This window comes from Streptomyces sp. NPDC012466 (genome assembly GCF_042955215.1).
Classification (GTDB): domain Bacteria; phylum Actinomycetota; class Actinomycetes; order Streptomycetales; family Streptomycetaceae; genus Streptomyces.
The window spans coordinates 509,661-625,003 of the sequence record NZ_JBIBEQ010000002.1 but is presented as its reverse complement, the minus strand read 5'-3'; the positions used below and the strand labels follow the sequence as shown (position 1 = coordinate 625,003).

Genomic DNA, 115,343 nt, shown 5'->3' with positions numbered 1-115,343 from the left:
GCACGACGCCGATGTCCGACTCCTTGCCGATGCCGGACAGCACCAGCGACAGGTAGTCGCGGGCCGCGAGCTCGGCGTCCCGCGTCATGTCCCAGGCCGACGCCCAGCACAGCGCCCGCGGCAGGGAGGACTCGAAGTCGCCGAGGTGCTCCGTGACGAAGGCAAGGGACTGCTCGTCCAGGCGGACCTTCGCGTACGACAGGTCGTCGTCGTTGAGCAGGATCACGGCCGGGCGGCGCTTGCCGACCAGCTGCGGCACGGGCGTCGACTCGCCGTCCACGTCCAGCTCGATGCGCTCCACGCGGACCAGCTTGCCGCCGGCCTCGTCGAGTTCGTACAGGCCGACGGCGATCCGGTGCGGGCGCAGAGTCGGCTCGCCCTTGGCGCCGGCGGGCAGGGCCGGGGCCTCCTGGCGGATGGCGAAGGAGGTGACGACCCCGTCGGCGTCCGTCTCGATCTCCGGGCGCAGGACGTTGATGCCGGCCGCCTGGAGCCACTTCTCCGACCAGGTCTTCAGGTCGCGGCCGGAGGTCTCCTCCAGCGCGCCCAGCAGGTCCGACAGCCGGGTGTTGCCGAAGGCGTGGCGCTTGAAGTACGCCTGCACGCCCCGGAAGAACTCGTCCATGCCGACGTAGGCGACGAGCTGCTTCAGGACGCTGGCGCCCTTGGCGTACGTGATGCCGTCGAAGTTGACCAGGACGTCGTCCAGGTCCCGGATCTCGGCCATGATCGGGTGGGTGGACGGCAGCTGGTCCTGCCGGTACGCCCAGGTCTTCATGGAGTTGGCGAAGGTGGTCCACGCGTGCGGCCAGCGCGACCCGGGCGCGTGCGCCTGGCAGGCGATGGAGGTGTACGTGGCGAACGACTCGTTCAGCCACAGGTCGTTCCACCACTCCATGGTCACGAGGTCGCCGAACCACATGTGGGCCAGCTCGTGCAGGATGGTCTCGGCGCGCACCTCGTACGCCGCGTCCGTCACCTTCGACCGGAACACGTACTGGTCGCGGATGGTCACCGCGCCCGCGTTCTCCATCGCGCCCGCGTTGAACTCCGGCACGAACAGCTGGTCGTACTTCTCGAACGGGTACGCGTAGTCGAACTTCTCCTGGAACCACTCGAAGCCCTGCCGGGTCACCTCGAAGATGGCGTCCGAGTCGAGGTACTCGGCGAGGGAGGGCCGGCAGTAGATGCCGAGCGGGACGGACTGGCCGTCCTTCTCGTACACGCTGTGCACCGAGTGGTACGGGCCGACGATCAGCGCCGTGATGTACGTCGAGATGCGCGGGGTCGGCTCGAACTCCCAGACGTTGTCCTGGGGTTCGGGCGTCGGCGAGTTGGAGACGACGGTCCAGCCCTCGGGCGCCTTCACGGTGAACCGGAAGGTCGCCTTCAGGTCCGGCTGCTCGAAGCTGGCGAACACCCGGCGGGCGTCCGGGACCTCGAACTGGGTGTAGAGGTAGGCCTGGTCGTCGACCGGGTCGACGAACCGGTGCAGCCCCTCACCGGTGTTGGTGTACGCGCAGTCGGCGACGACCCGGAGGATGTTGCGCCCGTGGAGCAGCCCGGGCAGCGCGATCCGGGAGTCCGCGAAGACCTCGGCCGGGTCGAGGGAGTCCCCGTTCAGGGTCACCTCGTGCACCGCCGGCGCCACCAGGTCGATGAACGACTCCGCGCCGTTCTCGGCCGTCACGTCGAAGCGCACCGTGGTCACGGACCGGTAGGTGCCGCCCTCCTGCGCGCCGGAGAGATCGAGCTCGATCTCGTACGAGTCAACGGCGAGCAGCTGCGCCCGCTGCTGCGCCTCTTCGCGGGTCAGGTTTGTGCCAGGCACGCGGTCATCTCCTCGTTATGGGTGGGTTGCGCCATCTTTCCACGGCGACTCGACGTCAGGCGACGACCCGGGCGTCTCCTAGGGATACCCCTCGGGCGGCGCGGGCCCGGGCGAACGCGACGTCCGGATTCCGCCGGTGGGAGGGCCTCGCGCGAGTGAGCCTGATGAGCATGATGACGACCACGTACACCGCGCGCCCCATCGACCCCAGGGCCTTGAAGGAGCTGCGCGCGACGGACGACGCGGGCCGGCCCGCGGTCCCCATCACCGACACCGAGGGCGGCTCACCCCTCCGCTGCTGCCTGCGCCACAGCGAGCCCGGTGAACGCGTCGTGCTGGTCTCGTACGCCCCCCTGCGCCGCTGGGCCGCCGAAACCGGCGCCGCCCCGGGCGCCTACGACGAACAGGGCCCGGTCTTCGTCCACGCCGAGGAGTGCGCGGGCCCGGCCGGTGGGGCCCTCCCCTTCACCGGCTCCCACCGCACGCTCCGCCGCTACTCGGCCGAGGGCCACATCCTGGGCGGACGGCTGGTCCGGGAACCCGGCGCGTTTCGGCAGGCCCTCCGGGAAGCGTTCGACGACCCGGCCGTGGCACTGGTCCACGTCCGGGCCGTCGAGTACGGCTGTTTCCTCTACGAGGTGCGCAGGGACTGCGCGGGGGAAAGGGGTCAGCCCTTCAGCTCCGCCGCCACCAGCTCCGCGATCTGAACCGCGTTCAGGGCCGCGCCCTTGCGGAGGTTGTCGTTGGAGACGAAGAAGGCCAGGCCGTTGTCCGCCGTCTCGTCGCGGCGGATGCGGCCGACGTAGGACGGGTCCTTGCCGGCGGCCTGGAGGGGGGTGGGGATGTCGGAGAGCTCGACGCCCGGGGCGTCCTTGAGGAGCTCCGTCGCGCGCTCCGGGGAGATCGGGCGGGCGAAGCGGGCGTTGACCTGGAGGGAGTGGCCGGAGAAGACCGGAACGCGCACGCAGGTGCCGGAGACCTTCAGCTCGGGGATCTCCAGGATCTTGCGGGACTCGTTGCGGAGCTTCTGCTCCTCGTCCGTCTCGTTCAGCCCGTCCTCGACCAGGTTGCCCGCGAAGGGCAGCACGTTGAAGGCGATGGGGCGCTTGTAGACGCCCGGCTCGGGGAAGTCGACCGCCTCACCGTCGTGCGTGAGCTTCTCGGCGTCGGCGACGACCTTCTGCGTCTGGCCGTGCAGCTCGGCGACGCCCGCGAGGCCGGAGCCGGAGACCGCCTGGTACGTGGCGACGACCAGGGCCTCGAGGCCCGCCTCGTCGTGCAGCGGACGCAGGACGGGCATGGCGGCCATGGTCGTGCAGTTCGGGTTCGCGATGATGCCCTTGGGGCGGTTCGCGATCGCGTGCGGGTTGACCTCGGAGACGACCAGCGGCACCTCGGGGTGCTTGCGCCACGCGGAGGAGTTGTCGATCACCACGGCGCCCTGGGAGGCGACCTTCTCGGCCAGCGCCTTGGACGTGGCACCGCCCGCGGAGAACAGCACGATGTCCAGGCCGGTGTAGTCGGCGGTCGCCGCGTCCTCCACCGTCACGCCGTCCAGCTGTGTGCCCGCGGAACGGGCCGAGGCGAACAGGCGCAGCTCCGTGACCGGGAAGTTCCGCTCCGTGAGGATCCTGCGCATGACCGTGCCCACCTGTCCGGTGGCTCCGACGATTCCGACCCTCACGGTGACTCCCTCTCCTGCGTCTCTTCACGTGCTCGTTGCTTGGCCGAGGCTTTTCCATCATGCGGCCGACCATGGCCCGCCTGTCCACTTCTTTCCCCGGTCTGCCCGGAGAGTGGGACGGCTCGTCCCGTTTCATGGTTGCGGACCTGCGGTGTCGACCCCGCTGAGCTGGAGGAATTCGTCCGGCGGGGGTCGTGCGCCGCAAGCTCGCCTGCCCATGCCGGTCTCGGCCACACGGAAGTGTGATGTACGCCTCTGCCGTCCCCGCGGAACTCGCCGTGACGACGGCCGAACGTTCCGGGCCGTGCCGGCGTCGTAGGAGAAACACGGTGAGGGGGGTGGCTTGTGCTGTTGCGCGGAAGGGCACGGCGCGGCCGGGAGGCGCATGCCGCGACCGGCGACGATCCGCAGAGCGGGGCGGATCCGCTGGACGCGGCGCAGGAGCGTCGGGTGCGGGCGGTGCTGGCACTCGGCGGAGTACCGCAGGCGGACCTGCCGGACGGGGTGCAGCAGGTCCGCCTGCGGTTGCTGGAGCGGGCCGCGAGCGGCCGGGAGGCACCGCGGGACGTCTCGGCGTGGGCGGCGGTCGTCGCCTCCAACCTGGCGATGGACTGGCACCGGGCCAAACGCCGCCAGGAACGGCTCGGGGAGCGGCTGGCCGCCCTGCGCCAGCCGGCGCATCCCTCCGGCGAGGACAGCAGTGTGCTGTCCGTCGCCGTCGCCCAGGGCCTGGACGAGCTGCCCGCCGCCCAGCGGCAGGTCGTCGTCCTGCGCTTCTACGCCGACCTGCCGGTCCGCTCCATCGCCGAACAGCTCGGCGTCCCGGAGGGCACGGTCAAGAGCCGGCTGCACACCGCGGTACGGGCGTTGCGCGCCCGCCTGCACGAGGACGAGGTGGTGTGACGTGACCGCCCGGAACGATGACGACCGGCGCCGAGGAGAGCGTGACGGCGGCGGTGAGTACGACGGCATGGACGCGCTGATGGCCGTGCTCGTCGGGGACCCCGTGCCGGAGGAGGCCCGCGGGGACGCGGCCTACCGGGCCGCCCATGACGCGGCCGCGGCGGACGTGGCACTGCTGCGGCGCCAGCTGGGGCTGCTCGGGGACGTGCTGGCGCGGACCGGTGAGACGGAGGAAGCCGGGGCGGAGGCCGGGGACCCGGCTGCGCGAGCGGCGACAGCGGGACCGGTCGACGACGCCCCGCCTGCCGCGGACACGGCCGGCCCGGGGGCCGGCGGCGGCTCGCCACCGAGGGGGGCGTCCGCGGAGCGCGGGGCCGGGGAGGCGGACGGCACGTCGCCGGTGCCGGCGGTGTCGGCCGGGTCCGGGACCGGCGGGGTGCCCGCAGCGGCCGGAGACGGGGCGGGGGCCGAGTCGGACGCGAGGGGCGGCGTCGGCGCCGCGCCGGGTGCGGGCGGTGGTGACCAGGGTGCCGCGCCGGGCGTGGGGGACGGGGGGCACGGGCCCCGGCCGGGCGCGCGCGGGGCGACGGTCACGTCGTTGCCCTCGCGGCGTCGCGCCCGGCCGAAACCGCTCACCGTGGCGCTGAAGGGACTCGTCGCCGCTGCCGGGGCCACCGTCGTGATCGGGATGGGCTGGCTCGTGGTCCAGAGCGATGGAGCCGGGGGCGACCAGGACTCCGGGTCGGCCGCCGCCGACAGTGCCGGCCGGCCGCAGGCCGGTGCGGAGGCCAAGGTCAGTCACGCCGGGTACCTCGCCTGCGCCCGGCTCGTGGTCGAGGGCACGGTCGCCGAGGTCGAGACCGTCCCCGGTACCGGCCAGGACCGCGTCACCCTCGACGTGGACCGGTACTACAAGCCCGCCAAGGGGCGAGACCGGGTCTCCTTCCCCTTGGACAGCGACGCCGAGCCCCGGCTGCGCGCGGGCGACCACGTCCTGGTCGGGATCCCGCAGGGACAGGCCGAGCCGGACCTGTGGGCGACGGGGGAGAAGGAGATCACCCGCGACCGGGCGTGGATCACCGCCGGCCTGCCCGAGTCACGCACCCTGCCCTGCCCGTAGTCCCACCCGCACGACGAAGGGCGGGCGCCCGCACCGCGGACGCCCGCCCTCACTCAGTCGCCGTGAACCGTTACGGCAGAACCTTCTCGATCTTCACGCTGCCCACACCCGCGACCGTGCCGCGCGCGTTGACCAGCTGGACCTGACCGAAGAACTCGCGCCCCTCGGGGGCGGCCGCCGCGGCGGTGACGCTGCCCGAGACCGTGGCCGAGCCGCCCGTGCCGAGCTTCACCGGAGCCGACCCGTCGACGCTGACCATGCCGAGGGACGGGGAGAAGAACACGTCCCGGTAGTCGTAGGCCGTGGTGCCGGCCGGCACCGAGTAGCCGACGACCTCGATCGTGTACTTCCCGGCGGCCGGGGACGGCAGCGAGACCGACTCCTCCGAGTCTCCGTCGGCCGAGCTGCCGACCTGCGTGCCCGACGCGTCGTACACGGCGAGGTCCAGGTCCGCGGCGTTGTCCGAGACGCCGCCGATGGCGACGTCCAGCGACTTCGCGCCCGCGGGCACCTCGACCGTCGTGGTCTGCGTCTCGCCCTGCTTGATCGAGGGGCGGGTCGCCTTGGCCGAGCCCAGCGGGCCGCCCACCAGCTTGCCGTCCAGCGCGGCGAAGTTGTTCGTCACCTTCCAGGAGGCGGCGGCCGGGGTGCCGACCTTCGCCTCGGGCACGGTCACGGTCTCCGGGGCGAAGACAGCGCCGAGCACGGCGACGTCCAGCTTGTACGGGTTGTCGAGCAGCGGCGACGTACGGCGCGACTCGACCTCGATCTCCCAGACGCCGGCCTGCGGGTCGGCGTACGAACGCAGGTCCGGGCGGCAGGTGTTGGCCGGGTTCGAGTAGTTCGGGTAGCAGTTGATCGTCGACGTCGGGTCGGACGCGACGCCGTAGGGGTGGATGGAGATGAACCGGGTCTGGCTCTTGTCCTTCAGCCCGCTCATCGCGACCTCGAGGGTCTTCGCGCCCTCGGGGACGGTGACGAAGTAGTGCTGCGAGCTGTTGCGCTGCACCGAGTCCGACGCTGAGAAGGTGTACTTCAGCGGCGCCGAGACGACCACCGTGGACAGGACCTGCCGGTCGATGCCCTCGGTCTTCGGGTCGTCGACCTCCAGGATCGCGCTCTTGAGACCCGCGGACTTCGGCGCGGCCTGGACCTTGACGGTCACCGGCTGGTTCAGCGGCAGCTTCACCTCGTCGGAGCCGACGATCCGGAAGGTGCCGCCCGCGTTGTTCTCGAAGTGCAGCTCGTGGCGGATCGCCTTGTCGGCGCCGGACGTACGGGTGAGGGTGATCTCGTACGTCTTCTTCTGGCCGGCCTTCAGGCCGCCCTCACGGTCGTAGAGGCCCGTGCCGAAGCCCGGGGTCTTGAGGAACTGGTCCATCGCGGTGTCGACCGGCGCCTTGACCGTGTAGGAGTGCGCGGTGGCGTCGTCGCGGATGGCGTCCCAGGCGTCCTCGATGTTCATGAGGCCCGCGCCCTCCTCGTACGCCTGCACACCCTTGATGTGGTCGGCGGTCGAGGTGAGGGCCGTGCGCAGGGTCGCCGGCGTGAGGTCGATCTTCTTCTGCTTGGCGGCCGAGATCAGCAGCGCCGAGGCGCCCGCGGCCTGCGGGGAGGCCATCGAGGTGCCCTGGAGCATGCCGTAGCCGGCCGGCAGGGAGTAGCCCGCCTCGGCGACCGGCGCGCCCGGCATCCAGGTCTGGATGGTGTTGATCGCCGCACCCGGGGCGACCAGGGTCGGCGTGAATCCGCCGTCCTCACGCGGGCCGCGCGAGGAGAACGGCATCATCGCGTACTTCTTCTCCACGAACGAGCCGTAGTTGGCGGCCCAGGTCTCCTTGGAGACGGACGCGCCGACCGAGATGACCTTGTCGGCCAGGGCCGGGTCGCCGATGGTGTTGGCGCCGGGGCCGGAGTTGCCCGCGGAGATCACCAGCTGGACGCCGTAGGTGTCGATGAGGCGCGTGTACAGCTCGGCGCGCGCGTTGTTGCCGTCGTTCAGCGCCGGCAGGCCGCCGATGGACATGTTGACGATGTCGACGCCGCGCTTGGTGACGAGGTCGATCATGCCCTCGGTGAGCGCGACGTTGGTGCAGCCGCCCGACCAGGTGCAGGCCCGGGAGGAGACCAGCTTGGCGCCCGGCGCCGCGCCGTCCATCTTTCCGCCGAACAGGCCGTTGGCGGCGGTGATGCCGGCGACGTGCGTGCCGTGCTCGGACTCGACGACCCCGATGTTGACGAAGTCGGACTTCTTGCCGACCCAGGAGCCGCCCAGCGGGTCCATCGGGACGTCCTTGCGGATCTCCACGACGAACGGCTGCCGCTCGGAGATGTCGGTCTTCGGGTCGTCGGTGCCGAACCAGCCGATCTGGTGGCCGTCCTTGTACGGCTTCATCGGGGCGTCGTCGGCGAAGTCGTTGTTGTTGTTCAGGTCGACCCGGACCGTGCCGGACGCCGCGTCGTACAGCACGCCCCAGGCGTCGGTGGTGTCGCCGTCGCGGTTGGCGTCGCCCTTGGCGTCGCCGCCGGTGGTGTACGACTCCTTGAAGAGGCTGACGGCGTACGAGCCCGCCGGCGCCTTGTACGACTGGCCCTGGTAGGTGAAGGCCGGGCCGGACACGGCCGTGACCATCGGGCGCCAGGTGTTGTCGTTGTCGACGATCGGGTCGGTCGCCGTCACCCAGTCGACGATCTTCCGCTCACCGGTCGTCGTCTTCTGCAGCGCCGGGTGGCCGAGGTCCACGCCGGAGTCGAGGATGCCGATGGTGACGCCGCGGCCGTCCGCCTTCGGGTGGTCCTCGACGAAGTCGACCGCGCCCGTCTCGAAGGACGGGTTGTACGGGTTCTCCGCGGGGGTCCGCTTGCCCGGGGCCGGGTACGCGCCCGCCGTCTTGGCGCCCTTGGCGGTGTCCGCGCTCGGCGTCGGGTCGTCCAGCGGGATCTCCTCGCGCAGGTCGATGCCGTGCACGGAGGAGAGCTTGGCGGCGGCGGCGATCGCCGAGTCCGCCTTGGCCGTCGGGACGGTGGCGCGGACGTAGCCCAGCTTGTCGTCGGCCCGGCCCACCGAGCCGCCCTTGACCGCGTCCAGCTGCCCGGCGACCTGCTCGGTCTTCCCGGGCGCGGTGGCGATCATCATCGTGACGGTCTTGTCGCCGTCGGCCTTGGCCTCCGCGAGCAGGTCCGCGTCGTCCGAACCGAGCTTGGCGTGCGCGGACTTGACGCCGGAGTCGGCCGGGGCGTCCGTGCCGGGACCGTCGGCGGAGAAGGCCAGGGGGATCGGCCCGGCCGCGGAGAGCGCGGCGACGAGGCCGGCGGCCACGGCGATGCGGACCACGCGTCTCGGGCCCGATATCTGATCGCGCGGGGTGGGAGGGGTCATCGGCATCCCTTGTAGGTAAAGGAACGAGCGGGAAGCGACCGGGGCCGATCGGTCCAGGTCGCCAACGGTCCGAACGGCAAGCCCGGACGATCGCACAGCCTTACGCAAGGGGGAGTTCTTTGGGGAGGGTTGACCGAAACGAAATGGATCCATGGGGAAAACCCGCGATGCGTTTTGTGAGCATCAGTCCTGAAGGTGGCGAAGAAATCGGTTAACGTCCCCAAGTGCGACAGAAGTTGAGGGTGGCGGCCTACGCCATATGCGTCCGGGACGGACAGATCCTGCTCGCCCGCTCGCCCGCCCGGGACGGCACCCCCGAGTGGGTCCTGCCGGGCGGCGGCATGGAGCACGGCGAGGATCCCTACGACACCGTCGTGCGGGAGGTGGAGGAGGAGACCGGGTACCACATCGAGGTGACCGGGCTGCTCGGCGTGGACTCCTCCCACCGCGTCTTCCGCGAGGGCTTGCGGCCCCCGGTCGACCATCACGGCGTCCGGTTCGTCTACGAGGGCCGGATCACCGGCGGCGAACTGCGCAACGAGGTGAACGGCTCCACCGACCTCGCCACCTGGCAGGACCTGGACGCCGTGCCCGGTCTCGTCCGGGTGCCGTTGGTCGACATCGCCCTGCGCATGTGGCGCGAGCGCCCGGTCACCGGACGGCTGGCCAGGACCCCGGAGTAGGTGCGGTACCCCGGAAGATGAACGCCGCGTGACCGGCTCCGGGCCGGTCCCGGAGCAGGCGACGACGCGCAGGGTAGTCCAAGATCCACGTTCGGTGATCGGCGCTGCGCGTTGCCGCCGCGTTTACGCGCAGGTCATTCCCGCTGCCAACGATCCAGTACGAGCGGGGTGTTCGGGTCACGGACGCCCCGCGACCACTGCCGACGCGTTCGCACTCGGGGAGAGAAGCGCATGTCGCGCACACGCTCAGTCGCCGGCTCCGGCCAGGGCATCCACCGTCGTTCCGTCCTCGCCGCCACCGGCGCGGTCGCCCTCTCCGGGGGCGTCGGCTACGCCCTGCGGCCCAGCGACAGCCAGGCCGCCACGGTCAAGGAGAGCACCGACGCCGCCGTGGCGGCCTCCTCGCGCCGGGCACCCGCCGCGCCGCCGGCCCCGTACACCAAGGGCACCACCGTGGCGTCCGTCGCCGCCCCGCGCGGCAGCTCCGGCTACCGGCGCCTGGGCGACGGACCCGGCTGGAAGCGGGTCGTCCGCTCCGAGCTGGCCGCGCCCAAGTCCGGCCGGGCGGGCCGCCGTACCGCGCTCGCCGCCTTCGTACAGCTCACCGACCTGCACATCATCGACGCCCAGCACCCGCTGCGCCTGGAGTACCTGCGTGCGGCCGACATCCACGCCTGGCGGCCGCACGAGGCGCTGACCGTGCAGGGCGCGATCGCGCTCGTGGAGCGGATCAACGCCCTGCGCGGCGCCCCCGTCACCGGCGCCCCGCTGCACTTCGCCATGACCACCGGCGACAACACGGACAACAACGCCAAGTCCGAGCTGGAGTGGTTCATGAAGATCATGAGCGGCGGGCGCATCACGCCCAACACCGGCGACCCGCGCCGCTACGAGGGTGTCCAGAACAGCGGCCTCAAGCAGTACTGGCAGCCGGACGCAGCGGTCCGCGACTCCGACAAGCAGGCCGGCTTCCCGCACCTCGACGGCTTCCTGAAGGCCGCCATCCGCGAGGTGCGCAGCCCCGGCCTCAACCTGCCCTGGTACTCCACGGTCGGCAACCACGACTCCCTGCCCATGGGCTGCTACGCCTCGCACGGCGACTCGTACCTCACCGAACTCGCCGTCGGCGGCAAGAAGCTGATGAACGTGAGCGCGGCCGAGGCGCAGCGGCTCCAGGCGCAGATCAAGAAGGCCCGGGACCCCGAGGGCGTCCGCTACCACGACTTCCTCACGTCCCACGCCCGCTCGATGCGTTCGGTCACCCCCGACGAGCGGCGTGCGCCCTTCACGCCGGCCGAGTACCTCAGGGCGCACCTGGACCCCGCCCACCGCGGTGTCGGCCCGGCCGGCCACGGCTACTCCTCCGCCAACCTGGACGCGGGCACGCAGTACTACGCCTTCCGTATCTCCGACGACGTCATCGGCATCAGCCTGGACACCACCGACTCCGGCGGCCACTACGAGGGGTCCATCGGCACGGCCCAGATGAGATGGCTCGACAGGACGCTGCGGGACAACAAGGACTCCTACGCGGTGATCTTCAGCCATCACACCAGCAAGACGATGACGAACCTCCGCCGTGATCCGGCCAGGCCCGACGAGCGCCGCCACAACGGCCAGGAGGTCCTCGCCCTGCTCGGCAGCCACCCCGGGGTGCTCGCCTGGGTGAACGGCCACATCCACAAGAACGTCATCACCCCGCACTCCGCGCCCGACGGCCGTTCCTTCTGGGAGATCTCCACCGCCTCCCACGTCGACTTCCCGCAGCTGGCCCGGATCATCGAGCTGACCGACAACAAGGACGGCACGATCTCCCTGTTCACCACGCTGGTGGAGTCCTCGGCCCCGCACCGCACGGACTTCTCCGACCTCTCCCAGACCGGCCTCGCGGCCCTCTACCGCGAGCTGTCCCTCAACGCCCCCGGCGCGAGCACGACCCTCGCGGGCGATCCCGACGACCGCAACACCGAACTGGTGCTCAAGAAGGGCTGAAACCCGCAGGAGTGACTGCACGCCGCGAGGAGGGGCCGCCGGTGCGTCCCGGTGGCCCCTCCTCCCGCTTCCTGGTCCTGCCTCCTGGTCCGTCACTACCGGGGCAGCACCACGACAAACGCGGCCGGTTCGCGGTCGGCCGAGGCCATCAGGGCCGTGCGGATCACCGTCGCCTGCTGGTCCGGGGAGTCGCGGAGCTTGCGCGGCGTGATGTGGACGACCGTGATGCCGAGCCGCTCCAGGTGCTCGCGCTTGCGGGCGTACTCGGACCACAGGGCGTCGTCGTCCTGCCGGGGCGCCCGGGTGTCGAGTTCCACCGCCACCGCCTGGTCGGGCCAGTACGCGTCGAGGCCGCCGAGGTAGGGGCCGCCGGGCAGGCGCAGATCGACGTTCCAGACCGGGTCGGGCAGGCCGTACTCGCGGACCATGCGGTACAGGCGGTCCTCCGCCCGCGCCCGTCCCTCGGCGAGCAGGGAGTCCACCGCGTCCACCACGTGCGGGCGGCTCAGCAGCCGTGCCTGGTTGAGTTCGCGGACCACCGCCGCCGGGTCGCAGTGCGCGCCGCGCACCGCCTCCGTCAGCAGGCGGCGGACGACGCCGGCGTCCGCCAGTTCGGCCACCGCGTCGGCCAGCGCGCGGGCGACCGGCGCCACCGGCACCCCGGTGACCTGCTCGGGGGCGGGCAGGACGGGCGTGCGGACGATGCGCGCGCAGCCCGTCGAGCGCAGCCGCCGCAGCCGCGGGACCAGGATGTCGATGGTGTCCAGGGACGGCAGCGGGGGAGTGGAGGAGAAGCCGTGCAGCGTCAGCGCGGCCAGGCCCGTGATCATCACCTCGGGGTAGGCGGGGCCGTGCGGCCGGCTCGCGCCCGGCTGGGCCGGCACCCCGGTGCCGCGCTCCCGCGCCGCGTACATCAGCACCGCGTGCAGCCGCTCCTCGCTGGTCGGCGGGCCCGGGTGGAGCAGGACGACGCCGGGGAGGAACTGCTGCCAGGGGCCGCCCGCGCGGCACTGCTCGTTCGTCTCGGCCGTGGAGACGCCGTGCGAGCGGAGCTGGGCCGTGGTCATCACACGGGGGAGCCCGCCGCCGGACAGGTCGTGCAGAGGGCGGGGGGAGAGCGGGGTGTTGTGGGTCATGACCCGCAATTTCCCGCGTTCCGGCCGCTCTTGAACCGCTGTTACAGGGCCGTCGACAAAAATGGACAACCCAGCACTAAAGGACGCATGTTCGGATGCCGAAAGCCCCTGGTCCGTTCGGGTGCGGGCCAGGGGTTACGGCTTACGGGGCACTCATCTCGTAACGAAGACGGAACGCCCGGATCTCAGGCCAAAGCTACTGGTCAGCGGCCTCGTCGCACGCCTGTCCACGCAACGCCCGTGCCAGATCGTCACGGGACTCCAGCACCAGCCGGCGCAGCGCCGGGGCCGCCTCCTCGTGGGCGGCCAGCCAGGCGTCCGTGGCGTCCAGTGTCTCCCGGGACTGCTGGAGGGACGGGAACAGGCCCTGCACCACGTGCATGCCGATCTGGATCGACCGCTCGGCCCACACCCGCTCGATCGCCGCGAAGTACTTCTCGGCGTACGGCGCGATCAGCTCCCGCTGCGAGTCCTGCGAGAAGCCCGCGATGGTCGCCTCGACCATGGCGTTGGACAGCGCGTCCGACTCCACGACCTGCGCCCACGCCTGCGCCTTGACCGCCGCGGACGGGCGGGCGGCCAGACAGCGCACCTGGTGGCGCTTGCCCGAGGCCGTGTCGTCCCGGCTCAGCTCCTCGGCCAGCACCTTCTCGTCCACGGCACCGTGCGCGGCCAGCGGCTCCAGGAACACCCAGCGCAGCTCCTGGTCCAGGTCGAGACCCTCGACCGTCGCGGTGCCCGCGAGCAGGTCCCGCAGCAGCTCGAAGTCGGCCTCGGTGGTGGCCGTCCGGGCGAAGAAGCGCGCCCAGGCCAGCTGGTGCTCGCTGCCCGCCCCGGCCGCGTACAGCTCGCGCCGCGCACCCTCGGCGAGCAGCCGGGCGCTCGTCTCGCGCCGGGCGGGCGCCGTGTAGTGGGTGACCGCCGACTCGGCCCAGGCGTGCAGCATCTGCACGACGCCGATCTCGGACTCGCGCCCGCCGAACCGCAGCACCAGGTTCACGAACTCCCGTGCCGGGAGCAGCGCGTCGCGCGTCATGTTCCACAGCGCCGACCAGCACAGGGCACGGGCCAGCGGGTCGGTGACCGCGCCCAGGTGCTCGCGCAGGGCCGCCAGCGAGGTCTCGTCGAAGCGGATCTTGCAGTACGTCAGGTCGTCGTCGTTGACCAGGACCAGGTCCGGGGCGTCGGCCCCGGCCAGTTCGGCCACGACCGTCCGCGCGCCGTCGACGTCGGTCTCCACGCGCGCGTACCGCTCCAGCGCCCCGGCCTCCGTCACCCGGTACAGGCCCACCGCCACCCGGTGCGGGCGCAGCTCCGGGTGCGACTCCGCCGCCTCCTGCACCACCGCCAGCTCCTCGACGCGGCCGTCCGCGCCGAGCAGCACCTGCGGCGTGAGCGAGTTCACCCCGGCCGTCTGGAGCCAGGACCGCGACCAGGCGCTCATGTCCCGGCCGCTGGTCTCCTCCAGCACCGACAGCAGGTCGCCCAGGCGGGTGTTGCCGTACGCGTGGCGCTTGAAGTAGCGCCGGGCGCCCTCCAGGAACGCCTCCTCGCCGACGTACGCCACGAGCTGCTTCAGCACCGAGGCGCCCTTGGCGTACGTGATGCCGTCGAAGTTCAGCTTGGCGTCCTGCAGGTCGCGGATGTCCGCCGTGACCGGGTGCGTGGAGGGCAGCTGGTCGGCGCGGTAGGCCCAGGCCTTGCGGCGGTTGGCGAAGGTGATCCAGCCGTTGGCGAAGCGGGTCGCGCCGACCAGGGAGAACGCGCCCATGAAGTCCGCGAACGACTCCTTCAGCCACAGGTCGTCCCACCACTCCATGGTGACCAGGTCGCCGAACCACATGTGCGCCATCTCGTGCAGGATGACGTTGGCCCGGCCCTCGTAGGACGCCTGCGTCACCTTCCCGCGGAAGATGAACTCCTCGCGGAACGTCACCAGGCCCGGGTTCTCCATCGCGCCCAGGTTGTACTCGGGCACGAACGCCTGGTCGTACTTCCCGAACGGGTACGGGAAGTCGAAGTGGTCGTGGAAGAAGTCCAGGCCCTGCTTGGTGACGAGGAACACGTCGTCGGAGTCGAAGTAGGGCGCGAGGCCCTTGCGGCACAGGGCGCCGAGCGGGATCTCCAGCGTCGTGCCGTCGGCGAAGGCGCGCGTGTAGGAGTCCGTCACGTAGTGGTACGGACCGGCCACCACGCAGGTGATGTACGTCGAGATGGGCTTGGTCTCGGCGAACCGCCACACCCCGTCGGCCTGCTCACCGGCCCCGTTGCTCCACACGGTCCAGCCCTCGGGGGCCCGCACCTCGAAGCGGTAGGGGGCCTTCAGGTCGGGCTGCTCGAAGTTGGCGAAGACCCGGCGGGAGTCGGCCGGCTCGTACTGGGTGTACAGGTAGACCTCGCCGTCCTCCGGGTCGACGAAGCGGTGCAGGCCCTCGCCGGTGCGGGAGTAGGCGCACTGGGCGTCGACCACCAGCTCGTTGTCCGCGGCCAGGTCCTCCAGCGCGATCCGGGAACCGTCGAAGACCTCGCCGGGGTCCAGATCGCGGCCGTTGAGTGAGACGGCCGTCACACTCGGCGCGATCAGATCGGCGAAGCTGCTCGCCCCGGGCTCGTTGCAGCGGAAGCGGATCGTCGTGACGGAGCGGAAGGTGCGGGGCCCGTCCCCCGGGTCCTCACCGACCGCGGACCGCAGGTCGAGGGACACCTCGTACCCGTCGACGCTCAGCAGGGCGGCCCGCTCCCGGGCTTCGTCGCGGGACAGATTCTCACCGGGCACGGGCGGCACTCCTCAGATGTCGTGGGGCACGGCTGAACAGGACCGATCCTGCCACGTGCACCTGACACGGGGCAGCCGGGAATGACGGGAGCGCGTACCGGCGTTGCCGGAGAAACGGTTTCCTCCTGAGGAGAGACATGTCGGACAAGACCCCCGTCGACTTCTGGTTCGACCCGCTGTGCCCCTGGGCCTGGATGACCTCCCGCTGGGTGCTGGAGGTGGAGAAGGTCAGGGACATCGAGGTGCGCTGGCATGTCATGAGCCTCGCCGTCCTCAACGAGGACAAGCTGGACGAGCTGCCCGAGGAGTACCGCGAGCTGCTGGAGACCAAGGCGTGGGGCCCCGTCCGGGTCGTCATAGCCGCACAGCAGGAGAAGGGTCCCGAGGTCCTCGGCGACTTCTACACCGCGCTCGGCACCCGCATCCACAACCGGGGCGAGGGCCCCGGCAAGGAGACGGTCGCCGCCGCCCTGAAGGACGTGGGCCTGCCCGACTCCCTCCTGGAGCACTGGGACTCCACCCCGTACGAGCCTCAGCTGCGCGCCTCCCACAAGGAGGGCATCGACAAGGTCGGCCAGGACGTCGGCACCCCGGTCATCGCCGTGCCCGGCTCCGACGGCGAGCAGATCGCCTTCTTCGGCCCGGTCGTCACCCCTGCCCCGCAGGGCGAGGAGGCCGGCCGCCTCTGGGACGGCACCCTCGCCGTGGCCTCGGTCCCCGGCTTCTACGAGATCAAGCGCACCCGCACCAAGGGCCCGGACTTCTCCAACCTGTAGGCCTCACCCGGCGGGGGCGGGCTGGATCCTGAGCTCCTCCGGGAGCAGCCCGTCCTCGGCGCGGTTGAGATAGCGCTGGTACCACCGGCAGCCGGCGGCGGTACAGCGCCAGTAGTCGTCCACGAAGTGCCCGGCCCCCTTCTCCGCCCGGACGGCCGCCCGCTCGGCGGCGTTGAACATCCGGAAGTCCTGCATCGTGCCGCAGGTCCGGCACGCCCGGCTCACCGTCATCAGCTCCTCCTCGCGATCACCGCCAAGTCCGGGAAGTCGGTTACGACCGCATCGACTCCCATGCGGTAGTACAGCGCGTATTCCGCGAACGCGTCCCCGAAATCGTTCGCTCCGCTCCCGCGCCGGAACCGCGCCGGCAGGAACTGGTTCTCCGCACGGAAGGTGTACGGCCCGATCCGCAGCCCCGCCGCATGCGCGTCCGCCACGAGGCTCGTGCCGGCGGCCGAGGACTTGTCCGGCCCGATCCAGTCCGCGTACTGCGCGATCTCCGCCAGACCCGCCGGCGTCATCATGTCCCGGTAGGTCGTCGACGGCAGGTCGTACGGCCCGCCCGCCGTCCCCAGCGCCTGCCACAGCGGCACGCCCAGATCCGTCATGCGCTTCAGGCTCGTCGGCTCGAAGGACTGCACGACGCACTCGCGCCGGCCGAGCCGGTTGCGGCGGATCGCGGCCGCGAGTCCCGGCTCCAGCGGCAGGCCGATCGACCGGAAGTACGTCGGATGCTTGGTCTCCGGGAAGACGGCGACCGTCCGGCCGTACGTCCGCGACAGCCGCCGCGCCAGGTCCACGACCTCCTGGAAGGTCATGATCTCCTCACGGCCGTCGAAGACGGTGTTGCGGTTGCGGACCGCGGGCAGCCGCTCCACCGCCCGCAGCGTCTTCAGCTCGGCGAGTGTGAAGTCCTCCGTGAACCAGCCGGTGACCGGCCGCCCGTCGACCGTCTTCGTCGTGCGGCGGTCCGCGAACTCCGGCCTGCGGGCCACGTCCGTCGTCTGGGAGATCTCGTTCTCGTGCCGGACCACCAGCACGTGGTCCTTCGTCGGCACCAGATCCGGCTCGATCCAGTCGGCGCCGGTCTGCACGGCGTACGTGTAGGAGGCCGCCGTGTGCTCCGGGCGCCAGCCGGCCGCGCCACGGTGCCCGATGACGAGCGGGCCGCCCTTGGGGGCTCCGGCCGCCGCCGGGTGGGCCGTGGCGGCCGTGGCGGTTCCCGCGGCCGCCGCGAGCAGGAGGGATCTCCGTCCGAGCTGCATGCAATTCCCCTTCGTCGAAGGCGGGTTCACTGACGGGCCCGGGTCCGGGCCTGCGCCAGCCGGTCCAGGTGCTCCTCGTAACCCCTCGTGTAGAACGCGGTCCGGCCCGGGTCCGGCTCGACGACCGCCGTCGGTCTCGTCCACGCCGCCGTGTCCAGCGGCACCCCGTGGCGCTCGGCCGCCGCCAGGACCGCGCCCCGCGCCCCCACCTCGCCCTCGACGACCCGCAGCGGCCGGCCCAGCACATCGGCCAGCAGCCGCATCCAGGCGGAGCTGCGCGTGCCGCCCCCGCAGACGGCCAGGTTCCCGGTGAGGCCCGCCGCCTCCAGGCAGTGCCGGGCGGCGTACCCGATGCCCTCACAGGTGGCACGGACCAGATCACCGCGGGTCGACTCCAGGGAGACACCGGTGAGTTCGGCACGCAGTCGCGGCTCGACGAAGGGAGCGCGTTCACCGGAGGGCGCGAAGTACGGCAGCACGCCGACACCGTTCGCGCCCGGAGGCGTCGCGGCCAGCAGGCCGTCCACCTCGTCGTGCCGCACCCCCGTCGTCGACAGCACCCAGTCCAGCGCCGCCGTGCCGACCATGGCGGGCATGGCGCGCAGCCAGTGCCCCGGCCGGTCGGTGGAGATGTACAGGCCCGCCGGTTCCCCGGTCAGGTCGAGCTCGGTCGTGGCGACCAGACTGGCCAGACAGGTGCCGACGATCAGCAGACCGTCCCCCGGGGACGTCACCCCGGCCCCCAGCGCACAGGCCGGCAGGTCGTAGGGGCCGTTCGCGATCCGGGTCCCGGACGGCAGGCCCTCGCCCCGCGCCCCGGCCGTGGCCACCGGGTCGCTGACCGGGGCGAGCAGGCCCCGGCGGTGCGCCAGCCCGAGCAGCTCGACGACCCCGTCGTCGTAGGCCCGGGTCCGCGGGTCGAGGAACGGCATCGACGCGTCCGACACATCGGTCGTCGGACCGGCTCCCGTCAGCCGCTGAAACACCACGTCCTTGCAGTACAGGGCGGCCTTCGCAGTGTCGAGCGCCTTCGGTTCGTGACGGTCCAGCCAGGCCAGCAGCGGGCCCGGGCAGCCCGGGAACATCGCGCTGCCCGTCCGCCGGAACACCGTCTCGAACGTGCCGTCGGCCAGCCACCGGTCGACCAGTTCGTGCGCCCGCCCGTCCATCCAGGAGGCCGCCGCCCGCACCGGCCGCCCCTGCGCGTCGACCAGCCACACCCCGTCGCCCTGCCCCGTGAGGCCGGCCAGCTCGACCGGCCCGGGGACCCGCTCGGTGACCTCGCCGAGCACCGCGACGACCGCCCCGTACACCTCCTCCATGTCCTGCTCGACGACCCCGCCGTGCAGGGAGAGGTCCACCGGGCGGGAGGCCACGGCGAGTTCACGGCCCGTGGCGTCGAAGGCCGCCGCCTTGACCATGGACGTGCCCACATCGATACCGACGTACATGCGGCTCTCCTCCGGGTCCTCAGGTCAGACAGTGCGCGAGCGGCTCACCGCGCACCCAGCGGCCCACCTCTTCGGCGGCGATCCGCGCCGCCTTCTCCGCCACCGCGCGCGAGGCCCCGCCCAGGTGCGGGGTGAGCACCACGCGGTCGGCGAGCCCCAGCAGCCGGGAGTCCGCCGGCAGCGGCTCCCGTTCGTAGGTGTCGAGCGCCGCCGCCGACACCCGGCCGCTCTCCAGCGCGTCGCACAGCGCGCCCTCGTCCAGCAGCGGGCCCCGGGCCACGTTCACCACCACCGCGCCGGGCGGCAGCAGCCCCAGCTCCCGGGCGCCGATCAGCCCCCGGGTCTCGGGCGTGAGCCGGGCGTGCAGAGTGATCACCTGCGAGCGGCGCAGGAGGTCGTCGAGGGAGGTCACGCGCAGGCCGTGGATCTCGCCGTTCACGTACGGGTCGTAGACCATCACCCGCGCCCCGAACGCGCCGAGCACCCGCGCGACCCGGCTGCCGACGGCCCCGTACCCGACCAGCCCGACGGGCAGGTCTTCCAGCTCCAGTCCGCTGCGCTCGTACGTGTAGTACGTCGCTCCCTCCCAGCTGCCCTGCCGGGCGAGCGGATCGTGGGCCTGGGGGATGCGGCGCAGGGCGGCCAGCATCAGGCCGACGGTGAACTCGGCGGTGGCGGCGGCGTTGCGGCCCGGCGCGAAACACACCCGCACGTCGCGCCGCTCGGCCGCCTCCAGGTTGACGTTGACCGGCCCGCCCCGGCAGACCACGACCAGTCTCAGATCCGGGCAGGCGGCGAGGACCTTCTCCGTCACCGGGCCCATCTGCGTGACCAGGACCTCCGCCCCGGCCAGCGCCTCGATCATCGCGTCCTCGGCGTCACTGGCCTCCTGCACCTCGGCGACCGGCCCGAACGGCTCCAGCGGCCACCCGAGTTCCAGTTCCCTGACGTCCGCCCGCTCCACCTCGTGCGCCACCGCGCGTGTGATCAGCGACGGCAGGACGAAGTGGTCACCGGCGGCCACGACACGCACGCTGTTTCCGTCAGTCATCGCAGGGCATCTCCTGTCTCGGCGTCGAAGACATGGGTGTGCTCGGGGTCGGCGGAGACCCGGACCCGTTCGTCGTGGGCGAGCCGCACCTCGGGGTCGGTGAGGACGACCAGATGCCGTTCGACCCCGTCCAGGGCGAGCGTCGCCAGGCCCGACTCCAGGAGCGGTTCGTGGGCGACGACCCGGGCGGGCAGACCGTCCCCGGCGGTGAGCCGGACGTCCTCGGGGCGGATGCCGACCACCACCTCACGGCCCCGTTCCACCGGCACGGGCAGCGCGAGCCGCACCGCGTCGGAGAGACGGGCCCGCCCGTCGCCGTCGGCGATGCCGGGCAGCAGGGTGATCGCCGGTTCGCCCACGAAGTCCGCGACGAACACGTTGGCCGGGCTGTCGTAGATCTCGTACGGGGTGCCGAGCTGCTGGATGACGCCGTCCTTCATCACGGCGATCCGGTCGGCGAGGGAGAGGGCCTCCTCCTGGTCGTGGGTGACCAGGATCGTGGTGTGGCCCAAGTCCTTCTGGATGCGCTTCAGTTCGCGGCGGGTGGTGTCGCGCTGGGCCGCGTCCAGGTGCGAGAGGGGTTCGTCGAGGAGCAGCACGTCGGGCTCGCGGATCAGGGCCCGGGCCAGCGACACGCGCTGCTTCTGGCCGCTGGACAGGCCGGCCGGGCGGGCGTCGAGGAGACCGGTCAGACCGACCCGCTCGGCGATCTCCTTCACCTTGCGGCCGACGTCCCGGCGGTCGGCCCTCTTGCGGGCCTTCAGGCCGAACGCCAGGTTCTCCGCGACCGACAGCGGCGGATACAGCGCGTAGTTCTCGAACGCCACGCCGATGTTGCGCTGCTGTGCGGGCCGTTCGACGACCGACGCCCCACCGACCAGGATGTCCCCGCCGGTGACGGACTCCAGCCCGGCGATCATCCGCAGGGTCGTCGATTTGCCGCACCCGGAGGGACCGAGGAGCCCGAGCAGTTCCCCGGACCGGAGGTTCAGGTCGATCCCGCGCACGGCCTCCACCGAAGGCCGCCCCCGGGACCGGTAGGTCTTCCTCAGCTCACGTAGCTCCAGTCCCGTCATGGCCGTCCCCTCTTCTTGGCTCGTTCGCCTCCAGGGCGCCTTCGGCCGGTGCCGAGGCCGGGACCGTGCTCGTCCCTTCGGGCCCCGCGCGCTCCCGCCCTCGGCACGCCCCTACGGCTCACCCACGGGCATCGCGCAGACCTCGTAACGGACCTTGTGCTCGGCCAGATCCCGCAGTGCCTCCGGTGACGCCCCGTCGTCCACGAGGACCGCGTCGAAGCGGGACAGCGGTACGACCCGGTGCAGGGCGACCCGGCCGAGCTTGGTGTGGTCGATCAACAGGACATTGCGTGCCGCCGCGTCGAGCATCGCCCGCTTCACGGACACGATGTGCTGCTCCTGGTGGTACGCGTACCCCCCGTGCACGGCCGACGTCGACGCGAAGCACACGTCCACCCGGAGCTGCTCGACCGCCTCCACGCACGACACCCCCAGGAACGAGGAGTGCAGCGGGTCGTAGTCGCCGCCCAGCGCCATCAGGTGGATGCCCCGCTGGTCGGACAGGAGGTTGATCGCCTCCAGGAAGTTGGTGACGACCGTCAGCGGTGTGACCTCGGCCGTGCGCAGCCGTCTCGCTATCTCCAGGGTGGACGTGGAGTCGTCCAGCAGGATCGCCATCCCGGGCTCCACCATCCGCACCGCGTGCTCGGCGACGGCGGCCTTCTCGGCCCGCATGCTCTTCAGCCGGTACTGCACGTTCGACTCGAAGACCCCCGACGGCTGTGCGGTCACCCCGCCCCGGAACTTCCTCACGATGCCCTGCCGTTCGAGCTCGTCGAGGTCCCGGTGGATGGTCATCAGGCTCACCCCGAACCGCTCGGCGAGCTCCGCCGCCGTCGCCGAGCCGTCGGCCAGCACCTGCTCGGCCATGGCGGCCTGCCGTGCCGCGGGCCCCTGCTGTCCACCACTGCTGTTGCTGCTCATGACTGCGTCTCTATCCGTCGTCCCGGTCGCTCCGGCCGGTCGGCCTCGAACAGCAGCAGGTTCTCAGGCCGCACCACGAGCCGTACCGGATCGTCCGGACGAAGGCGCGCCGCGTCCGCCCGGGGGGCCACCAGCGACACCCGCCGCTCCCCGGTCCCGAGCCGGACGGTGACCTCGACGGACCGGCCGAGCACCTCGGTGACGTACACGGTCCCGGTCAGTTCGTGGCCCTCGCCGTGCAGGGCGAGGTCCCGGGGCCGGAGACCGACCAGGACGTCCGTGCCGGGCGCGGCCCGCGCGCGGACCGGCAGCTCGACCCCGCCGTCCGACCGCACCCCGCTCTCCGTCACCACCCCCGGCAGCAGATTGATCCGTGGCCGGCCGAAGGCCCGCGCGACCTCGGTGTCCCACGGCTGGTACCAGATCTCCTCCCGGGTGCCCGTCTGCACCATCCGGCCCTCCCGGACGACCCCGATCCGGTCGCCGAGGGCGAGCGCCTCGACCGAGTCGTGGGTGACGTAGAGGGTGGTGGTGCGCTGCACGGCCCCGATCGCCTTCAGTTCGGCCCGCATCTGCTGGCGCAGTTTGGCGTCGAGGTGGGAGAGCGGCTCGTCGAGCAGGAAGGCCCGGGCCGGGCGGACCAGCACCCGGCCGAGGGCGACCCGCTGCCGCTGCCCGTTGGACAGCCGGCCCACCGGCCGGTCCAACAGTCCCGAGATGCCCAGCAGTTCGGCGATCGCGCCGATCCGCTGCCGGGCCTCGGCGGCGGGCAGCCGGTACCGGGGCGAGCGCAGGGGCGAGGCCAGGTTGTCGTAGGCCGAGCGGTGCGGGTAGAGGGCGTAGCTCTCGAAGCACATCGCCACGCCCCGGTCGTAGGGCTCGACGCCCCGCATGTCCTCGCCGTCGAGCACGACCGTGCCCCCGTCGGGCTGTTCGAGCCCGGCGACGGTCTTGAGCGTGGTCGTCTTGCCGGCCCCCGACGGTCCCAGCAGGCAGAAGAACTCGCCCTCCCGCACCTCCAGGTCGAGTCCGTCGAGCGCGACGGTCCTGCCGTACGCCTTCCGTATCCCGCTGAGCCGGATCAAGACTTCACCGCCCCGAACGACAGGCCCCGCACCAGATACCGCTGGATCGTCAGCGCCAGCAGCAGCGGCGGCACGACGGACACCAGCGCGGCGGCGGCCGTCAGGTTGTACTTGGGCCGGTCCCCGCCGAGGAAGGACAGCGCGCCCACGGTCACCGTCTGGGCCTCGTTGGAGGTGAGGATCAGCGGGAAGACGAAGTTGTTCCAGGCGAAGATGAACGCCAGCAGCGACACGGCCGCGATGCCCGGCTTGACCAGCGGTAGCGCCACCTTGAAGAACGCCTGCTTGCGGGTGTAGCCGTCCAGCAGGGCGGCCTGCTCCAACTCGGGGGTGAGGTCGGCGAAGTAGGACCGCATGATCCACACGATCAGCGGCAGCGTCACCAGTTGCAGCACCCACACCATGCCGACGTATGTGTCGAACAGGCCGAGCTTCTGGTACAGCACGAACAGCGGGATGATCACGGTGAGTTCGGGTGCGAAGCGGAACGACAGCAGGGTGAACATCAGGTTCTCCGACCCCTTGAACCGCCACCGCGCCGAGGCGTACGCGGCCGGCAGCCCCACCACCAGCGACAGCACCACCGCCCCCACCGACACCACCAGGCTGTTGACGAAGAACCGCACGAACGGGATGCCCTCGCTGTCGCCCAGGACCGTCCGGTAACCGTCCAGGGTCGGGGAGAAGGAGAAGTAGGTGGAGAAGAGCTGGTCCGCCGGCTTGAGCGACAGGATCACCATCCAGGCGATCGGGAACAGCGCGAAGACGAAGTAGAGGACGAGGGCGGCGTCGCCGAGCCATCCCAGGGCGCGTTTCCTCATGTGGTGACCTCCGCGGCCTTCCGCTGGATCTTCCCCAGGTGCTTCACCAGCACCATCGCGGCCAGGTACACCACGGCCCACAGCACGATCGTGTAGGAGATCCCGAAGGAGTAGCGCTGGAAGCGGATGGCCTCCAGGTACGCCCGGATCTGCAGGACGACCGTCGAGTCGCCCGGCCCGCCCTCGGTCAGGGCGTAGATGATGTCGAACACCTTCAGCGAGTCCATGAACCGGAAGATCACCGCGACCAGGACGTACGGCCACAGCATCGGCAGGGTCAGCCGGCGGAAGGTGTACCACCACCCCGCGCCGTCCACGGCCGCCGCCTCGAACGGGGAGGTGGGCAGCGACCGCAGACCGGCGAGGGCGAGGATCGCCACGAACGGGGTGTAGACCCACACGTCCACGGCGATCGACGACAGCAGCGCGCCCGTCGGGGTGTCGGTCCACTGCACCCCGCCCAGACCGAAGGGCCTGAGCAGGTGGTTGACCACCCCGACCGACGGCTGGAGCATCAGCTTCCAGATGATCGCCGCGATCACCGGGGCGATCATCAGCGGCAGGATGAGGATCTTCTCCAGGACCCGGCCGATCAGCGTCGAGCGGTGCAGCAGCAGCGCGACGGCCACGCCGAGCACGGTCTCCGCGAGCGCCGCCCCGACGGCGTACAGCACCGTCACCCACGCCGAGTTCCAGAACGCCTCCTGCGTGAAGACGGCTCTGTAGTTCTCGAACCGCACCATGTCCGGCTGCGGTTTGCTCGCCGAGAAGTCGAACAGCGTGTAGTACAGCCCGAGCCCGAAGGGATAGAGGATCCCGCAGGTCAGCAGCAGCGCGGGGACGATCAGGACGTACGGGCGCAGGGTGAGCCGCCACCCCATCGGCTAGCCCACCTTGCCGGCGAGGTCGTCCGCCAGCCCGTCCAGTACGGACTTCGCGCCCTGGCCGCCGTAGATCTCCTGGAGGGCCGCCGCCCAGCTGGTCGTCGCGTCGAAGAACTGGGCCTGCGGGGTGAACTGGATCTTCGTCTGGTCGACGACCGTCTCGAAGGTCTCCAGGAAGCCCGGCAGGTGCCGCATCTTGTCCTTGTAGGCGGCGTCGTCGGCGACCGACCTGCGCACCGGGTCGATGTGGTTGTGGGTGATCGCGCTCCTGCGCAGATGCTCCTTGCCCGTCGCCCACTGCAGGAACAGCCAGCTCGCGCTCTTCTTCTTGCTCTTGGCGTTCATGCCGAGCGACCAGATCCACATGTTGGTGGCGAGCGAGCCGTCCGGCCCCTTCGGCCCGGGGTGGAAGGCGATCTTCCCGGAGGCGGGGCTCGCGCCCTTCACCGCCTGGAAGTAGGCGGCGGTGTCGGCGTCGAAGAGCATCCCGGCCTTCTTCGCTCCGAGGTCGCTGGAGCACTGGTACCAGGTGTACGACGTCCAGGACGGCGGCCCGCCCTGCTTCACCATCCGCGCCCAGTCCTCGGTGAAGGCCACGGCCTCGGGGCTGTTCATGGCGGGGGTGAGCTTCCCGCCGTCGACCGTGAAGTCCTTCAGCCCGTTGCGGGCGTACATCGTCATGAAGCCCGGGTGGATCGTCGCCCAGCTCCTGGACCCGCGTACGGCGATCCCGTACATCCCGTCGAAACCGGCGCCCGGTGCCTTCCGTTTGATGGTGGCGGCGAGTTCGGTCAGCTCGTCGAAGGAGTCGGCGGGCTTCAGGCCGAGTTTCCGGAACACCTCGGTGTTGTAGGCGACGACGTTCGTCTCCCAGCCCCACGGCAGCGCGTACTGCCCGCCCCGGCCCAGCGGCGCACCCGCCTTCAGCGACCACTGGTCGGCCTGGAGCAGGTTCGGGAAGAAGTCCGCCTGGTCCCATTCGGCTCCCGTGGCCGAGGAGTTGCGCATCCAGGGACCGAGGTCCTCCAGCCAGCCCGGCGGCCCGTACTGCCACACCATGTACGCGCCGAGCATGAAGACGTCGTAGGAGGCGCGCCCGCTGGACAGGTCCACGGTGAGCTTGTCGAAGTAGTTGTCCTCGGGGAAGACGTCGTACTCGACCTCGATGCCGGTCTTCGCGGTGAACGACTTCAGGTCGGCGATGAGGGCGTCCGTGTACGGGTGCTTGTTGAGCAGGGCCTTGACGGTGGTGCCCTTCTCCCGCTTCCAGTCGAAGGAACCGGTGACGTCGTCCGCCGCGGACCCGTCGCTCTTGTCGTCGTTCCCGCCGAAACCGGCGCCGCAGGCCGTGAGCAGCGGGGCCGCCGCCGCTCCGGCGGCGAGGGCGAGGAAGCGCCGGCGGTCGTGCACGTGCGTGTCCATCCGTACCTCCGCGTGGAGCCTGGCTAACACGTCGAGTCGACTCGTTAACAGAGGGTGGAACGGCTGAAGTTGGGCGTCAATCCCTCGCGCACGGGAAAATATCGGGGCACAGTGAGAAGTTCACAGGTCCGGCTGCGACGGCGTGGGAGGTTCCGGATGGTGGACGAGGGTGCGGGCTGGCTGGGCGTCGACCTGGGCACACAGAGCGTCCGCGTGCTGCTCGTCACCGCCGACGGCACGGTCCTCGGCAGCGGCTCGGCCCCGCTGACCGGGCGGCGCGACGGGGTCCGGCACGAACAGGACCCGCTGCGGTGGTGGGCGGCGCTGTGCACGGCGTCCCGAGCCGCCCTCGCCGCCGCGCCCCCGGGCCTGCCGGTCGGCGGCCTCGCGGTGTGCGGCACGTCCGGCACGGTCCTGCTGACGGACCAAGCGGGCCGTCCCGTGAGCCCCGCCCTGATGTACGACGACGGGCGGGCGACGAAGGAGGCGGCGCGGGCCCGGCAGGCGGGGCTCGCGGTCCAGGACACCTGGGCGCTGCCGAAGGCCCTGTGGCTGCTGGGACAGTACGGCGGCACCGCGCTGCGCCTGACGCACCAGCCCGACCTGATCGTCTCCCGGCTCACCGGCGCGCCGCCCCCGGCCGATTCCAGCCATGCCCTGAAGACGGGCTACGACCTGGAGGGCGACCGCTGGCCGGAGGCCGCCCTGGCCGAACTGGGCGTGCCCGAAGCCGTGTTCCCCGGCGTGGTCCGCCCGGGCACGCGCCTCGGTGAGGTCTGCCCGGCCGCCGCCGACGCCACCGGCATCCCCGTCGGCACCCCGGTGCTCGCGGGGATGACCGACGGCTGCGCGGCCCAGATCGCGTCGGGCGCGCTGTGGCCCGGCTCCTGGAACTCCGTGCTCGGCACCACGCTCGTGCTGAAGGGCGCCGCCCGCGACCCGGTCCGCGACCCCACCGGCGTGGTCTACAACCACCGCGCCCCGGACGGCACCTGGCTGCCCGGCGGGGCGTCGAGCGTCGGCGCCGGGGTGCTCGCGGCGCACTTCCCCGACGCCGACCCGGCCGAGATGGACGGGCCCGCCATGGCGTTCGAACCGTCGGGCGCGGTCGCCTACCCCCTGGTGTCACCGGGGGAGCGGTTCCCGTTCCGGGCGCCGGAGGCGACCCCGTTCGTCCTCGGTGACCCGGCGGGTGACGCCGACCTGTGGGCCGCGCTGCTCCAGGGCGTCGGCTTCGCCGAACGCCTGTGCCTGGACTACCTCCACCACCTCGGCGCCCCCCTCGACGGCCCGCTCACCTTCACGGGCGGCGGCGCCCGCAGCCCGTACTGGAACCAGTTGCGCGCCGACATCCTGGGCCGCCCGGCCCGCGTCCCCGAGCAGACGGAACCTGCCCTGGGCATGGCGGCACTGGCCGCGTACGGGGTGTCGGGGTCCGGTGCGCTCGCGGACGTCGCCGAGCGCATGGTCCGCGTCCGGACCGTCCTGGAACCCCGCCCCGGCCGCACGGCCGCCTTCGCCGAGCCCTACGCGCGTCTCGTCGACGCCCTTCGGGAGCGCGGCTGGCTGCCCGCCCCGGTCGCCGCGCACGCACACGGTCGCCTGAGCCGGGATACTTCCGCATCATGAGTACGACCCTCCTCCTCGTCCGTCACGGACAGACCGTCTGGCACGCCGAGAACCGCTACGCCGGCATCAGCGACATCGACCTCACCGACACCGGCCGCGCCCAGGCCGAGGCCCTCGGCCGGTGGGCCGCCGCCCACCCGGTCGACGCGATCTGGACGTCTCCGCTGTCCCGCGCCGTCGCCACCGCCGAGCCCGCCTGCCAGGCCCTCGGCCTCACCCCCCAGAGCGAACCCCACCTGCGGGAATGCGACTTCGGCGTGCTCGAAGGCCGTACGCTCGCCGAGTTCGAGGCCGAGGACCCGGAGTGGGCCGCGGCCTACCGGGCCGACCCGGTGGAGCACTCCTTCCCCGGCGCCGAGGACCCGCTGGCCGCGGCGGCCCGCGGGGTGCGCGCCCTGCGCGACGTCGCCGCCGCCCACCCGGGCGAACGCGTCCTGGTCGTCGCCCACAACACGCTGCTGCGGCTGGTGCTGTGCACACTGCTGTCCATCCCGGTGAGCGAGTACCGCAGGGTGTTCCCCCGGTTGCGGAACGCGGCGATCAGCGAACTGCGCATGAACCCCGACGGTTTTGCCGCACTCCTCTCACTCAATGTGCCGTGCGAGGTGGAGGCGCCGTAGCACCATGGGCGCATGACGCAGATCGACACATCGGTGCCGCACTCGGCCCGGATCTGGAACTACTGGCTGGGCGGCGAGGACAACTACCCGGTGGACCGGGCGGCCGGCGACGCCTACACGGCCGTCTTCCCGGGCATCGTCACCATCGCCCGCGGCAGCCGCGCCTTCCTGGGCCGCGCGATCCGCTACCTCGTCCAGGAGGCGGGTGTACGGCAGTTCCTCGACGTCGGCAGCGGGCTGCCGACCGTCGACAACACGCATGAGGTGGCCCAGAAGCTGGCCCCCGAGGCGCGCATCGTCTACGTCGACCACGACCCGCTGGTCCTCGCGCACGCCCGCACCCTGCTCACCTCCACACCGCAGGGCGCGACCGCCTTCGAGGACATCAGCCTCTACGAGCCGGAACGGATCCTCGAGGCCGCCGGCAGGACTCTGGACCTCACCCGGCCCACCGCCCTGATCCTCAGCGGCGTCCTGGGCCACGTCGCCGACCACGACCGGGGCCGCGAGCTCGTACGCCGGCTGATGGACGGCCTGCCCGCCGGCAGCCACCTGTGCGTCAGCGACGGCTCGCGCGGCATCGACCCGGCATACGAGCAGGCTCAGGACGCCTACAACGAGACCGGCGCCGTTCCGTACTTCCTGCGTCCGGTGGAGCAGATCGAGGCCTATTACGAGGGGCTGGACCTCGTCGAGCCGGGTGTGGTGTCCGTGTCCCGGTGGCGGCCCGAGCCGGGGACCTCCCCCGAGCCGGTCGGCCAGCACGCCGGCCTGGCCCGCAAGCCCTGACCAGAGGTCCCGGCACACGGGAAACCCCCGCGAGTCATGTCCTCGCGGGGGTTTCCCTCATTCCGCCTGCCGTGCGTGAAGGGTGAGAAGACGATCACGAGGCAGGACGCTTCACGGCGCCGTCGTCACGGCGCCGTCAGCAGCACGTCCGCCCGGGACGTGGCGGCCTCGTAACGCCGCGCCACGTCCTGCCAGTTGACGACCTGCCACATCGCCTCGATGAAGTCCACCTTCTGGTTGCGGTACTGCAGGTAGAAGGCGTGCTCCCAGGCGTCGAAGACGAGGATCGGGGTGGCGCCCTGGCCGACGTTGCCCTGGTGGTCGTAGACCTGCTCCACGATCAGCCGCCCGCTCAGCGGCTCGTGGGCGAGCACGCCCCAGCCGGAACCCTGCGTGGTCGCGGAGGCCTTGGACAGCTGCGCCTTGAACTTGGCGAAGGAGCCGAACGACTCGGTGATCGCGTCGGCGAGCTCACCCACCCCGTCCTGCGCCAGCGGCTCACCGCCGCCGTCCTTCGGACCGGTCATGTTCTGCCAGTAGATGCTGTGCAGGATGTGCCCGGACAGATGGAACGCCAGGTTCTTCTCCAGCCCGTTGACCGACCCCCACGACTCCTTGTCCCGCGCCTCGGCCAGCTGCTCCAGTGTGTCGTTGGCGCCCTTCACATAGGCGGCGTGGTGCTTGTCGTGGTGGAGCTCGATGATCTCGGGGCTGATCACGGGGGCGAGCGCGGAGTAGTCGTAGGGCAGTTCAGGCAGCGTGTAGACGGGCATGGGCGGGATCCCCTCCGGACTCTTATTGCAACTGGCTTGCAACTGCACGCTAGCAGCAGGAGAGGGCCGGCGGGTGGTCCGGGCACGCAAAAGGCCCCCGCGTGTGTCGCGGGGGCCTTGCACGGCGGTTTCCCTACTGCTTGGCGCGAGCCCTCTGCCAGGCGTACCCGATGGCCGCCAGGACCAGGATCATCCCGCCCGTGGAGTACAGCTGCACCCGTGTGTCCGGCTCACGGGCCATCAGGACGAAGACCGCCGCCATGCCGGCCAGCGCGACCCAGGTCAGCCAGGGGAACGCCCACATGCGGACGGCCAGCTTGTCGGGGGACTCACGCTCCAGGCGGCGGCGCAGCCGCAGCTGTGAGACGGCGATGAAGATCCAGACGGCCAGGATGACCGCGCCGATCATGTTCAGCAGCCAGGGGAAGACGTCGTTCGGCCGCCAGTAGCTCAGCAGGACGCACAGGAAGCCGAAGACGGAGGACGCCAGCACGGCGATCCGCGGCACCCCGCCCGAGACCCGGCCCAGCCCCTTCGGGCCCTGGCCGCGCTCCACCAGCGAGTAGGCGATGCGGGAGGCGCCGTAGATGTTGGCGTTCATCGCGGACAGCAGGGCGACCAGGACGACCACGTTCATCAGCTGGCCGGCGCCCGGGATGCCCAGCTCGTCGAGGGCGGCGACGTACGGGCCCTTCTCCACGACCGCCTCGGAGTCCCACGGCACCAGGGTGACGATGACGGCCATCGAGCCGACGTAGAACAGCGCGATGCGCCACATCGCCGTACGGACCGCGCTCGCCACGCCCTTGACGGGGTTCTCCGACTCGGCCGCCGCGATGGTGACCGTCTCCAGGCCGCCGTAGGCGAAGACCGACGCGAGCAGGCCGATCACCAGGCCCTCTCCGCCGTTGGGCAGGAAGTCGGTGAGGTGGCTCGCGCCGGGCGAGTCCGTGCCGGGCAGGACGCCGGCGATCGCCAGGACACCGAGCACCAGGAACAGGGTGATCGCGCCGACCTTCAGCGCGGCGAACCAGAACTCGAACTCGCCGAAGTTCTTCACGGCCGCGAGGTTCGTGCCGCAGAAGACGACCATGAACAGCGCCACCCACGCCCACTCCGGCGTGCCCGGCAGCCAGCCGCTGACGATCTTCGCGGCGCCGATGCCCTCCAGGCCGACGGCCGTGCACAGCAGCACCCAGAAGGACCAGCCGGCGGTGAACCCGGCCCAGGGGCCGATCGCCCGCTCCGCGTGCGCCGAGAACGACCCCGACGACGGATACGCGGCCGACATCTCGCCGAGCATCCGCATCACCAGCATCACGAGGACACCGGAGAGGGCGTAGGCGACCACGATCGACGGGCCGGCCGCGGCGATACCGGCGCCGGAGCCGACGAACAGACCGGCTCCGATCACCCCGCCGAGGGCGATCATCGACAGGTGGCGCTGCTTCAGGCCGGGGGAGAGGGAGACGTCGTCCGTGCCGGTCGGCGTCTCCGTGGTGGTGCTGCTGGGCATGGGTGCGGCTCGTCCTGTGCGTGAGGGGCGTACGAGGGCAAAAACGCCGCCAGTCTCGGATGCCTCCCCGCGGCGGCGGAGAGGCATCCCACCATCCGGACAGTCGCGTCGCTCTGCGTGCCTAGGCGGCGACCGGTGTGTAGTGCGAGGCGTCGCCCTCGATGACGTAGCTCTCCTTGCCCTCGACGCCGACGGGGATGTCCCCGGCGACGGTCACCCGGTGCAGGCGCCGCGGCCGGCCGTCGTAGTTGTCGACGGCGTAGTGCTGGGTGATGCGGTTGTCGAAGAGGACGAGCTGGTGCGGCGACCAGCGGTGGCGCAGGATGTTCTCCGGCCGGGTGAGGTAGGCCTGGAGCAGGTCGAGGATCTTGCGGGACTCGCCGGCCGACAGACCCACGATCCGCTGGGCGAAACCGCCGATGAACAGCCCGCGCTCACCGGTCAGCGGATGGACCCGGACCACCGGGTGGACCGTGCGGTACTTGATCGAGGTGAACTGGGCGCGCCGGGCGGCCTGCTCCTCGTCGACGTCCTCCTCCGGGACGGCGTAGTCGTAGTCGTTGGTGTGCTCGGCCCACAGCGTGTCGGCGAGGTTCCGCAGCGCCTCGGGCAGGTTCCGGTAGGCGGCGGCCGAGCTGGCGATCAGCGTCTCGCCGCCGTACGGGGGGACCGTGACGCTGCGCAGACTGGTGGCCTGCGGCGGGTTGAGGACGAAGGTGACGTCGGTGTGCCAGTGGTTGGCGGCCCGCCCGCCCTCGCTGTCGACGGGCAGGACGTTCGGGGCGCCGTCCACGGCCGACACCGTCGGATGGGCGGTGGTGATGTCGCCGAAGTGGCGGACGAAGGCCTGCTGGCCCGCGTCGTCGAGGCCCTCCGCGTCGAACACGAGCGCCTTGTGGGCGTTGAGCGCCTCGCGCAGGGCGGTGGAGGTCTCCCGGTCGAGGGGCCGGGTGATGTCGACGCCCTCGACACGGGCGCCGATGTTCGCGGTGACCTTGTGGATCTGGATGGCCATGGCGGGTTCCTTTCGGAGGAGCCGGAGGAAGGACCGGAAGAAGGGTCAGACGAGTGCCGGGGCGACGACGTGCTGGTTGGCGGGCCGGGGGAGGCCGTACCGCTCCCGCAGGGTTCGGCGGGCGCCGCCGTATTCGGTGCGGAGCAGCCCGCGGGCGCGCAGGATCGGCACGACGTGGTCGACGAAGGCCTCCAGGCCGGACGGCAGCACCGCGGGCATGATGTTGAAGCCGTCCGCCGCGCCTGACGCGAACCAGAGCTCGATCGTGTCGGCGACCTGCTCGGGCGTCCCCGCGAAGGTGAGGTGCCCGCGCCCCCCGCCGAGCCGCCCGATCAGCTGCCGCACGGTGAGCCGCTCGCGCCGGGCCAGTTCCACGACGAGGGTGTAGCGGCTCTTGGCGCCTTCGACGGCACTCTCCGGCGGCAGGCCGGAGGGGAGAGGCCCGTCCAGCTCCAAGGTGCCCGGGGCCAGTTGCAGCAGCCGTTCCAGACGGTCCACCCCGTGCGCGTGCACGATGTGGTCCTCCAGGACCCGCTCGTTCGCCAGCGCCTCGGCCTCCGTCGAGCCGATCACCGGCACGATGCCCGGCAGCACCTTGATGTGGTCGGCGTCCCGGCCGGCCGCGACGGTCCGGGACTTGAGGTCGGCGTAGAAGGCCCGCGCGTCCTCGATGGTCTGCTGGGCGGTGAACACCGCCTCCGCGTACCGGGCGGCGAACCGCTTGCCGTCCTCGGAGGAGCCGGCCTGCACGAGCAGCGGGTAACCCTGGGGCGTACGGGGCACGTTGAGCGCCCCCTCGACGCTGAAGTACCGGCCCTTGTGCCGGGGCGGGTGGATCTTCGCGTCGTCGCCCCACACGCCCGCCGCCTTGTCGGCGACGATCGCGTCGTCCTCCCAGCTGTCCCACAGCTTCAGCGCCACGTCGAGGAACTCGGCGGCCCGGGCGTACCGCTCGGCGTGCGCCGGCTCGGCGTCCAGACCGAAGTTCCGGGCGGCCTCGGCACCGGCGGTCGTGACGATGTTCCAGCCCGCCCGGCCCCCGCTGAGATGGTCCAGCGTGGCGAACTTGCGGGCCAGGTTGTACGGCGAGTTGTACGAGGTGGAGGCGGTGGCGATCAGGCCGATGTGCTCGGTCGCCGTCGCCAGCGCGGTCAGCAGCGAGATCGGCTCCAGCGCCCCGGCGGGCCGCTGTCCCACACTGCTCCACAGCTGCGGGCCATCGGCGAGGAACAGCGAGTCGAAGGTGCCGCGTTCGGCGATCTTGGCGAGCCGCACGTAGTGCGCCAGGTCCACGTGCGCGTACGGGTCGCTCTCCGGCAGCCGCCAGGACGCCTCGTGGTGGCCGGTGTTCATCAGGAACGCGTTGAGGTGCAGCTGTCCGCGGGTCATCGATGGTCCTCCGTGACACCGAGCGCGGCCAGCAGCCGCTCCCGGTACTCGCCCAGCAGGGGGTCGCGGTACGACCGCGGGTGCGGGCGGTCGATGGTGAGGTCGAGGCCGATCCGGCCCTTGTCGAGGACGAGCACCCGGTCGGCGAGCACGATCGCCTCGTCCACGTCGTGGGTGACCAGCAGCACCGAGGGCCGGTGGCGCTCCCACAGCTCCCTGAGCAGGCCGTGCATCCGGATCCGGGTCAACGCGTCCAGCGCCCCGAACGGCTCGTCGGCCAGCAGCAGTTCCGGCTCGCTCACCAGCGACCGGGCCAGGGCGGCGCGCTGGGCCTCACCGCCGGACAGCTCGCCCGGCCAGGCCCGCTCGCGGCCCTTCAGTCCCACCTCCTCCAGGGCGGCCCGGCCCCTGCGGCCGGCGTCCTTGCCCTCCGCACCGAGCAGCACGTTGTCGAGGACGCGCCTCCAGGGCAGCAGCCGGGAGTCCTGGAAGACGACCGACACCCGCTCGGGTGCCGTGAGCCGGCCGCTGCCGGCCACGCCGTGGTCGAGTCCGGCGATCGCCCGCAGCAGGGTGCTCTTGCCGGAGCCGCTGTGCCCGAGCAGGGCCGTCAGCTGCCCGGCGGGCAGATCGAGGTCGATGTCGTCGAGGACCGTGCGCCCCTCGAACGACCGGGTCAGGCCGCGCAGTTGGACGGCGGGCCGGGTCAGCTGCTCAGTGTGCGGCGCCATGACAGCACCCTCCGTTCGATCAGACGGACCGCGCTGTCGGAGATGAGACCGAAGATGCCGTAGACGACCAGGCCGACGAGGATGACGTCCGTCTGGCCGTAGTTCTGCGCCTGGAACATCATGTAGCCGAGCCCGCTGGTGGCGTTGATCTGCTCCAGCACCACCAGACCCAGCCAGGAACCGGTGACACCGAGCCGCAGGCCGACGAAGAAGCCGGGCAGCGCGCCGGGGATGACGACCTGCCGGATGAATTGGAGCTTCGACAGGCCCTGCACCTCGGCGAGTTCGACAAAGCGGCTGTCGATGCCGGACAGCGCGGCGTGTGTGTTGAGGTAGACCGGTATGTAGACGACGATCGCGATGATGGCGATCTTGAAGGTCTCGCCGATGCCCAGCCAGAGGATGAACAGCGGGATCAGACCCAGGGTCGGGATCGCCCGGTTGAGGTTGACGGTCCCGTCGATCAGCGCCTCACCCGTCCGGGTCAGGCCGGACGTCAGCGCGAGCAGGATGCCCACGGTCAGGCCGATCGCGAAGCCGGTGGCCGCGCGCTGCAACGAGGTCAGGATGTCGTCCGGCAGTGTGCCCGCCGTCCACAGCCGGCTGCCCGTCTCCAGCACCGTCCAGGGGGCCGGGATCGCCCCCGGGTCGAGCAGTCCGGCGGCGGAGGCGACGCTCCACAGCGCGAGGACCGTGGCCGGCCCGACGAGCCGGGTGGCGGGCAGCCGCTTGCCGGGAGCCAGCCGCCGGCGCCTGCGCACCTGGCGCGTGCCCTCCTCGGCGAGGGCGGTGAGCGGTGCGGTGGTGGTCGTGCTCGTCGTCGTGTGCGTGGTCGTGGTCACGGCGGTCACCTCCGGTACTCCGCGGGCACGGCATGGGCCGCGAGTGACTCGAAGCGGTGGTCGAAGAGCTCGGAGACGTCGAACTTCTTCACGAAGCCGCCCTCCGCGAGCAGATCGGCGGTCTCCTGCTCCCAGGTGATCGCCTCGTCCCAGCGGGGCGGGAACAGCGGCTTGTTGGCCAGCGCGGTGACCGACTTCGCCTGGGCGAGGGTCAGGTTCTGCGTCCCGACGTAGAACTGCTCGTTCCACTCCTCGGGGTGCTCGTACGTCCACACCTGGCTCTTCGCCCAGTACGGGACGTACGCGGCGACCGCGGCGGCCTTCGCCCGGTCGTTCAGTACCGAGACCGGCGCCCACAGCAGGCTGAGCAGGTCCACCACGTCCGTGGTGATGGTCCGGGCGGACGTGTACTGCGTCAGATAGGCGGGTGCCTGGGTGTTGGCGAGCGGCGCGATGTCCACCTGCCCGGACTGCAGGGCGGTGAGGAACTGGTTGCTGGTCAGCGGCACCAGCTCCACGTCGTCGTACGCCAGCCCGGCCTTCTTCAGCGCCCGCAGCAGGACAACGCCCTGGGCCTGGCCCTGGGAGAAGGCGAGCCGCTTGCCCTTGAAGCCGGCCACGGTACGGATGTCGCTGCCCGGCTTGGTGGCGAACAGGTAGTTGGGCTTGCGGGTGATGTTGATCGCGACGATCTTCGCGTCGAAGCCCTGGTAGTGCGCCTGGATCGGGGGAATGCCCGCGTTGTTGGCCACGTCCAGGGACTTCGCGCGGAAAGCGTTGATGACATCGGGGCCCGCTCCGATGTTCAGCCAGTCGGCCACCTCGAACGGCAGGTCGTGGAACCCGGCCAGCTTGAACTGGAGTTGCTGAGCGTTCTGGTACGAGGAGATCTTCAGCTTCGTCCCCGCGGGCACCCTGGAGGCCAGGGGAGCGTCGGAGGCCGTCTCGTCGGCCGCCGCGCTGCTGTCCGCGCAGCCGCTCAGTCCGGCCGCCGCGGCCGTCACGCCGAGCAGTGAGGTCAGGAACAGACGCCGGTCGAGACCGGGAACGGGGGGCGAGGGCATGGAAGGCTCCCTGGGTATGGAAACGGCACAGCAAGCAGAGACGGAACATGCGGAATTCCGGGCAGGAAAAGACCTGCCAAGGGAATTCACGCGAATGTCACAAAGGAAGGAGAAGGCGCTCCGCGAAGGGGCGCCGGGGGCGCGTCAACGGGTCAGCAACAGAGGGTGCGACAGCTCGTGAGCGGGCTCATGAACAGGATGTTCCTGGTCAACGGCCGTTCCTGTCAACATTCCGAGTTTCTGAATTAAATAGCCTCAGGTGACGCGGCCAGCGGATCCCGATAGAGGACGTCGAGTGCCACGGAACCACCCGCCACGGCCAGCACGGAGTCCGGAAAGCTGATCGGTGAGACGGTCGCGGCGCGTGCGGACCCCACCTCTTCGCGCAGCGTGGCCAGACAGTCCTCCCGGTGCATGGCCCCGATCTCCGTCACGAGGACCCGCTCGGGATTGAGGACGTCGAGCAGCAGCCCCACCGCACGCCCCACCCGCCGCGACCGCTCCCGCAGGAGCCGCACGGCCACCGCGTCACCGGCCGCCGCCGCCGCGAGCACATGCATCGGGTTCACCCCGTCGACGACCCCCGCCTCGCGGGCCCGCCGGCACAGCGTCCGCTCGCTCAGCTCGACCTGGAGGCAGCCCACCCGGCCGCACGCGCAGGGCTCCGTGCCGCCCGGCACCGGAAGGTGGGCGATCGACCCGGCCTGGGAGCGCGGCCCGTGGTGCACCTCGTCATGGGTGGCGAACGCCGCGTCGACCACATTGCCCGCGAACAGGTGCAGCACACTGCCGCTGCCCCGCGCCCGCCCGAACAGCCGCTCCGCGTTCACCAACGCCCGGGCGTGCCCGTCGACATGGACCGGCAGCCCGGTGCGCGCCCCGAGCACCTCCCGCACCGGCACCTCGCGCCAGCCCAGCAGTGGATGCTCGACGACGGTGCCCGAGTCCCGGTCCACCCAGCCGCCCGCGGCGAACCCGACGCCCAGCGCCCTGCTGCCGGGAGCCCCGGCGAGCAGCGCGGCCAGCGCGTCGGCGGCCCGGGCCAGCACCCGCGCGGGATCGGCCCGTTCGTGCTTCACCTCGCTGCGGGCCACCACCCGCCCGCGCAGGTCCAGCAGCGCCACCGTGGTGTACGGCACCGCCACGTGCACCCCGCCCACCACGAACCGGGAGTCGTCCAGGTCGACCGGCAGATGCGGCCGCCCCACGCCCTTGGAGCGCCGCAGCACCGTGGACTCGCGGATGAGCCCCACCTCGGCGAACCGGGCGCAGTAGTCGGTCACCGACGCCGGGGACAGGCCGGTCAGCCGGGCGATGGTGCTGCGCGCGACCGGCCCGTGCTCCAGCACGGACCGCAGGACGACGCTCGCACTGGTGCGGCGCCGGTCGCTGTCGGCGACACGGGGGATGGGGGACGTCAGAAGGGGAGCCGCGGTACGGGGCATGGAAGTCTTCCTGGAGGCCGGTCCGACACTGCGCCGTCTCGTGCGGCGAGCCGGATCCCTCCGCCCCGCCTCACACCGGACGGCGACAGGTGGCCGTGCCCTGGCGTCGCAGGTCGACGTAGCGACGCGACGAGAAGTACCGGGCCTGGGCAACCATGTTCGCGACGCTAGCAAAACCGGCCGGGGCTGCCCAGACGGCGACCGACGGGCGAGACGGCGGACGCGGCGCTTTGGTGGAAACCTACAGACGCCCCTCGGGCCGGCCCGCGTGGCACGCACCATCCCATCACCGTGACCGGCATCACGCCGTCCTCGGTGTAGCCCGCACCCTTTGTTCGAAGTCGACCAACCGCCGGTCCACGCCTTTGTCGAGCGCTGACGGTGATCGGGGCGAGGGCGCTGGGATAGCGTCACGGTGTCCCACCGGCCCTCACTCCGCGGAGTCCCCATGAGCACCGCTGCCGCCACACCCGCCCGCGCCGGACAGGTCCTCGCCGACCTGATCCCCTCCCCCAAGCTCTCGGCGGCGCTCGAGCGGGGCGGTGCCCCCACCCGTGTCCGGGACGCGGCCCTCGTGCTCGGCGGCGCCGCGCTCACCGGCCTCGCCGCCCAGCTCTCCGTGCCCGTCCCGGGCTCCCCGGTACCGGTGACCGGCCAGACCTTCGCCGCGCTGCTCGTCGGCACGTCCCTCGGCGCCGGCCGCGGCTTCCTCGCGCTGGCGCTGTACGCCCTCGCGGGCATCGCCGGTGTGCCGTGGTTCGCCGGTGCCTCCTCCGGTGTCGCCCCGTCCTTCGGCTACATCCTCGGCATGATCCTCGCCGCCACCGTCGTCGGCGCCCTGGCCCGCCGCGGCGCCGACCGCTCGATGCTGCGCATGGCGGGCGCGATGCTGGTGGGTGAGGCGATCATCTACGCCATCGGCGTGCCCTACCTGGCCCTCGCCACCGGCATGTCCGCCACCGCCGCCATCGCGGCCGGCCTCACGCCGTTCCTGATCGGCGACGCGCTGAAGGCGGCGCTCGCGATGGGCGCGCTCCCGACGGCCTGGAAGTTCGCGAACAAGCGCTGAACCCGTAGGTGTTGCACCGAGGCCCGCCGGGGGCATGACGCCTCCGGCGGGCCTCTTGGCGTCAGCACGGCCGACAAGGGCTGAATCAGCCCTCCTGTATCCCCGGCCGCCGCCGCTGCGACCACCACATTCCGGCCACGCCCGCCGCGAGCAACGACGCACCGGCCGCGCCCAGCGGCAGCAGATCACGGGCCGGACCCGTCTTCGGCAGCTCCCTGCGGCCCGGGCCCGCCGGCTCGTTGTCGGTGCCGAGCAGCAGCGGCGTGGCCGGGGCGTCGGGCGACGGGTTGCTCGTGCCGAACGGCACCGGGCCCTGCTGCCAGAAGGTCTTCTTCCCGTCGCTCGTCTGCACGGGCAGACAGATCTTCCCGGTCTTGCCGAGGTCGAACGTCGCTTCCACGGCGTAGGACTTCGATTTACCGGCCGCGAGATTGTCGATCGGGCATGCGAATCCGCTGTTCGAACCCTCCGGAAGTCCGTTCTCGGGTATCGCCGAGCATCCCTCGACGCCCTTGACGACAAGTCCGTCGAACCCGACGACCAACAGCCTGATCTTCCCGCTGTCCTTGCTCCCCTCGTTCTTCACCGTGGCGGTAATCGCCGTCTTTTCCGAACCGTTGTCGACCGAGATCCTCCCGGGCAGCAGCGTGGTGAGCTTCACGCCCGCCGGTGCCTCGTCGACCGCCTTTCCCCCCTTGCCGCTCGGCGGTCCGTCGTCCTCCGCGCCGGCCGTGCCGGAAAGGATCATCACCGCCGAGAAAGATGTCATGACCAGCGATCCCGCGATCGCTTTCGTATGACGAGAACTCATGTTCGGCCCCCCTTGCGTCCCCCTGGGCTGCGCCTGAATTCGCAGCACTGAAAGAGGTACCACAAGATTTCGCCGCACTATCCTGGTGCGGCGCGAAGTGTGACCGTTGTGTTTCACTGGAGTCGGTCGCGGCGTCGTGGAGGGGGTGCAGCGGATTGCCGGGAAATGCGAACGGCGGCGGTGTTCCAGGGATATTGGTGACGGGACGCTATCGGTTGGTCGAAAGTATCGGCCAGGGGGGAATGGGGCGGGTGTGGCGAGCCGCCGACGAAATACTCGACCGGCAGGTCGCCGTCAAGGAAATGCGGATCGACGGTCTCGACGCGGAGGACAGCGGGACCCGCCGCGAACGCACCCTGCGCGAGGCCCGGGCCACGGCCCGCATCGACCACCCCAATGTCGTACGCGTCTACGACGTGGTCGACGAGGGCGAACGCCTGTGGATCGTCATGGAGTTGGTGGCGGGCCGCTCCCTCGAACGGATCCTCGCGGAGACGGGTCACCTGAGCCCGGGCGAGACAGCCCGCATCGGTCTCGGCCTGGTCGCGGCACTACGGCAGGTGCATGAACGGGGCGTACTGCACCGTGACATCAAGCCCGGGAACGTGCTCGTGGAACACGCGGACGGGCCGGCCGGATCCGCACGCGGCAACGGCACCGGTTCCGGCCACGGACGGCGGGTCGTCCTCACGGACTTCGGCATCGCCGCGATCCAGGACGCCAAGGCGCTCACGATGGTCGGCATGCTGGTCGGCTCGCCCGACTACATGGCCCCCGAGCGCATCTCCGGCCGCCCCCAGGGCCCCCCGTCCGACATCTGGTCCCTCGGCGCGACCCTGTGCGCGGCCCTGGGCGGCCGCTCCCCGTTCTCCCGCGACACGACGCTCGCGACCCTGCACGCGGTCCTGTACGAGGAGCCGGAACTCCCCGCCGGCGCGGGCCCGTTGCGGGACATCCTGACCGCCCTGCTGGCCAAGGAACCGTCGGCTCGCCCGGACCTGGAAACCCTGGAGACGGCGCTGGAACCGGTGGCGTATCCGGCAGCGACACCCACGGTCGCGGTGGGGCCGCGGGACTCGGTCCCGGAGCCGGAGCCCGCCCCCGATCCGCACACCACCCTCGGGGGACGACAGCCGGGCCCGGCACCGCAGTCACGGACGCCTCTCCCCGCACCCCCGCAGGAGTCGCCCGCCCCCGACCGCCTCCCCGCTCCTCGCCCCACGGCCCCTGGGGACCCCCGCCGCCCCGCCCCCGTCCCGGACCCGCACCACCACTGCGCACCCACCGCACCCTCCACCCCGGCGGAATCCGCCGCGAGGACCCGGCCGGCGGCGGCCCGCTCCGAGAGCCCAGCCGGTACCACCCACCGCCCGGGCCGCGTTTCCCTCACCCGGGCACAGGCGGAGACCGAGCACCGCCCCCACCCGGCGCCCGTGCCGATGCCGCCGGGTGAACCCCCCGGACCGGCTGTCCCGGCCACGACCCGTCCCGGCCCCCGTACCGGCGGGGGCCGCCGCCGCAGGGTGCTCACCGCCGCGGCGGCCACCCTCGCCACCGCCGGCACCGTCGTGGGAGTCCTGCTGGCGACGTCGCCGGGCTCACCCGGCGACGACGACACTCCCCGCGCGGGGTCCTCGGCATCCGCACCGGCCACCACCGGCGGCACCACCGCCTCGCCCACCGTCGAGGGCACCGCCAGGCCGCGGACCCTGCCGCCCGGCACGCACCGGGAGGCAGGCGGTTTCGCCTGGGCGACCCCCGAGGGCTGGCGGCGGGACGTGAAGACGGGCGCGGAGGTGCACTACACCTCCCCGGACGGCTCCCAGGAACTGGTGGGCAAGTCCTCCCTGGCCCGGGGTGACCTGCTGGAGACCTGGCAGACCTCGGAGCGCAACGCCCATCAGGGCCAGGACTACCGCAAGATCCGTCTGGCGGAGACGACGTTCCGCGGCCACCCGGCCGTGGTCTGGGAGTACACGTTCACGCTGGAGGGCGTCCACTGGCACGCCCGACTGCTCGGCTTCAACGTGACCGGCAAGTCGTACCAGGTCAACACCTGGTACGAGGAGGGGATCGAGCAGGAGGCGCGCGCCACCTACGAGAAGGTCAAGGACGGTTTCACGGTGCTGTAGGCACACGGAAAGGGGCCCGCGGTGTCTGCTGCCGGGCGGCGGCACACACCACGGGCCCCCGTTCACGACGAACGGTGAGCGGCCGGAGGATCAGCCGGCCGAGACCTCGCTCCGCTCCGCGTCCTGCGCCTGCGGGGCGTCGGCGGCGGGCCGGCCACCACGCACCTTCTGCTTCACGAAGGCGATGATGAGCACCACCGCCGCCACGAGCAGCGACAGCAGGATGGTCTGGCGCCCGTCGTGCTCGGTGTCGGTGAGCATGTAGCCCAGGATGAACACGATCAGCGCGGCCGTCGCCCACGTCAGATACGGGTACAGCCACATCTTCACCACGAGCTTCTCGGGCGCCTCGGCCTTGATGATCTTCCGCATGCGCAGCTGGGAGAAGCAGATCACCAGCCACACGAACAGGGCGACCGCACCGCTGGAGTTCACCAGGAACAGGAAGACGGAGTCCGGGAACTTGTAGTTGAAGAAGACCGCGACGAAGCCGAAGGCGACGGACGCGAGGATCGCCGTGCGCGGCACACCGTTGGAGGTCGTGCGGGCGAAGGCCTTCGGCGCGTCACCGCGCTGGCCGAGGGAGAAGGCCATGCGGGAGGCCGTGTAGAGGCCGGAGTTGAGGCAGGACAGCACCGAGGTCAGCACGATGAAGTTCATGATCTGACCGGCGTGCGCGATACCGAGGGAGTCGAGCGCGGCCACGTAGGAGCCGTCCTTGGCGATGGACTTGCTGTCCCACGGCAGCAGGCACACCACGACGGCGATCGAGCCGAGGTAGAACACGGCGACGCGCCAGATGATGCTGTTGGTGGCCTTGGTGACGGCCTGCCGCGGGTTCTCGGACTCACCGGCGGCCAGGGTGGCGATCTCGCTGCCCATGAAGGAGAAGACGACGAGCAGCACACCGGTGAGGATGGCGCCGGCCCCGTTGGGGAGGAAGCCGCCGTGCTCGGTGAGGTTGCCCAGCCCGGCCTGCTCGCTGTCCACGCCGGGCAGCAGCCCGAAGACGGCCAGTCCGCCGATGACGATGAACGCGGCGATGGCGACGACCTTGATGCCGGCGAACCAGAACTCGAACTCGCCGTAGGAGCCGACGGAGACCAGGTTGGTGGCGGTCAGCACCAGCATCACGATCAGGGCCCAGCCCCACTGCGGCACGGCGGGTATCCAGCCCTCCAGGATCACCGCACCGGCGGTCGCCTCCACGGCGAGCACGACCACCCAGAAGAACCAGTACAGCCAGCCGATGGAGAAACCGGCCCACGGCCCGAGCGCCCGGTCGGCGTGCGCGGAGAAGGAACCCGAGGTCGGGTTGGCGGCCGACATCTCACCGAGCATCCGCATCACCAGCACCACGAGCGTGCCGACGAGGGCGTACGACAGCAGGATGCCGGGTCCGGCGGTGGCGATACCGGAGCTGGACCCCACGAAGAGGCCGGCGCCGATCACACCGCCGATGGCGATCATCGAAAGATGCCGGTTCTTGAGCCCGGCCTGCAGCCCGGAGCCCTGGGCTCCGGGTTCTCCGGGGCCTCCGGGATCGTTTCCGGTCTTGTTCATGGTCGGCTGCGAGGTCATGGACGGATTTCCTTTGCGCCGGGGAGCTGTACTTCCGTACGGAACCGCACGAGCCATACGAACGGGGTGTGTCGCGGCACGACGGTGTACGGGGCCTCGTACGAGCGGTGTACGAGCCGGTCCAGTGAATCGGAGGCGAACGAATAGGAGAACCTTTGAATCCAGATTGTTACTTGAGGTTTTCCTGAGCTTCCGTAATGGGGCTCACATTGGGCTCGGGTTTTCCTGAGCGCCACCCCGCGCGCCTTCCCCGAAACACCCGTGTCACACTCGTCCCATGCGCGTGTACCTCGGCTCGGACCATGCGGGCTACGAACTCAAGAACCACCTCGTCGAGTGGCTGAAGGAGGCGGGTCACGACCCCGTCGACTGCGGCCCGCACATCTACGACGCCCAGGACGACTACCCGCCCTTCTGCCTCCGGGCGGCGGAGCGCACGGCCGCGGACCCCGACGCCCTCGGCGTCGTCATCGGCGGTTCGGGCAACGGCGAGCAGATCGCCGCGAACAAGGTCAAGGGCGTCCGCGCGGCCCTCGCCTGGAGCGAGGAGACGGCGGCCCTGGGCCGCCAGCACAACAACGCGAACGTCGTCGCGGTGGGCGCGCGCATGCACTCGCAGGACGAGGCGACGAAGTTCGTGGAGATCTTCCTCGGCACCCCGTTCTCCGGTGACGAACGTCACATCCGTCGCATCGACATGCTGTCGGCCTACGAGACGACCGGCGACCTGCCCCCGATCCCCCCGCACCACCCGCAGCAGTAGTAGTCCCGGCAGGTGCACTGACGGACGGACTCGGGCAGCCGCTCCACGCGGCTGCCCGATCCGGCGTGGCCCGCAGCCCCCGCCGGCGGCGTGCCTTGCTGCCCGCCCAACGGCCCGACACGGTTCACCCGGCGGCTGAGGCAAGGGCAACGAACACAAGGAGAACCGTGCCGGAAGGCCACACGATTCACCGCCTGGCCCAGGACTACGGCGCCGCCTTCCTCGGCACGAAACCCCGCGTCACCAGCCCCCAGGGCAAGTGCACGGCAGCCGCCGCCCTCCTCACCGGCACGGAACTCACCCGCACGGAAGCCCACGGCAAACACCTCTTCCTCGGCTTCCGCGACACCGACTGGATCCACATCCACCTCGGTCTCTTCGGCAAGGTCACCTTCGGCCCGGCCCCCGCACCGCCCCCCACCGACACCGTCCGCCTCCGCCTGGCGAACGACACCGCCTACGTGGACCTCCGGGGCCCCACCACCTGCGCCCTCATCACACCCCCGGAGAAGCGGGCGATACACGACCGGCTGGGCCCCGACCCCCTCCGTGACGACGCCGACCCGCAGACCGCGTTCCGCCGCATCTCCCGCAGCCGTACGACGATCGCCGCCCTCCTCATGGACCAGAAGGTCATCGCAGGCGTCGGAAACGTCTACCGCGCGGAGGTCCTCTTCCGGCACCGCATCGACCCCTACCGCCCCGGCAAGGACATCACCCCCGCCGAGTGGCACGCGATCTGGACCGACCTCGTCGACCTCATGCACGAGGGCGTCCGCAACAACCGCATCGACACCGTCCGCCCGGAGCACACTCCGGAGGCGATGGGCCGCCCGCCCCGTGTGGACGACCACGGCGGCGAGGTGTACGTCTACCGCAGGGCCGAACTGCCCTGCCACATCTGTGGCGGCGAGATCCGCACCGCCGATCTCGCCGCCCGCAATCTCTTCTGGTGCCCGGCCTGCCAACGCCCCTGAGACCGCCCGGGGATCAGAAGCCGTGCGGCAACCACGGCACCGCACCCGCCCCGAACCCGAGCGACGCCTCCGCCAGCGCCCCCCGCCGCACCTCCCGCACCCGCCCCGCGGCACCCAGCGAGGCCAGCGACACACCGCCGAGATACGCCGCGCCCAACTCCCGCACGGACAGGGCGAGATCCGTCGCATCCGCCGTACGCTCGCAGGACGCCCCCTTCGCATCCCCGCTCAGCCGCCAGCGCCCGGCGTTCCAGGGGCAGAACGCGTCCTCCACCTCGAACACCACATCCACCGGCGCCTGATACGTCCGCGCCTCCAGCGCGGCCCCCACCTCCACCGGCCGCACGTACAGGGAGTCCCGCAACCGCAGATTGCACCGCCGCACGTCGGACGCCAGGTACTGCCACGCGTCGTCCACCGGCCGCCCCCGCACGACGATCGTCGAGGTCAGGTCGATCCCGAACAGGAACCGCCACAGCGCCGCGTCCGCCGCGGGGTCCAGCGCGGCCGCATCCTCCAGGACCACCCTGCCGTTGGGCCCGGGTGACTCCCACACCGGCTTGACGCGATAGCGCGCGTACCCGACCGTCTCCCCGTCCCGCTCGGCGAGCACGCACTGCAGGGGCGACGCCCCGTCCCGCTCGCTCTCCGGATCGAGCACCCCGAGCCGCTCCCAGCCGGGCCGCCGCTCCAGCATCCCCGGCCGCGCCGGCACCAGCCGGGCGTACACCGCCTCGCACACGTCGAGCACCTCGGCCGGCGCCGCGTACCGCACCCGTACGTCGTCCGTACCGTCCGGCACCGACAGCCGCACCCGGCTCGTGTCGATCTCGGCATGCAGCGAGAAGGTCGCGTTGCCGTATCCGAACCGCCCGTAGATCGCCGGCTCGGACGCCGTGAGCACGGCCAGCGGCTCACCCCACGTGCGCACGTCGTCCAGCTGCCGCCGCATCATCGAGGTCAGGATGCCGCGCCGGCGGTGCGTGGCGGCCACGCTGACCATCGTGACGCCCGCGACCGGCAGTGACGCGCCGCCGGGCACGGTCAGCCGGAAGCTGAACGCCCCGGCCGTCCCCACGCACTCGTCCCCGTCCCAGACACCGAGTGAACGGTCGAACTCGGTCAGGGAGTTCCACAACTCCCGCTCCTCGGCGGCCTCCGGCACCCCTCCGAAGCCTCGGCTCAGGGTGTTGTACCACTTGTCCCAATCGTCCTGCCGGAGGACCCGCAGGTCGGTGGAAAGGCCGTTCGCGTCAGATGCCATGAGCCATGCCTACCAGGGCGATGCGGGGCGAGCGACAGAATTTCTCCCCGGTGACGGCAGTGCTGCGCGCGGTGAAGTTCACTGTGAAGTCGGCCCTCGGAAGGGGGACAAGTGGGACCTCCCGTGCCAAGGGGCTGGTCCGATGGATAGGGTCCCGAACTAATGGCATCAGGACGGCAGCGGCGCGCGGAAGCCGACACGTTCACGGCCCGGTTGAAGAAACAGTGGCACCGGGTCCGCGTCGGCGTGCGCCGAGCCGCCGTGGACTACTTCCGCGGCAACGGCTCGGACTGGATCGCCCTGGCCGGTCTGCTCCTGATGGTTCCCCTGATCGCGACGGCGACGCTGGCGAACTCGGTGTGGTTCTCACCGGCCGCGCTGGTCCTGCCGGTCGTCGTCGGCGGACTGCTGCTCCGCCCCGCGAGCCTGCTCGGGCTGTACGCGGCGGCGGCCACGGCCCTGATCGTGGAGTCGGTGCGGCTCGGCCCGTACACGGAGGGCCCGTCGAGGGTCACCCCGGGCATCGTGCTCGTGGTCGCGGCCTGCGGTTTCTTCGGGCTGCTCCTGGCCCAGTTCCGCAGCCGGGTCGGTGTGCCCTGGCGGCGCGGCGGCACCATGCTCTTCGACCTGCGTGAACGCATCCGGGTGCAGAGCAAGCTGCCCGACCTGCCGGACGGCTGGCACCGGGAGATGGCCCTGCGCCCGGCGGGCGGCCAGTCCTTCTCGGGTGACTTCGTGGTGGCGGCCCGCACCAACGGCGGCCGTACGCTCGAAGTCGTCCTCACCGACGTCTCCGGCAAGGGCATGGACGCGGGCTCCCGCGCCCTGCTGCTGTCCGGCGCGTTCGGCGGCCTGCTCGGCTCGCTCCCGCCGCACGCCTTCCTCCCGGCCGCGAACGGCTACCTCCTGCGCCAGGACTGGGAGGAGGGCTTCGCCACCTCCATCCACCTGGTCCTCGACCTGGACTCCGGCGACTACGAGCTCTACTCCGCGGGCCACCCGCCGGGCCTCCAGCTCAGCGCCGGCAGCGGCCGCTGGGAGGAGAAGGCGGCCGAGGGCCCGCTCCTCGGGGTGTACGACGGTGCCCAGTTCGACCCGGTGAAGGGCTCACTGCGGCCGGGGGACGTGCTGATGCTGTTCACGGACGGCCTGGTGGAGACCGCCGACCGCGACATCGTCGAGGGCATCGACCGCCTCACCGGCGAGGCCGACCGCTATGTCGCCGGCGGCTTCCACGGCGCCGCCTGGCATCTCATCGAGGCCGTGGCCAAGGACGTCAACGACGACCGGGCCCTGCTGCTGATCTGCCGCGAGGGACCGACGGCGGCCGCGACCCGCTGAGGTGGGCCCCGGCCCGGGCGACGCTGCGCGGGGGGACACTGGAGCAGTGACCGAGACATCCCCCATGACACTGGCCCAGGTGGAGGCCACCGCCCGGGCCGCGCACGCCGGCCAGACCGACAAGGCGGGCCGGCCCTACGCCGAACACCTCCGGGCCGTGGCGGAGGGCGTACGGGCCCGAGGTGGCGACGTGGAGCAGATCGCGGCGGCCTGGCTGCACGACGCCGTGGAGGACGACGCGCTCTCCCCTGAGTGGCTGCGCGGGGCCGCGCTGAGCAGCCGCACGAAGGACATCGTCCTCGCCGTCACCAAGCGGGCGGGGGAGTCGCCGGAGGAGTACGCGGCGCGGATCCTCGCCACGCCCGGCGCGCTGCTGGTGAAGGAGTCGGACCTGGCGCACAACGCCGACCCGGCCCGCCTCGCGGTCCTCGACGAGGCGACCCGCACACGACTGACCGAGAAGTACGCACGGATGCGCGCACTTCTCGGTCTCGTCGGATGAATCCCGCCCCGAGGGTCAGGCGTTGACCTTCTCGCGTTCGCGCTCGCGCCGCTCGGCGCCCTGGCGTTCGCGGGCCAGCTCGGCGGCGTCCCGCTTGAAGGCCCAGTCCATCTTCGGCTCCATCGCGAACCGGAAGACGCGCTGCACCGGCTTGGTGCACAGCACCGTCACGACGGCGGCCGCGAGGGCGGTCACGAGGATCTCGCCGGCCGGGTGGTGCAGCCAGGACGCCTCGAACCAGCCCTGGTAGTCGCCGGCCTTCACCAGGAAGCCGTGCAGCAGGTAGCCGTAGAGCGTGCCGGCGCCGAGGGCCGTGAACCACATGTGGCGGCGCGGCACCCAGGCGAAGAAGCAGGCCGTCAGCACGAGGGAGCAGCCGAACATCGCGAGCACCATGACCGGGCCGGTCCACCACGGGGCGCCCAGCTCCTGCGCGGCGTCACGGTGGTAGAACCACGCGGTGTTCATGCGCGGCACCGCCCACCAGCTGAAGGCCAGCGCGACGGCGAACAGCGGCACCGAGGCGATCCGCACCGAACGGCGGCGCACCATGTGGAAGTGCTCGGGCTTCATCACCAGGCCCAGCACGAAGAACGGCAGGAACTGCAGGACGCGCTGCAGGTCCAGGTCGTCACCGATCTCCGGGGTGACCGTCGCCAGCATGGCCAGACCCAGCGCCAGCGGCAGCGGCCAACGCACCAGGTTCCAGATGGGGGTGGTGAGACGCCAGACGAACAGCGCGACCAGGAACCAGGTCAGGTACCAGGGGTCGAGGAGGCTGATCTCCTGATGCGGGTCGTTGTCGATGACCCGCTTGAAGAGCGGATAGGCCGTCTCGAAGATGATGTACGGCACGGCGACGCCGGTGATCAGGCGCTTCAGCCGGTCGGGCCGCATGTCGAAACTGCGGGAGAAGTAGCCGGAGATGATGATGAACGCCGGCATGTGGAACGCGTAGACGACCTGGTACGCCGCCTCGAGTACCCGGCTGTCGCCCTTGAGCGGCTCCCAGGCGTGGCCCATGGCCACCAGCACGATCGCGAGGTACTTGGCGTTGTCGAAGAACGCGTCGCGCTGTCTGCCGTTCTGCTTCTTCTGCGTGCTCTGCGGCGAGCGCGGGCTCGGCACTCCGTCGACCGGCGACTGTGCCGGGGGAAGTGGCGCCCTGCGGTCGCCGTTCGGTCGCAGCGAGTTCGTCACAGACCCTCCCACCAGGAGCTCGGGGAGACGATCCGGGACCTCGCTGCGCGTACGGGGGACGAGGCAGCGTGGAACATCTGAGGCACCCTAGCGTTTCCTGCAGCTATTCGTAAAACGCCGGACGTGATTCCTGGCTATTCGCTGCGGGTACCCCGGATTACGGGCAGTTGACGCCACTGTCGGCGTGATGGCCAACACATCGTCTGATGCCGGATTGTGTGCATGCTCAGGCCCTACTTGTCGTGATACTTCCGGACTAAGCGACGCATAAGACCAGCAGGCGACTCCCGCGGAATGTCCGCTTCCATCCTCTTCGGTCCCCGCTCCGCAGGGGTGTTGGTGAGTCTGTGGCAACAATTCGAATTAGCTGCGAACGCGTTGTGTGGAGACGGAAACGAAGCGGTCGAATTACCTGTGCGGGTGGCCCGTCGAATTGCCGTACGACTCCCTGGTGTCGCCCCCCGCGCGCAGGCGACACGCGCGGGTGGGGGCGACACGGGCGTAGTCGATGCGTCACCGGCCGCATAGCCAGGCCAGGTTGGTGGCACGATGGTTCTGGCGGGGTGCGCGGGGTCGCGTCCCCGGGCCGGGAGAGCGAACCGACCGAGGGTGTGATCAGTTGTGGCCATTTCACTGTCTGTGGTGCTGCTGTTGGCAATCATCCTTGTGGTGTTGCTGAGAGGGGGATCCATCAAGGCAGGGCCGGCGATCGTGGCGATCCTCTTCGGCTTCTTCCTCGCCTCGACCGGCATGGCCCCGTCCATCAACCGGTTCCTCAACTCGATAGCGGAGACGATCAACTCCATCAGCTTCTGACCGGGCGGGACGGCCCACCTCCCGAGCCCCGCGCTGCGGGCCCGGCGCGGAGGCGGTTACGCTCGCCCCGACCACAGGACGGTGCGTGACGGGGGGAACGTACGGGGATGGCGCTGCGCGATTCTGACCCGGCGGAGGTGGGCGGCTACCGCATCGAGGACCGTCTCGGCTCCGGCGGCATGGGTGTGGTCTACCTGGCCCGCTCCGCCTCCGGCAGACGCCTGGCGATCAAGGTCGTGCACAGTCAGTACGCCGACGACGACGAGTTCCGCACCCGTTTCCGCCGCGAAGTGGCCGCCGCCCGCCAGGTCAGCGGCGCCTTCACGGCCCCCGTCGTCGACGCGGACGCCGACGCCACGCATCCCTGGATGGCCACGCTCTACATACCGGGCGCGGACCTCGGCTCACACGTCCGCGAGCACGGCCCGCTCCCGCTGCCCCGCCTGCGCGATCTCGCCGCCGGCCTCGCCGAGGCGCTGCGCGACATCCACCGCGCCGGAGTCGTCCACCGCGACCTGAAGCCGGCCAACGTGATGCTCGCCGAGGACGGCCCCCGCGTCATCGACTTCGGCATCTCCCGCGCCGCCGAGTTCGCCGCCTCCGACGTCCTCACCCAGACCGGCCGCGTCATGGGCACCCCGCCCTTCATGTCCCCGGAACAGTTCGCCGCCCCCCAGGACGTCGGACCGGCCGCCGACATGTTCTCCCTCGGCTCGGTCCTCACCTATGCCGCCACCTGCCGCGGCCCCTTCGACAGCCCCAGCCCGTACGAGACGGCCCTGCGCGTCGTCGAGGGCGAGCCGGACCTCACCGGCGTCCCCGGCGAACTGCTTCCCTTCATCCGCCTCTGCCTGGAGAAGCACCAGAAGTCCCGCCCCGCCGCGGACGAACTGTTCACCCTGCTCCGCGAAGGCGGTACCCCCCGCACCGGCACGCCACGCCCCGTACGCCCCTGGCCGGGCGCACGGCCGACCGAACCGGCCGTCACGGCATGGCCCGACGCGGCCCGCACCGAGCGGGGCGAGACGTCCCGTCCCCTGCCCGACGAGGCGGACGGCGGGGCGGACGCCGAACGGCCCGGCGCGCCGCGCCCCCGACTCGACAAGACGCCGACGGAACAGCCCCAGCCGCCACGCGACCCGTCCGGGCACCCGGAACCCGGGGCCGGCCGCACCCGCAGCCGCCGCCGGCACGGGCTGCTGCTGGTCTCGGCCGCCGTGACCGTCGCTCTCGCCGCGGTCGTCACCACGACCGTCACCCTGATCCAGGACAACGACCGCCCGACCCCCTCCACCACCACCAGGGCGGCCGACCTCCCCGAGGGGTGGAAGCCGTGGGTCGCCACGGCGAAGGCCCCGGTGGACAGCGAGGGCGGCCTGGGCGGGGCCGACACGTCCTTCAGGAGCTGCTCCGTCGTCGACGCCTCCCTCGTGTGCGCCGGATCCGACCTCATGGCGACCCGCTTCGGTCTCGCCGACGGTCGCAACACCTGGAGCCGGCCCGTCGACACCACACCCGACGGCGCCTCCGGCGACGAGGGCGCACTCATCGGCACCGGCGACGGACGCGTCTACGCCTACGGGGCCGAAGACGCGGAAGGCACGAGCGGCGTGGGTTCCAGCTACACGGTCCACGCCCTGGCCGCCGACACCGGCAAGGAGCTGTGGCGGACCCCGACCGGCAGCGGCGAGATGGCCAGAGTCCCCCTTGCGCCCGGGGGCGGTGCCACGGCCGTGGCCGAGGGCGTCGTCACCTTCTACGGAGCGCAGGGCGACGAGTACGCCCTGCTCGACGCGGAGACCGGCAAGGTCCGCTGGCGGCAGCCGGAGCCGGGCGCCTGGGGTGACTGCTTGCTGGACTCGGCGGCCGGCCGTGCCTACCTGATCTGCACGACCGAGGTCGACGACGAGAAGCGCGCCAGAACCACCGTTTCCCAGATCGACCCGGCCACCGGGAAGTTCCGCTGGACCGTCAAGGCCGAGGGTGCCTTGGAGATGCTCGGCCCGCAGGAGGGACATCTGGTGTTCGTGGACGGCACGTCCGCGGCCCGCGGCCTCACCCTCATCGACGTCTCCTCGCACGAGCTCACCGTGCGACGGCTGGCGAAGCCCCGGCCCGAGGCGTCGAGGGCGTACCTGGTCCGAGGCACCGTCTACTTCACGCGCGGCAGTGGCGGCGTCCGCGCCGTCGCGCCGCTCACCGGGCGCACACTGTGGGAATCCAACTCCACCCTGGAGCGGCAGGGGCCGCCGACCGCCTCCGCCACCCACGTCTACTTCGCTTCGCCCAGCGGCCGCCTCGCCGCCCTGAACGCGCGCAGCGGCAAGGTGGAGGCCACCCGGCTCGGCCGCGACGACGGCGGCCGGGTCGACAGCATGCTCGTCACCTCCGGAGCGCCGCTGTTCCTCGTCGGCGACGCCCTGTACGTCCCGTACGGCGTCCGCTCCGTCTACAGCGTCGACGTCCGGGACCTCTGACCCCCGGCCGTCCGGCAGCGGTCCATGGCAGTCCGGCCCGTGTCGCCGGCCGATGTCGGCCGACGAGGCGACGATCGGTGAAGAGGCGGAGCGCTCACGGCGCGGGTCCACCCACACCCGATCGGGGGCCGGCCCGTCACGGACACGCCGGACTGAACGCAGCCCCCAGAAACACTCAGGGCCAGGCGGAGGAATGATCCTCCGCCTGGCCCTGAGCCGTATGGAGCGGGCGACGGGAATCGAACCCGCGTAGCTAGTTTGGAAGATCGCGTATGCGGATGTGCGCTGACCTGGCGAGACGTCAACCTGCGCGTTTGTGACTTGGTCGCCGTGGTTCCCTGCTGTTCCCTGACTCGTGCCCTTGGATCGGGCACGTAGGGGGCACGTGTGGCTCTCTGTCGCGCTCGTGCGAGCTGGGAGGCTCGGTGGACGGCGCTGAACTCCTTGGCCCTCACGCGAGCGTGTAGCGCGTCAGGGCTGGCGCGACGACGCACGCGGTGATCGTGAGCATCCCATTCTCGTGTGGCGAAGGCAGTGGTGAGGAAGGACACTGACCAGTGACGATAGTCGTACAGGGCCGTCGGTGTCTGCCCATGTCCGTCGGTGTTGATGTCAGTGACGGATGTCAGGCGCCACCGCCCAGGTGTGGAAGGGCGGGACACGGGGCTCCATGTCAGACGCTTCGATTGCCTTGATCAGCTCAGGGGCTGCACTGACCGCCAGTGCGATCACTGGTGTCCTCACCTGGTTCGCCGGCCACAGCAACCTGACCCGTCAGTTGGCCGCTCAGAAGGAGACTCGTCACGAGCAGTACCGACGAGAGGTGTACGCCGCGTGCCTTGAGTCACTCACGGCGTTTGTCGTAGCGACGCAAATGTACGCCAAGCACGTGCCTGCGGGTGACGAACTATCGACCCAAGCGGCTCGACAAGATGTCGAACACCAGCTCGAGGTACAGCTCCACCGAAGCACTGAGCTTCAACTAGTAGGGCCTGATGCCCTGGTCCAGTCCTTCCATTGTGCGGCCGATGCCGTGACGGACCTAGCGACCTTCATTGACGAGATGCCGCGCGGGGAAAGCGGACCTGGCGATCCCTTGGACGCGGTACTTCCCCGCTTTAAAGCAGCCTCTGAGGCTGTTGACGACTTCGGTTTGGACGCCCGCAGGGAGCTCGGGTTGGGTTGAGACGTACTTGCGCCTGCGGTCGCGGTCGACGGAGGCCGAATGATCCAGTCAAGCTTCGCTGTCCGGGCCAGGGAGTACCAGCTTGGAAGATCGCGTATGTGGGTGCGGGCTGACCTGGCGAGACGTTGACCTGCAGGTTCCTGAGACGCTTCCCGGCGCTCCCCGTCGCTCGCCGTCTCGGCGGGCACGTGCAGGGCACAGACGGCCCTTCTCCGACTCGTGCAGCCGCACGACGTCTATCCGTACCGGTTGCGGCTCAGCTGGCCTCTGGCGGCTCGTACAGGGAGCGAGCGGGTGACCATGAACTTTTCCTCATCGTATGCGGGACGCCGTCCTGCTCGCTTAGATGTCACCGTGGCTGAACAGTCGATCGCTCTCATCGGCGCTGCGAGCGCCCTTGCTGGCGCGGCTCTGGCAGGAGTCTTCACACTCCTCAAGGGGCGTCAGGATCGCTTAGACAGGCAGCTAGATCGCAATGAGCAGCGGCTCATCATGCACCGTGAGGCACGTCGGGACGCGTACGCCCGTTTCCTCACCGCCTATCACGAGGTGGATCGAAGCTTCGGGGAGGTCAGGAAGGCCGTACCGCCGCCAGAACCGGGGCTGCCGGTTCCTCCGGCACTGTCTGGTGTGGAAGCAGCGATCACTGCCCTGTCGGAAGCTGGAGCCACCGTGTCCCTCGAAGGGCCTGTTGAGATGAGTCTTGCGGCCCACGACTTGGTTGTGGCGTGCTCCTCTCTCCTCCGGGAGTTTGCTCAGCTGGCGCACGACAACATTGGCAGCGATACGAGACTCTGGGCGTACGACTGCCGAGCCAGGGATCAGGCAGAAGAAGCGATGGATCACGCCTTCTTGGCCTTCACCGTTTCCGCTAGGAAGGTTGTTGGTGGGGATGCCCCTGGGATGCAGTAGCTGTGCCGCCCGGTCGGTGGAGCGGCTTTGGGCTGGAGCTGGTCTGGGGCGAGTGATCATGGCCCCGTAAGCTTCCGGCGCGTCGGGCAGTCTGTGGACCTGCCCGTTAAAGCACGACGTTGGGGCCATGATCTTAGAGGCTCGCCCCAAAGTGGCTGCCTAAAGCCGTGGAGCCGACCGCCCCAGCCACAGAGGGTGTCTCCCACTCCATGCCCGCAGCTCGCCAGCGCGCCGCCGGGCGCGGCCAGCCGGGGCGCAGACAGGAGGCAGGCCGCGCCGCAGAGGCGGCGCGCGCCCGCGCCGTGCGCGGGCCTTGATGAAGTAGGGAAAGTCTTATCCCACGCATCGTGGCTTGGCCCAAGTCGCCCCCACCGCCGATGATGAGGCATGGATCAAGGACAGGCCGCTATCTGGGCAGCGGCGATCGGTGTTCCCGGTGTTCTGCTTAGTGGCGTGCTCTCCTATCGGGCTGGTCGTCGGCAAGTCCGTGATCAGGGTGCCAACGAACATCTGCAGTGGCTCCGGCAGCAGAGACAGGAGCGCTACGTCGGCTTCCTTCAGACAGTGGATCTTTGTCTGAAGGCCCTGGAAGGCCATAGCGGCGACCTCGCCAGCCTGTCTGATCAACTGGACTCGAGTGACGTGGATGCCGCCACTTACGACTTCGCACCGCTTTACATACCTCGTGACGTTTTGCGGAGTATCGAGGAGCTGGCGAAGAGTCGGGACAGCCTGCTCATGCTCGGCCCGGACGAAGTCGACGACCGGGCGCAGGCTCTCTTCACCGCAGTGCTGAACTACTGGAGCGCTCATGGCGACGCCTTGCGTGCACTCCAACTGGGGCCGTGGCCCCTGCCGGACGACGAACCGGCTTGGACTGCCCTTGCTGATGCCGATGATGAGACTGTGGCGCGGCGCCGAGAGTTCATCGCCGCTGCAAGAGAGAACTTGACGACCCCGCCGAAGTGAGCGCTTCACATAAGGTGTTAGAGACGTCCTTCGAAGAGCTGCGTGCCGTCGTGGCTCCGGACATGCGGGCCGTTGCCATCCAGCGCGTCCAGGAGCCTGATCGCGTAGACCTCGGACATGCGCTCGCTGACCTCGTCGGGGGTCAGCCAGGAGACGGCTGTCGATTCGCTGGACGTGCGCTCGATGCCACCGGAGGGCTTGCAGCGGAAGACCAGGGCCACAACGCCTCGGGTCGTGTTCTTGTAGACGCCGGTGAGTTCGTCCACCTCGACGTGGATGCCTGTCTCCTCCCAGACTTCGCGGGCAACGCCAGCCTCTGGCGTCTCGGCCAGTTCGAGCACACCGCCGGGGAGCTCCCAGGTTCCGTTGTCCGCTCGGCGGATCGCCAGGAGGCGTCCGTCTTCGCGCACCACCACTCCCGCAACGGATACGGAGTGCAGCGGCGGCGACGTTGCTTCCTGTGGTTGACTCATGTACAGGAGCATAGGAGGCAGGGAAGGACTATGGGAACCGCAGTAGAAGGAGGCAGGTCCGGGCCTCGATACGTGCAGATCGCAGACGAGATCGTGCAGCAGATCCGGGCGGGCGTGCTCAAGCCGGGCGACATGGTGCCGAGTGAATCGGAGCTGGTGGAGCGCTACGGCGTCTCCGGTGGCACGATCCGCAAGGCCATGGTCGAGGTGCGCGCGAGCGGGCTCGTCGAGACCCGGCACGGCAAGGGCTCGATCGTGAAAGACCGGCCGCCGGTGCGGCACCGCTCCTCCGACCGCTTCCGGCGCTCGCTCCGCCAGGGCGGCAAGGCTGCGTACCTCGCGGAATCCGCACAGTCCGGCGCCACCGCCAAGGTGAGCGTCCTCTACATCGGACCCATGGAGGCCCCCGCGGATGCCGCCCAGCGGCTGGGCGTCCCCGCCGGCACTCAGGTGCTCGCCCGCCGACGCCTCTACTTCCGCAACGGCACTCCGGTCGAGACCGCCTCCTCGTATCTCCCATGGGACGTCGTCAAGGAGATCCCGGAGCTATTCGCCGAGAACCCGGGCGGTGGTGGCATCTACGCCCGACTCGAGGATCACGGGCACGAGTTCGCCGAGTTCGTCGAGACGCTGCAAGCTCGGCCAGCCTCCAAGGCGGAAGCTTCTGAACTGGCCCTCAGCCCGGGTGCACCCGTAGTTCACCTGATCCGCGAGGCCCGTACCACCGCAGGGCTCGTCGTCGAGGTCTGCGACACCCTCATGGCCGCTGACCAGTTCGTTTTCGAGTACCGGATCCCAGCCGCCGACTGACGCCCGCTCAACTCACCGCAACCCGTCGCGTGTTCTCTCTCGCGGCGGGTTGACTCATGTATAGGAGTCGTGCACTCTTCTCTATGTCACTCATGTACATGAGTGACGAAGTCCAGCCTCTATAGAGGAGTGTTCTGCTGTGCGTCAGATCCCCGTTGAGACGTCCGGCGCGACCGTGATGGTCGCCAAGGCCCCGCAGCCCAAGGTCCGTGACCGCCGGACCGGCGAGATCGCTATCGACGCCGACGGCGTCAAGCTGATGACCGTCGACGTGATGTTCGCGGCCAACGACGAAGTCGAGATCCTGTCCATCACCGTCCCGGAGCCCGGTATCTCCAGCGACCTGGCCATGGGCACCCCGGTGGCTCTGACGGGCTTGATCGCCCGGCCGTGGGAGAACGAGTTCAACGGCCAGAAGCGCCACGGGATCGCGTTCCGTGCGGTCGCGGTCACCTCGCTGGCCGTCACCGGCTCGGCTTCTGAGGCGGCCTGATCATGACCTGGTTCATGGTCGCTGTGGTTGGGGTCGTCGCCGCTGCGGGTCTCCTGCGGTGGCGGCGTCCCGCCTGGTACTGGCTGACCTTCGGGGTCGCCCTGGCCATGGTGCGGGTCCTGGTCCGCTACGCCTCGGTCATGGACGCCTGCGGTCTGACGGTCCCGCCCTCGCGCTGGCGCCTGGCTCTGGCCCGGGTGGCCAACCGGCCGGTTCCGGAGTCGCGTGTGCCGCGCATCCTGCGGTTACGGCCGACCAGGACCGGCCTGGTCCTCCGGCTCAAGCTCCGACCCGGTCAGGACGCCTTCGACGTGTCGGCGGCCACGGACCGGCTGCGGCACTCCTTCGGGATGTACGGCGTGACCTCCCGCGAGGTGCGCTCGGGTGTGGTTGAGGTGCGGATGACCGGCTACGACGTGCTCAAGCAGGTCCAGATGCCCGCCAAGACCGACACGCGTCCGATGCGGGTTCCGGTCGCGCTGCGGGAGGACGGCTCGGTGCACTACCGCGACTACCGCGCGGTCCCGCACGGCCTGACCCTCGGGGCCACGGAGTCCGGCAAGTCGGTCTACCAGCGCAACCTGGTCGCCGGGCTGGCCCCGATGGACGTAGCGCTGGTCGGCATCGACTGCAAGCAGGGGGTTGAGCTGTTCCCGCTGGCCCGTCGGTTCTCCGCCCTGGCCGACAACCCCGACACCGCCCTGGAACTGCTCGAAGCCCTGGTATCGCACATGGAGGAGGTCTACCAACTGATCCGGGCCGAGCAGCGCATCAGCGTCGCAGTGCCGGATGCGGAGATCGCCGCCGACATCTGGGACCTGCCCGACGACATCCGCCCCGTCCCGGTCGTGGTCCTGGTCGACGAGGTCGCCGAACTCGCCCTGTTCGCCAGCAAGGACGAGGAGAAGCGCCGGGACCGCATCATCACCGCCCTGGTCCGTCTCGCCCAGCTCGGCCGCGCGGCCGGCATCTACCTCGAAATCTGCGGACAGCGCTTCGGCTCCGAACTCGGCAAGGGCATCACCATGCTCCGCGCCCAGCTCACCGGCCGCACCGCCCACCGCGTCAACGACGAAACCTCCGCCAACATGGCCTTCGGCGACATCTCCCCGGACGCCGTCCTGGCCGCCATCCAGATCCCCGCCGAGACACGCGGCATCGCGATCGCCGGTGACTCGACCGGCGGCTGGCACCGCATCCGCGCCCCACACACCTCGCTGCGCCAGGCCGTGAACACCTGCAACAAGTACGCCGACCGCACCCCCGACGTGCCCGCCCTGGCCGCCTACCGGCCCGCGGTCGCCGCGCTGCCCTCGGCCCGGGCGCCGCTGTCCAAGACAGCCCCCGCCACCGCCTGACCCTCCCCGCTCCACGGTCGGCGCGACCGCTTCGCGCCAGGTCCCTACCCCTCCAATGCCTCACGACAGGAAGGAGCCGTGATGACTCGCCCCGCTCTCCGCATAGATGCCGTCCTGGTCCAGGCCGTCATCGCCGGGGCGCTGTCCTTCGCCCACCTCCACGACCTGGCCGCCGCTGCCGGACAGGACGGCTGGAAAGCCTGGGCCTACCCGATCAGCGTGGACCTGCTCCTGGTCGCTGCCTGGCGGCGGCTCCGCAACGACGGACCGTCCCGGCTGGCCTGGTGCTGGTTCGTGATCGCCCTGGTCGCCTCCCTCGGCGCCAACGTCGCCACCGCCGGACTCCTCGACCTGACCGACGTCCCGGCCTGGTTGCGCATCCTCGTCGCCGCCTGGCCCGCCCTGGCCTTCATGGGCGGCACCCTCCTCGCCCACTCCGCCACAGACCGGGAGCCGGAACCGCCGGCACCCACAGCCCCGGCCACCGAGCCGAACCCCCAGCCGGTTACCGAGCCAGAGCCGATCACCGAGCCTGAGCCGGTCCCGGCGGTCGACGACACCCCGGCCCTTCCGGCTGCCGAGCCCGCCCCTCCCGTGCCCGCCACTGCTGTGCCGGTCCCGGCCGCGCTGGTCGACCACGCCCGCAAGGTCGCCGACGACCACCGCACCCGTACCGGCACACCGATCGACACCGACACCCTGCGCGCCCGCCTCGGCGTCCCGCCCCAGCTCGCCGACGCCATCGCCGCCCAACTCAGTTGACACCGACGGGAGACACGCCATGACCAGCGACCCGGCCGACCTCACCGCCGCCGACCACCTCGACGCCGCCCGCGAGATGGCCGCCGCGAACCGGCCCTACCTCGCCCACCTGCTCGCCGAGGAAGCCGCCCGCCGCACCACCGACCCGGCCACCGCCGCCGGTATCCGCGCCGCCTTCCCCGACCCGGCCCTGACCCGAGAGGAGACCGACTGACATGCCCGCCCGCGACCACTTCCACTCCGTGATGCGTATCGGCCCGGTGCAGATCGGCACCCACCGCGACCGCCACGGCCAGACCAAGTACGCCGCCGTGTGCACCGCCGACCGCTGCGGCTGGTCCTCCGACTACTCCAGCCAGTCCGCCGCCCAGCTCGCCGCCCGCACCCACCGCTGCCGCGTCCGCTAGGAGGCCGCCATGGAAGTACCGCTCTGGCTCGCCCTGCTCGCCGTCGGCTACCTCGGCGTCAAGCTCATCCGCCCGCCCGCCTGGCTCATCGCCGTCCTGCTGCTCGGCGGCTTCCTCCTCGCCGACAGCGTCCTCGCCCCCGCCATCGACACCTTCATCAAGTAACCACCCCGGAAGGGAGAACCGCCGATGTTCCGTCCGAAGATCCCGACCATGCCCACACCGACCGGCCACGTCACGCCGCCTGCCGTGGTCGAGCCGACCACCATCGTCCCGGCCGTCCAGACCTCGCAGCCCTCCCCGGCGGCTCCGGCGCCCGCGCCGTCCCGGCCGACGGTGCAGCTCACTCCCGGGACCGCGCTCGCCCTTGTCGGCGGCGGCACTGCCGTGGTCCTGGTCGTCGGCGCCGTCCTGGTCTCCATGCTGCTCGCCGTCGCCATCACCGGCGCCTCGGTCGCCGTCTGCGCCGTCGTCCTGCGCTCGCTGCTCGCCTCCGAGACGAAGCGACGCTGACCGGCCCCCGGAGCGGCCTCAACCGCCAAGTCTCGTCCGCTCCGGGCGCCGTCCCTGTCCGATCCACTGAACCGGAAGGAACCCCCAGCATGACGCACCGCACCACACCGAGGCCCCGCATCTGCCCGAACTGCGACGGCTTCGCCACCGCCGCCATCACCACCGGCAGCCGCGACCAGCACGGCCACCGGCACACCATCACCGCCAACTGCCCGGCCTGCCACGGCCAGGGCACCGTCCCCGCCCGCGCCCGGGAGAGTGCGCGTGCCTGACCTGCTCGACCCGACCACCCTCGGCGACCTGCTGAGGGTGGCTTCGGCCTCTGACTACCACCGCTGGCACGAGCAGATCCGCCGCACCGGCGGCTGCGCCGACCCCATCCACCTCACCGGCTGGACCCTCACCAAGGACAAGACCACCGGCGAAACCCTGCACCACTACACCACCGCCAACGAGCCGGGTGGCCGTCTCCGTATCGCCTGCGGCAACCGCCGGGCCTCCCGCTGCCCGTCCTGCGCCTGGACGTATGCGGGCGACACCTACCACCTCATCCGCGCGGGCCTGGCCGGAGACGACCGCCGCGACATCCCCGCCACCGTTCGGGATCACCCCCGCGTCTTCGCCACCCTCACCGCCCCCTCGTTCGGCCCGGTCCACAACCGACCCGACCATGGGGCCTGCCGCTGCGGTGCCCGCCACGCGGCGGACGACCCCGCTCTCGGAACGGCCCTCGATTCGGCCACCTACGACTACGCGGGTGCAGCGCTGTTCAACAACCACGCCGGACAGCTCTGGCAGCGCTTCACAACCCGGCTGCGCCGCGAGATCGCCGCCCGCGCCGGGCTCACCCGCCGTGAACTCGCCGACCACGTCCGCGTCTCCTACGGCAAGGTCGCCGAGTTCCAGAAACGCGGCGCCGTGCACTTCCATGCCGTGATCCGCATCGATGGCCCCGACGGACCGGAGACTGCCCCGCCGTCCTGGGCCACGGTCGACCTCCTCGCCGACGCCATCCGTGCAGCTGCTGCGCACTCGTACACCTCGGTCTCGGTCCCGGCCGCCGAGGACCAGCCTGCTCGTACCTTTCGCTGGGGCACCCAGCTCGACGTGAGGCCCGTGAAGGCCTTCGGTGACGGCTCCGACATCACCGAACAGGCCGTCGCCTCCTACGTCGCCAAGTACGCCACCAAAGCCGCCGAGAACACCGGCACCCTCGACCGCCGCATCGGCGAACTCGCCGAACTCGACCGCCACGGCGTCCCGGACCACACCCGCCGCCTCATCCAGGCCTGCAAGGACCTCGACCCGCTCTACCCCGACCGGCGCCTGTGGGCCTGGGCACACATGCTCGGCTTCCGGGGCCACTTCTCCTCCAAGTCCCGCCGCTACTCCACCACCCTCGGCGCCCTCCGTCAGGCCCGCGCCGACTACCGCGCAGCCCAGGAACACGCAGCCCTCGGCCTGGACGACTGCGAGCCGGACACCGTCCTGGTCTTGGCCGACTGGCAATACGCCGGACACGGCCACACCCCCGGCGAATCCGCCCTCGCCGCCACCATCGCCCGCGACCTCCAGCTCAACCGCGAAACCGCCCGCGAAGCCCTCGCAGATCTGCGATCGGAAGGAGAGCACGACCATGAATGAGCGGTACCTCAGCGTCGACCAGGTCGCCGAGCTGCTCGGTACGACGGTGCGCTTCCCCCGGCGCCTCATCGAGGAGCGGCGCATCACCTACGTGAAGGTGGGCCGTCACGTGCGGATACCCGAGAGCGCGGTTCGCGAGTTCATCGACGCCAACACCGTGCAGCCGCGGCGGCGTGGAGCAGCCCTTCGGGGGGTGGCTGCCTGATGGCACAGAAGCGCCGGCACTTCGGCCGGGTCCGCAAGCTCCCGTCCGGTCGCTACCAGGTCCGCTACCTCGGCCCCGACGGGCAGCTCCGGCCCGCGCCCCACACGTTCCGCACCAAGAGGGATGCCGACGACTGGCTTGCCGACAAGCAGACCGAGCTTCGGCGCGGCGACTGGCACGACCCCGATGCCGGGAAGGTGCTGTTCGGTGAATACGCCACTGCGTGGATCAAGGAACGCGAACTGACCTCCACCACGCGGCAGCTCTATGGCTCGCTCCTGCGGCACCACCTCGAACCCGCCTTCGGGGCCGTCAACGTCGCGGAGATCTCGCCCCCGCTCGTCCGACGCTGGCGCGCTGACAAGCTCGCGTCCGGCACTGGCCCCACGACCGTCGCCAAGTCCTACGCCCTGTTGCGCGCGATCATGGGCACGGCCGTTGCCGACCAGATGGTCAGGCGCAACCCATGCACGATCAAGGGCGCCAGCACCGTGCACACCCCGGAGCGGCCGACCGCCACAGTGCAGGAGGTCTACGACCTGGCCGACGCCATAAAGCCCCGCTACCGGACGCTGGTGCTGATGGCCGGATTCCTCGGCCTGCGCTGGGGCGAGCTGATCGGCCTGCACCGCCGTGACATCGACCTCGACCACGGCACCGTGCGCGTCCGCAGGGCTGTCGCCGAGCTGTTCAACGGACAGCGCGAGATCAAGGCTCCCAAGAGCGCGGCGGGCAAGCGCACCGTTTCGATCCCGGCGGCGATCACCCCGGACATCCGTGACCACCTGGAGCGCTACGCCGAGGCCGGCGCCGACGGCCGGGTGTTCCTCGGCGCCAAAGGGGCGACCCCTCGTCGGAACCACTTCAACCGGCTGTGGCGCAAGGCGTGCAACGAGGCCGGGATCAAGGGCCTGCACTTCCATGATCTTCGGCACACGGGCAACACCCTGGCGGCCTCCACTGGCGCGAGCACACGTGAGCTGATGACCCGCATGGGCCACAGCACCGCCCGGGCCGCGCTGATCTACCAGCACGCCAGCGCCGCACGCGACCGGCTGATCGCCGACGCCCTGAGCGACCTGGTCGACAAGGGCCGCAAGCCCAAGCCGAAGCAAGATCAGGAGCCGGAGGGGCACGCGGGGGACACGCCGGACTGAACACAGTCCCCGGAAACACTCAGGGCCAGGCGGAGGAATGATCCTCTGACCTGGCCCTGAGCCGTATGGAGCGGGCGACGGGAATCGAACCCGCGTAGCTAGTTTGGAAGACTAGGGCTCTACCATTGAGCTACGCCCGCACAGCACGCGCCGCAGGTCGGGCTGACCGCGGCACTGAAGGCATCGTAGCGGGTCGGCCCCCTCCGTCGCACACCGCATTCCCGTCGGAGACGGCGCGGCACACACCCTGTGGAAATGCGGCGGCCCCACCGCCTCGCGGCATGTACCCTACGTGTCGCACCAGACGGGGTGTGGCGCAGCTTGGTAGCGCGTCCGCTTTGGGAGCGGAAGGCCGTGGGTTCAAATCCCGCCACCCCGACCAGCCACCCGATCACTCGCGTGATCGCCCATTCGATCGCTTGCGTGATCGCCTTTTGGGCGGTGTAGTCGCTGCCGTTACTATGCAAGCTGCACGCCCGTGTGTCTCATCGTCTGAAGTCCTCCGGGCGGCGAAATCCGCCGGGCCGCTCTGGCCCCGGCAGAAACCAAGAAGTCAGCCACAAGGAGACCGAACCGTGAAGAGCGCCGTGGAGACCCTGAACCCGACTCGGGTTCGGCTCACTGTCGAGGTGCCCTTCGAGGAGCTCAAGGACAGCCTCGACGCGGCGTACAAGAAGATCAACCAGCAGGTCACGGTGAAGGGCTTCCGTAAGGGCAAGGTCCCGGCCCGGGTCATCGACCAGCGGTTCGGCCGCGGTGCGGTTCTGGAGGAGGCGGTCAACGACGCGCTTCCGAAGTTCTACACCGACGCGGTCAACGAGGCCGAGCTCAGCGTGCTGGGCCAGCCCGAGGTCGACATCACGGAGCTGAAGGACGGCGAGACGCTGAACTTCACCGCCGAGGTCGACATCCGCCCGACCATCGAGATCCCGGACTTCTCCGGCATCGAGGTCGAGGTCGACGCGGTCGAGGTCACCGACGAGGACGTCGACAAGGCCGTCGAGGAGCTGCGCGAGCGCTTCGCCTCCACCGCCCCGGTCGAGCGTGCCGCCGAGGAGGGCGACGTCGTCACGATCGACCTGCGCGCCAAGGTCGACGGCGAGGTCCTCGAGGACGGAGTCGCGGACGGTGTCTCCTACACCATCGGCTCCGGCGAGCTGCTGGACGGCATCGACGACGCCGTGAAGGGCCTGGAGGCCGGTGGCGAAGCCACCTTCACCTCCGAGCTCAAGGGCGGCTCCGCCGCCGGCAAGGAGGCCGAGGTCACCGTCAAGGTCACCCAGGTCGCCAAGCGTGAACTGCCCGAGCTGGACGACGAGTTCGCGCAGCTCGCCTCCGAGTTCGACACCATCGAGGAGCTGCGCGCGGACAGCCGCAAGCGCCTCGAGAACATGAAGCAGTACGACCAGGCCACGCAGGCCCAGGAGCGCGTCCTGGAGAAGCTGCTCGAGCTGGTCGAGGTCCCGGTCCCCGAGAAGCTGCTCGAGGACGAGATCAACACCCGCAAGCACAACCTCGAGCACCACCAGCTCGGCCAGATGGGCCTCGACCTCGCGAAGTACCTGGAGATCCAGGGCAAGAGCGAGGAGGAGTTCGACGCCGAGACCAAGGAAGCCGCGGTCAAGGGCATCAAGACCCAGTTCGTGCTGGACGAGCTCGTCAAGCAGGAGAAGCTGAACGTCAACCAGGAGGAGCTCACCGAGCACCTCATGCGGCGTGCTGCCTCCTCCGGCATGTCCCCCGACCAGTTCGCCCAGGCGGTCGTCGAGGGCGGCCAGGTTCCGCTCCTGGTCGGCGAGGTCGCCCGCGGCAAGGCCCTGGCCGTCGTGGTCGAGAAGGCCACGGTCAAGGACACCAACGGCGAGATCATCGACCTCGACGACGAGGAAGACGAGACCACCGAGGCCTCCGCCGAGGAGACCCCGGCCGAGGACGCCCCGGCCGAGGAGAAGACCGAGGGCTGAGCCCCCGGCACCGGTTGAATCGCGAGGAGGGCCCGGGGTGTGAACCCCGGGCCCTCCTGTCGTGCACCCGCACCGCCGCCCCCCAGTCGCTACGCCCCCGGCGAACACTCCCATCTCCGGGATTCCCCGAAGGGACCCGCGCGTTAGGGTCCATGAATACGAGGGCAGTGGAGTCCCCGAACGGCTCCTAGCCCCTAGGGAAACGTGAGACGGCCCGGCGCCGTCGTAAGACGAGCAGGTGGATACGTGACGAATCTGATGCCCTCAGCCGCCGGCGAGCCTTCCATCGGTGGTGGCCTCGGTGACCAGGTCTACAACCGGCTGCTCAACGAGCGGATCATCTTCCTCGGCCAGCCGGTCGACGACGACATCGCGAACAAGATCACCGCGCAGCTGCTGCTCCTTGCCGCCGACCCGGACAAGGACATCTACCTGTACATCAACAGCCCCGGCGGTTCCATCACGGCCGGCATGGCGATCTACGACACCATGCAGTTCATCAAGAACGACGTGGTGACCATCGCCATGGGCCTCGCGGCCTCGATGGGCCAGTTCCTGCTCAGCGCCGGCACTCCCGGCAAGCGCTTCGCGCTGCCGAACGCCGAGATTCTGATCCACCAGCCCTCCGCCGGCCTCGCCGGCTCGGCCTCGGACATCAAGATCCACGCCGAGCGGCTGCTGCACACCAAGAAGCGCATGGCCGAGCTGACCTCGCAGCACACCGGCCAGTCGGTCGAGCAGATCACCCGCGACTCGGACCGCGACCGCTGGTTCGACGCCTTCGAGGCCAAGGAGTACGGCCTCATCGACGACGTCATCCCCACGGCCGCCGGCATGCCGGGCGGCGGCGGCACCGGGGCCTGAGCGGTCCCCACGGGGCCTGTGGCGCCCCGTGAGGCCCACGGAGCCCACCCGGGCCCCCAGCGACCCCAGACAGCCCCAGCCGACCGCCTCAGCCCCTATCAGGAGACACCGTGAACCAGTTCCCCGGCAGTGGGATCTACGACCGTCAGCACGCCGTGCAGGACATGAGCGCCTCGCAGGGCCGCTACACCGGCCCGCAGGCCGAGTCCCGCTACGTCATTCCGCGCTTCGTCGAGCGCACCTCCCAGGGCATCCGCGAGTACGACCCGTACGCGAAGCTCTTCGAGGAGCGCGTGATCTTCCTCGGCGTCCAGATCGACGACGCCTCCGCCAACGACGTCATGGCGCAGCTGCTGTGCCTGGAGTCGATGGACCCCGACCGTGACATCTCGGTCTACATCAACAGCCCCGGCGGCTCCTTCACGGCGCTCACCGCGATCTACGACACGATGCAGTACGTGAAGCCGGACATCCAGACGGTCTGCATGGGCCAGGCGGCCTCCGCCGCCGCGATCCTGCTGGCCGCCGGTACGCCGGGCAAGCGCATGGCCCTGCCGAACGCGCGGGTGCTGATCCACCAGCCGTACAGCGAGACCGGCCGCGGGCAGGTGTCCGACCTGGAGATCGCCGCGAACGAGATCCTCCGGATGCGCGCGCAGCTGGAGGACATGCTGGCCAAGCACTCCACCACGCCGGTCGAGAAGATCCGCGAGGACATCGAGCGCGACAAGATCCTCACGGCCGAGGACGCGCTGAGCTACGGCCTGATCGACCAGATCATCACCACCCGGAAGATGGACAACTCGAGCCTGCGCTGACGCGAGAGGCTGTAACGTCTGCCGCCCCTTGGCATGGTTTGGCTCGGTTCACGTCAAAGCGAACCGCGCCAAGGGGGGCCCGGACGGGGGGCCCGGCAAGGTACCGTCGACATAAGGCAGCACCAGGAGTCCGCTGGACGTCGCGTCCAGGAGTCTCCCAGGCGAAGGGGAAGCACACCGTGGCACGCATCGGTGACGGCGGCGATCTGCTCAAGTGCTCGTTCTGCGGCAAGAGCCAGAAGCAGGTCAAGAAGCTCATCGCAGGGCCCGGTGTGTACATCTGCGACGAGTGCATCGACCTCTGCAACGAGATCATCGAGGAAGAACTCGCGGAGACCAGCGAGGTCCGCTGGGAGGAACTCCCGAAGCCCCGCGAGATCTACGAGTTCCTCGAGGGCTACGTGGTCGGCCAGGAGGCCGCCAAGAAGGCCCTCTCCGTAGCGGTGTACAACCACTACAAGCGAGTCCAGGCCGGCGAGAACGGCGGGGCGAACGGCCGTGACGACGCCATCGAGTTGGCGAAGTCCAACATCCTGCTCCTGGGCCCCACGGGCTCCGGCAAGACCCTCCTCGCGCAGACCCTCGCGCGGATGCTGAACGTCCCCTTCGCGATCGCCGACGCCACGGCGCTCACGGAGGCCGGTTACGTCGGCGAGGACGTCGAGAACATCCTGCTCAAGCTGATCCAGGCGGCCGACTACGACGTCAAGAAGGCCGAGACCGGGATCATCTACATCGATGAGATCGACAAGGTCGCGAGGAAGAGTGAAAACCCCTCGATCACCCGCGACGTCTCGGGCGAGGGTGTCCAGCAGGCCCTGCTGAAGATCCTGGAGGGCACCACGGCCTCGGTCCCGCCGCAGGGCGGCCGCAAGCACCCCCACCAGGAGTTCATCCAGATCGACACGACGAACGTGCTGTTCATCGTGGGTGGTGCCTTCGCCGGGCTGGAGAAGATCATCGAGTCCCGCGCCGGCGCCAAGGGCATCGGCTTCGGCGCGCAGATCCGCTCCAAGCGCGAGATGGAGTCCAAGGACCAGTTCCAGGAGGTCATGCCGGAGGACCTGGTCAAGTTCGGCATGATCCCCGAGTTCATCGGCCGCCTGCCGGTCATCACCTCGGTCCACAACCTCGACCGCGAGGCCCTGCTCCAGATCCTCGTCGAGCCGCGCAACGCGCTCGTCAAGCAGTACCAGCGCCTCTTCGAACTCGACGGCGTGGAGCTGGACTTCGAGCGCGAGGCCCTCGAGGCCATCGCCGACCAGGCGATCCTCCGCCAGACCGGCGCGCGCGGCCTGCGCGCCATCATGGAGGAAGTCCTCCAGGGCGTGATGTACGAGGTCCCGTCCCGTAAGGACGTGGCCCGGGTCGTCATCACGGCGGACGTCGTCCAGTCGAACGTCAACCCGACGCTGATTCCGCGGGACGCGCGGGGGCGGGGGCCGGGGGAGCAGAAGACGGCCTGATCATCCACTGCATGCGAAGGCGCCCGGCACTGCTGCCGGGCGCCTTTGTCGTGGTCGCCGTCAGGCCGCGACGCGGATCTCTTTGCGGACCTTGGTCGTGAGGTCGATCGCCACGTCCTTGGTGACGCCCTGCGCCACCTCACCGGGCGACACGATGGCGAGGGTGCTGTAGTCGGCCCACGCGCAGAACCAGTTGATCTTCTCCTTCTTGGAGAGCCGGTCCTGGCCCTTGACCGACTGGCACTTCATGACCGCACCGTCGAGGTCAGCCGCCTCGGGCTCGCCCACCAGTTCGGGCTTGCCCGACCCGGTGGCGGACTCCTTGTCGGCCGACTTCTTGAAGTTGGCGAAGAAGAGGTCCAGCGTCGCCTCGGGGTCGGAGATCTCGCCGTAAGCACCGGCCACCGTAAGAGTCTTGGCCGTCGCCAGCTTCCCCGCCGACGCCGGGTCGTTCGGGTCGTAGTCGCTCATGTCCAGCGTGTTGTAGAGGCCCGCCACGGACTTGGCGTTCTTGACGCCGCTCTTTTCCACTTCCGAGGTCGACTCGCTGCCGGCGGTCGTTCCCTCCTTCGTGGTGCGCTTGTACTCGCTGAGCACCGTCGCCGGCGTCGTCAGCTTGTGCGGCCCGTCGTCCTCCAGGGAACCCGCGCCTCCGCCCCCGCCGATCACGAAGTACGCGCCCACGCCGATCGCCGCGACGACCGCGACCGCGCCGATGATGAGGCCGGTCTTCTTCCCGCCGCCACTCGGCGCGGGCGGCTGGGGAACGCCGTACTGCGGCTGCTGGCCATAGGGCGGCTGCTGGCCGTACGGAGGCTGCTGGCCGTAAGGGGCCTGCTGCGGCGGGACGCCCTGCGGGGGCTGCTGCGGGTAGCCGTAGCCGGGCTGGGGCGGAGGGGCCTGCTGGGGATAGCCGTAACCGGGCTGGGGCGCCTGCGGCGGCTGGCCGTACGGGCCCGGCTGACCGTACGGACCGGGCTGCTGGGGCTGCCCGCCGTACGGGCCCGGCTGGTTGTAACTCATGTTCTGGGTTCCCCTCCAGATGCTTATGTCTTCCGGACATCCTGGCGCAGACCCGCCGTGTGCATGGCATCGGGGCCTCCATCGTTACGAAGCAAACGCGTTTCGGTACGGGGTGGTGACACCTCTAAACTGACCCCCGTGACCGAGAACGCTCAGCAGCAGCCACCAGCGCCCAGCACCGACCTGCCGACCCAGTACGCGCCGGCCGACGTAGAGGGGCCGCTGTACGAGCGCTGGGTAGAGCGCGGTTACTTCGAGGCGGACGAGAAGAGCGAGAAGCCGCCGTACACCATCGTCATCCCGCCGCCGAACGTCACGGGCTCGCTCCACCTGGGGCACGCCTTCGAGCACACGCTCATCGACGCCCTGACCCGCCGCAAGCGCATGCAGGGGTACGAGACGCTGTGGCAGCCGGGCATGGACCACGCCGGTATCGCCACGCAGAACGTCGTCGAGCGGGAGCTCGCCAAGGAGGGCAAGTCCCGCCACGACCTGGGCCGTGAGGCGTTCGTCGAGCGGGTCTGGCAGTGGAAGGGCGAGTCCGGCGGGCAGATCAGCGGCCAGATGCGGCGGTTGGGTGACGGTGTCGCCTGGTCGCGCGAGCGCTTCACGATGGACGAGGGCCTGTCCCAGGCCGTCCAGACCATCTTCAAGCGCCTCTACGACGACGAGCTGATCTACCGCGCCGAGCGCATCATCAACTGGTGTCCCCGCTGTCTGACGGCCATCTCGGACATCGAGGTCGAGTACCAGGACGACGACGGCGAGCTCGTCTCCATGAAGTACGGCGACGGGGACGACACCATCGTCGTCGCCACCACCCGCGCCGAGACGATGCTCGGTGACACGGCCGTCGCCGTCCACCCCGAGGACGAGCGGTACAAGCACCTGATCGGCAAGCTGGTCAAGCTGCCGCTGACCGACCGCTCCATCCCGGTCGTCGCGGACGAGCACGTCGACCCCGAGTTCGGCACCGGTGCCGTCAAGGTGACCCCGGCGCACGACCCGAACGACTTCGAGATCGGCCAGCGCCACGACCTCCCGGCCCTGACGATCATGGACGAGCACGCGGTCATCACCGCCCACGGCCCCTTCCAGGGCCTGGACCGGCTGGAGGCACGCTCGGCGATCGTCGCCGCGCTGCGCGCCGAGGGCCGGATCGTCGCGGAGAAGCGGCCGTACGTCCACTCCGTCGGCCACTGCTCGCGCTGCAAGACGACCATCGAGCCGCGCCTGTCCATGCAGTGGTGGGTCAAGGTCGGCCCGCTCGCGAAGGCCGCCGGTGACGCGGTCCGCGACGGCAAGGTCAAGATCCATCCGCAGGAGATGGAGAAGCGCTACTTCGACTGGGTCGACAACCTCCACGACTGGTGCATCTCGCGGCAGTTGTGGTGGGGTCACCGGATTCCGGTCTGGTACGGGCCGAACGGCGAGGTCGTCTGCGTCGGCCCCGACGAGCAGCCGCCCGGGACGGAGGCCGAGGGCTGGCGTCAGGACACCGACGTCCTCGACACCTGGTTCTCCTCCGGCCTGTGGCCGTTCTCCACGCTCGGCTGGCCCGAACAGACCGAGTCGCTCGCGAAGTTCTACCCGAACTCGGTCCTGGTCACCGGCTACGACATCCTCTTCTTCTGGGTCGCCCGGATGATGATGTTCGGCCTGTACGCGATGGACGGCACCCCGCCGTTCCACACCATCGCCCTGCACGGCATGGTCCGCGACCAGTTCGGCAAGAAGATGTCGAAGTCCTTCGGCAACGCGGTCAACCCGCTGGACTGGATGGACAAGTACGGCAGCGACGCCCTGCGCTTCACCCTCGCCCGCGGCGCCAACCCGGGCGTCGACGTCCCGATCGGCGAGGACTGGGTCCAGGGCTCCCGCAACTTCGCCAACAAGATCTGGAACGCGACGCGCTTCGCGATGATGAACGGGGCGACGATCGAGGGTCCGCTGCCGGACGTCTCGAAGATGTCGGCGACCGACCGCTGGATCCTGTCCCGGCTCAACTCGGTCGTCGCCGAGGTCGACGCGTTCTACGAGGACTACCAGTTCGCCAAGCTCTCCGACGCCCTGTTCCACTTCGCGTGGGACGAGGTCTTCGACTGGTACGTCGAGCTGTCCAAGACGACGTTCCAGGCGGGCGGCGAGGCGGCCGAGGTCTCCAAGCGGGTCCTCGGCGAGGTCCTCGACGTCACGCTGAAGCTGCTGCACCCGGTGGTCCCGTTCGTCACCGAGACCCTGTGGACCACGCTCACCGGCGGCGAGTCGGTCGTCATCGCCGACTGGCCCAAGGACAGTGGCTTCCGGGACGCCGACGCCGAGCGCGAGATCGAGAGCCTCCAGTCGGTCATCACCGAGGTCCGCCGCTTCCGCGCCGACCAGGGCCTCCAGCCCGGCCAGCGGGTCCCGGCCCGGCTGACCCTCGACGGTACGCGGTTCGCGCCCCACGAGGCGGCCATCCGCCAGCTGCTCCGGCTCCAGCCGGAGGGCGACGCCTTCACGGCCACGGCGACCCTCCCGGTCGCCGGTGCCGAGGTCGCCCTCGACCTCTCCGGCACGATCGACGTGGCGGCGGAGCGCAAGCGCCTGGCCAAGGACCTCGCCGCGGCGGAGAAGGAGAAGGCGCAGGCGAACGCCAAGCTCGGCAACGAGGCGTTCCTGGCGAAGGCCCCCGACCACGTCGTGGACAAGATCCGCACCCGCCTCGCCAAGGCGGAGGAGGACATCGCGCGGATCCAGGCACAGCTGGAGAGGCTGCCGCAGGCGTAACGGGTTCGTACGGTCGTGGAGGCCCCGGTGCTGGTCAGCGCCGGGGCCTCCACGCAGTTCAGGGGCGCGGGGAACCGCGCGGGCGACCCCCACGGACCCGCGGTCGCCCAGGGGCACAAGCCACCGCAGGCAATGTCGGTCGGCCTCCGTAGACTGGGCCCCGTGAGCGAGCTCCCTCCAGACCACAACGCCGACGACCAGCCCGACCCCCTCAGCGCCTTCGACGAGATCATCGCGGAGGAGACCGACCGCGACCCCGACCTCGCGGTCATCGAAGCCGGCAGCCGAACCCTGCGCACCCAGGGCGGCCCGCCCGACACCGACATCCCCGCGCGCCCCGCCGACCCCGAGGTCGACAAGGCCCTGCGCGAGGTGGAGACAGAGCTCGCCACCCGCTGGGGCGAGACCAAACTGGAGCCCTCCGTCAGCCGTATCGCCGCGCTGATGGACGTGCTGGGGGAGCCGCAGCGGGCGTACCCGTCGATCCACATCACGGGCACGAACGGCAAGACCTCCACGGCCCGCATGATCGAGGCGCTGCTCGGCGCCTTCGAGCTGCGCACCGGCCGCTACACCTCGCCGCACGTGCAGTCGATCACCGAGCGCATCAGCCTCGACGGGGCCCCCATCGCGCCCGAGCGGTTCATCGAGACGTACCAGGACATCAAGCCGTACGTGGAGATGGTCGACGCCGCGCAGGAGTACCGGCTGTCGTTCTTCGAGGTGCTCACCGGCATGGCGTACGCGGCGTTCGCCGACGCGCCCGTGGACGTCGGCGTCGTCGAGGTCGGCATGGGCGGCTCCTGGGACGCCACGAACGTGATCGACGGGGACGTCGCCGTGGTCACGCCCATAGACCTCGACCACACCGACCGGCTCGGCTCCACGCACGCCGAGATCGCCACGGAGAAGGCCGGCATCATCAAGCAGGGTGCGACGGTCATCATGGCGCAGCAGCCGGTCGACGCCGCCCAGGTGCTGCTGAAGAAGGCCGTCGAAGTGGACGCGACGGTGGCCCGGGAGGGGCTGGAGTTCGGCGTCGTGGAGCGGCAGGTGGCCGTCGGCGGGCAGCTGGTGACGCTGCGCGGGCTCGGCGGCGAGTACCCCGAGGTGTACCTGCCGCTGCACGGCGCGCACCAGGCGCACAACGCGGCCGTCGCGCTCGCCGCCGTCGAGGCGTTCTTCGGCGTCGGCGCGCAGCGGGCCGACGCGCTGGACCTCGACACGGTCCGCAAGGCGTTCGCGGCCGTCGCCTCGCCGGGCCGGCTGGAGGTCGTGCGCCGGTCGCCGACGGTCGTGCTGGACGCCGCCCACAACCCGGCGGGTGCCCGGGCGGCCGCCGAGGCGATCGGTGAGGCCTTCCAGTTCAGCCGCCTCATCGGCGTGGTCGGCGCGAGCGGCGACAAGAACGTGCGGGGGCTGCTGGAGGCCTTCGAGCCGGTGTTCGCCGAGGTCGTGGTCACGCAGAACTCCAGCCACCGCGCGATGGACGCCGACGAGCTCGCCGGTATCGCCGTTGAGGTGTTCGGCGAGGAGCGCGTCCAGGTCGAGCCGCGGCTGCCCGACGCGCTGGAGGCCGCGATCACCCTGGCCGAGGAGGAGGGCGAGTTCGCGGGCGGCGGTGTGCTCGTCACCGGTTCCGTCATCACCGTCGGCGAGGCCCGACTGCTCCTGGGGAGAGGCTGAGTCCCGTGCGTACGCTCTGTTCTTCGACCCTGATCGGCGAGTTCTTCGTCATCGGGTTCGCCGGTCTGGTCGCCATGAAGGATCCCGACCTGTCCATGACGACCGTGTGGACGGTCAGCGGCATCGCGATGTTCCTGTGCCTGGTGCTGTGCGGCCTGGTGACGCGCCCGGGCGGGGTCGCCCTCGGCTGGGCGCTGCAGATCGCGCTCATCGCGTCCGGGTTCATCGTGCCGACCATGTACTTCCTGGGCGCGATCTTCGCGGCGCTGTGGTGGGCGTCCGTGCACTACGGGCGGAAGGTGGACGAGGCGAAGGCGAGATTCGCGGCGCAGGCGAGCTCCTCCACACCTGACGCTGCGTAACAGGCGCCCCGACACGCCGGGTAATCTCGTCCCACCGCAAGACCTTCACCCATAAGGAGCCCGTCGTGAGCCAGCGCACCCTCGTCCTCCTCAAGCCCGACGCCGTCCGTCGAGGCCTGACAGGCGAGATCATCAGCCGCATCGAGCGCAAGGCGGGCTGGCGGATCACCGCGCTGGAGCTGCGCACCCTGGACCAGGACACGCTGGAGCAGCACTACGGCGAGCACAAGGGCAAGCCCTTCTACGAGCCGCTGGTGGAGTTCATGGCCTCCGGCCCGGTCGTGGCGCTGATCGTCGAGGGTGAGCGGGTCATCGAGGGGGTGCGCCAGCTGGCCGGCCCGACCGACCCGATCGCCGCGGCGCCCGGCTCCATCCGCGGTGACTACGGGGTGATCGTCCGGGAGAACCTGATCCACGCCTCCGACTCCGAGGAGTCCGCCGAGCGCGAGGTGAAGATTTTCTTCCCCGGCCGGGCGTAGCGTCCGCACCTCACCAGCACATACGTCAGGTCCGGGGGCGAAGGCCCCCGGACTATGCGGCATATGCGTGGCGATCGAGGGAACGATGGGCCCCGAACGCCCGTCTCCAGAAGCGAATGCGGTCGGCATCTGCTGACAATGGCGGAGACCCTCCCGCAGTGTTCGCGAAGGCGCGTCTACGATGGAAGCCTTCACGTCACAGCACCCACCTTTGCCTACCTGAAAAGCCCTCAAAAGCTAGTGGGAAGGCCAGACGAATCCTGATGGGGAACTCAATGTCGTTCATCGGCCGTGACATGGCTGTCGACCTCGGGACCGCCAACACGCTGGTGTACGTCAGGGGTCGCGGGATCGTACTCAACGAGCCGTCCGTCGTCGCGATCAACACCAACACCGGTGGCATCCTCGCGGTCGGCGCCGAAGCGAAGAAGATGATCGGGCGCACGCCCGGCAACATCGTTGCCGTTCGTCCGCTGAAGGACGGCGTGATCGCCGATTTCGAGATCACCGAGCGGATGCTCCGCTACTTCATTCTGAAGATCCACAAGCGGCGGTATCTGGCTCGTCCGCGGGTCGTCGTCTGTGTGCCCTCGGGCATCACGGGCGTCGAGCGCCGCGCCGTCATCGAGGCGTCGTCCCAGGCCGGCGCCCGCCAGGTGCACATCATCGAGGAGCCCATGGCCGCGGCCATCGGCTCCGGCCTGCCGGTCCACGAGGCCACGGGCAACATGGTGGTCGACATCGGCGGCGGCACCACGGAGGTCGCGGTCATCTCCCTCGGCGGCATCGTCACCGCCCAGTCCATCCGTGTCGCGGGCGACGAACTGGACAACGCGATCATCCAGCACATCAAGAAGGAGTACTCCCTCCTGCTGGGTGAGCGCACGGCCGAGCAGATCAAGATCACGATCGGTTCGGCGTACGACCTCGACACCGACGAGCACACCGAAATCCGCGGGCGGGACCTGGTGTCCGGGCTGCCGAAGACCGTCGTCATCTCCGCCGCCGAAGTCCGCAAGGCCATCGAGGAGCCGGTCAACGCGATCGTCGACGCCGTCAAGACGACCCTCGACAAGTGTCCGCCGGAGCTGTCCGGCGACATCATGGACCGAGGAATCGTTCTGACCGGTGGCGGAGCGCTGCTGCGGGGCCTCGACGAGCGGCTGCGCCGGGAGACCGGCATGCCGATCCACATCGCCGAGGACCCGCTGGACAGCGTGGCGCTCGGATCCGGAAAGTGCGTCGAGGAGTTCGAGGCGCTCCAGCAGGTGCTGGACGCCCAGCCGCGCAGATGACATAACTCTTCGATTCCGCCGTACGGGACGATCTCCTCTCGTACGGCGGGTCGTTGATACATCTGCATAAGCTCCCACAAAGCAGCCCCTCGGGTTTCCCTGGGGCTTCCCGAATTCCTATGAGGAAGGGCACGGCCGCCGCACGTGAGGGACACACGAGAGAGCCGGCTGCTCCTGGTGCTGCTGATCGCCGTCGCGTTCGCGTTGATCACGGTGGACATCCGCGGTGGGGAGGACTCACCCGTCGACGGTGCCCGGCAGGGCGCGGCGACGGTCTTCGGCCCGATCGAGAGCGGCGTCTCGGCCGCGGTCGACCCGGTCGGCAACGCGGTCTCCGCCATCCGCGACTCCGGTGAACGGCACGACCGGCTCGCCGCGCTGGAAGAGGAGAACGCGGCCCTGAAGGCGCGGCTCGGCAGCGACGACCGCAGCCGCAGCCGCCTCAAGCAGCTCGACAAGATGCTGAAGATCGCCGGCCAGGGCCAGTACGGCATCAAGGGCGCCGAGGTCATCGCCATCGGAGCCGCGCAGGGCTTCTCCTGGACCATCACCATCGACGTCGGCGCCAAGGACGGCATCAAGCGCGACATGACCGTCCTGAACGGGGAGGGACTCGTCGGCCGGGTCACCACCGTCGGCCCCAACACGGCCACGGTCCTGCTGGCCAGCGACCCCGACTTCACGGTCGGCACCCGCATGGAGTCCGGAGACGAGCTCGGCTTCGCCTCCGGGCAGGGGGACCGCCCGCTGCGCGTCGAACTCCTCAACGGCAAGGCCGAGGTGAAGAAGGGCGACCGCCTGGTCACCTTCGGCTCGCAGGCCGACCGGCCGTTCGTGCCCGGCGTGCCCGTCGGCGTGGTCTCCCGCGTCGACCCCTCCGGTGGCGGCCTGACCCGCACGCTCTACGTCACGCCGTACGTCGGTTTCACCCAGCTCGACATCGTCGGTGTCGTCGTCGAGGCCCCGAAGAAGGACCCGCGTGACACGGTCCTCCCGCCCAAGCCCAAGCCGACCCCCCGGCCGACGGTGACGGTGACCGTGACGCCGTCGGCCGAGGCGCCCGTGGACGGCCAGAACCAGCAAGAGCAGTAGGAGCTGTCACCCCATGCGCGTCAACCGGATCCTGCTCTCCTCCACCCTGGTCGTCGTCGCCCTGGTGATCCAGGTGAGCGTCCTCGCCCGCCTCCACCTGCCCGGCGCCGTGCCCGACCTGCTGCTGCTCACCGTGCTCGGCCTCGCGCTGGTGTACGGGCATGTGGGCGGCGCCCTGGTCGGATTCGGGGCGGGTCTGCTCGCCGACCTGGCCCCGCCCGCCGACCACGCCGCCGGACGCTACGCCCTCGTGCTGTGCGTCATCGGATACCTCGCGGGCCTCGTGAAGCCCGAGACGGGTCAGCTGAAGTCGGCGACCGGCCCCATGGTCGTGGTGGTCGCCGCCGCGGTCGGCTCCACCCTGCTGTACGCCGGGGTCGGCGCCCTGGTCGGTGACACCGCCGCCCGCCACGTGGGCCTCGGCAGCCTGCTGTTCACGGCCGCCCTGTACGACCTGCTGCTCGCCCCGTTCGTCGTGCCGGGGATCATGGCCCTGGCCCGGCGCGCGGAGAACGATCCGCTCGCCGAGACCGGCTCCGCCGCCAAGGCCACGGACATCTCCTCCGGCTGGCTCGCCGGCGGCACCGGACTGAAGATCGGCAGCCAGCGCAACGGGCTGCGCGTGAGGGCGGCCCGGGCGCGGATGGCGCGCGCCGGGCGCATCAAGGGGGTCAAGCGGCTGTGACCGCAGGGAAGTTCACCCGAACGGGGCGCTCCCGTAGGAACGCCGGTGCGTGGGCCCGTCGTTCTTCACTCGTATCCGCACATCCGTGCCCCGACGCACCGTCGCACCCGCACATCCGTACGCGCACCGAGAGGGGGAGGCAGCCGCAGTGACCAACATTCCCGAGACCGGCCGGAATCCACGGGTCCAGATCCGGCTCGTCGTCATCCAGGTCCTCGTCCTTTCCCTCCTGCTCACCCTCGGCGGCCGCCTGTGGTACCTCCAGATCCGTGAGGGCGCGGCCTACGCCAAGGAAGCCTCGGGGAACCACGTCCAGCAGGTCGTCCAGCCGGCCGTGCGCGGCTCCATCCTGGACGCACGCGGCGTGGCCCTGGCGGACAACGAGACGCGGCTGGTGGTCTCCGCCTCCCGCACCGACCTGCTGAAGATGAAGGACGACGGCAAGGAAGTCCTCACCAAGCTGGCCAAGGTCCTGGGCATGACGCCCAAGGAGGTCCAGGAGAAGGTCCGGCTGTGCGACGCCAAGACGCCGCAGCCCTGCTGGAACGGCTCGCCGTACCAGCCCATCCCCATCACCGACGAGGCCACCGCCAAGCAGGCCCTGCAGATCCGCGAGCGCGCCGAGGACTTCCCCGGCATCACCGCCGAGCCGGAAGCCGTGCGCCGCTACCCGAGCCCGGGCAAGGCCAACACCGCCCAGGTCCTCGGCTACCTCTCGCCGGTCACCGACGAGGAGATCAAGAAGGCGCAGAACACCAACTCGCCGTATCTGCGCTCCGACCAGGTCGGCCGCTCCGGCCTGGAGCGCCAGTACGACAAGGCGCTGCGCGGCAAGGCCGGCGTCACCCGCTACGAGGTCGACAACCTCGGCCGGGTCATCGGCCAGGCCGAGGCCGACCCGGCCCACCCCGGCGACAACCTCGTCACCAGCATCGACTCCCGGGTCCAGCGGATCGCCGAGTACCAGCTGAACGAGGCCATGAAGGAGGCCCGCCGCCAGCACGACCGCAACACCGGCACGAACTACAAGGCGGACTCCGGAGCCGTCGTCGTCATGGAGGCCAAGACGGGCCGCGTCGTCGCCATGGCGTCCAACCCGACGTACGACCCGAACGCCTGGGTGGGCGGCATCTCCGCCAAGGACTACGCACGCCTCACCGGCAAGAGCTCCAACTACCCGCTCCTCAACCGCGCCATCCAGGGCCAGTCGGCGCCCGGCTCGATCTTCAAGGTCATCCCGACGGCCGCCGCGGTCAACGCGGGCTACTCCTTCAACGGCCCCTACCAGTGCTCCAGCTCGTACTCGATCGGCGGCCAGGTCTTCAAGAACTTCGAGTCCAAGGGGTACGGCCCGATCAGCCTCGGCCGCGCCCTGGAGGTCTCCTGCGACACCGTCTTCTACCGGCTCTCCCACGAGGAGTGGAAGAAGGACGGCGGCACCAAGCCGAAGAAGAACGCCAACGACTGGTTCTACAAGACCGCCCACCAGTTCGGCCTCGGCAAGGAGACCGGCATCGACCTGCCCAACGAGGTCACCGGCCGCGTCCCCGACCGCCAGTGGAAGCTGAACTACTGGAAGGCCAACAAGAACGCCTGGTGCCGCACCGGCAAGCGCAACGGCAGCTACGCCGAGAAGATCGCCTACGAGAACTGCCTCGAAGGCAACCGCATGCGCGCCGGTGACTCCGTCAACTACTCCATCGGCCAGGGCGACACCCTCGTGACGCCCATCCAGATGGCCACCATCTACTCGGCCATCTCCAACGGCGGCACCCTCTACAACCCCTCCGTCGGCAAGGCCGTCATCAGCGCCGACGGCAGGACCGTCACGCCGATCAAGCCCGAGTCGCACGGCAAGCTGCCGATGACGCAGAAGACGCGCGACGAGATAGACGAAGCCCTCGCGGGAGTCGCCACCCGCGGTACGGCCGCCTGGAGGTTCGGCGGCTGGCCGCAGGACAAGATCCCGATGCACGCCAAGACGGGTACGGCGGAGGTCTACGGCAAGCAGACGACCTCCTGGTTCGCCACGTACACCAAGGATTACTCGATCGTCATGACGATCTCCCAGGGTGGTACGGGTTCCGGCGCCTCGGGCCCCGCCGTCCGCAACATCTACAACGCGCTGTACGGCGTCTCCGAGGACGGCGACATCGACCCCAAGAAGGCACTGCTGCCGACCCCGCAGAAGGCCCTGCCGAAGGTCAAGACGGACGGCACCATCGCCTCCCCGAAGGTCTCCAAGGACCCGGCCAAGGACCAGCAGGCGAAGAAGAAGGACCCCAACGCCCCGGCCGACCCGCTCCAGCCGGCGACGGCGGCCCCGCCGACGCCGGAGAACCGTGACACCCGAAGGCGGCGGCGCCGCCGGGGAAGCCGGAGGTTGCCAGCATGACCGGCGGTGTGAACAGCTTCCAGGTCTCCGGCTACGGGCCCGAGCGCTCCGGCTGGACGCGACTGCTGGCCCGGGACTCGGTGGCGCGGCGGCTCGACTGGCCCATCCTGCTGTCGGCGACGGCCCTGTCGCTGCTCGGCACGCTCCTCGTCTACTCGGCGACCCGCAACCGCACGGAGCTCAACCAGGGCGACCAGTACTTCTTCCTCGTCCGGCACCTGCTGAACACCGGCATCGGCCTCGCCCTGATGGCCGCCACGATCTGGCTCGGCCACCGCGGCCTGCGCACCGCCGTGCCGGTGCTGTACGGCTTCTCGGTGCTGCTGATCCTGCTGGTGCTGACCCCGCTCGGCTCCACGATCAACGGCGCCCACTCCTGGATCCAGCTGCCCGGCGGCTTCTCGCTCCAGCCCTCGGAGTTCGTGAAGGTCACGATCATCCTCGGCATGGCCATGCTGTTGGCGGCCCGGGTCGACGCGGGTGACAAGCAGTACCCCGACCACCGCACGGTCGTACAAGCGCTGGGTCTGGCCGCCGTGCCGATGCTGATCGTGATGCTGATGCCCGACCTCGGGTCGGTCATGGTGATGGTCATCATCGTGCTCGGCGTGCTGCTGGCCTCCGGGGCGTCCAACCGCTGGGTGTTCGGCCTGCTCGGCGCGGGCACGCTCGGCGCGGTCACCGTCTGGCAGCTCGGCGTGCTGGACGACTACCAGATCGCCCGCTTCGCCGCCTTCGCCAACCCCGAGCTCGACCCGGCCGGCGTCGGCTACAACACCAACCAGGCCCGTATCGCCATCGGATCGGGCGGCCTGACCGGCTCCGGCCTCTTCCACGGCTCGCAGACCACCGGCCAGTTCGTGCCCGAGCAGCAGACGGACTTCGTCTTCACCGTGGCGGGGGAGGAGCTCGGCTTCCTCGGCGGCGGCCTGATCATCGTGCTCCTCGGCATCGTCCTGTGGCGGGCCTGCCGCATCGCCCGCGAGACCACCGACCTGTACGGCACGATCGTGGCCGCGGGCATCGTCGCCTGGTTCGCCTTCCAGACGTTCGAGAACGTCGGCATGACGCTCGGCATCATGCCGGTCACCGGCCTGCCGCTGCCGTTCGTGTCGTACGGCGGATCGTCGATGTTCGCCGTGTGGATAGCGGTGGGGTTGTTGCAGTCGATCCGGGCGCAACGTCCGATGTCGGCCTAGCAACCTGAACGGGGGAGCGGAATGTCTGGGGAGTATGTGGCCCAGTGCCTGGTGACCGAGGAACTGGTGAGTCATCTCCTCGCGCTGGCGGAGCTGGACCTGACCGACGACGACGCCATCGAGGCGCGGATGCGTGAGGTCGGCTGGCCCGACTGGTCGCAGGCGGTGCGGGGACCGGCGTACGAGGACACACCCGATGTCCCCGACGCCACCCACGTCACCCCGCAGGGCCACTTCCTCACCTGTGACGGCGACGGCTCGCTCCACCTGCCGTTCGCCTACCTCTACTCGGTCGACGGCGGCCTGCTCGACGAGGACTGCTGGGGCACCCTGCCCGGCTGGACCAGCGAGGAGGGCGCCTGGCGGCCGGAGTTCGACGCCCACTTCGGCACCGTTGTGCAGCTCTTCACCGAGCGGCTGGGCCTGCCGGACCATGACATCCGGCAGCCCAGGTACCACACCCGGTACGTCAGCTGGCGCCTGGAGCGCAACGTGCTGATCGTCGGGCAGGGCCCGGAGCCGCTGTCGTACCACCAGTTCGAGGACGCCCATGTGTACCTCGTCTCCCGGACGGCGAAGGACGCGCCGTTCCCGGACGGCGAGGAGATGCGGGCCCTGCTGACGACCTGAACGTGACGGCCCACTCGGGGGGCGCTCACCCCTGCTGTCCCGGCCGGTCAGCCACTAGATTTGTTTCATGGCGGAGACGAAACGCGAGATCGAGCGCAAGTACGAATCCGGCGAGAACGGGTTTCCTGACCTGACCGGTGTCGCCGGAGTCGCGGCCGTTGTCGACAAGGGAGTTGCCCACCTCGACGCCACCTACTACGACACCGACGACGAACGCCTCGCCGCGTCGTCCGTCACGCTGCGCCGCCGCACGGGCGGTTCCGACGCGGGCTGGCACCTCAAATTCCCGGTCGCGCCCGACGTCCGCGACGAGATCCACGCCCCCCTCTCCGACACCCTCCCCGACGAACTCACCTCGCTGGTCCGCTCCCGTGTCCGCGGCAGCGAGCTGCTTCCGGTGGTCCGGCTGCGCTCCGACCGCGACGTTCGCCATCTGCTCGACGCCGACGGCCGGCTCCTCGCCGAGATGAGCGTGGACACCGTGCACGCCGAGCGGCTCACCGGCCGCGGCGGCGAAGCGCGGTGGACCGAGATCGAGGTGGAACTCGCCGACGGAACGGACCCCGCCCTCCTCGACAAGCTGGAGAAGCGGCTGCGCAAGGCGGGCGTACGGCCCTCGGCGTCGTCGTCGAAGCTGGCCCGCGCCCTCGAGGAGACGGCAGCGGTCGAGCAGCGCGCGTCCGCCCCCGGGAAACCGGTGACCGCCGGAGACCATGTGCTCGCCTACGTGCGCGTCCAGCGCGACGCGATCGTCGAGCTCGACCCCGCCGTCCGCCGGGACGTCGAGGACTCCGTGCACAGCATGCGCGTGGCCACCCGCCGGCTGCGCAGCACCTTCAAGTCCTTCGGCGAGATCCTCGACCGGACCGTCACGGACCCCGTCGCCGACGAGCTGAAGTGGCTCGCCGGCGAGCTGGGCCTGGACCGCGACCGCGAGGTGCTGACCGAGCGGCTGACGGCGGCCGTCGACGAGGTGCCCGCAGGCCTGATGCGAGGCCCGGTCGCCGAGCGCCTGCGCTCCTGGTCCAGCGCCGAGCACAAAGGGGCCCGCGGCCGCCTCCTCGGCGTCCTCGACTCCCGCCGCTACCTCGCCCTGCTGGACACCCTGGACGCGCTGATCGCCGACCCGCCGCTGCTGAAGGCGGCCGGCAAGAAGCCCCGCAAGCCGATCGCCAAGACCGTACGGAAGGACTTCCGGAAGGTGTCCCGGCTGATCGAGCAGGCCACGGACCTGGAACCCGGCACCGACCGGGACGTCGCGCTGCACGAGGCCCGCAAGAAGGCCAAGCGCACCCGCTACGCCGCGGAGGCGGCCGAACCCGTCCTCGGCAAGCCGGCCAAGACCATGGTCACGTCCATGAAGTCGCTGCAGAACCTGCTCGGCGACCACCAGGACAGCGTGATGGCCCGCCGGACCCTCCGCGAGCTGTCGGCGGTCGCCCACGCCGCGGGGGAGAGCGCCTTCACCTACGGCCTGCTCCATGAACGCGAGGAGCAGCGGGCGGCACGCGCGGAGGCCGAACTGCCCGGGTTCTGGGACGGGATCAAGGACGGTGCAGCGGACCTCTGACCTTCGGGCGTACGGAGGCCCGGCGCGAGCGCGTTAGTCTGGATGGTCACCCCTGTCAGTTCAGTCCAGCTCACGAAGGTGCGCGACATGCCTGCCGAAGTCGCTGCGTCGGTTTTCCCGCAGCTCGAAGCTCTGCTCCCGCATGTGCAGAAGCCGATCCAGTACGTCGGCGGAGAACTCAACTCCACGGTCAAGGACTGGGACTCCTGTGACGTCCGCTGGGCGCTCATGTACCCGGACGCCTACGAGGTCGGTCTGCCCAACCAGGGCGTCATGATCCTCTACGAGGTGCTCAACGAGCAGCAGGGCGTCCTCGCCGAGCGCACGTACAGCGTGTGGCCCGACCTCGAGGAGCTCATGCGGGAGCACCACGTCCCGCAGTTCACGGTGGACAGCCACCGGCCCGTGAAGGCCTTCGACGTGTTCGGCCTGTCCTTCTCCACGGAGCTGGGCTACACGAACATGCTGGCCGCCCTCGACCTGGCCGGCATCCCCCTGGAGGCCAAGGACCGCGGCCTGGACGACCCGATCGTCCTGGCCGGCGGCCACGCCGCGTTCAACCCCGAGCCCATCGCCGACTTCATCGACTGCGCCGTGATCGGTGACGGTGAGCAGGCGGTCCTGGAGATCACCGCGATCGTCCGCGCCTGGAAGGCCGAGGGGCGCCCCGGAGGCCGCGAGGAACTGCTGTTCCGCCTGGCGAAGACGGGCGGGGTGTACGTCCCGGGCTTCTACGACGTCGAGTACCTGCCCGACGGCCGTATCGCCCGTGTCGTGCCCAAGCGCAGTGGCGTGCCGTGGCGGGTCTCCAAGCACACCGTCATGGACCTCGACGAGTGGCCGTACCCCAAGCAGCCCCTCGTCCCGCTGGCCGAGACGGTCCACGAGCGCATGTCGGTGGAGATCTTCCGCGGCTGCACCCGCGGTTGCCGTTTCTGCCAGGCCGGCATGATCACGCGCCCGGTGCGCGAGCGTTCCATCACCGGCATCGGCGACATGGTCGAGCAGGGCCTGAAGGCCACGGGCTTCGAGGAGGTGGGCCTGCTGTCCCTCTCCTCGGCCGACCACACGGAGATCGGCGACATCGCCAAGGGCCTCGCCGACCGCTACGAGGACGACAAGATCGGCCTGTCGCTGCCCTCCACCCGCGTGGACGCCTTCAACATCGACCTGGCGAACGAGCTGACCAGGAACGGCCGGCGCTCGGGCCTCACCTTCGCCCCCGAGGGCGGCTCGGAACGCATCCGCAAGGTCATCAACAAGATGGTCTCGGAAGAGGACCTGATCCGCACGGTCTCCACCGCGTACGGCAACGGCTGGCGCCAGGTGAAGCTGTACTTCATGTGCGGTCTGCCGACGGAGACCGACGACGACGTCCTCCAGATCGCCGACATGGCGACCCGGGTGATCGCCAAGGGCCGCGAGGTCTCCCGCTCGAACGACATCCGCTGCACGGTCTCGATCGGCGGCTTCGTCCCCAAGCCCCACACACCCTTCCAGTGGGCCCCGCAGCTCTCCGCGGAGGAGACGGACGCCCGTCTGCAGAAGCTGCGGGACAAGATCCGCGGCGACAAGAAGTACGGCCGCTCCATCGGCTTCCGCTACCACGACGGCAAGCCGGGCATCGTCGAGGGCCTCCTCTCCCGCGGCGACCGCCGCATCGGTGCGGTCATCCGCGCGGTGTACGACGACGGTGGCCGCTTCGACGGCTGGCGTGAGCACTTCTCGTACGACCGCTGGATGGCCTGCGCCGACAAGGCCCTCGCGCCGTTCGGTGTCGACGTCGACTGGTACACCACCCGCGAGCGCACCTACGAGGAGGTCCTGCCCTGGGACCACCTCGACTCCGGCCTGGACAAGGACTGGCTCTGGGAGGACTGGCAGGACGCCCTCGACGAGACCGAGGTCGACGACTGCCGCTGGACGCCGTGCTTCGACTGCGGGGTGTGCCCGCAGATGGACACCCAGATCCAGATCGGCCCGACGGGCAAGAAGCTTCTGCCCCTGACGGTGAAGAACGCGGCCCCGGCGCCGAGCGGCCACCAGCAGTGAGGTGAGTGACGCACTCGTTCGGGCGGGGGATGCCCCCCTTCGAGTGGAGTGGGTCTGAACCTCTCGGAGCCGCGCTGATCCTCTTCTCGACTACTGAGCCCCCTTCGCCCCGGAGGGGGCTCAGTCGTGTCGGTGCCGGATGACGTTCGAGTCCCTCGTCGCTGATCTGTTCCGCGCCATGGGAATGCAGGCTGTGACGACTCAGCGTTCGAACGATGGTGGCGTGGACGTCGATGCGACGGACCCGACTCCCCTTCGAGGCGGCAAGATCGTCGTACAGGTGAAGCGCTACCGCAATACGGTGCCGCCTACGGCCGTGCGCGACCTGAGCGCGGCCTCGTCGATCAGGAACCGCAGCTCACTGTGTCTCAAAGGCTCTTCGCCGACGCTGCTCGACTTTCAAGAGACGCACGGGATGAGTGGGAAGAGCGGGAAAGAATGAAACACCGATGCGGTATATCGGGACGTGCGATCGATGCATTCACCCGCACGAGTGACTTCCGTTCGACGGTCCCTGGAATTGCCGGATCCGTTCCCGCGGCTCATCCGAATGACGGAGCAACGCAGGACCCTGCGCTCCCGTCGCGCCTCACACGCGGACGCCGCAGGAGGTGAGAGGCCCGTCTCGCGGGGGACCCGCTGAGCAGGTCGGGTTGGCGACGCTCCCCCGGGGGGCCGACTCGGCCAGGTTCCCCCGGTTCAGAATGTGTGCTGGGGGAGCCGTCAGATCATGGGATGCCCGTGTCGGCGTCCCCAGGTTCTTGCCGTGCGGCAGGCGGATGCCGGCCGCGTCGCATCCGCCGCGCGTTGCCCAGCCGTTCTGGTGCGGGTGCTCCTGTGTCCACGCCCCGGGCGTCGGCCTCACACCTTGTTTGTCGCCTGGCGGGCCATCGCTTGTGTGATCTATCGAATCTCGATAGATTTCCATCGTGGCTCGATCGAAGGAGTGGTGATGGGGAAGCTGGCCGTGGCGGCGTTGCGTGGGGTGCTCGTGGTTCTGATCGCCGGGTCGTTGTTCGTGCAGGGGGTGATGGTGCCGCTGCTGGCCGTCGACATGAACGGGCTCAAGCCCGAATACGCGTATCTGCGGACCCCGATCCTGGTCATCACGGTCCTCTTTGTGGTGACCGCCCAGGTCGTCGTGGTGTGCGTGTGGCGGCTGGTGACGATGGTGCGGCGAGGCACGGTGTTCTCCACCGCCGCCTTCCGTTACGTGCACATCGTGATCGGCGCGTTCGTGGCGGCCGCCCTGCTGATCTTCGCCCTCGCGGTCGTGCTCGCGCCGGGCGAGGCCGTCGCTCCCGGGGTGGTCCTGCTGCTGTGCGGGGTGGTCGTGGCCGTGCTGGGCGTCGCGCTCATCGTGCTCGTGCTGCGGATGCTGCTCGCGCAGGCCGTCGCACGCGACATCGAGGCGGCCCGGATGCAGGCCGAGCTGGAAGAGGTCATCTGATGCCGATCGCCGTCGACATCGACGTGATGCTGGCCAAACGGAAGATGTCCGTGGGTGAACTGGCGGAACGCGTCGGCATCACCCCCGCCAACCTGGCGGTCCTCAAGAACGGCCGCGCCAAGGCGGTCCGTTTCTCCACCCTCGCCGCGCTCTGCGAGGTGCTGGAGTGCCAGCCGGGAGATCTGCTGCGCTGGGAGACGGACGGGGCCGCGGACCCGACAATGCCCTGATGGAGAACATCAGCATCCGCCCGGCCCGGCCCGCCGAACTGGCCACCGTGGCCGCCCTCCGGTGGGAGTGGTTCGCCGAGAACGGCTCGGCGGACCCGGGGGAACGCGAGGAGTTCGTACGGCACTTCGTCGCCTGGGCGGGGGAGAACGCCGGGTCGCACCGCTGCATGGTCCTCGTCCGGGACGAGCGGGTCATCGGCATGGCCTGGCTCGCGGTGGTGCAGCGGGTGCCCACGCCCCGGGCGCCGCGGCGCGCCTCCGGAGACCTGCAGTGCGTCTACGTCGTACCCGAGGCACGGGACGGCGGGCTGGGCGGGCGGCTCATCCGGGCCGTGCTGGACGGAGCCCGCGAGCTCGGGCTGGAGCGCGTGACCGTGCACTCCAGTCCGCGTGCCGTCCCCGCGTACGCCCGCAGCGGCTTCCAGGAGTCGCCGCGGCTGCTCCAGGCGCAGGTCAGCCGCGTGTGAGCCGTATGATCATGCGGCTGAGCCGAAGAACTGCGGGAGAACGGGGCGGGACTGTGCGGTGCTGCATCCGGACGAGGCGCTGAGGCGTCTACGACGGTATGGATCTGGAGAAGCATCCCCGCGAGAGTTCCGGCACGCGGGTCGATCTGCACAAGCGGCGGGCCGCCGAGCCGCCTGTCGGGCGGGAGCCGGAGGCGTCCGGCGGGTGCCTCGCCGTCGCGATCCGGATTCCCGTACGGATCATCGTGCTCGTGCTGGTCGTCCCGGTACGGATGCTGTGGGACGCGCTCGTCGTGACCGGGCGGTTCCTGAACGACGCGCTGCTCCGGCCACTCGGCCGGGCGCTGCTGTGGCTCGCGCGGGCGGTGTTCGTCTGGCCGTTCGTCGGACTGTGGTGCTACGTCGTCGTCCCCGTGGGCAAGGCCCTCGGATGGCTCGGGAACGTCCTCGTCGTCGTGCCCCTGGTGTGGCTGTACCGGCAGGTGCTGACCCCCGTCGGGCACGCGATCGCGTGGGTCGCCCGGGGCGCCGGGGCCGCGCTCGGCTGGATCGCGGGGGGCGTGGGGGCCGCGCTCGGCTGGGTGTACGCCCACCTGCTCACTCCCGTCGGGCACGCGGTGAGATGGGTCCTGAAGGGGCTCGGCGCCGGTCTGGCGGCGCTCGGCATCGGGGTCTGGGCGGTCGTCGCCTGGCTGGCGAAGTACCTCGTCGCCGTACCCGCCGTGTGGCTGTACACCTGGGTGCTCGCACCCCTCGGCCGCGCGATCGTCCGGTGCGGCAAGGGGCTCGTGTGGCTGGTGAGCGTGATCGTCACCGGGATCGGCACGGCCCTCTACTGGATCGCCCGCGTCCTGCTCGTCCTGCCCGCGCTCGCCCTCTGGCGCTGGATCCTCACCCCCGTCGGACGGGTGCTCGCCGTCATCGGGCGGGAGGTGTGGGACGCCCTCGGCCACGCCTGGCGCGTCGCCGGGCACATCTCGCTCGCCGTCGGGCGGTTCCTCGCCACCCTCTTCCGGTGGATCTTCGTCGAACCGGTCCGCTGGGTGTACCGCAGCGTGCTGACGCCCGTCGGACACGTCGTGCGGGACACCGTCCTGCGGCCGGCCGCGGAGGCCGCCCGCAGCGTGGGGCGGGCCACCCGGCAGGCGCTGGCGGCCGCGCGGGAGTCCATACGGCAGACTCGCGCCGACATCCGGCGAATGCTCTTCGGCGAACCGCGCCGGCCGCGGCCGGTCGACCGGAGGGAACCTTCCGGACGCGAGGCACGTACTCTTGGTAGCAGTACGACCGCTCTCACGAAGGACTGAACGACACTGGGCAAGCGACAGCCCGAAGGCCCGCCGCCCGCACCCGCGGTGCAGCGCATCCGACTGCGCTACACCAAGCGCGGCCGCCTCCGGTTCACCAGCCACCGTGACTTCCAGCGCGCCTTCGAGCGTGCGTTGCGCCGTGCCGAGGTGCCGATGGCCTACTCGGCGGGCTTCACACCGCACCCGAAGGTCTCGTACGCCAATGCCGCACCCACCGGTACGGGCAGTGAGGCGGAATACCTGGAGATCGCGCTCACCGCGCCGCGCGACCCGGAGCAGCTCAGGGCCCTTCTCGACGAGTCGCTGCCCACCGGGCTCGACATCATCGAGGCGGTCGAGGCCCGCACCTCGGGACTCGCCGACCGGCTGACGGCTTCCGTCTGGGAGCTCCGGCTGGACGGAGTGCCGCAGGAGGAGGCCCGCCGGGCGGCGGACGCCTTCAACGCGGCCGAGACCGTCGAGGTCCAGCGCCTCGCCAAGAACGGCGTGCGCACGTTCGACGCCCGCTCCGCCGTCGCGAGCCTGGAGGTTCGCGGTCTCGAGGAAACGCACAGTTCGCAGGCTGATAGGCCGACCGACCAGCCCTGTGCGATACTGCGGCTGGTTGTTCGGCACGTGACGCCTGCCGTACGACCCGACGACGTCCTGTCCGGTCTTCGCGCCGTGGCCGACCTGGCGCCGCCGGTCCCCGCAGCGGTGACCAGGCTGGCGCAGGGGCTGTTCGATGAAGAGACCGGCACGGTGACCGACCCGCTCGCGCCCGACCGCGAGGCAGTCGAGGCCCTCACAACGGCCGAACCGACTGCCGCCGCGACGGCGCCGGCGTAAGGAAGGTCCCGCGAAGGGACGGACGTCGTAGCGCCGCCCTCGGACTCGGGAGCCACCTGGGTCGGGCAGCGCACCGACCAGAAGACTTTCGCCAGGCCGTGCGCATTCGGCGTACGGAACCGGCGAGACAGGACACAGAGAGCTCCCGTGCGGCGCCCGCGCCCCGGACGGCGGCGAACGCGCACTGCGCGCGCCGCGGACGTCACCGGCATCGCCGGGCCAGGCGCGGCGCCCGGGAGCCTGACGGGAGATAAACCCGCATGCTCGAACCGACCGAACCCACAGAGGGTTCCGAACAGAACACTCCGAGCGACACGCTGCCGCCGCGCCGACGGCGCCGTGCCGCGTCCCGCCCGGCGGGTCCGCCCGCCGGCGGGTCCTCCGACGCGCCGGCGGAGACCGTCGCGCCGGCCATACCGGCCGCTGATGCCGAGGAACTCGCGGCTGAGGCCGTGGAGGCCGACGAGGTCGAGGAAACCGTCGCCGAGACGCCCGAGGCCGCCGCACAGTCGCCCGAGGCCGTGGAGAGCGATGAGGACGCCGCGCCCGCCGGGCGCAAGCGGCGTCGCGCCGTGCGCCGCGCTTCCGCGCCGGTCGGCGCTCCGGCGGCCGCGGAGGCCGCCGAGACCGTGGTCCCGGTGACCGCCGGCACTCCCACCGACTCCGGGGCGACCGAGCCGGCCCAGGCCGCCGCGCCCGCCGAGGTGACCGAGGCCGCCGCCCCCAAGCGCACCCGGCGCCGTGCCACGCGCACCGTCACCTCGCCCGCCGCCACCGCGGCCGAGACGGTCGCGGCACCGGCCGAGACCCGAGCCCCGGAACCGGCGGTCGTGACCGACAGCGCCGCCGAGGGTGCCGAGGCCGTCGCAGCCGAGAGCGCCGAGGCCGTTGAAGAGGCTGCTCCGCGTCGGACTCGCCGGCGTGCCTCACGACGGGCGTCCGCGCCCGCCGGGGCGCCTTCCGCCGCGGACACGGTGGAGGGCAACGCCGAGGAGGCGAAGGCACCCGTGACCGAGCGTCCCGTCGCCGAGCCCGCCCGCGCGTCCGAGGCCACCGCCTCCGAGACCATCGCCTCCGAGACCCCCGCCGAGACCGCTCCCGCCGACGAGGCCGACGAGTCGGCCGAAGAGGCCGGTCCGCGTCGCCGTCGCCGAGTCGTGCGCCGGGCCGCCAGTGGCTTCGCCGAGCCCGCCCAGCCCGCCAAGGGCGCGAGGGCCTCCAAGGCCGCCGACCGGGCGACCGCGAGTGCGGCCGAAAGCGACAGCGACAGTGAGCCGTCGTCGCGTCCGAGGCGGCCCGCCGTCGCGCTGTTCCAGGCGCCCGTCTTCACCGAGCCCCAGTTCCAGACGCCGGAGCGGGCCGCCGCCGCGGCCGCCGCCGAGGCGGCGGGGGCGAGGGAGCCCGAGGAGATCGAGGAGATCGAGGAGTCCGCGCCGGCCGAGGCCCAGCGCGAGGAGCCGACCGGTGGTTCGCGTCGCCGTCGCCGGCGCCGGGGTGCCGGCGACGAGTCCGAGGCCCCGGCCCCCGAGACCACCGCCGTCGACACCGCCGCCGACGAGCCGGAGGACGCCGACGAGTCCGCCGAGGACCAGGCCGACGGCGACGACCAGGAGGACGAGTCCGAGGGCACCGGCTCGCGCCGCCGCCGTCGCCGGGGCGGTCGCCGCCGCCGGCGTGGCGAGTCGGCCGAGTCCGACGGCGAGGACGCCGAGTCCGAGCAGAGCGCCGCACAGGACCAGGACACCGAGGACGGCGCCGAGGAGGACGACGAGGACTCCGAGGACGCCACCGACCGTGACGAGTCCGGCGGGGGCGGCTCCAGCAGCAGCCGCCGTCGCCGTCGCCGCCGTCGCCGTGCCGGGGACTCCGGCGCCGACCCCGAGCCGTCCGACGACGACCCGGAGCGCACGGTCGTCAAGGTCCGCGAGCCCCGTCCCAAGGCCGAGCCGTCCGACGAGGTGCAGTCCATCAAGGGCTCGACCCGTCTGGAGGCCAAGAAGCAGCGCCGCCGCGAAGGCCGCGAGCAGGGCCGCCGGCGTGTGCCGATCATCACCGAGGCCGAATTCCTGGCCCGCCGCGAGGCCGTCGAGCGCGTGATGGTCGTGCGCCAGCACGGCGACCGCACGCAGATCGGCGTCCTCGAGGACGACGTGCTCGTCGAGCACTACGTCAACAAGGAGCAGTCGACCTCGTACGTCGGCAACGTCTACCTCGGCAAGGTGCAGAACGTGCTGCCGTCGATGGAGGCCGCCTTCATCGACATCGGCAAGGGCCGCAACGCCGTGCTGTACGCCGGTGAGGTCAACTTCGAGGCGCTGGGCATGGCCCACGGGCCGCGGCGCATCGAGTCCGCGCTCAAGTCCGGCCAGTCGGTGCTCGTCCAGGTGACGAAGGACCCGATCGGGCACAAGGGCGCCCGCCTGACCAGCCAGGTCTCCCTCCCGGGCCGCTACCTCGTGTACGTGCCCGAGGGCTCCATGACCGGCATCAGCCGCAAGCTGCCCGACACCGAGCGGGCCCGGCTGAAGACCATCCTCAAGAAGATCGTCCCCGAGGACGCGGGCGTCATCGTGCGCACCGCCGCCGAGGGCGCGAGCGAGGACGAGCTGCGCCGGGACGTCGAGCGGCTGCAGCAGCAGTGGGAGGAGATCCAGAAGAAGGCCAAGAACGGCAACGCTCCGACGCTGCTGTACGGCGAGCCGGACATGACCGTCCGGGTCGTGCGCGACATCTTCAACGAGGACTTCTCCAAGGTCGTCGTCAGCGGTGACGAGGCGTGGTCGACCATCCACGGCTACGTCTCGCACGTCGCGCCGGACCTCGCCGAGCGGCTGTCGAAGTGGACCTCCGAGGTCGACGTCTTCGCCACGTACCGGATCGACGAGCAGCTCGCCAAGGCCCTCGACCGCAAGGTCTGGCTGCCCAGCGGCGGCTCCCTGGTGATCGACCGGACCGAGGCGATGGTCGTCGTCGACGTCAACACCGGAAAGTTCACCGGTCAGGGCGGCAACCTCGAGGAGACCGTCACCAGGAACAACCTGGAGGCGGCCGAGGAGATCGTGCGCCAGCTGCGGCTGCGCGACCTCGGCGGCATCATCGTCATCGACTTCATCGACATGGTGCTGGAGTCCAACCGGGACCTGGTGCTGCGGCGTCTGCTGGAGTGCCTGGGCCGGGACCGTACGAAGCACCAGGTCGCCGAGGTGACCTCGCTGGGGCTCGTGCAGATGACCCGCAAGCGGGTCGGACAGGGCCTGCTGGAGTCCTTCTCCGAGACCTGCGTCCACTGCAACGGCCGCGGTGTCATCGTGCACATGGAGCAGCCGACGGCCCCCGGTGGCGGCGGCAAGCGCAAGAAGCGCGCGCGTGCCGGTGCCGCCGAGCAGCCGCACGTCCACGAGGCCGCCGTCGAGACCGCCGAGGAGGAGGCCGAGACCGAGGCCGAGATCGGAGCCGAGGTCGCCGAGCCGATGGCGCTGCCCGAACCGGTCTTCGAGCCCGACGAGGAGCTGTACAGCAGCGCCGCCGAGGCGGAGGCCGCGGCCGGCCGCGGGCGGACGCGACGCCGGGCGAGCCGGCGGGCGTCGGCTCCGGCGGGTTCCCCGCGCGGTGAGGCGGCGGAGCCGAAGGCCGAGCAGGGCAGGGACAAGGCCCGGCGCGGCAGGGGCAGGGCCGAGCAGGCCGAGGCCGAGGTGCCGACGGCTCAGGACGTGACCGCCGCGCAGGAGGTCGCCCGTCCGGTGCAGCCGGAGCCGGCCGCCGAGGCGCAGGCCGAGCCGATGGCCGTCGAGGACCCGGTGGTCGAGGCGGCGCAGGCCGCTCCGGCCGCTCCGGCCGAGGATGCCGCGCCCAAGGGCCGTACCCGGCGGCGGGCCACCCGCAAGGTGTCCGCTCCGGCCGGTTCTCCGGCGGGGGCCGAGGCGGCCGTGGTGACGGTCGCCGAGACCGCGCCCGCGGCGCCCGAGGCCGCCGAGGTGCCCGAGCCGGCCGGACAGCCCGAGCCGGCGGCCGAGGCGCCCGCCGAGAGCGCCGCCCCGGCCCGCCCGCGGCGTCGTGCCGTGCGCAAGCCCACGGTGTCCACCGCCTCCGAGGAGACGGCCGTCGTGGTGGTCCCGTCGGCCCCGTCGGAGGCCGCGTCCGAGGAGGTCGCTTCCGAGGCCCCGCAGGCCGCGCCGGACGGTGCCGTCACGGAGGAGGCCGCCGAGGAGTCGGCCCCCGCCAAGAAGACGGCCCGCAAGACGGCCAAGAAGGCAACGGCGAAGAAGGCCGCCACCACCAAGAAGACGGCGGCGAAGAAGACCGCCGCCAAGAAGACGACGGCCAAGAAGGCGGCCACCAAGACCGCCGCCAAGAAGGCCACGTCGAAGAAGACCGTGGCGGCGGAGCAGTCCGGGTCCTCCGGGTCCTCCGTCTCGGCCTCCACCGACGAGGGCTGACCGGCCTCGATGCCCCCGGGGCGTGCGCGAACCCCGCGCACGCCCCGGGGGCGCGACCGGCGTGACCGGTCGCACAGGTGGCGGGCCCGGCTCGGTTTGACCCCTTCGGCCGCGGCCCCGTAACCTTGACCGTCGGCGTGTCGACTGACACGTCACATCCCCGTAAACCTCATCCTCCGGGCGCCGGGCGCCCAGGAGAGGCCGCTCGCTGAGCGGGCGGCTGGCCTGCGGGGGTGCCGTTTCCCGAGCTAGAGAGTGAGTTCCGCGTGTACGCCATCGTGCGCAGCGGTGGTCGCCAGCACAAGGTTGCTGTCGGCGACATCGTTGAGGTTGACAAGATTTCCACTGCCAAGGTTGGCGACTCGGTCGAGCTCTCGACCCTGCTCGTTGTCGACGGCGACGCCGTGACCAGCGACCCGTGGGTGCTGGCCGGCATCAAGGTCCAGGCCGAGGTCGTGGACCACCACAAGGGCCAGAAGATCGACATTCTGCGCTACAAGAACAAGACCGGTTACCGCCGTCGCCAGGGCCACCGCCAGCAGTACACGGCGATCAAGGTCACTGAGATCCCCGCGGCTGCGAAGTAAGGGACTGAGGAGAAATGGCACACAAGAAGGGCGCATCGTCCACCCGGAACGGTCGCGACTCCAATGCCCAGCGGCTCGGCGTGAAGCGCTTCGGCGGTCAGGTCGTCAACGCGGGTGAGATCCTGGTCCGCCAGCGTGGCACCCACTTCCACCCCGGCTCCGGCGTCGGCCGTGGCGGCGACGACACGCTGTTCGCGCTCTCGGCGGGTGCGGTGCAGTTCGGCACCCACCGTGGCCGCAAGGTCGTGAACATCGTTCCGGTCGCCTGATCGGAAGCTTTCGCGAGGCGGACCTCACTTCCCTCACGGGAAGCGGGTCCGCCTTTCGCGTGTTAGGCAGACAAGAACCTCGTACGACTCGTACATCTATGACCTCGTACACATGCGTACGCACCTGGAGGCACACACCATGACCACCTTCGTGGACCGCGTCGAGCTGCATGTCGCCGCGGGTAGCGGAGGCCACGGCTGTGCCTCCGTCCACCGTGAGAAGTTCAAGCCCCTGGGCGGGCCGGACGGCGGCAACGGCGGACGCGGCGGGGACGTGATCCTCACCGTCGACCAGTCGGTCACCACGCTGCTCGACTACCACCACTCCCCGCACCGCAAGGCCACCAACGGCAAGCCCGGCGAGGGCGGCAACCGCTCCGGCAAGGACGGGCAGGACCTCGTCCTGCCGGTGCCGGACGGCACCGTCGTGCTGGACAAGGCGGGCAACGTCCTCGCGGACCTCGTCGGGCACGGCACGTCGTACGTCGCCGCACAGGGCGGCCGGGGCGGCCTCGGCAACGCGGCACTGGCCTCCGCGCGGCGCAAGGCGCCCGGGTTCGCGCTGCTCGGTGAGCCGGGAGACCTGCGGGACGTCGTCCTGGAGCTGAAGACCGTCGCCGACGTGGCGCTCGTCGGATATCCGAGTGCCGGCAAGTCGTCGCTGATCTCGGTGCTGAGCGCCGCCAAGCCGAAGATCGCCGACTACCCCTTCACCACCCTCGTGCCGAACCTCGGTGTCGTCACGGCCGGTTCGACGGTGTACACCATCGCCGACGTGCCCGGCCTCATCCCCGGCGCCAGCCAGGGCAAGGGCCTGGGGCTGGAGTTCCTGCGGCACGTGGAGCGCTGCAGTGTGCTCGTGCACGTCCTGGACACCGCGACGCTGGAGTCGGACCGCGATCCGGCCTCCGACCTCGACATCATCGAGGAGGAGCTGCGGCAGTACGGCGGGCTGGACAACCGGCCGCGGATCGTCGTCCTGAACAAGATCGACGTACCGGACGGCAAGGATCTGGCCGAGATGGTGCGACCCGACCTGGAGGCGCGCGGCTACCGCGTGTTCGAGGTGTCGGCCGTGGCGCACATGGGCCTGAAGGAGCTGTCGTACGCGCTCGCGGAGGTCGTGGCGCAGTCGCGGGCCGCGAAGCCGAAGGAAGAGGCCACCCGGATCGTGATCCGGCCCAAGGCCGTGGACGACACCGGCTTCACCGTGACGCAGGAAGCCGACGGCCTGTTCCGGGTCCGCGGTGAGAAGCCCGAACGCTGGGTGCGCCAGACGGACTTCAACAACGACGAGGCCGTCGGATACCTCGCGGACCGGCTCAACCGGCTCGGTGTCGAAGCGGAGCTGATGAAGGCCGGCGCCCGAGGCGGCGACGGCGTGGCCATCGGCCCCGAGGACAACGCAGTCGTCTTCGACTGGGAGCCGTCCGTGACGGCCGGGGCCGAGATGCTCGGCCGCCGCGGTGAGGACCACCGGCTCGAGGGGGAGCGGCCGGCCGCGCAGCGCCGCAAGGACCGGCAGGCCGAGCGGGACGAGGCCCAGCAGGAGTTCGACGACTTCGAGCCGTTCTGAGCGGTTTGAGTTAACGGAAAGCAAATGCGCAACGGACTTCGGTGCAACCAAGTCGTCCTCGGGTGAGTCGTACGGGGCGGGCGGAACGGATCTTGTTCCGTCCGCCTCGCAACTGCCCAGCGGATCACCGGAGTCCATGTGTCCCAGTCCATGAGCAAGCGCAGCCCCGGCCGAACGGCCCTGGTGGCTGCCGCCGTCGTCGCCGCCGTCATCACCCCGACGGCCGCGTACGCCGCCCCCGCCGCCGCGGCCCCCGCCGCCGAGCTCCATGACGACTTCAACGGAGACGGCTACCCCGACCTCGCGGTGGCCGCCCCGAGCGCGACGGTCGGCAGCAAGAAGGGCGCCGGCTACGTCGCTGTCGTCTACGGCTCCGAGAACGGGCTGAACGTCACGACGAGGCAGGTCCTCACCCAGAGCACGGCCGGTGTGCCCGGCAGCCCCGAGGCGGACGACGCGTTCGGCAGCGCGCTCACCACCGCCGACCTCGACCGCGACGGATTCGCCGACCTGGTCGTCGGTGTGGGCGGTGAGGACACCGCCGACGGCGGCGCCGAGTCGGGTCTGGTCGAGGTGCTGTGGGGCGGTTCGAAGGGGCTGACCGGTGGTGCCGCCCTGGCCACCGGGAAGGCGTACGACGGGCTCGGTGGGCAGGGACGGCTGGCCGTCGGGGACGTCGGCGGTGACGGCGCCGAGGACCTGGTGACCGTGGAGAACCAGTTCAACCTGCGGGTGCTGAACGGACCGTTCTCCCGGGACGGTTCCACGGGCCACGGCGAGCAGATCGTCCGGGACGAGTTCGACAGCCGCGTCCTCGACCTCGCCACCGGCGACCTCAACGGCGACGGGATCACCGATGTCGCCGCCACCGAGAACGACGGCGACGAGTACGACGCCCGCCGGGTCGTGACCTGGCTGGGAGGCAAGCAGGGACTCTCCCCGTACACCACCGTGCAGGGCGGCGACGGCTACCGGCTCCAGGGCGGAGAGAACCTCGACATCGGCGACATCGACCGGGACGGCTTCGACGACATCGTGGTCGGCCGGGCCGTCGACGGGCACGACAGCGACCTGGACACCCCCGCCGCCAAGGGCGGTCGGATCACCTGGATACCGGGCGGCGCCGAGGGAGCCGACGGCACCAAGGCCAGGCACCTCAACCAGGACAGCCCCGGTGTGCCCGGCTCCGCCGAGAAGGGCGACGGCTTCGGGACGGACGTCCGGGTCGCCGACGTCACCGGTGACGGCCACCCGGACGTGGTGACCGGCGTGCCCGGCGAGGACCTGGGCACGGTGTCCGGCGCGGGCGCCGTCGTCGTGCTGCGCGGCGGCGCGGACGGACTCACCGGCGCCGGCGCCCAGGTGGTCACGCAGGACACGCCCGACGTGCCGGGTGCCGCCGAGGCGGGCGACGCGTTCGGCAAGGCCGTGCACCTTGCGGACGCGAACGGGGACGGCCTGGCCGACCTGGCCGCCGGAGCACCGGGGGAGAACGGCGACGCCGGATTCGTGTGGTACTTCAGGTCCGGCCCCACGACGGTCGTGAGCCCCAACGCCACCACGGCCTTCGGCAACACACTCCTCGGCACGACCGCCACAGGCGCACGGCTCGGCACCGGCTTCGCTCACTGAGCACCTGTCAGACTCGCCCCAGCAACGGCTTGTTCCGGTGCTGGCGGCGAGTCTCTCTTTGTCTGCTTAGTTGTCATGTACGTGAACCCCGGCGTTCAGCGGGCGGACCGCCCGCGAGCGTGAAGCTTCCCCGTGTCCAAGTGGCCAGCGAGGTAAGGGAGTCAGCCGATGACCGGAGTAGTATCCCCCGACAGACGCCGCTTTCTGACCGCCGGTGCCGCGGTGCTCGGCGCGGCGGCCTCCGCCCAGCTGTGGCTGCCGGCCGCCGCCCACGCGGCCGAGACGCCGCTGCCCGACGGAGTGTTCAGCCTCGGCATCGCCTCCGGGGACCCGCTCCCGGACGGCATCGTGCTGTGGACCCGGCTCGCTCCCGACCCTCTCGCCGGCGGCGGCATGCCCGACCGGGTGGTGCCGGTGGAGTGGCAGCTCGCGGCGGATCCCCGGTTCAAGAAGGTCGTCCGCGCGGGAACCGCCCAGGCCCGGCCCGAGTACGGGCACAGCGTTCACGTGGACGTACGCGGGCTGCGCGCGGACCGTACGTACTGGTACCGCTTCCACACCAGCGGGCAGCTCTCGCCCGTGGGCCGCACCCGCACCGCACCCCACCCCCACAGCTCCGGCGGCTCCCTGCGCATGGCCCTCGCCTCCTGCCAGAACTGGCAGCACGGCTACTTCACGCCATACGCGGACATGCTCGACCAGGACCCGGACGTCGTGGTGTTCGTCGGCGACTACATCTACGAGTCCACGCCCTCGGCGACGGCCCTGCGGCGGCACGAGGGCACCGGCGAGCCGTTCAGCCTCGTCCAGTACCGCAACCGGTACGCCCAGTACCGCACCGACCCGGACCTCGCGGCGATGCACGCGAACGCGCCCTTCGTGGTCACCTTCGACGACCACGAGGTGGACAACGACTTCGCCGGCGAGATCCCGCAGGACCCGGACAAGCAGCCGCACGACGCGTTCGTGGCCCGGCTGACCGCGGCCTACCAGGCGTTCTACGAGCACATGCCGGTCCGTGCCACCGCCGTCCCGGACGGCCCGCACATCAGGATGTACCGCCGACTGGAGTTCGGCCGCCTGGCCCGGCTCAACGTGCTGGACACCCGCCAGTACCGCAGCGACCAGGCCACCAGCCAGACCGGCGCCCAGGACCCGTCGCTGACCATGCTCGGCGCACGGCAGAAGCAGTGGCTGCTGAACGGGCTCCAGGACTCGCCCGCCCGCTGGAACCTCATCGCCTCCCAGATCATGATGGCCGAGACGGACCTCCAGGTCGGCGAGGGCAAGCTCTGGTTCTACGACGCCTGGGACGGCTACCAGGCCGAACGCAACCGGTTCCTCCAGGAGTTCAGGCAGGTCCGCAACCCGGTGGTGCTCTCCGGCGACCGGCACCTGACGATGATCAGCGACCTCAAGGAGGACTACGCCGACCCGGGCTCCCGGGTCGTCGGCGCCGAGTTCGTCGGCACCTCCATCTCCAGCAACGGTGACCAGGACCAGGAGGCCTTCCGCAAGGAGTGGGACCCGCGGCGCCCGGACAACCCGCACTGGAAGCTGCTCGACGCACACCGCGGCTACCACCTCTTCGACGTGCGCCGCGACCGCATCGACGCGCAGGTCAGGGTGGTCGACACCGTCCGGCGGCCCACCGCGACCCCGAGCACGCTGGCCCGGCTGAGGGTCGAAGCCGGCCGTCCGGGCGTCGAGGTCGTCTGACCCCGCCCGCGAGACGCGTGAGCCCGGGACTCCCCGCAGTCCCGGGCTCTTCGCCGTCCCGGACTCCTCACCGTGCCGGGGGGACGCAGGAACCGTGTGAGAAGTCCGACCCGGCCTCGCGGCGTATTGCTCTCGCCGAGACCCAAATGCTGCGAAATCTTGACCGGGAATTCAGCGGCAATGAGCGGCCGGCCGGGCCGTATTCGCGGCCGGACCGATGAAGAACGCGTGCGGTCCCCCGTCCCGGGGCGTGAAGGTCCGCACATCGCGGCCCTCGTACCCGGCGCCGCGAGCGGCGGGCGTGGTGCGCGGGGCACCCCCAAAGCGCGTACCGTGCACGGGACATCGTCCAAGGAACCGGTGAGGGTCCTCGGTCACCGCCGTCCCGAGCGCCTCGGCTGTCGCTGAGCTTCTGTGCAGTTACTCACAGCGCATTTCCCGGGGCACGCACAGCACGTCTCGCCAATCACCAGGAGTGGGAGGTGAATGACAGGTTGCGCGCACATATGCGGCGGAGGTCGCTCACCTTGCATTGCGGTAACCACAAGTGGGACCATTTCGAGGTTCCCTGTCGCCCCAAGGTAGGTCACCTGTGTCCCAGCACATAGCCAAGCCCCGTACCACCGCAGTGATCCTGGCCGGTGGTACCGGTCAGCGGGTGGGTCTGTCGATCCCCAAGCAGCTGCTGAAGATCGCCGGCAAGGCAGTCATCGAGCACACGCTGGCCACCTTCGAGAACACCGACTCGATCGACGACATCATCGTGCTGATGGCGCCGGGTTACGTGCCCGACATCGAGAAGATCGTCGCGAAGGCCGGATTCCAGAAGGTCTCGAAGGTCATCGAGGGCGGCTCCACGAGGAACGAGACCACCGAGCGCGCCATCGCCGCGCTGGGCGAGGGCCTGGCCGAGGGCGAGGACGCCAACGTCCTCTTCCACGACGCCGTGCGCCCCCTGCTCTCGCAGCGCGTCATCGACGACTGCGTCGTCGCGCTGGAGCGCTACCAGGCCGTCGACGTGGCCATCCCGTCCGCGGACACCATCATCGTCACGCGCACGCACGGCGAGGACGGCGAGTTCATCACCGAGATCCCGGACCGCTCCCGGCTGCGCCGCGGCCAGACGCCGCAGGCCTTCAAGCTGTCCACGATCCGGCGGGCCTACGAGGTCGCCGCCGGCGACCCCAACTTCCAGGCCACCGACGACTGCTCGGTCGTGCTCAAGTACCTGCCGGACGTGCCGATCCACGTCGTCGCGGGTGACGAGTACAACATGAAGGTCACCCAGCCCGTCGACGTCTTCATCGCCGACAAGCTCTTCCAGCTCGCCTCCACGGCCGCGCCCGAGCAGGTCTCCGAGGAGGCCTACCGCGAGCTGCTGACCGGCAAGACCATGGTCGTCTTCGGCGGCAGCTACGGCATCGGCAAGGACATCGCCGAACTCGCCGAGTCCTACGGCGCCAAGGTCTACGCCCTCGGCCGCTCCACCACCGGCACCCACGTGGAGAACCCGGAAGAGGTCGACGACGCCCTGTCCAAGGCGTACGCCGAGACGGGCCGCATCGACTACGTGGTCAACACCGCCGGTGTGCTGCGCATAGGCAAGCTCGCGGAGACCGACAACGCCACCATCGAGGAGGCGCTGAAGGTCAACTACCTGGCCCCGGTGCAGATCGCCCGGTCCTCGTACAAGTACCTGTCCGAGACCAAGGGCCAGTTGCTGCTCTACACCTCCAGCAGCTACACCCGCGGCCGTGCCGAGTACAGCCTGTACTCCTCCACCAAGGCCGCCATGGTGAACCTCACCCAGGCCCTGTCCGACGAGTGGGCCGGCGACGGCGTGCGCGTCAACTGCATCAACCCCGAGCGCACCGCCACCCCGATGCGCACCAAGGCGTTCGGCCAGGAGCCGTCCGGCTCCCTGCTGTCCTCCGAGGCCGTGGCCCGCACCTCGCTCGACGTGCTGCTCTCCGAGCTGACCGGCCACGTCATCGACGTCCGCCAGCAGGACCCCACGGCCGGCGCGGCCCGTGCCTCCGGCTTCGAGCAGGCCCTGGCCTCGGTGCTGGACCGGCAGGACGGCGTGTAATAATTGGCGCCAAATAGACTTCAGTAATTCAGGCCTCTGCGCCCTTCTGTTAACGGCTTTCGTCGGCAGGAGTGTTCGCAGGGGCCTGAATCCATACAGTCCCGCGAATATTCACAGACCAGCCGCATTCTCGAACCAAGACCGGCACACCCCTCCCAAGAGCAGGTTTCTCCGTGATATCCACCGCTATTCGCGTCGCCCGGGTGGGCAGCGCGGCCGAGCTGGCCGCGGCGGTCCTCATGGTGGCGGGCTTCCCCGCCCTCATGCTGGCCGCGCTCGTCCCGAGCGTTCCCGCCTTCGCGGCAGCGGCCGCCGTGACGTACCTGGCGGACCACTATCTGCACCGCAAGGGCAGCTATCTGATCAACCGCCTCGGCAAGGTGCGGGCCGGCCTGTCGATCCGCTTCCTGATCCGGCAGCTGCTGCTCATCCTGCTGCTGGCCCGGCTGTCCCTCGCGGACAACCTGATCTACTACGGGGCGATCGCCTGCTTCATCGCCTTCTACGGTCTGCAGGCCCCGCACGGCGCGCTCGTCCAGCTGATCCGCAACCGCCGCCGCATGCCGGTCGCCACCCGCAACGTCGACCTGGCCTCCCGCATCCGCATCCCGGGCGCCCCGCCGCGCAAGCTGCTGCACCGCTCCGCCGAGAAGATGCTCCACCTCGACCTCGCGGCGGTCGTCGGCGTCCTGCTCGCCGCGCAGCTGAAGTCGGCCGTGATCGGCTTCATCGGCATCGGTGTCACGGTGGCCCTCGCCACCCTGTACGTCCTGACGCTCGTGCCGTACGTGCGCGGCCGGAGGATCCCCCCGAACGCCGAGAGGGTCCTGGCCGCCGTCGACGACTGGCTGGGCGAGTACAAGCCGGAGACGGTCCTGTACTTCTCCGGTTCGAAGGACTCCGCGTACCAGGTCAACATGTGGCTCGACACCATGGAGAAGCTGGACTCCAAGCCACTGATCATCCTGCGTGAGCGGGCCATCCTGAACAATCTGGCGCCCACCACGGTCCCCGTCATCTGCGTGCCCGGAGGGGTGCACCTGATGAACATGGACCTGTCCACGGTGCGGGTCGCGCTCTACGCGGCCAACGTCGGCAAGAACATCCACATGCTGCGCGTGCCCACCATCAAGCACGTCTTCATCGGCCACGGCGACAGCGACAAGCTCGCCAGCGTCAACCCGTACAGCAAGGTCTACGACGAGGTGTGGACGGCCGGCCGCGCGGGCCGCGACCGCTACGCCATCGCCGACGTCGGCGTCCGTGACGACGACATCGTCGAGGTCGGCCGCCCGCAGCTGGCCCCGATCCAGACCTGGCAGGGCGTCCCCGAGGGCCGCATCCCGACCGTGCTGTACGCCCCCACCTGGGAGGGCTGGGACGGCAACCCGGGCAACACCTCGATCGTGCTGGCCGGCGAGAACATCGTGGAGAAGCTGGTCGCGGCCGACCCGCCGGTCCGTGTCCTGTACAAGCCGCACCCCTTCACCGGCACGGTCAGCAAGGAGGCCGGCGCGGCCCACCGGCGGATCACCGCCCTGGTGCAGAAGGCCGCCGCGGAGCGCGCCATCAACCCGCGGTTCATCGCCGACACCGCCGCCCAGGCGCAGGCCAAGGCCGAGCTGGAGCGGATCGAGGCCCGGCTCGCGCAGCTGTCCGGCTCCGGCGGCGACCGTGGCGACGAGGCCGTGGCCACCCGTGACGGGCTGGTCGACGTCGCCCGGCACGAGGAGACCGCCCGGCTGCGCGCCGAGTGGAACGACGCCTACTGGCGCTCCTTCCCGTCCTGGGAGCACCGCGTCATCACCGGCGCCGAGCCGCGGCTGTACGACTGCTTCAACGTCTCCGACGCGATGGTCTCCGACATCTCCAGCGTGGTGTCCGACTTCATCGCGAGCGGCAAGCCGTACGCGGTCACGGACTCCGCCGAGGTGGGCGTCGAGGAGTTCAAGCGGAACAACACGGCGGTGCGTGCCGCGGTGATCCTGTCCAACAGCGCGTCCGAGCTGGGCGAGCTGCTCAGTGCGGTCCGCGCCCCGGAGGCCGACCCGCTGGCCGAGGACCGCAAGGAGCTCAAGCAGTACCTGCTGGGCCCGGACGAGCCGACCTCCCTGGAGCAGTTCAACACCGCCGTCGCGAACCTCGCGCTCAAGGCCGAGACGCGCAACGTCGGCCAGGCGTCGCGGGTGGCGGCCGCCGGTGCCGACGCCGCGCTGGCGAACGCCGTGCCGGGGCAGCGGGTGGCCGCCGCCGGTGACACGGACGGTGTCGGCACGGCCTGAACCACCGCCGCTGACCGAAGAGTTCGGCCCCGGGGAGAATCTCCTCGGGGCCGGACTCTTTTCTTTTCCGGCTCCCTGTGCGTTCTCCGTGTGAGGTGACTCACGAACATGCATGCGGGAGGCAACCGCTTGCCTCGATCACCCGTCTACCAAGTAGCGAATGAGGCGATACGGGGGGAATATCCCATTGACTAGGGGGAAACGTGACCGCGCAGCCTGATGTGAGTGTGATCATCGGCGCGTACGAAGCGATGCCGTATCTGATCGAGTGCCTCTCGTCCGTCGAGGCACAGACCATCGATCCGACACGCGTCGAGGTCATCGCGGTGGACGACGGTTCGACGGACGGGACAGGGGAGTACCTGGAGGAGTTCGCCGAGCGGGCTCCCATGCACGTTCTGGTGATCCGGCAGGAGAACTCCGGCGGCCCCAGCGGCCCGCGCAACGTCGGCCTGAGCAAGGCGAGCGGGCGTTACGTCTTCTTCCTCGACGCCGACGACCGGCTGGGCCCCGAGGCCCTGGAGCGCATGGTGGGCATGGCCGACCGTGCCGGAACGGACGTGGTGCTCGGCAAGGTCGAGGGCGTCAACCGCTCGGCGCCGAAGTCCATGTGGGGTGCGACGGTGGAGCGGACGGACGTCTTCTCCTCCAACATCAAGTTCACGCTCAGCGCGCAGAAGCTGTTCCGCCGCGAGCTGCTGGACCGGCACGGCATGCGCTTCGACGAGTCGCTGTTCACCGGCGAGGACGCGCTGTTCACCATGGAGGCGTACCTGCGCGCGGACGGCGTCTCCGTGGTCGCCGACCACACCTGCTACTACCTGGTCGGCCGGGACGACGGCAAGCACGTGACGAAGAGCGGCAGTTACACGCTGCGCTTCGACTCCGCGCGGGCCCTGATGGCCCTCATCGCCGACCTCGTCCCCGCGGGCGGCCGGCGTGACCAGTTGATGGTCCGGCCCTTCCTCATCACGCTGCTGCCGCAGTTCGGGCCCAAGTACCTGACGGACAGCGAGGAGATCCGCCGGCACAAGTTCGAGCTGGCCGAGCCGCTGATGGACACCTACTGGAGCGAGGGCGTCGCCCGGCGCCTCAAGGTCCACGAGCGGCTGCGGCTGCACCTGGTCGCCGAGCAGCGCCCCGACCTGCTGCTGGACGTCGTGAAGTTCGTCAAGGACAAGAAGCAGGCGGCGGCCCTCCTGGAGAGGAAGGGCCGCCGTGTCTACCTGGCCTACCCGCACTTCCGCGACCGCGCCGCCGGTGTGCCCGACTCGGTCTACCTCGCCGAGCCCCGGGAGGCCCGTGCCTTCCCGGGCTACCGCGAGGGCGGGGTCGAGACGTTCATGCGCCGGGCGGTGCGCAAGGCGCGGCGGGTGCTGACGTCCCGAGAGGTGCGGCACGCGGCGTGAGCGCGCGTGCCGCCGCTCAGCGCTGCGCCGCCGGGACCGCGGTCTCGGTGCGCTGGCCGGGCAGTTCCGCGGCCAGCCGCTCCGCCACCCGGGCCCGGTGGTCCCGGGCCTCCGCGCACAGCGCCCGGACGGCCGCGTTGAAGCGCTCCTGCGACGACGGCTCCGCCGGACCCAGCAGGCGCAGCTTCAACGCGGCGCGTGCCTCCGCCAGTTCGTCGTTCTCCGGGTGCCGGACGCTCTCCAGCAGGTCCGGCACCCCGGCGGCGTCCGGCGTCAGCACCGTCGCCGCCACCACCGTCGGGAACGCCGCTCGGAAGGCGTCCTCGGGCAGGCCGCTGGTGTTGGCCACCGCGTACGGCTTCTCGCTCGCCAGGAAGTCGCTGATCACGCTCGACACATCACTGATCAGCAGATCGGCCACGTTGAAGCAGGAGTACAGCGTGGGCCGGGCGTCCGTGATGATCTGGTGCTCGCCCTCCGGCAGCGAGGCCCAGTACGCCTCCTCCCACGCGGCCGTCGCCCGCGCCACCGCCGCCGCGCGGCCCGGCTCCGGCGCCGACTGCACCAGCATCCGCTCCACGGTGTCGGAACCGGCCCGGAAGGCCGACGTGGTGAGCCGGTCCAGCTCGGCGGTGCGGCGGGTGAGTTCCGCGCCGTCCGAGGGATGTGCCCCGGTCCGCTCCCGGTTGGCCGCCCGGATCAGCTCCCGGATCCGCAGATCGGCCGCGCCCGCGCGCGGGTCCACGGAGCCCGTCAGCGGATGCGGCTTGTACAGCAGCCGCACGCCCGGGTCCGCGAGCAGCGCCCGCACCAGGTTCTCGCCGGCCGCGATCACCGACGTGTTGCCGGGGTTGCCGTCCCAGCCCTCCCAGGTCGGCGCGTACAGCACGGTCGTCCGGGCTCCGGCCGGCGGACCCGCGTAGGGCAGCACTCCGTCCAGTTGCGGACGCCCCGTCTCCACCACGTCCTTGTCCTCGACCCCGACCTCGGCCAGCGCGTACCGCTCGCGCGCTGCGGGCCCGGCCACCCACACCTCGTCGTACGCCTTCGCGTACGGGTTGCAGGAGGACAGCTTGTCGCTCTCGCCGTGGTTGACGAAGGTGTGCTTGATCGTGGGGATGCGCAGCACCTGGGAGGTCTTGCCGGAGTTCGACGGGTGGATGAGCACCTGGAGCGTGGAGTGCTCCAGACGCATCAGCGTCGACACCTTCGGCAGGCAGACGATCGGGATGTCCGTCGCCGCGATCTTCTGCACCATGAACCGCTCGCGCAGGACGATGACCGGCCTGCCCTCCAGCCCGGCGAGCGGCTGCAGCCACATGTTCGCCTGGTAGGCCGAGGCGGTGCCGCCGGAGAAGTACAGGCCGACGGTCGGCCGGTAGTCGGCCAGCCACGCGTCGAACCAGTCGAGGACCTGCTGCTCGTCCGCCGGACGACGGCCCGGCAGCAGCCGGAGAAGCAGCGCGCCGAGGCCGGTCAGTCCGAGGGCGAGGGAGAGCGCGATGCCCGCCGCCGCGTACACGGGCCGGTCGCCGGGAGCGCTGGCCAGTAGCCCGGCGGTCGCCGGCAGGCCGAACACCAGCAGCCGGTGGCCGGGGCGGCGCAGCAGCACGGACGGGGCCGGCGACAGCCGCAGTGCCGAGGCGTCGATGTTGCGGGTCACCACCGGCAGGGTGCGGGTACGGCGCACCAGGACGGAGACCGCCTGGATCGCGCAGTGCAGCACGTAGAAGACGAGCAGCCCGGCCACCAGCGGGGCGTACACCGTCTCCCGGTCCTGCTCGCCCAGCCGCAGCAGTCCCACGACCAGCAGCAGGTCCCGCAGGACGTGCCGCACGGTGATGTCGGCGTGCGACTTGGCGAACAGCGACAGCACCCCGCGCTGCCACCGGTACAGGACGCCCTCCGTGGCCAGGGAGACGACGGTCGCGGCGAGCAGCAGCGGAACGTTGGGCAGCAGCGCCGCGACCGCCTGTGCGGCGAACGCGGCGGCCAGGACGACGGTGACCAGCCCCTTGAGGAGGGCCTGCGGGCGGGGGAGAGGTACGGGCACTGCGGTCACTCCAGGAGCGTCGGGTCGGCGCAGGTCGGCCGTCCGGGTTAACGCGCGGCGACCTCCCGACGACACGCGCGTGTCGCCGGGGCGTGGGGGAGGCTGTCGTTCCGCGTGTCGTGGACCGTAGCGGAAGATCCCGTTCCTGTCCTGGTCGGGGCCGGAAAAGGGGCGGTTGCCGTCCCGCGGCGCGGGCGGAAGGGCGGCTGCCGTCCCCTCAGGGCTCTGTCCGTGACGCGGGCGGCACCGTCCGTAGCGTGGACCGGCGCCGCACCCCGTCCGGCCGTCCCGTAGATTTCCCGGCGAGGGAGCGAATCGACGCGAGGGGACGGACGACGACGTGGCAGGGGCAAGGCAGGCCGTGGGCGAGGCCCGCAGGATCGTCGTCAAGGTCGGGTCCTCCTCGCTGACCACCGCCTCGGGCGGCCTGGACGCGGACCGCGTGGACGCGCTGGTCGACGTCCTCGCCAAGGTCCGCAGCGGCGGCGAGCGCGAGATCGTCCTGGTCTCCTCGGGCGCCATCGCCGCCGGCCTCGCCCCGCTGGGCCTGCGCCGCCGACCCAAGGACCTGGCCCGCCAGCAGGCCGCCGCCAGCGTCGGGCAGGGCCTGCTGGTCGCCCGCTACACGGCCTCCTTCGCGCGCTACGGCGTCCGGGTCGGGCAGGTGCTGCTGACCAGCGACGACATGAGCCGCCGCGCGCACCACCGCAACGCCTCGCGCACCCTCGACAAGCTGCTCGCGATGGGCGCCTTCCCGATCGTCAACGAGAACGACACCGTCGCCACGGACGAGATCCGCTTCGGCGACAACGACCGCCTCGCCGCTCTCGTCGCCCACCTCGTCCACGCCGACCTGCTCGTCCTGCTGTCCGACGTGGACGGCGTCTACGACGGGGACCCCGCGAAGCCCGGCACCTCCCGCATCGGCGAGGTGCGTGACCCCTCCGACCTCGCCGACGTCGAGATCGGCAGCGCGGGCAAGGCCGGAGTGGGCACCGGCGGCATGGTCACCAAGGTCGAGGCCGCCCGGATCGCGGCCGCCGCCGGTGTTCCCGTCGTCCTCACCAGCACCGTTCACGCGGCCGACGCCCTGACCGGCCAGGACACCGGCACCTTCTTCCACCCCACCGGCAAGCGCTCCGCTGACCGGCTGCTGTGGCTCCAGCACGCCTCCACCCCGCAGGGCGCCCTGACCCTGGACGACGGCGCCGTCCAGGCCGTCGTGGACCGCCGCAAGTCGCTGCTGCCGGCCGGGATCGCCGCCGTCGAGGGCGACTTCAGCGCCGGCGACCCCGTCGAGCTGCGGGACGGCACGGGGCACGCGGTGGCCCGCGGGCTCGTCAACTTCGATGCCAAGGAGATCCCCCGGCTGATCGGCCGCTCGACCCGGGAACTGGCCCGTGAACTCGGACCCGCGTACGAACGCGAGGTCGTACACAGGGACGACCTGGTGGTCCTGCACCCGTAATGGGTCGAAACGTCCGTCCCCGGTGGTGGACGTTCCGCAAAACCGCCCCGCGATCCCTTGCGGCCTGCTCAACTTTGTCCCGGGGAACTGTTCCGCAGCAGCGCCACTGTGCAAAGGAGGCCGTCGTGAGACGAGTGCGCCCTGGGACTCAGGCGTCCCACGGTGGTGCCGGCTCCCGCGCGGCCGGTGAGGAGCGTGCCCTGACGAGCGTGGCGGCCGGGGACCGGTTCCGGGGCGAGGAACCCGGCGACACCCCGCGTCTGTGGCACGTCACCCTCAGCGTCTCCGGCAAGGAGGCCCCGCTCCCGGAGGTCCGGCGCGCCCTGGAACAGCTCGCCCACGACCATCCCTTCTTCCTGACCAGCCGCTACGCGGTCGACCACGCGGAGATCCGCTACTGGGAGGAGGCCCGCGACCTGCACGACGCGGCCGCCGTCGCCCTGCGCCTGTGGGGCGAACACCGGCAGACGGCCGGGCTGCCGCCCTGGGAGATCGTCGGCCTCGAGGTCATCGACCGCGCCACGTACCACCAGCGCATCGCGGAGGGGTACGGGCCGCCCCCGGCCTCACCGGTCGGAGTTCACCCGTTTTGATCCGGTCCGGGACGTGTCTCGGGGTGTGGAACGCGCGATGAACGGATCCGTCCGGCGCACTACCCTTCCCTCATGACCACGCTTTCGCCGTACGACTCCATGTCCCCGGTCACCGAGGCCGCCTACCGCGCCAAGGCCGCCGCCGCGACCCTCGCGCCGCTGCCCCGGGCCGAGAAGGACGACGCGCTGCTCGCCGTCGCGGACGCGCTGGAGGTCCGTGCCGGCGAGATCGTCGAGGCCAACGCCAAGGACGTCGCCAAGGCCCGCGAGGCCGGCATCAGCGAGGGCATGATCGACCGGCTCACGCTCACCCCCGAGCGGATCCGTGCCATCGCCTCCGACGTCCGCGACGTCGCCGCCCTGCCCGACCCGGTCGGCGAGGTCGTCCGCGGCTCCACGCTGCCCAACGGCATCGACCTGCGCCAGGTCCGCGTGCCGCTCGGCGTCGTCGGGATCATCTACGAGGGCCGGCCGAACGTCACCGTCGACGCCGCCGCCCTCTGCCTGAAGTCCGGCAACGCGGTCCTGCTGCGCGGCTCCTCCTCGGCCTACCAGTCGAACACCGCCCTCGTGCGCGTCCTGCGCGACGCCGTGGGCGGGGCCGGGCTGCCCGCCGACGCCATCCAGCTCGTCCCCGGCGAGAGCCGCGACAGCGTGCGCGAGCTGATGCGCGCCCGCGGCCTGGTCGACGTACTCATCCCGCGCGGCGGTGCCTCCCTGATCAACACGGTCGTCCAGGAGTCCGTCGTCCCGGTCATCGAGACCGGCACCGGCAACTGCCACGTCTACGTCGACGCCCAGGCCGACCTCGACATGGCCGTCGAGATCCTGATCAACTCCAAGGCCCAGCGGGTCGGCGTCTGCAACGCCGCCGAGACCCTGCTGGTCCACCAGGACATCGCCGCCGAGTTCCTGCCCCGCGCCCTGGACGCCCTCGCGGAGGCCGGCGTCACCGTGCACGCCGACGAGCGCGTGCAGGCCTACGCCAAGGACTCCAAGGCCACCGTCGTCGAGGCGACGACCGAGGACTGGGAGACGGAGTACCTCTCCTACGACATCGCGGCGGCCGTCGTGGAGTCGCTGGACAAGGCCGTCGAACACATCCGGCTGTGGACCTCCGGCCACACCGAGGCGATCGTGACGACCTCCCAGCAGGCCGCCCGCCGCTTCACCCAGCTGGTCGACTCCACCACCGTCGCCGTGAACGCCTCCACCCGCTTCACCGACGGCGGCCAGTTCGGCTTCGGCGCCGAGATCGGCATCTCCACGCAGAAGCTGCACGCCCGCGGCCCGATGGGTCTGCCGGAGCTGACCAGCACGAAGTACATCGTCACCGGGGACGGCCACGTACGGCGCTGAGCCCACGGACGGCGTAACGGGGCATGCCGGTGCCCGCATACGTGTGCGGGACCGCGCGGACGGCGCATATGGGTGCGGCAGGGGCGGACCGGGCGGACGCGCGCCTGCCCGGAACCCCGTGAGAGCCGCCCCGACCGGCGGATGAATTTCCATACCGTCTGCCCAAAATGACCCCCCAGGTCTACTCTGGATCCGTGCCGGAGGACGTGGGGGGCACGCCGTTTCCGGACGGCCGGGAGCCCGACGACGACCACGACCGCGGGGTGTCGGACGAAGAGTTCGCCTCCGTGGTCTTCGACGAGGCCTTCGTACGCGCGGCCGTGGTGCACGAGCCGACCGCAGTGGAGCGCCTCCTGGCCGCGGCACAGGCGAGAGCCGAGGCCTCCGAGGCGGAGGCCCGCCGCGCCCACGCCAGAGGCGAGCGCTACGACGACGGGTTCGGCCCGGACGGCCCCGGCCGTTTCGGCCATGATCCCGACCTCGACGAGCTGGACGACCCCGACGTCCTCGAGGACCCCTACGCCCACCCGGGGCCGTACTCCAGACAGGTCCGCTGGCACCGGCCCGTCGCCTGGCTGCTCGCGCTCGTGATGGGCATCGGCATGGTGGCCCTGGCTTTCACGGCCGTCTACCGGGGAGCGTCCTCCCACCGCGAGGAACCCGTCCCGCCGCCGGCCTCGACCGGGCTGGAACAGGGCAGCGGGGCCGCCCCCTCCGCTTCCGCCGACCACTCCCAGCCGGCCATGTCGGTGATCCCCCGCACCCCCTGACCGGAACCCGCCCATCCTGGTGAGAACCTGTCAGAACTTGTGGTGCAGCGGGGCGTTTACCCGAGCTGCGCGCGACCTACCCTGAAGATATGGGCGGGCCTGGAAACCCACCTGAGGGGACTCCCGAGGGCGCCCCCGGAGGTGGCGAGGACGAGTACCGATCCGTCGTCTTCGACGAGTCGTTCGTCCGTGCTGCCCGCCTCCAGGAGTTCTCCGCCGAGGAGCGCATCGCCGACCACGCGCCCGCCGTGCGACGCAGGGCACCGCTGCGCCGGGGCCTGTCCCGGCAGGCGCTGGTCCTGGTCCTGCTGATCGCCGTCGCCTTCGGCACCGCGATCTACATGGGTGTACGGCACCCCTACCAGACCCCGGCCGCCCAGGAGCCCGGCGAGCCCCTGCGGATGACCGTCATCCCGCTCGTCCCCGAGGGGAAGGTCCCCGGCAGCGCCGACCCGGCGTACCTGTACGAGCACAGCCCCGCCGCACAGTTCAAGACCGGCGCGCAGGGCGTGCCGCTGCCCGCCTCGCGGCGCACCGCGCACTTCTCGGACAGCCAGGTCGTGAGCGCCCTGACCACGGCCAAGGACTACATCGTCCGGTCCGCCCTGGACCCGGAGGTGCTCATGGGCGGTGAGGTCCGGGCCGTCCGGGTGCTGCTCGACGCCGACCAGCTGGACCAGTTCGACCAGAGCTTCGCCCGGCCCTCCGCCGACGGACGCCACGCGCCCACCGGCTGGCTGGTCCGCTTCGATCCCTCCCGGGCCGAGCTGGCCGACCGCAAGGTCCGGGTCCAGGGCACACTCCAGGCCGCCGAGGCCGACGCGTCCACGCTCGAGGTCACCGCCGACCACACGTTCGTGTACGCGCTCCGGGCGGCCGGGGCCGCAGACAAGGGCGGCAAGGACGAGGCGTCCCTGTTCACCCTCCGGCGCGAGCTGCACTTCCGCTTCGACCGCGACGACCTGCGGCTGCATCAGGCGCAGCTCGTCGTCTCCTACGTCCAGGCCGGCCCGCTGTCCTGTGCCGAGGACTCCACGAACCACCTCCGGCCCCTCCTGGCCGGCCAGACGGCCAAGGAGGGCGGCCCCGCGGGCACGGACCCCTACGCCACGGGCAGCGCGACGGCCCTGTGCGGCTCTCTGGCGACGAGCGCCCAGCCGAGGGTGTGAGGCGAGCCGAGGCGCGCGAGAAAGGGCCGCGTGGGTCCGGAGGCACCCAGGTGGCTCAGCCCCCGTTGCGCGGCGGCCAGTCGTCCCCCGGGTAATCCGACGACGTCCCCGTCTCCGGACCCTGCGGCGGCTTCGGGGACGTGGCGCCGAAGCCGCCGAAGCCGCGGCGGACCCGGTCGCCCAGGTCGCCGGCTCCGCCCGCGAGATCCGTGACCAGCTTCATCAGCGGGTCCTTCGAGTTCTTCACATGGGTGGTGTAGTGGTTGGCCGAATCCCGCCAGGAGTCCCGGACCGAGGTGTCCTGGTCCTCGTCGCGCCGCGGGTAGTGGCCGTCCATGATGCGCTGGTGGTCCCGCGACTCGGCCCACTTCTTCAGCTCGGCCGCCCGCACGGTGGTGAAGGGGTGGGAGCGGGGCAGCACGTTCAGGATCTTCAGCACGGAGTCGCGCAGATCCCCCCCGGCCTCGTACTCCTCGGCCTGGGCGAGGAACGCGTCCACGTTCATCTCGTGCAGGTGGTTGCCGCCCGCGATCTTCATCAGACCCCGCATGGAGGCCTGCACGTCCTGCCCGACCAGCAGCCCCGCGCGGTCCGCCGACAGCTCCGACTTGCGGAACCACTCCCGCAGCCCGGTCACGATCGCCATGATCGCGAGGTTGCCCAGGGGAATCCAGGCGACCCGGACGGCGAGACTGGTCAGGAACAGCAGGATCGTCCGGTAGACGGAGTGCCCGGACAGCGCGTGCCCGATCTCGTGGCCGACGACCGCCCGCATCTCCTCCTCGTCGAGCAGCTCCACGAGGCCCGTCGTCACGACGATGATCGGCTCGTCCAGGCCGATGCACATCGCGTTCGGCTGCGGGTCCTGGTTCACGTACATCGGCGGGACCTTCTCCAGGTCCAGGATGTAGCAGGCGTCCCGCAGCATCACGTTCAGATGGGCGAACTGCTGGTCCGAGACCCGCACCGAGTCGGACAGGAACAGCAGCCGCAGACTGCGCTCGGGCAGCAGAGCGCTGAGCGCCTTGAACACCGTGTCGAAACCGCTCAGCTTGCGCAGCGCCACCAGGGCGGAGCGGTCGGCAGGGTGCTCGTACGCACGCGAGGAGATCCCGGGGAAGCGCCTGCGCTGCCTGCTCGGCACGTGCTCGTGCCCGTGGTGCTCGTGACCGTCGGACATGTCTTCCCCCATGCGTCTGGTGTGACCTTTGCGGCCCTTTGTGCGGCCTTTTGCTTCCCCGAGGCAGAGCCCAGCCTAGGCGGAGTTACGGTGGTCGGGCAGTACAGCGAAGGAGACCACCGCCATGGAGCACCACCCCGCATCCGCCTGGCTCGCCGGGGCCGCGAACGCCGCCGAGGGACAAGGGCCGGGGATGCTGCGGATCGTGCTGGTCGTGATGATCC

98 protein-coding genes, 2 tRNA genes and 1 pseudogene (2 of these 101 cut by a window edge) are annotated in these 115,343 nt (G+C 70.8%); 69 read left to right on the top strand and 32 right to left on the bottom strand.

Annotation, left to right across the window (positions count from 1 at the left end; all coding sequences use genetic code 11):
• Positions 1-1,831 carry the 5' portion of an aminopeptidase N gene (pepN, locus tag ACFY9E_RS10330; protein WP_390981296.1) on the bottom strand. 749 nt of this gene lie to the left of the window's left edge, so only the first 1,831 of its 2,580 coding nucleotides appear in the window; the start codon lies at positions 1,829-1,831; its stop codon lies off the left edge, out of view.
• Positions 1,832-2,004: 173 nt separating this feature from the next.
• Between pepN (ACFY9E_RS10330) and ACFY9E_RS10325 the strand changes: the two genes are divergently transcribed.
• Positions 2,005-2,538, top strand: a complete 534-nt coding sequence (locus tag ACFY9E_RS10325; RefSeq protein WP_390982050.1) for a DUF1203 domain-containing protein — start codon at positions 2,005-2,007, stop codon at positions 2,536-2,538.
• On the opposite strand, the gene ACFY9E_RS10320 is transcribed toward ACFY9E_RS10325, so the two are convergent.
• Entirely contained in the window at positions 2,499-3,515 is a 1,017-nt protein-coding gene (locus ACFY9E_RS10320; protein ID WP_390981294.1) for an aspartate-semialdehyde dehydrogenase, read from the bottom strand. The genes ACFY9E_RS10325 and ACFY9E_RS10320 overlap by 40 nt on opposite strands.
• Positions 3,516-3,863: 348 nt before the next feature.
• On the opposite strand from ACFY9E_RS10320, the gene ACFY9E_RS10315 reads away from it, so the two are divergent.
• Positions 3,864-4,418, top strand: a complete 555-nt coding sequence (locus ACFY9E_RS10315) for a sigma-70 family RNA polymerase sigma factor (protein WP_390982047.1) — start codon at positions 3,864-3,866, stop codon at positions 4,416-4,418.
• A gap of 1 nt (position 4,419) precedes the next feature.
• Positions 4,420-5,538 (top strand): hypothetical protein, encoded by a 1,119-nt coding sequence (locus ACFY9E_RS10310; protein WP_390981292.1) that lies wholly within the window; start codon positions 4,420-4,422, stop codon positions 5,536-5,538.
• A 70-nt stretch (positions 5,539-5,608) separates the two neighbouring features.
• Here the strand turns inward: ACFY9E_RS10310 and ACFY9E_RS10305 are convergent, their stop codons facing one another.
• A complete protein-coding gene (locus ACFY9E_RS10305) occupies positions 5,609-8,917 on the bottom strand; it encodes a S8 family serine peptidase (RefSeq protein ID WP_390981290.1) in 3,309 nt (1,102 codons plus the stop codon).
• A gap of 224 nt (positions 8,918-9,141) precedes the next feature.
• Between ACFY9E_RS10305 and ACFY9E_RS10300 the strand changes: the two genes are divergently transcribed.
• Positions 9,142-9,600 carry an NUDIX domain-containing protein gene (locus ACFY9E_RS10300; RefSeq protein ID WP_390981288.1) on the top strand — a complete coding sequence of 153 codons (459 nt, stop codon included), beginning with the start codon at positions 9,142-9,144 and terminating at the stop codon, positions 9,598-9,600.
• Between the two features lie 231 nt (positions 9,601-9,831).
• Positions 9,832-11,592, top strand: coding sequence for a TIGR03767 family metallophosphoesterase (locus ACFY9E_RS10295; protein WP_390981286.1), 1,761 nt, complete (start codon positions 9,832-9,834; stop codon positions 11,590-11,592).
• A 95-nt stretch (positions 11,593-11,687) separates the two neighbouring features.
• Here ACFY9E_RS10295 and ACFY9E_RS10290 read toward each other — a convergent pair whose 3' ends face one another.
• Both ACFY9E_RS10290 and pepN (ACFY9E_RS10285) read right to left on the bottom strand, forming a co-directional pair.
• Positions 11,688-12,728: a hypothetical protein gene (locus tag ACFY9E_RS10290; protein ID WP_390981285.1), complete on the bottom strand. Its 1,041-nt coding sequence runs from the start codon at positions 12,726-12,728 to the stop codon at positions 11,688-11,690.
• 196 nt (positions 12,729-12,924) lie between these two features.
• A complete protein-coding gene (pepN, locus tag ACFY9E_RS10285; RefSeq protein ID WP_390981283.1) occupies positions 12,925-15,504 on the bottom strand; it encodes an aminopeptidase N in 2,580 nt (859 codons plus the stop codon).
• A gap of 137 nt (positions 15,505-15,641) precedes the next feature.
• Between pepN (ACFY9E_RS10285) and ACFY9E_RS10280 the strand changes: the two genes are divergently transcribed.
• Positions 15,642-16,280: a DsbA family protein gene (locus ACFY9E_RS10280; RefSeq protein ID WP_390981281.1), complete on the top strand. Its 639-nt coding sequence runs from the start codon at positions 15,642-15,644 to the stop codon at positions 16,278-16,280.
• Positions 16,281-16,283: 3 nt separating this feature from the next.
• On the opposite strand, the gene ACFY9E_RS10275 is transcribed toward ACFY9E_RS10280, so the two are convergent.
• The 10 genes from ACFY9E_RS10275 to ACFY9E_RS10230 form a co-directional block, all read right to left on the bottom strand.
• A complete protein-coding gene (locus ACFY9E_RS10275; RefSeq protein ID WP_390981279.1) occupies positions 16,284-16,511 on the bottom strand; it encodes a hypothetical protein in 228 nt (75 codons plus the stop codon).
• Positions 16,511-17,545: a glycerophosphodiester phosphodiesterase family protein gene (locus tag ACFY9E_RS10270; RefSeq protein ID WP_390981277.1), complete on the bottom strand. Its 1,035-nt coding sequence runs from the start codon at positions 17,543-17,545 to the stop codon at positions 16,511-16,513. Before ACFY9E_RS10270 ends, ACFY9E_RS10275 begins: the two co-directional genes overlap by 1 nt.
• Positions 17,546-17,571: 26 nt before the next feature.
• On the bottom strand, positions 17,572-18,996 hold the full coding sequence (locus ACFY9E_RS10265) for an FGGY family carbohydrate kinase (RefSeq protein WP_390981275.1): 1,425 nt from the start codon (positions 18,994-18,996) through the stop codon (positions 17,572-17,574).
• Positions 18,997-19,015: 19 nt separating this feature from the next.
• Positions 19,016-20,047: an NAD(P)-dependent oxidoreductase gene (locus tag ACFY9E_RS10260; RefSeq protein ID WP_390981273.1), complete on the bottom strand. Its 1,032-nt coding sequence runs from the start codon at positions 20,045-20,047 to the stop codon at positions 19,016-19,018.
• A complete protein-coding gene (locus ACFY9E_RS10255) occupies positions 20,044-21,123 on the bottom strand; it encodes an ATP-binding cassette domain-containing protein (protein WP_390981271.1) in 1,080 nt (359 codons plus the stop codon). Before ACFY9E_RS10255 ends, ACFY9E_RS10260 begins: the two co-directional genes overlap by 4 nt.
• A 111-nt stretch (positions 21,124-21,234) precedes the next feature.
• The gene (locus tag ACFY9E_RS10250) at positions 21,235-22,047 is read right to left on the bottom strand and encodes a DeoR family transcriptional regulator (protein ID WP_390981269.1); all 813 of its coding nucleotides are present in this window, start codon (positions 22,045-22,047) and stop codon (positions 21,235-21,237) included.
• Positions 22,044-23,132: an ATP-binding cassette domain-containing protein gene (locus ACFY9E_RS10245; protein WP_390981267.1), complete on the bottom strand. Its 1,089-nt coding sequence runs from the start codon at positions 23,130-23,132 to the stop codon at positions 22,044-22,046. The genes ACFY9E_RS10250 and ACFY9E_RS10245 overlap by 4 nt, the downstream gene beginning before the upstream one ends.
• Positions 23,129-23,953, bottom strand: a complete 825-nt coding sequence (locus ACFY9E_RS10240; RefSeq protein ID WP_390981265.1) for an ABC transporter permease subunit — start codon at positions 23,951-23,953, stop codon at positions 23,129-23,131. The genes ACFY9E_RS10245 and ACFY9E_RS10240 overlap by 4 nt, the downstream gene beginning before the upstream one ends.
• On the bottom strand, positions 23,950-24,834 hold the full coding sequence (locus ACFY9E_RS10235; protein ID WP_390981263.1) for an ABC transporter permease subunit: 885 nt from the start codon (positions 24,832-24,834) through the stop codon (positions 23,950-23,952). The genes ACFY9E_RS10240 and ACFY9E_RS10235 overlap by 4 nt, the downstream gene beginning before the upstream one ends.
• Before the next feature lie 3 nt (positions 24,835-24,837).
• Positions 24,838-26,259 carry an extracellular solute-binding protein gene (locus ACFY9E_RS10230; protein WP_390981261.1) on the bottom strand — a complete coding sequence of 474 codons (1,422 nt, stop codon included), beginning with the start codon at positions 26,257-26,259 and terminating at the stop codon, positions 24,838-24,840.
• A 156-nt stretch (positions 26,260-26,415) separates the two neighbouring features.
• On the opposite strand from ACFY9E_RS10230, the gene ACFY9E_RS10225 reads away from it, so the two are divergent.
• The 3 genes from ACFY9E_RS10225 to ACFY9E_RS10215 are packed head-to-tail and all read left to right on the top strand — an operon-like array spanning position 26,416 to position 29,297.
• On the top strand, positions 26,416-27,888 hold the full coding sequence (locus ACFY9E_RS10225) for an FGGY-family carbohydrate kinase (RefSeq protein WP_390981259.1): 1,473 nt from the start codon (positions 26,416-26,418) through the stop codon (positions 27,886-27,888).
• Positions 27,885-28,508, top strand: a complete 624-nt coding sequence (locus ACFY9E_RS10220; RefSeq protein ID WP_390981257.1) for a histidine phosphatase family protein — start codon at positions 27,885-27,887, stop codon at positions 28,506-28,508. The genes ACFY9E_RS10225 and ACFY9E_RS10220 overlap by 4 nt, the downstream gene beginning before the upstream one ends.
• A gap of 12 nt (positions 28,509-28,520) precedes the next feature.
• Entirely contained in the window at positions 28,521-29,297 is a 777-nt protein-coding gene (locus tag ACFY9E_RS10215) for an SAM-dependent methyltransferase (RefSeq protein ID WP_390981255.1), read from the top strand.
• A gap of 125 nt (positions 29,298-29,422) precedes the next feature.
• Here the strand turns inward: ACFY9E_RS10215 and ACFY9E_RS10210 are convergent, their stop codons facing one another.
• The 8 genes from ACFY9E_RS10210 to ACFY9E_RS10175 all read right to left on the bottom strand — a co-directional run bounded on the left by ACFY9E_RS10210 (position 29,423) and on the right by ACFY9E_RS10175 (position 38,072).
• Complete coding sequence (locus ACFY9E_RS10210; RefSeq protein WP_390981253.1) at positions 29,423-30,070, bottom strand: Fe-Mn family superoxide dismutase; 648 nt, start codon at positions 30,068-30,070, stop codon at positions 29,423-29,425.
• A gap of 133 nt (positions 30,071-30,203) precedes the next feature.
• On the bottom strand, positions 30,204-31,586 hold the full coding sequence (locus ACFY9E_RS10205) for an amino acid permease (protein WP_390981251.1): 1,383 nt from the start codon (positions 31,584-31,586) through the stop codon (positions 30,204-30,206).
• A 121-nt stretch (positions 31,587-31,707) separates the two neighbouring features.
• The gene (locus tag ACFY9E_RS10200; protein ID WP_390981249.1) at positions 31,708-32,601 is read right to left on the bottom strand and encodes a TauD/TfdA family dioxygenase; all 894 of its coding nucleotides are present in this window, start codon (positions 32,599-32,601) and stop codon (positions 31,708-31,710) included.
• 45 nt (positions 32,602-32,646) lie between these two features.
• A complete protein-coding gene (locus ACFY9E_RS10195) occupies positions 32,647-33,990 on the bottom strand; it encodes an NtaA/DmoA family FMN-dependent monooxygenase (RefSeq protein ID WP_390981247.1) in 1,344 nt (447 codons plus the stop codon).
• Complete coding sequence (locus tag ACFY9E_RS10190; RefSeq protein ID WP_390981245.1) at positions 33,987-34,721, bottom strand: ATP-binding cassette domain-containing protein; 735 nt, start codon at positions 34,719-34,721, stop codon at positions 33,987-33,989. The genes ACFY9E_RS10195 and ACFY9E_RS10190 overlap by 4 nt, the downstream gene beginning before the upstream one ends.
• Entirely contained in the window at positions 34,697-35,572 is an 876-nt protein-coding gene (locus ACFY9E_RS10185) for an ABC transporter permease subunit (protein WP_390981243.1), read from the bottom strand. Before ACFY9E_RS10185 ends, ACFY9E_RS10190 begins: the two co-directional genes overlap by 25 nt.
• A complete protein-coding gene (locus tag ACFY9E_RS10180; RefSeq protein ID WP_390981241.1) occupies positions 35,569-36,627 on the bottom strand; it encodes an ABC transporter substrate-binding protein in 1,059 nt (352 codons plus the stop codon). The genes ACFY9E_RS10185 and ACFY9E_RS10180 overlap by 4 nt, the downstream gene beginning before the upstream one ends.
• 245 nt (positions 36,628-36,872) lie before the next feature.
• Positions 36,873-38,072 carry an ROK family protein gene (locus tag ACFY9E_RS10175; protein WP_390981239.1) on the bottom strand — a complete coding sequence of 400 codons (1,200 nt, stop codon included), beginning with the start codon at positions 38,070-38,072 and terminating at the stop codon, positions 36,873-36,875.
• 448 nt (positions 38,073-38,520) lie between these two features.
• Here ACFY9E_RS10175 and ACFY9E_RS10170 point away from each other — a divergent pair, with 448 nt between their 5' ends.
• Complete coding sequence (locus ACFY9E_RS10170) at positions 38,521-39,141, top strand: biotin transporter BioY (protein ID WP_390981237.1); 621 nt, start codon at positions 38,521-38,523, stop codon at positions 39,139-39,141.
• Positions 39,142-39,226: 85 nt separating this feature from the next.
• On the opposite strand, the gene ACFY9E_RS10165 is transcribed toward ACFY9E_RS10170, so the two are convergent.
• Complete coding sequence (locus ACFY9E_RS10165) at positions 39,227-39,952, bottom strand: hypothetical protein (RefSeq protein WP_390981235.1); 726 nt, start codon at positions 39,950-39,952, stop codon at positions 39,227-39,229.
• 242 nt (positions 39,953-40,194) lie between these two features.
• Between ACFY9E_RS10165 and ACFY9E_RS10160 the strand changes: the two genes are divergently transcribed.
• Positions 40,195-42,084, top strand: a complete 1,890-nt coding sequence (locus ACFY9E_RS10160) for a protein kinase (protein ID WP_390982045.1) — start codon at positions 40,195-40,197, stop codon at positions 42,082-42,084.
• Between the two features lie 90 nt (positions 42,085-42,174).
• On the opposite strand, the gene ACFY9E_RS10155 is transcribed toward ACFY9E_RS10160, so the two are convergent.
• Complete coding sequence (locus tag ACFY9E_RS10155) at positions 42,175-43,665, bottom strand: amino acid permease (protein WP_390981233.1); 1,491 nt, start codon at positions 43,663-43,665, stop codon at positions 42,175-42,177.
• Positions 43,666-43,942: 277 nt separating this feature from the next.
• On the opposite strand from ACFY9E_RS10155, the gene ACFY9E_RS10150 reads away from it, so the two are divergent.
• Positions 43,943-44,428: a ribose-5-phosphate isomerase gene (locus ACFY9E_RS10150; RefSeq protein ID WP_390981231.1), complete on the top strand. Its 486-nt coding sequence runs from the start codon at positions 43,943-43,945 to the stop codon at positions 44,426-44,428.
• 167 nt (positions 44,429-44,595) lie between these two features.
• Positions 44,596-45,405 carry a DNA-formamidopyrimidine glycosylase family protein gene (locus ACFY9E_RS10145; protein WP_390981229.1) on the top strand — a complete coding sequence of 270 codons (810 nt, stop codon included), beginning with the start codon at positions 44,596-44,598 and terminating at the stop codon, positions 45,403-45,405.
• A 13-nt stretch (positions 45,406-45,418) separates the two neighbouring features.
• On the opposite strand, the gene ACFY9E_RS10140 is transcribed toward ACFY9E_RS10145, so the two are convergent.
• Positions 45,419-46,669 carry a GNAT family N-acetyltransferase gene (locus ACFY9E_RS10140; RefSeq protein WP_390981228.1) on the bottom strand — a complete coding sequence of 417 codons (1,251 nt, stop codon included), beginning with the start codon at positions 46,667-46,669 and terminating at the stop codon, positions 45,419-45,421.
• 162 nt (positions 46,670-46,831) lie between these two features.
• Between ACFY9E_RS10140 and ACFY9E_RS10135 the strand changes: the two genes are divergently transcribed.
• Both ACFY9E_RS10135 and ACFY9E_RS10130 read left to right on the top strand, forming a co-directional pair.
• Positions 46,832-48,010 (top strand): SpoIIE family protein phosphatase, encoded by a 1,179-nt coding sequence (locus tag ACFY9E_RS10135; protein WP_390981226.1) that lies wholly within the window; start codon positions 46,832-46,834, stop codon positions 48,008-48,010.
• Positions 48,011-48,074: 64 nt separating this feature from the next.
• A complete protein-coding gene (locus tag ACFY9E_RS10130; protein ID WP_390982043.1) occupies positions 48,075-48,512 on the top strand; it encodes an HD domain-containing protein in 438 nt (145 codons plus the stop codon).
• Positions 48,513-48,527: 15 nt separating this feature from the next.
• Here ACFY9E_RS10130 and ACFY9E_RS10125 read toward each other — a convergent pair whose 3' ends face one another.
• The gene (locus tag ACFY9E_RS10125; protein ID WP_390982040.1) at positions 48,528-49,640 is read right to left on the bottom strand and encodes an acyltransferase family protein; all 1,113 of its coding nucleotides are present in this window, start codon (positions 49,638-49,640) and stop codon (positions 48,528-48,530) included.
• A 693-nt stretch (positions 49,641-50,333) separates the two neighbouring features.
• Here ACFY9E_RS10125 and ACFY9E_RS10120 point away from each other — a divergent pair.
• The 4 genes from ACFY9E_RS10120 (at position 50,334) to ACFY9E_RS10105 (ending at position 56,072) form a co-directional block, all read left to right on the top strand.
• Positions 50,334-50,528, top strand: coding sequence for a hypothetical protein (locus ACFY9E_RS10120; protein WP_010041885.1), 195 nt, complete (start codon positions 50,334-50,336; stop codon positions 50,526-50,528).
• 107 nt (positions 50,529-50,635) lie between these two features.
• Entirely contained in the window at positions 50,636-53,005 is a 2,370-nt protein-coding gene (locus ACFY9E_RS10115; protein ID WP_390981224.1) for a PQQ-binding-like beta-propeller repeat protein, read from the top strand.
• A gap of 1,540 nt (positions 53,006-54,545) precedes the next feature.
• Positions 54,546-55,103, top strand: a complete 558-nt coding sequence (locus tag ACFY9E_RS10110; RefSeq protein ID WP_390981222.1) for a hypothetical protein — start codon at positions 54,546-54,548, stop codon at positions 55,101-55,103.
• Between the two features lie 387 nt (positions 55,104-55,490).
• Positions 55,491-56,072, top strand: coding sequence for a hypothetical protein (locus ACFY9E_RS10105; RefSeq protein ID WP_390981220.1), 582 nt, complete (start codon positions 55,491-55,493; stop codon positions 56,070-56,072).
• Positions 56,073-56,089: 17 nt separating this feature from the next.
• Here ACFY9E_RS10105 and ACFY9E_RS10100 read toward each other — a convergent pair whose 3' ends face one another.
• Positions 56,090-56,557, bottom strand: coding sequence for an NUDIX domain-containing protein (locus tag ACFY9E_RS10100; protein WP_390981218.1), 468 nt, complete (start codon positions 56,555-56,557; stop codon positions 56,090-56,092).
• Positions 56,558-56,575: 18 nt separating this feature from the next.
• Here ACFY9E_RS10100 and ACFY9E_RS10095 point away from each other — a divergent pair, with 18 nt between their 5' ends.
• From ACFY9E_RS10095 to ACFY9E_RS10040, 12 genes are all read left to right on the top strand, one after another.
• Complete coding sequence (locus ACFY9E_RS10095) at positions 56,576-57,355, top strand: GntR family transcriptional regulator (protein ID WP_306928107.1); 780 nt, start codon at positions 56,576-56,578, stop codon at positions 57,353-57,355.
• 139 nt (positions 57,356-57,494) lie between these two features.
• Complete coding sequence (locus ACFY9E_RS10090) at positions 57,495-57,848, top strand: hypothetical protein (RefSeq protein ID WP_390981216.1); 354 nt, start codon at positions 57,495-57,497, stop codon at positions 57,846-57,848.
• Between the two features lie 2 nt (positions 57,849-57,850).
• Positions 57,851-59,206: an FtsK/SpoIIIE domain-containing protein gene (locus tag ACFY9E_RS10085; protein WP_390981214.1), complete on the top strand. Its 1,356-nt coding sequence runs from the start codon at positions 57,851-57,853 to the stop codon at positions 59,204-59,206.
• An 81-nt stretch (positions 59,207-59,287) separates the two neighbouring features.
• Positions 59,288-59,968 (top strand): DUF2637 domain-containing protein, encoded by a 681-nt coding sequence (locus ACFY9E_RS10080; RefSeq protein ID WP_390981212.1) that lies wholly within the window; start codon positions 59,288-59,290, stop codon positions 59,966-59,968.
• 19 nt (positions 59,969-59,987) lie between these two features.
• Positions 59,988-60,182, top strand: a complete 195-nt coding sequence (locus tag ACFY9E_RS10075) for a hypothetical protein (RefSeq protein ID WP_390981210.1) — start codon at positions 59,988-59,990, stop codon at positions 60,180-60,182.
• Between the two features lies 1 nt (position 60,183).
• Positions 60,184-60,375, top strand: a complete 192-nt coding sequence (locus ACFY9E_RS10070; RefSeq protein WP_031108984.1) for a mobile element transfer protein — start codon at positions 60,184-60,186, stop codon at positions 60,373-60,375.
• Positions 60,376-60,384: 9 nt separating this feature from the next.
• Entirely contained in the window at positions 60,385-60,540 is a 156-nt protein-coding gene (locus ACFY9E_RS10065) for a hypothetical protein (protein ID WP_365253092.1), read from the top strand.
• Positions 60,541-60,564: 24 nt separating this feature from the next.
• The gene (locus ACFY9E_RS10060) at positions 60,565-60,888 is read left to right on the top strand and encodes a SpdD-like protein (protein WP_390981208.1); all 324 of its coding nucleotides are present in this window, start codon (positions 60,565-60,567) and stop codon (positions 60,886-60,888) included.
• An 89-nt stretch (positions 60,889-60,977) separates the two neighbouring features.
• Positions 60,978-61,160, top strand: a complete 183-nt coding sequence (locus tag ACFY9E_RS10055) for a hypothetical protein (protein ID WP_390981206.1) — start codon at positions 60,978-60,980, stop codon at positions 61,158-61,160.
• On the top strand, positions 61,153-62,532 hold the full coding sequence (repSA, locus tag ACFY9E_RS10050; protein WP_390981204.1) for a replication initiator protein RepSA: 1,380 nt from the start codon (positions 61,153-61,155) through the stop codon (positions 62,530-62,532). Before ACFY9E_RS10055 ends, repSA begins: the two co-directional genes overlap by 8 nt.
• On the top strand, positions 62,525-62,737 hold the full coding sequence (locus tag ACFY9E_RS10045) for an excisionase family DNA-binding protein (RefSeq protein ID WP_390981202.1): 213 nt from the start codon (positions 62,525-62,527) through the stop codon (positions 62,735-62,737). The genes repSA and ACFY9E_RS10045 overlap by 8 nt, the downstream gene beginning before the upstream one ends.
• On the top strand, positions 62,737-63,894 hold the full coding sequence (locus tag ACFY9E_RS10040) for a tyrosine-type recombinase/integrase (RefSeq protein ID WP_390981200.1): 1,158 nt from the start codon (positions 62,737-62,739) through the stop codon (positions 63,892-63,894). The genes ACFY9E_RS10045 and ACFY9E_RS10040 overlap by 1 nt, the downstream gene beginning before the upstream one ends.
• A gap of 66 nt (positions 63,895-63,960) precedes the next feature.
• On the opposite strand, the gene ACFY9E_RS10035 is transcribed toward ACFY9E_RS10040, so the two are convergent.
• Positions 63,961-64,034: transfer RNA gene (locus tag ACFY9E_RS10035), tRNA-Gly, on the bottom strand.
• A gap of 165 nt (positions 64,035-64,199) precedes the next feature.
• On the opposite strand from ACFY9E_RS10035, the gene ACFY9E_RS10030 reads away from it, so the two are divergent.
• The 5 genes from ACFY9E_RS10030 to clpX all read left to right on the top strand — a co-directional run bounded on the left by ACFY9E_RS10030 (position 64,200) and on the right by clpX (position 69,006).
• Positions 64,200-64,276, top strand: a tRNA-Pro gene (locus tag ACFY9E_RS10030).
• A gap of 193 nt (positions 64,277-64,469) precedes the next feature.
• Entirely contained in the window at positions 64,470-65,858 is a 1,389-nt protein-coding gene (tig, locus tag ACFY9E_RS10025; RefSeq protein ID WP_390981198.1) for a trigger factor, read from the top strand.
• Positions 65,859-66,116: 258 nt separating this feature from the next.
• Complete coding sequence (locus tag ACFY9E_RS10020; RefSeq protein WP_030818448.1) at positions 66,117-66,722, top strand: ATP-dependent Clp protease proteolytic subunit; 606 nt, start codon at positions 66,117-66,119, stop codon at positions 66,720-66,722.
• A 110-nt stretch (positions 66,723-66,832) separates the two neighbouring features.
• A complete protein-coding gene (locus tag ACFY9E_RS10015; protein WP_390981196.1) occupies positions 66,833-67,540 on the top strand; it encodes an ATP-dependent Clp protease proteolytic subunit in 708 nt (235 codons plus the stop codon).
• Between the two features lie 179 nt (positions 67,541-67,719).
• Positions 67,720-69,006, top strand: a complete 1,287-nt coding sequence (clpX, locus tag ACFY9E_RS10010) for an ATP-dependent Clp protease ATP-binding subunit ClpX (protein ID WP_010041898.1) — start codon at positions 67,720-67,722, stop codon at positions 69,004-69,006.
• 60 nt (positions 69,007-69,066) lie between these two features.
• On the opposite strand, the gene ACFY9E_RS10005 is transcribed toward clpX, so the two are convergent.
• The gene (locus tag ACFY9E_RS10005; RefSeq protein WP_390981194.1) at positions 69,067-70,029 is read right to left on the bottom strand and encodes a hypothetical protein; all 963 of its coding nucleotides are present in this window, start codon (positions 70,027-70,029) and stop codon (positions 69,067-69,069) included.
• A 138-nt stretch (positions 70,030-70,167) separates the two neighbouring features.
• On the opposite strand from ACFY9E_RS10005, the gene ACFY9E_RS10000 reads away from it, so the two are divergent.
• The 27 genes and pseudogenes from ACFY9E_RS10000 to ACFY9E_RS09870 all read left to right on the top strand — a co-directional run bounded on the left by ACFY9E_RS10000 (position 70,168) and on the right by ACFY9E_RS09870 (position 106,527).
• Positions 70,168-72,798: a valine--tRNA ligase gene (locus ACFY9E_RS10000; RefSeq protein WP_390981192.1), complete on the top strand. Its 2,631-nt coding sequence runs from the start codon at positions 70,168-70,170 to the stop codon at positions 72,796-72,798.
• Between the two features lie 162 nt (positions 72,799-72,960).
• Entirely contained in the window at positions 72,961-74,484 is a 1,524-nt protein-coding gene (locus ACFY9E_RS09995) for a glutamate ligase domain-containing protein (RefSeq protein ID WP_390981190.1), read from the top strand.
• Between the two features lie 5 nt (positions 74,485-74,489).
• Positions 74,490-74,846: a DUF4233 domain-containing protein gene (locus tag ACFY9E_RS09990; RefSeq protein WP_030836239.1), complete on the top strand. Its 357-nt coding sequence runs from the start codon at positions 74,490-74,492 to the stop codon at positions 74,844-74,846.
• A gap of 65 nt (positions 74,847-74,911) precedes the next feature.
• Positions 74,912-75,325, top strand: a complete 414-nt coding sequence (gene ndk, locus ACFY9E_RS09985) for a nucleoside-diphosphate kinase (RefSeq protein ID WP_390981188.1) — start codon at positions 74,912-74,914, stop codon at positions 75,323-75,325.
• Between the two features lie 275 nt (positions 75,326-75,600).
• Positions 75,601-76,620: a rod shape-determining protein gene (locus ACFY9E_RS09980; RefSeq protein WP_006133575.1), complete on the top strand. Its 1,020-nt coding sequence runs from the start codon at positions 75,601-75,603 to the stop codon at positions 76,618-76,620.
• Positions 76,621-76,764: 144 nt separating this feature from the next.
• Positions 76,765-77,712 carry a rod shape-determining protein MreC gene (mreC, locus tag ACFY9E_RS09975; protein ID WP_390981186.1) on the top strand — a complete coding sequence of 316 codons (948 nt, stop codon included), beginning with the start codon at positions 76,765-76,767 and terminating at the stop codon, positions 77,710-77,712.
• Positions 77,713-77,725: 13 nt separating this feature from the next.
• On the top strand, positions 77,726-78,397 hold the full coding sequence (gene mreD, locus ACFY9E_RS09970; RefSeq protein ID WP_390981184.1) for a rod shape-determining protein MreD: 672 nt from the start codon (positions 77,726-77,728) through the stop codon (positions 78,395-78,397).
• 148 nt (positions 78,398-78,545) lie between these two features.
• Entirely contained in the window at positions 78,546-80,792 is a 2,247-nt protein-coding gene (gene mrdA / locus ACFY9E_RS09965; protein WP_390981182.1) for a penicillin-binding protein 2, read from the top strand.
• Positions 80,789-81,991, top strand: a complete 1,203-nt coding sequence (gene rodA, locus ACFY9E_RS09960) for a rod shape-determining protein RodA (RefSeq protein ID WP_390981180.1) — start codon at positions 80,789-80,791, stop codon at positions 81,989-81,991. Before mrdA ends, rodA begins: the two co-directional genes overlap by 4 nt.
• A gap of 21 nt (positions 81,992-82,012) precedes the next feature.
• Entirely contained in the window at positions 82,013-82,621 is a 609-nt protein-coding gene (locus ACFY9E_RS09955; RefSeq protein ID WP_390981178.1) for a hypothetical protein, read from the top strand.
• 67 nt (positions 82,622-82,688) lie between these two features.
• Positions 82,689-84,191 (top strand): CHAD domain-containing protein, encoded by a 1,503-nt coding sequence (locus ACFY9E_RS09950; protein ID WP_390981176.1) that lies wholly within the window; start codon positions 82,689-82,691, stop codon positions 84,189-84,191.
• Positions 84,192-84,278: 87 nt separating this feature from the next.
• Positions 84,279-86,243 (top strand): TIGR03960 family B12-binding radical SAM protein, encoded by a 1,965-nt coding sequence (locus ACFY9E_RS09945; protein ID WP_390981174.1) that lies wholly within the window; start codon positions 84,279-84,281, stop codon positions 86,241-86,243.
• Between the two features lie 139 nt (positions 86,244-86,382).
• A pseudogene (locus ACFY9E_RS09940) lies at positions 86,383-86,676 on the top strand (restriction endonuclease); the annotation flags it as partial.
• A gap of 519 nt (positions 86,677-87,195) precedes the next feature.
• Positions 87,196-87,693 (top strand): DUF2975 domain-containing protein, encoded by a 498-nt coding sequence (locus ACFY9E_RS09935; protein WP_390981172.1) that lies wholly within the window; start codon positions 87,196-87,198, stop codon positions 87,691-87,693.
• A complete protein-coding gene (locus tag ACFY9E_RS09930; RefSeq protein ID WP_104780597.1) occupies positions 87,693-87,923 on the top strand; it encodes a helix-turn-helix transcriptional regulator in 231 nt (76 codons plus the stop codon). The genes ACFY9E_RS09935 and ACFY9E_RS09930 overlap by 1 nt, the downstream gene beginning before the upstream one ends.
• On the top strand, positions 87,923-88,390 hold the full coding sequence (locus ACFY9E_RS09925; protein ID WP_390981170.1) for a GNAT family N-acetyltransferase: 468 nt from the start codon (positions 87,923-87,925) through the stop codon (positions 88,388-88,390). Before ACFY9E_RS09930 ends, ACFY9E_RS09925 begins: the two co-directional genes overlap by 1 nt.
• A gap of 98 nt (positions 88,391-88,488) precedes the next feature.
• Positions 88,489-89,697 carry a hypothetical protein gene (locus tag ACFY9E_RS09920; protein WP_390981168.1) on the top strand — a complete coding sequence of 403 codons (1,209 nt, stop codon included), beginning with the start codon at positions 88,489-88,491 and terminating at the stop codon, positions 89,695-89,697.
• A 48-nt stretch (positions 89,698-89,745) separates the two neighbouring features.
• On the top strand, positions 89,746-90,528 hold the full coding sequence (locus ACFY9E_RS09915) for a TIGR03936 family radical SAM-associated protein (protein ID WP_390981166.1): 783 nt from the start codon (positions 89,746-89,748) through the stop codon (positions 90,526-90,528).
• 260 nt (positions 90,529-90,788) lie between these two features.
• A complete protein-coding gene (locus ACFY9E_RS09910) occupies positions 90,789-94,964 on the top strand; it encodes an Rne/Rng family ribonuclease (protein ID WP_390981164.1) in 4,176 nt (1,391 codons plus the stop codon).
• A gap of 266 nt (positions 94,965-95,230) precedes the next feature.
• Positions 95,231-95,551 carry a 50S ribosomal protein L21 gene (gene rplU / locus ACFY9E_RS09905; protein ID WP_031130898.1) on the top strand — a complete coding sequence of 107 codons (321 nt, stop codon included), beginning with the start codon at positions 95,231-95,233 and terminating at the stop codon, positions 95,549-95,551.
• 14 nt (positions 95,552-95,565) lie between these two features.
• Positions 95,566-95,820, top strand: coding sequence for a 50S ribosomal protein L27 (gene rpmA / locus ACFY9E_RS09900; protein WP_062926831.1), 255 nt, complete (start codon positions 95,566-95,568; stop codon positions 95,818-95,820).
• Positions 95,821-95,959: 139 nt separating this feature from the next.
• Positions 95,960-97,396, top strand: a complete 1,437-nt coding sequence (gene obgE / locus ACFY9E_RS09895; RefSeq protein ID WP_352117215.1) for a GTPase ObgE — start codon at positions 95,960-95,962, stop codon at positions 97,394-97,396.
• A gap of 150 nt (positions 97,397-97,546) precedes the next feature.
• The gene (locus ACFY9E_RS09890; RefSeq protein WP_390981162.1) at positions 97,547-99,028 is read left to right on the top strand and encodes an FG-GAP-like repeat-containing protein; all 1,482 of its coding nucleotides are present in this window, start codon (positions 97,547-97,549) and stop codon (positions 99,026-99,028) included.
• A gap of 168 nt (positions 99,029-99,196) precedes the next feature.
• The gene (locus ACFY9E_RS09885; RefSeq protein ID WP_390981160.1) at positions 99,197-100,747 is read left to right on the top strand and encodes an alkaline phosphatase D family protein; all 1,551 of its coding nucleotides are present in this window, start codon (positions 99,197-99,199) and stop codon (positions 100,745-100,747) included.
• Positions 100,748-101,339: 592 nt separating this feature from the next.
• Positions 101,340-102,836, top strand: coding sequence for a D-ribitol-5-phosphate cytidylyltransferase (locus tag ACFY9E_RS09880; RefSeq protein WP_390981158.1), 1,497 nt, complete (start codon positions 101,340-101,342; stop codon positions 102,834-102,836).
• A 203-nt stretch (positions 102,837-103,039) separates the two neighbouring features.
• Positions 103,040-105,118, top strand: a complete 2,079-nt coding sequence (locus ACFY9E_RS09875; protein WP_390982038.1) for a hypothetical protein — start codon at positions 103,040-103,042, stop codon at positions 105,116-105,118.
• 251 nt (positions 105,119-105,369) lie between these two features.
• Positions 105,370-106,527, top strand: coding sequence for a glycosyltransferase (locus tag ACFY9E_RS09870; RefSeq protein ID WP_390982035.1), 1,158 nt, complete (start codon positions 105,370-105,372; stop codon positions 106,525-106,527).
• Positions 106,528-106,543: 16 nt separating this feature from the next.
• Here the strand turns inward: ACFY9E_RS09870 and ACFY9E_RS09865 are convergent, their stop codons facing one another.
• A complete protein-coding gene (locus ACFY9E_RS09865; RefSeq protein WP_390981156.1) occupies positions 106,544-108,580 on the bottom strand; it encodes a hypothetical protein in 2,037 nt (678 codons plus the stop codon).
• 361 nt (positions 108,581-108,941) lie between these two features.
• On the opposite strand from ACFY9E_RS09865, the gene proB reads away from it, so the two are divergent.
• The 5 genes from proB to ACFY9E_RS09840 all read left to right on the top strand — a co-directional run bounded on the left by proB (position 108,942) and on the right by ACFY9E_RS09840 (position 113,939).
• On the top strand, positions 108,942-110,048 hold the full coding sequence (gene proB / locus ACFY9E_RS09860; RefSeq protein ID WP_390982032.1) for a glutamate 5-kinase: 1,107 nt from the start codon (positions 108,942-108,944) through the stop codon (positions 110,046-110,048).
• Between the two features lie 134 nt (positions 110,049-110,182).
• Positions 110,183-110,641 (top strand): hypothetical protein, encoded by a 459-nt coding sequence (locus ACFY9E_RS09855; protein ID WP_175436992.1) that lies wholly within the window; start codon positions 110,183-110,185, stop codon positions 110,639-110,641.
• Positions 110,642-110,713: 72 nt separating this feature from the next.
• Complete coding sequence (locus ACFY9E_RS09850; RefSeq protein WP_390981154.1) at positions 110,714-112,000, top strand: glutamate-5-semialdehyde dehydrogenase; 1,287 nt, start codon at positions 110,714-110,716, stop codon at positions 111,998-112,000.
• Between the two features lie 167 nt (positions 112,001-112,167).
• On the top strand, positions 112,168-112,770 hold the full coding sequence (locus ACFY9E_RS09845; protein ID WP_390981152.1) for a hypothetical protein: 603 nt from the start codon (positions 112,168-112,170) through the stop codon (positions 112,768-112,770).
• A gap of 89 nt (positions 112,771-112,859) precedes the next feature.
• Positions 112,860-113,939: a hypothetical protein gene (locus ACFY9E_RS09840; protein WP_390981150.1), complete on the top strand. Its 1,080-nt coding sequence runs from the start codon at positions 112,860-112,862 to the stop codon at positions 113,937-113,939.
• A 55-nt stretch (positions 113,940-113,994) separates the two neighbouring features.
• On the opposite strand, the gene ACFY9E_RS09835 is transcribed toward ACFY9E_RS09840, so the two are convergent.
• Entirely contained in the window at positions 113,995-115,119 is a 1,125-nt protein-coding gene (locus ACFY9E_RS09835) for a M48 family metalloprotease (protein WP_390981148.1), read from the bottom strand.
• A 124-nt stretch (positions 115,120-115,243) separates the two neighbouring features.
• Between ACFY9E_RS09835 and ACFY9E_RS09830 the strand changes: the two genes are divergently transcribed.
• Positions 115,244-115,343, top strand: the 5' portion of a protein-coding gene (locus ACFY9E_RS09830; protein ID WP_390981146.1) for a hypothetical protein. 59 nt of this gene lie beyond the right edge of the window; the window shows 100 of its 159 coding nt (coding positions 1-100); its start codon is at positions 115,244-115,246; the stop codon falls past the right edge of the window.

What these genes read in the sequence shown, in the direction of transcription:
- ACFY9E_RS10175 (WP_390981239.1), bottom strand. Translation starts at nt 38,072, where the DNA reads ATGCCCCGTACCGCGGCTCCCCTTCTGACGTCCCCCATCCCCCGTGTC.
- ACFY9E_RS10150 (WP_390981231.1), top strand. Translation starts at nt 43,943, where the DNA reads ATGCGCGTGTACCTCGGCTCGGACCATGCGGGCTACGAACTCAAGAAC.
- ACFY9E_RS10085 (WP_390981214.1), top strand. Translation starts at nt 57,851, where the DNA reads ATGACCTGGTTCATGGTCGCTGTGGTTGGGGTCGTCGCCGCTGCGGGT.
- ACFY9E_RS10280 (WP_390981281.1), top strand. Translation starts at nt 15,642, where the DNA reads ATGTCGGACAAGACCCCCGTCGACTTCTGGTTCGACCCGCTGTGCCCC.
- ACFY9E_RS10255 (WP_390981271.1), bottom strand. Translation starts at nt 21,123, where the DNA reads ATGACGGGACTGGAGCTACGTGAGCTGAGGAAGACCTACCGGTCCCGG.
- ACFY9E_RS10240 (WP_390981265.1), bottom strand. Translation starts at nt 23,953, where the DNA reads ATGAGGAAACGCGCCCTGGGATGGCTCGGCGACGCCGCCCTCGTCCTC.
- ACFY9E_RS10095 (WP_306928107.1), top strand. Translation starts at nt 56,576, where the DNA reads ATGGGAACCGCAGTAGAAGGAGGCAGGTCCGGGCCTCGATACGTGCAG.
- ACFY9E_RS09885 (WP_390981160.1), top strand. Translation starts at nt 99,197, where the DNA reads ATGACCGGAGTAGTATCCCCCGACAGACGCCGCTTTCTGACCGCCGGT.
- ACFY9E_RS10290 (WP_390981285.1), bottom strand. Translation starts at nt 12,728, where the DNA reads ATGACCCACAACACCCCGCTCTCCCCCCGCCCTCTGCACGACCTGTCC.
- ACFY9E_RS10070 (WP_031108984.1), top strand. Translation starts at nt 60,184, where the DNA reads ATGCCCGCCCGCGACCACTTCCACTCCGTGATGCGTATCGGCCCGGTG.
- ACFY9E_RS10305 (WP_390981290.1), bottom strand. Translation starts at nt 8,917, where the DNA reads ATGACCCCTCCCACCCCGCGCGATCAGATATCGGGCCCGAGACGCGTG.
- mreD (WP_390981184.1), top strand. Translation starts at nt 77,726, where the DNA reads ATGCGCGTCAACCGGATCCTGCTCTCCTCCACCCTGGTCGTCGTCGCC.
- ACFY9E_RS09980 (WP_006133575.1), top strand. Translation starts at nt 75,601, where the DNA reads ATGTCGTTCATCGGCCGTGACATGGCTGTCGACCTCGGGACCGCCAAC.
- ACFY9E_RS10130 (WP_390982043.1), top strand. Translation starts at nt 48,075, where the DNA reads ATGACACTGGCCCAGGTGGAGGCCACCGCCCGGGCCGCGCACGCCGGC.
- rpmA (WP_062926831.1), top strand. Translation starts at nt 95,566, where the DNA reads ATGGCACACAAGAAGGGCGCATCGTCCACCCGGAACGGTCGCGACTCC.
- ACFY9E_RS10135 (WP_390981226.1), top strand. Translation starts at nt 46,832, where the DNA reads ATGGCATCAGGACGGCAGCGGCGCGCGGAAGCCGACACGTTCACGGCC.
- ACFY9E_RS10020 (WP_030818448.1), top strand. Translation starts at nt 66,117, where the DNA reads ATGCCCTCAGCCGCCGGCGAGCCTTCCATCGGTGGTGGCCTCGGTGAC.
- ACFY9E_RS10005 (WP_390981194.1), bottom strand. Translation starts at nt 70,029, where the DNA reads ATGAGTTACAACCAGCCGGGCCCGTACGGCGGGCAGCCCCAGCAGCCC.
- ACFY9E_RS09910 (WP_390981164.1), top strand. Translation starts at nt 90,789, where the DNA reads ATGCTCGAACCGACCGAACCCACAGAGGGTTCCGAACAGAACACTCCG.
- ACFY9E_RS10215 (WP_390981255.1), top strand. Translation starts at nt 28,521, where the DNA reads ATGACGCAGATCGACACATCGGTGCCGCACTCGGCCCGGATCTGGAAC.
- ACFY9E_RS09955 (WP_390981178.1), top strand. Translation starts at nt 82,013, where the DNA reads ATGTCTGGGGAGTATGTGGCCCAGTGCCTGGTGACCGAGGAACTGGTG.
- ACFY9E_RS10230 (WP_390981261.1), bottom strand. Translation starts at nt 26,259, where the DNA reads ATGGACACGCACGTGCACGACCGCCGGCGCTTCCTCGCCCTCGCCGCC.
- ACFY9E_RS09890 (WP_390981162.1), top strand. Translation starts at nt 97,547, where the DNA reads ATGAGCAAGCGCAGCCCCGGCCGAACGGCCCTGGTGGCTGCCGCCGTC.
- ACFY9E_RS10265 (WP_390981275.1), bottom strand. Translation starts at nt 18,996, where the DNA reads ATGTACGTCGGTATCGATGTGGGCACGTCCATGGTCAAGGCGGCGGCC.
- ACFY9E_RS10100 (WP_390981218.1), bottom strand. Translation starts at nt 56,557, where the DNA reads ATGCTCCTGTACATGAGTCAACCACAGGAAGCAACGTCGCCGCCGCTG.
- ACFY9E_RS10190 (WP_390981245.1), bottom strand. Translation starts at nt 34,721, where the DNA reads ATGGCGCCGCACACTGAGCAGCTGACCCGGCCCGCCGTCCAACTGCGC.
- ACFY9E_RS09870 (WP_390982035.1), top strand. Translation starts at nt 105,370, where the DNA reads ATGCCGTATCTGATCGAGTGCCTCTCGTCCGTCGAGGCACAGACCATC.
- ACFY9E_RS10260 (WP_390981273.1), bottom strand. Translation starts at nt 20,047, where the DNA reads ATGACTGACGGAAACAGCGTGCGTGTCGTGGCCGCCGGTGACCACTTC.
- ACFY9E_RS10325 (WP_390982050.1), top strand. Translation starts at nt 2,005, where the DNA reads ATGACGACCACGTACACCGCGCGCCCCATCGACCCCAGGGCCTTGAAG.
- ACFY9E_RS09935 (WP_390981172.1), top strand. Translation starts at nt 87,196, where the DNA reads ATGGGGAAGCTGGCCGTGGCGGCGTTGCGTGGGGTGCTCGTGGTTCTG.
- ACFY9E_RS09950 (WP_390981176.1), top strand. Translation starts at nt 82,689, where the DNA reads ATGGCGGAGACGAAACGCGAGATCGAGCGCAAGTACGAATCCGGCGAG.
- ACFY9E_RS10195 (WP_390981247.1), bottom strand. Translation starts at nt 33,990, where the DNA reads ATGACCCGCGGACAGCTGCACCTCAACGCGTTCCTGATGAACACCGGC.
- ACFY9E_RS09930 (WP_104780597.1), top strand. Translation starts at nt 87,693, where the DNA reads ATGCCGATCGCCGTCGACATCGACGTGATGCTGGCCAAACGGAAGATG.
- ACFY9E_RS09945 (WP_390981174.1), top strand. Translation starts at nt 84,279, where the DNA reads ATGCCTGCCGAAGTCGCTGCGTCGGTTTTCCCGCAGCTCGAAGCTCTG.
- ACFY9E_RS10270 (WP_390981277.1), bottom strand. Translation starts at nt 17,545, where the DNA reads ATGCAGCTCGGACGGAGATCCCTCCTGCTCGCGGCGGCCGCGGGAACC.
- ACFY9E_RS10140 (WP_390981228.1), bottom strand. Translation starts at nt 46,669, where the DNA reads ATGGCATCTGACGCGAACGGCCTTTCCACCGACCTGCGGGTCCTCCGG.
- ACFY9E_RS10170 (WP_390981237.1), top strand. Translation starts at nt 38,521, where the DNA reads ATGAGCACCGCTGCCGCCACACCCGCCCGCGCCGGACAGGTCCTCGCC.
- ACFY9E_RS10180 (WP_390981241.1), bottom strand. Translation starts at nt 36,627, where the DNA reads ATGCCCTCGCCCCCCGTTCCCGGTCTCGACCGGCGTCTGTTCCTGACC.
- ACFY9E_RS10075 (WP_390981210.1), top strand. Translation starts at nt 59,988, where the DNA reads ATGACCAGCGACCCGGCCGACCTCACCGCCGCCGACCACCTCGACGCC.
- ACFY9E_RS10065 (WP_365253092.1), top strand. Translation starts at nt 60,385, where the DNA reads ATGGAAGTACCGCTCTGGCTCGCCCTGCTCGCCGTCGGCTACCTCGGC.
- ACFY9E_RS10080 (WP_390981212.1), top strand. Translation starts at nt 59,288, where the DNA reads ATGACTCGCCCCGCTCTCCGCATAGATGCCGTCCTGGTCCAGGCCGTC.
- ACFY9E_RS10055 (WP_390981206.1), top strand. Translation starts at nt 60,978, where the DNA reads ATGACGCACCGCACCACACCGAGGCCCCGCATCTGCCCGAACTGCGAC.
- ACFY9E_RS10115 (WP_390981224.1), top strand. Translation starts at nt 50,636, where the DNA reads ATGGCGCTGCGCGATTCTGACCCGGCGGAGGTGGGCGGCTACCGCATC.
- ACFY9E_RS10295 (WP_390981286.1), top strand. Translation starts at nt 9,832, where the DNA reads ATGTCGCGCACACGCTCAGTCGCCGGCTCCGGCCAGGGCATCCACCGT.
- ACFY9E_RS10275 (WP_390981279.1), bottom strand. Translation starts at nt 16,511, where the DNA reads ATGACGGTGAGCCGGGCGTGCCGGACCTGCGGCACGATGCAGGACTTC.
- ACFY9E_RS10160 (WP_390982045.1), top strand. Translation starts at nt 40,195, where the DNA reads ATGGGGCGGGTGTGGCGAGCCGCCGACGAAATACTCGACCGGCAGGTC.
- ACFY9E_RS10250 (WP_390981269.1), bottom strand. Translation starts at nt 22,047, where the DNA reads ATGAGCAGCAACAGCAGTGGTGGACAGCAGGGGCCCGCGGCACGGCAG.
- ACFY9E_RS09845 (WP_390981152.1), top strand. Translation starts at nt 112,168, where the DNA reads ATGACCCCCCAGGTCTACTCTGGATCCGTGCCGGAGGACGTGGGGGGC.
- rodA (WP_390981180.1), top strand. Translation starts at nt 80,789, where the DNA reads ATGACCGGCGGTGTGAACAGCTTCCAGGTCTCCGGCTACGGGCCCGAG.
- ACFY9E_RS10165 (WP_390981235.1), bottom strand. Translation starts at nt 39,952, where the DNA reads ATGAGTTCTCGTCATACGAAAGCGATCGCGGGATCGCTGGTCATGACA.
- ACFY9E_RS09925 (WP_390981170.1), top strand. Translation starts at nt 87,923, where the DNA reads ATGGAGAACATCAGCATCCGCCCGGCCCGGCCCGCCGAACTGGCCACC.
- ACFY9E_RS10060 (WP_390981208.1), top strand. Translation starts at nt 60,565, where the DNA reads ATGTTCCGTCCGAAGATCCCGACCATGCCCACACCGACCGGCCACGTC.
- ACFY9E_RS09850 (WP_390981154.1), top strand. Translation starts at nt 110,714, where the DNA reads ATGACCACGCTTTCGCCGTACGACTCCATGTCCCCGGTCACCGAGGCC.
- ACFY9E_RS10040 (WP_390981200.1), top strand. Translation starts at nt 62,737, where the DNA reads ATGGCACAGAAGCGCCGGCACTTCGGCCGGGTCCGCAAGCTCCCGTCC.
- ACFY9E_RS10220 (WP_390981257.1), top strand. Translation starts at nt 27,885, where the DNA reads ATGAGTACGACCCTCCTCCTCGTCCGTCACGGACAGACCGTCTGGCAC.
- ACFY9E_RS09920 (WP_390981168.1), top strand. Translation starts at nt 88,489, where the DNA reads ATGGATCTGGAGAAGCATCCCCGCGAGAGTTCCGGCACGCGGGTCGAT.
- obgE (WP_352117215.1), top strand. Translation starts at nt 95,960, where the DNA reads ATGACCACCTTCGTGGACCGCGTCGAGCTGCATGTCGCCGCGGGTAGC.
- ACFY9E_RS10235 (WP_390981263.1), bottom strand. Translation starts at nt 24,834, where the DNA reads ATGGGGTGGCGGCTCACCCTGCGCCCGTACGTCCTGATCGTCCCCGCG.
- ACFY9E_RS10105 (WP_390981220.1), top strand. Translation starts at nt 55,491, where the DNA reads ATGGATCAAGGACAGGCCGCTATCTGGGCAGCGGCGATCGGTGTTCCC.
- ACFY9E_RS10210 (WP_390981253.1), bottom strand. Translation starts at nt 30,070, where the DNA reads ATGCCCGTCTACACGCTGCCTGAACTGCCCTACGACTACTCCGCGCTC.
- ACFY9E_RS10200 (WP_390981249.1), bottom strand. Translation starts at nt 32,601, where the DNA reads ATGGCCATCCAGATCCACAAGGTCACCGCGAACATCGGCGCCCGTGTC.
- ACFY9E_RS10205 (WP_390981251.1), bottom strand. Translation starts at nt 31,586, where the DNA reads ATGCCCAGCAGCACCACCACGGAGACGCCGACCGGCACGGACGACGTC.
- ACFY9E_RS09840 (WP_390981150.1), top strand. Translation starts at nt 112,860, where the DNA reads ATGGGCGGGCCTGGAAACCCACCTGAGGGGACTCCCGAGGGCGCCCCC.
- ACFY9E_RS10225 (WP_390981259.1), top strand. Translation starts at nt 26,416, where the DNA reads ATGGTGGACGAGGGTGCGGGCTGGCTGGGCGTCGACCTGGGCACACAG.
- ACFY9E_RS09835 (WP_390981148.1), bottom strand. Translation starts at nt 115,119, where the DNA reads ATGTCCGACGGTCACGAGCACCACGGGCACGAGCACGTGCCGAGCAGG.
- ACFY9E_RS10045 (WP_390981202.1), top strand. Translation starts at nt 62,525, where the DNA reads ATGAATGAGCGGTACCTCAGCGTCGACCAGGTCGCCGAGCTGCTCGGT.
- ACFY9E_RS10155 (WP_390981233.1), bottom strand. Translation starts at nt 43,665, where the DNA reads ATGACCTCGCAGCCGACCATGAACAAGACCGGAAACGATCCCGGAGGC.